This is a genomic window from Pseudomonas pergaminensis (assembly GCF_024112395.2).
GTDB lineage: Bacteria > Pseudomonadota > Gammaproteobacteria > Pseudomonadales > Pseudomonadaceae > Aquipseudomonas > Aquipseudomonas pergaminensis.
The window spans coordinates 4063297-4177159 of the sequence record NZ_CP078013.2 but is presented as its reverse complement, the minus strand read 5'-3'; the positions used below and the strand labels follow the sequence as shown (position 1 = coordinate 4177159).

Annotated in this window: 101 protein-coding genes and 2 pseudogenes (2 of these 103 running past the window's edge); 46 read left to right on the top strand and 57 right to left on the bottom strand. The window is 61.9% G+C overall.

Annotated features, from left to right (window positions below; translation table 11 throughout):
- Positions 1-645, top strand: partial view of a purine-cytosine permease family protein gene (locus tag KUA23_RS18825; protein ID WP_252992625.1) — the end only. Its footprint begins 762 nt before the window's first position; 645 of the gene's 1407 nt are visible here — the last part of the coding sequence; the start codon falls outside the window, past its left edge; its stop codon occupies positions 643-645.
- 237 nt (positions 646-882) lie between these two features.
- Here KUA23_RS18825 and KUA23_RS18820 read toward each other — a convergent pair whose 3' ends face one another.
- The 5 genes from KUA23_RS18820 to ribBA all read right to left on the bottom strand — a co-directional run bounded on the left by KUA23_RS18820 (position 883) and on the right by ribBA (position 6086).
- Positions 883-2037 (bottom strand): ABC transporter ATP-binding protein, encoded by a 1155-nt coding sequence (locus KUA23_RS18820; protein ID WP_078049171.1) that lies wholly within the window; start codon positions 2035-2037, stop codon positions 883-885.
- 17 nt (positions 2038-2054) lie between these two features.
- Positions 2055-2864: an ABC transporter permease gene (locus tag KUA23_RS18815; RefSeq protein WP_078049170.1), complete on the bottom strand. Its 810-nt coding sequence runs from the start codon at positions 2862-2864 to the stop codon at positions 2055-2057.
- Positions 2865-2870: 6 nt separating this feature from the next.
- Positions 2871-3788 carry an ABC transporter permease gene (locus KUA23_RS18810; RefSeq protein WP_252992624.1) on the bottom strand — a complete coding sequence of 306 codons (918 nt, stop codon included), beginning with the start codon at positions 3786-3788 and terminating at the stop codon, positions 2871-2873.
- Positions 3785-4810 (bottom strand): ABC transporter substrate-binding protein, encoded by a 1026-nt coding sequence (locus tag KUA23_RS18805; RefSeq protein ID WP_252992623.1) that lies wholly within the window; start codon positions 4808-4810, stop codon positions 3785-3787. Before KUA23_RS18805 ends, KUA23_RS18810 begins: the two co-directional genes overlap by 4 nt.
- Positions 4811-4976: 166 nt before the next feature.
- Positions 4977-6086 (bottom strand): bifunctional 3,4-dihydroxy-2-butanone-4-phosphate synthase/GTP cyclohydrolase II, encoded by a 1110-nt coding sequence (ribBA, locus tag KUA23_RS18800; protein WP_252992622.1) that lies wholly within the window; start codon positions 6084-6086, stop codon positions 4977-4979.
- Positions 6087-6154: 68 nt separating this feature from the next.
- Here ribBA and KUA23_RS18795 point away from each other — a divergent pair, with 68 nt between their 5' ends.
- A complete protein-coding gene (locus KUA23_RS18795; RefSeq protein ID WP_078049161.1) occupies positions 6155-6448 on the top strand; it encodes a DUF1330 domain-containing protein in 294 nt (97 codons plus the stop codon).
- Between the two features lie 79 nt (positions 6449-6527).
- Here KUA23_RS18795 and KUA23_RS18790 read toward each other — a convergent pair whose 3' ends face one another.
- From KUA23_RS18790 to KUA23_RS18755, 8 genes are all read right to left on the bottom strand, one after another.
- Entirely contained in the window at positions 6528-6701 is a 174-nt protein-coding gene (locus tag KUA23_RS18790) for a hypothetical protein (protein ID WP_252992621.1), read from the bottom strand.
- Positions 6702-7542: 841 nt separating this feature from the next.
- Positions 7543-8106: an NUDIX hydrolase gene (locus KUA23_RS18785; RefSeq protein WP_100492442.1), complete on the bottom strand. Its 564-nt coding sequence runs from the start codon at positions 8104-8106 to the stop codon at positions 7543-7545.
- A 2-nt stretch (positions 8107-8108) separates the two neighbouring features.
- Positions 8109-8861 carry a GntR family transcriptional regulator gene (locus KUA23_RS18780; RefSeq protein ID WP_078049157.1) on the bottom strand — a complete coding sequence of 251 codons (753 nt, stop codon included), beginning with the start codon at positions 8859-8861 and terminating at the stop codon, positions 8109-8111.
- Positions 8862-9003: 142 nt separating this feature from the next.
- Positions 9004-9489 carry a flavin reductase family protein gene (locus tag KUA23_RS18775; protein WP_252992620.1) on the bottom strand — a complete coding sequence of 162 codons (486 nt, stop codon included), beginning with the start codon at positions 9487-9489 and terminating at the stop codon, positions 9004-9006.
- Between the two features lie 12 nt (positions 9490-9501).
- Complete coding sequence (locus tag KUA23_RS18770; protein ID WP_252992619.1) at positions 9502-10983, bottom strand: aldehyde dehydrogenase; 1482 nt, start codon at positions 10981-10983, stop codon at positions 9502-9504.
- A complete protein-coding gene (locus tag KUA23_RS18765; protein WP_078049153.1) occupies positions 10980-11813 on the bottom strand; it encodes an alpha/beta fold hydrolase in 834 nt (277 codons plus the stop codon). Before KUA23_RS18765 ends, KUA23_RS18770 begins: the two co-directional genes overlap by 4 nt.
- A 43-nt stretch (positions 11814-11856) precedes the next feature.
- Positions 11857-12447 carry an amino acid synthesis family protein gene (locus tag KUA23_RS18760; RefSeq protein ID WP_078049151.1) on the bottom strand — a complete coding sequence of 197 codons (591 nt, stop codon included), beginning with the start codon at positions 12445-12447 and terminating at the stop codon, positions 11857-11859.
- Positions 12448-12550: 103 nt separating this feature from the next.
- The gene (locus KUA23_RS18755; RefSeq protein WP_252992618.1) at positions 12551-13453 is read right to left on the bottom strand and encodes a LysR family transcriptional regulator; all 903 of its coding nucleotides are present in this window, start codon (positions 13451-13453) and stop codon (positions 12551-12553) included.
- Between the two features lie 98 nt (positions 13454-13551).
- Between KUA23_RS18755 and KUA23_RS18750 the strand changes: the two genes are divergently transcribed.
- A complete protein-coding gene (locus KUA23_RS18750; RefSeq protein ID WP_078049149.1) occupies positions 13552-14562 on the top strand; it encodes a zinc-binding alcohol dehydrogenase family protein in 1011 nt (336 codons plus the stop codon).
- 98 nt (positions 14563-14660) lie between these two features.
- Entirely contained in the window at positions 14661-14960 is a 300-nt protein-coding gene (locus KUA23_RS18745) for a putative quinol monooxygenase (protein ID WP_078050951.1), read from the top strand.
- 33 nt (positions 14961-14993) lie between these two features.
- On the opposite strand, the gene KUA23_RS18740 is transcribed toward KUA23_RS18745, so the two are convergent.
- Together KUA23_RS18740 and KUA23_RS18735 are read right to left on the bottom strand one after the other, a co-directional pair.
- Positions 14994-16184, bottom strand: coding sequence for an MFS transporter (locus tag KUA23_RS18740; protein WP_252992617.1), 1191 nt, complete (start codon positions 16182-16184; stop codon positions 14994-14996).
- 29 nt (positions 16185-16213) lie between these two features.
- On the bottom strand, positions 16214-17575 hold the full coding sequence (locus KUA23_RS18735) for a 3-deoxy-7-phosphoheptulonate synthase (protein WP_252992616.1): 1362 nt from the start codon (positions 17573-17575) through the stop codon (positions 16214-16216).
- Positions 17576-18002: 427 nt separating this feature from the next.
- On the opposite strand from KUA23_RS18735, the gene KUA23_RS18730 reads away from it, so the two are divergent.
- The 7 genes from KUA23_RS18730 to asnB are packed head-to-tail and all read left to right on the top strand — an operon-like array spanning position 18003 to position 25954.
- Complete coding sequence (locus KUA23_RS18730; RefSeq protein WP_099492780.1) at positions 18003-19319, top strand: AMP-binding protein; 1317 nt, start codon at positions 18003-18005, stop codon at positions 19317-19319.
- On the top strand, positions 19316-21055 hold the full coding sequence (locus KUA23_RS18725) for a prenyltransferase/squalene oxidase repeat-containing protein (protein ID WP_252992615.1): 1740 nt from the start codon (positions 19316-19318) through the stop codon (positions 21053-21055). Before KUA23_RS18730 ends, KUA23_RS18725 begins: the two co-directional genes overlap by 4 nt.
- 9 nt (positions 21056-21064) lie before the next feature.
- Complete coding sequence (locus KUA23_RS18720; protein ID WP_078049142.1) at positions 21065-21460, top strand: hypothetical protein; 396 nt, start codon at positions 21065-21067, stop codon at positions 21458-21460.
- Between the two features lie 4 nt (positions 21461-21464).
- Entirely contained in the window at positions 21465-21749 is a 285-nt protein-coding gene (locus tag KUA23_RS18715) for an acyl carrier protein (RefSeq protein WP_100490329.1), read from the top strand.
- A 3-nt stretch (positions 21750-21752) separates the two neighbouring features.
- Positions 21753-22718 (top strand): class I adenylate-forming enzyme family protein, encoded by a 966-nt coding sequence (locus tag KUA23_RS18710; protein ID WP_252992614.1) that lies wholly within the window; start codon positions 21753-21755, stop codon positions 22716-22718.
- Between the two features lie 5 nt (positions 22719-22723).
- On the top strand, positions 22724-24106 hold the full coding sequence (locus tag KUA23_RS18705) for an amidase (RefSeq protein WP_252992613.1): 1383 nt from the start codon (positions 22724-22726) through the stop codon (positions 24104-24106).
- A gap of 12 nt (positions 24107-24118) precedes the next feature.
- Positions 24119-25954 carry an asparagine synthase (glutamine-hydrolyzing) gene (gene asnB / locus KUA23_RS18700; protein ID WP_252992612.1) on the top strand — a complete coding sequence of 612 codons (1836 nt, stop codon included), beginning with the start codon at positions 24119-24121 and terminating at the stop codon, positions 25952-25954.
- On the opposite strand, the gene KUA23_RS18695 is transcribed toward asnB, so the two are convergent.
- The gene (locus KUA23_RS18695) at positions 25951-26889 is read right to left on the bottom strand and encodes a LysR family transcriptional regulator (RefSeq protein WP_099492775.1); all 939 of its coding nucleotides are present in this window, start codon (positions 26887-26889) and stop codon (positions 25951-25953) included. The two genes, asnB and KUA23_RS18695, sit on opposite strands and share 4 nt — an antisense overlap.
- A gap of 295 nt (positions 26890-27184) precedes the next feature.
- Here KUA23_RS18695 and KUA23_RS18690 point away from each other — a divergent pair, with 295 nt between their 5' ends.
- Positions 27185-28030, top strand: a complete 846-nt coding sequence (locus tag KUA23_RS18690) for an SDR family NAD(P)-dependent oxidoreductase (RefSeq protein ID WP_100490332.1) — start codon at positions 27185-27187, stop codon at positions 28028-28030.
- Between the two features lie 2 nt (positions 28031-28032).
- Positions 28033-28917, top strand: a complete 885-nt coding sequence (locus KUA23_RS18685) for an SMP-30/gluconolactonase/LRE family protein (protein WP_099492773.1) — start codon at positions 28033-28035, stop codon at positions 28915-28917.
- Positions 28918-28929: 12 nt separating this feature from the next.
- Here KUA23_RS18685 and KUA23_RS18680 read toward each other — a convergent pair whose 3' ends face one another.
- Together KUA23_RS18680 and KUA23_RS18675 are read right to left on the bottom strand one after the other, a co-directional pair.
- Positions 28930-29337: an NIPSNAP family protein gene (locus KUA23_RS18680; protein WP_223204466.1), complete on the bottom strand. Its 408-nt coding sequence runs from the start codon at positions 29335-29337 to the stop codon at positions 28930-28932.
- Positions 29338-29517: 180 nt separating this feature from the next.
- Positions 29518-29820, bottom strand: a complete 303-nt coding sequence (locus KUA23_RS18675; protein ID WP_252992611.1) for a hypothetical protein — start codon at positions 29818-29820, stop codon at positions 29518-29520.
- Between the two features lie 215 nt (positions 29821-30035).
- On the opposite strand from KUA23_RS18675, the gene KUA23_RS18670 reads away from it, so the two are divergent.
- Positions 30036-30737, top strand: a complete 702-nt coding sequence (locus KUA23_RS18670) for a TetR/AcrR family transcriptional regulator (protein WP_252992610.1) — start codon at positions 30036-30038, stop codon at positions 30735-30737.
- An 809-nt stretch (positions 30738-31546) separates the two neighbouring features.
- On the opposite strand, the gene KUA23_RS18665 is transcribed toward KUA23_RS18670, so the two are convergent.
- Positions 31547-33583, bottom strand: a complete 2037-nt coding sequence (locus KUA23_RS18665; RefSeq protein ID WP_078050950.1) for an NADH:flavin oxidoreductase — start codon at positions 33581-33583, stop codon at positions 31547-31549.
- A gap of 156 nt (positions 33584-33739) precedes the next feature.
- On the opposite strand from KUA23_RS18665, the gene KUA23_RS18660 reads away from it, so the two are divergent.
- Positions 33740-34633 (top strand): glycine betaine ABC transporter substrate-binding protein, encoded by an 894-nt coding sequence (locus KUA23_RS18660; RefSeq protein WP_252992609.1) that lies wholly within the window; start codon positions 33740-33742, stop codon positions 34631-34633.
- Between the two features lie 66 nt (positions 34634-34699).
- On the opposite strand, the gene KUA23_RS18655 is transcribed toward KUA23_RS18660, so the two are convergent.
- Entirely contained in the window at positions 34700-34975 is a 276-nt protein-coding gene (locus KUA23_RS18655; protein ID WP_428847464.1) for a hypothetical protein, read from the bottom strand.
- 230 nt (positions 34976-35205) lie between these two features.
- Complete coding sequence (locus KUA23_RS18650; RefSeq protein WP_078049130.1) at positions 35206-35661, bottom strand: GNAT family N-acetyltransferase; 456 nt, start codon at positions 35659-35661, stop codon at positions 35206-35208.
- Positions 35662-35920: 259 nt separating this feature from the next.
- Here KUA23_RS18650 and gabP point away from each other — a divergent pair, with 259 nt between their 5' ends.
- The gene (gene gabP, locus KUA23_RS18645; RefSeq protein WP_252992608.1) at positions 35921-37330 is read left to right on the top strand and encodes a GABA permease; all 1410 of its coding nucleotides are present in this window, start codon (positions 35921-35923) and stop codon (positions 37328-37330) included.
- A complete protein-coding gene (gene gbdR, locus KUA23_RS18640) occupies positions 37327-38403 on the top strand; it encodes a choline metabolism transcriptional regulator GbdR (protein WP_252992607.1) in 1077 nt (358 codons plus the stop codon). The genes gabP and gbdR overlap by 4 nt, the downstream gene beginning before the upstream one ends.
- A 2-nt stretch (positions 38404-38405) precedes the next feature.
- Here gbdR and KUA23_RS18635 read toward each other — a convergent pair whose 3' ends face one another.
- The 4 genes from KUA23_RS18635 to KUA23_RS18620 all read right to left on the bottom strand — a co-directional run bounded on the left by KUA23_RS18635 (position 38406) and on the right by KUA23_RS18620 (position 44292).
- Positions 38406-39749 (bottom strand): c-type cytochrome, encoded by a 1344-nt coding sequence (locus KUA23_RS18635; protein WP_252992606.1) that lies wholly within the window; start codon positions 39747-39749, stop codon positions 38406-38408.
- A 16-nt stretch (positions 39750-39765) separates the two neighbouring features.
- Complete coding sequence (locus tag KUA23_RS18630) at positions 39766-41985, bottom strand: xanthine dehydrogenase family protein molybdopterin-binding subunit (RefSeq protein WP_099491896.1); 2220 nt, start codon at positions 41983-41985, stop codon at positions 39766-39768.
- Positions 41985-42440, bottom strand: a complete 456-nt coding sequence (locus KUA23_RS18625; protein ID WP_010211243.1) for a (2Fe-2S)-binding protein — start codon at positions 42438-42440, stop codon at positions 41985-41987. The genes KUA23_RS18630 and KUA23_RS18625 overlap by 1 nt, the downstream gene beginning before the upstream one ends.
- Positions 42441-42591: 151 nt before the next feature.
- Entirely contained in the window at positions 42592-44292 is a 1701-nt protein-coding gene (locus KUA23_RS18620; protein WP_252992605.1) for an AMP-binding protein, read from the bottom strand.
- Positions 44293-44555: 263 nt separating this feature from the next.
- On the opposite strand from KUA23_RS18620, the gene KUA23_RS18615 reads away from it, so the two are divergent.
- Complete coding sequence (locus KUA23_RS18615; RefSeq protein ID WP_099491894.1) at positions 44556-45332, top strand: ABC transporter substrate-binding protein; 777 nt, start codon at positions 44556-44558, stop codon at positions 45330-45332.
- Positions 45333-45471: 139 nt separating this feature from the next.
- Here the strand turns inward: KUA23_RS18615 and KUA23_RS18610 are convergent, their stop codons facing one another.
- The 5 genes from KUA23_RS18610 to KUA23_RS18590 all read right to left on the bottom strand — a co-directional run bounded on the left by KUA23_RS18610 (position 45472) and on the right by KUA23_RS18590 (position 49603).
- Positions 45472-46098: a helix-turn-helix transcriptional regulator gene (locus KUA23_RS18610; protein ID WP_078049123.1), complete on the bottom strand. Its 627-nt coding sequence runs from the start codon at positions 46096-46098 to the stop codon at positions 45472-45474.
- The gene (locus KUA23_RS18605) at positions 46098-47231 is read right to left on the bottom strand and encodes an NAD(P)/FAD-dependent oxidoreductase (protein WP_252992604.1); all 1134 of its coding nucleotides are present in this window, start codon (positions 47229-47231) and stop codon (positions 46098-46100) included. The genes KUA23_RS18610 and KUA23_RS18605 overlap by 1 nt, the downstream gene beginning before the upstream one ends.
- Positions 47228-48172 carry an ornithine cyclodeaminase family protein gene (locus KUA23_RS18600; protein ID WP_252992603.1) on the bottom strand — a complete coding sequence of 315 codons (945 nt, stop codon included), beginning with the start codon at positions 48170-48172 and terminating at the stop codon, positions 47228-47230. Before KUA23_RS18600 ends, KUA23_RS18605 begins: the two co-directional genes overlap by 4 nt.
- Positions 48173-48265: 93 nt before the next feature.
- Positions 48266-48529 (bottom strand): hypothetical protein, encoded by a 264-nt coding sequence (locus tag KUA23_RS18595; protein WP_223204463.1) that lies wholly within the window; start codon positions 48527-48529, stop codon positions 48266-48268.
- Positions 48530-48661: 132 nt separating this feature from the next.
- The gene (locus KUA23_RS18590) at positions 48662-49603 is read right to left on the bottom strand and encodes a LysR family transcriptional regulator (RefSeq protein WP_078049120.1); all 942 of its coding nucleotides are present in this window, start codon (positions 49601-49603) and stop codon (positions 48662-48664) included.
- A gap of 109 nt (positions 49604-49712) precedes the next feature.
- On the opposite strand from KUA23_RS18590, the gene KUA23_RS18585 reads away from it, so the two are divergent.
- On the top strand, positions 49713-51212 hold the full coding sequence (locus KUA23_RS18585) for a CoA-acylating methylmalonate-semialdehyde dehydrogenase (protein WP_252992602.1): 1500 nt from the start codon (positions 49713-49715) through the stop codon (positions 51210-51212).
- 392 nt (positions 51213-51604) lie between these two features.
- Positions 51605-54151: a hypothetical protein gene (locus KUA23_RS18580; RefSeq protein WP_252992601.1), complete on the top strand. Its 2547-nt coding sequence runs from the start codon at positions 51605-51607 to the stop codon at positions 54149-54151.
- A 25-nt stretch (positions 54152-54176) separates the two neighbouring features.
- Here the strand turns inward: KUA23_RS18580 and KUA23_RS18575 are convergent, their stop codons facing one another.
- The 4 genes from KUA23_RS18575 to xylA form a co-directional block, all read right to left on the bottom strand.
- The gene (locus tag KUA23_RS18575; RefSeq protein WP_252992600.1) at positions 54177-55313 is read right to left on the bottom strand and encodes a sugar ABC transporter permease; all 1137 of its coding nucleotides are present in this window, start codon (positions 55311-55313) and stop codon (positions 54177-54179) included.
- Entirely contained in the window at positions 55314-56858 is a 1545-nt protein-coding gene (xylG, locus tag KUA23_RS18570) for a D-xylose ABC transporter ATP-binding protein (protein ID WP_346356348.1), read from the bottom strand.
- A 5-nt stretch (positions 56859-56863) separates the two neighbouring features.
- Entirely contained in the window at positions 56864-57856 is a 993-nt protein-coding gene (gene xylF / locus KUA23_RS18565; protein ID WP_078049116.1) for a D-xylose ABC transporter substrate-binding protein, read from the bottom strand.
- Between the two features lie 227 nt (positions 57857-58083).
- Positions 58084-59400 carry a xylose isomerase gene (gene xylA, locus KUA23_RS18560; RefSeq protein ID WP_252992599.1) on the bottom strand — a complete coding sequence of 439 codons (1317 nt, stop codon included), beginning with the start codon at positions 59398-59400 and terminating at the stop codon, positions 58084-58086.
- A 138-nt stretch (positions 59401-59538) separates the two neighbouring features.
- Between xylA and KUA23_RS18555 the strand changes: the two genes are divergently transcribed.
- Entirely contained in the window at positions 59539-60711 is a 1173-nt protein-coding gene (locus KUA23_RS18555; protein WP_099491886.1) for a XylR family transcriptional regulator, read from the top strand.
- A gap of 88 nt (positions 60712-60799) precedes the next feature.
- Positions 60800-61777, top strand: coding sequence for a sugar-binding transcriptional regulator (locus KUA23_RS18550; RefSeq protein WP_078049113.1), 978 nt, complete (start codon positions 60800-60802; stop codon positions 61775-61777).
- Positions 61778-61919: 142 nt separating this feature from the next.
- Here KUA23_RS18550 and dhaL read toward each other — a convergent pair whose 3' ends face one another.
- Genes dhaL through KUA23_RS18525 form a run of 5 tightly spaced genes read right to left on the bottom strand, consistent with a single transcriptional unit; the run spans position 61920 to position 66843 of the window.
- Positions 61920-62567 carry a dihydroxyacetone kinase subunit DhaL gene (gene dhaL / locus KUA23_RS18545; RefSeq protein WP_078049112.1) on the bottom strand — a complete coding sequence of 216 codons (648 nt, stop codon included), beginning with the start codon at positions 62565-62567 and terminating at the stop codon, positions 61920-61922.
- 3 nt (positions 62568-62570) lie between these two features.
- Complete coding sequence (locus KUA23_RS18540) at positions 62571-63572, bottom strand: dihydroxyacetone kinase subunit DhaK (RefSeq protein WP_252992598.1); 1002 nt, start codon at positions 63570-63572, stop codon at positions 62571-62573.
- Between the two features lie 36 nt (positions 63573-63608).
- The gene (locus KUA23_RS18535; RefSeq protein WP_078049110.1) at positions 63609-64367 is read right to left on the bottom strand and encodes an SDR family oxidoreductase; all 759 of its coding nucleotides are present in this window, start codon (positions 64365-64367) and stop codon (positions 63609-63611) included.
- A 14-nt stretch (positions 64368-64381) separates the two neighbouring features.
- Complete coding sequence (locus KUA23_RS18530) at positions 64382-65359, bottom strand: ABC transporter permease (RefSeq protein WP_076954377.1); 978 nt, start codon at positions 65357-65359, stop codon at positions 64382-64384.
- On the bottom strand, positions 65356-66843 hold the full coding sequence (locus KUA23_RS18525) for a sugar ABC transporter ATP-binding protein (protein WP_252992597.1): 1488 nt from the start codon (positions 66841-66843) through the stop codon (positions 65356-65358). The genes KUA23_RS18530 and KUA23_RS18525 overlap by 4 nt, the downstream gene beginning before the upstream one ends.
- Before the next feature lie 256 nt (positions 66844-67099).
- Between KUA23_RS18525 and rpiB the strand changes: the two genes are divergently transcribed.
- Entirely contained in the window at positions 67100-67585 is a 486-nt protein-coding gene (gene rpiB / locus KUA23_RS18520) for a ribose 5-phosphate isomerase B (RefSeq protein WP_100490347.1), read from the top strand.
- 6 nt (positions 67586-67591) lie between these two features.
- On the opposite strand, the gene KUA23_RS18515 is transcribed toward rpiB, so the two are convergent.
- The 6 genes and pseudogenes from KUA23_RS18515 to KUA23_RS18495 all read right to left on the bottom strand — a co-directional run bounded on the left by KUA23_RS18515 (position 67592) and on the right by KUA23_RS18495 (position 74919).
- Positions 67592-68857: a carbohydrate porin gene (locus tag KUA23_RS18515; RefSeq protein ID WP_252992596.1), complete on the bottom strand. Its 1266-nt coding sequence runs from the start codon at positions 68855-68857 to the stop codon at positions 67592-67594.
- A 55-nt stretch (positions 68858-68912) separates the two neighbouring features.
- Positions 68913-71321, bottom strand: coding sequence for a glucose/quinate/shikimate family membrane-bound PQQ-dependent dehydrogenase (locus KUA23_RS18510; RefSeq protein ID WP_252992595.1), 2409 nt, complete (start codon positions 71319-71321; stop codon positions 68913-68915).
- 346 nt (positions 71322-71667) lie between these two features.
- Positions 71668-72210, bottom strand: a pseudogene (locus KUA23_RS30415) (methyl-accepting chemotaxis protein); the annotation flags it as partial.
- A gap of 321 nt (positions 72211-72531) precedes the next feature.
- Positions 72532-73611: pseudogene (locus KUA23_RS30410) on the bottom strand (cache domain-containing protein); the annotation flags it as partial.
- A gap of 145 nt (positions 73612-73756) precedes the next feature.
- Positions 73757-74647 carry a bestrophin family protein gene (locus KUA23_RS18500; RefSeq protein ID WP_010211227.1) on the bottom strand — a complete coding sequence of 297 codons (891 nt, stop codon included), beginning with the start codon at positions 74645-74647 and terminating at the stop codon, positions 73757-73759.
- Positions 74648-74730: 83 nt separating this feature from the next.
- Complete coding sequence (locus KUA23_RS18495; protein ID WP_252992594.1) at positions 74731-74919, bottom strand: hypothetical protein; 189 nt, start codon at positions 74917-74919, stop codon at positions 74731-74733.
- 493 nt (positions 74920-75412) lie between these two features.
- On the opposite strand from KUA23_RS18495, the gene KUA23_RS18490 reads away from it, so the two are divergent.
- Genes KUA23_RS18490 through KUA23_RS18480 form a run of 3 tightly spaced genes read left to right on the top strand, consistent with a single transcriptional unit; the run spans position 75413 to position 77527 of the window.
- Positions 75413-76255, top strand: coding sequence for a hypothetical protein (locus tag KUA23_RS18490; RefSeq protein WP_252992593.1), 843 nt, complete (start codon positions 75413-75415; stop codon positions 76253-76255).
- 26 nt (positions 76256-76281) lie between these two features.
- On the top strand, positions 76282-77343 hold the full coding sequence (locus KUA23_RS18485) for a GGDEF domain-containing protein (protein ID WP_252992592.1): 1062 nt from the start codon (positions 76282-76284) through the stop codon (positions 77341-77343).
- Positions 77333-77527 carry a hypothetical protein gene (locus KUA23_RS18480; RefSeq protein ID WP_100520203.1) on the top strand — a complete coding sequence of 65 codons (195 nt, stop codon included), beginning with the start codon at positions 77333-77335 and terminating at the stop codon, positions 77525-77527. The genes KUA23_RS18485 and KUA23_RS18480 overlap by 11 nt, the downstream gene beginning before the upstream one ends.
- A 7-nt stretch (positions 77528-77534) precedes the next feature.
- Here KUA23_RS18480 and KUA23_RS18475 read toward each other — a convergent pair whose 3' ends face one another.
- Complete coding sequence (locus tag KUA23_RS18475; RefSeq protein ID WP_078049101.1) at positions 77535-77846, bottom strand: ArsR/SmtB family transcription factor; 312 nt, start codon at positions 77844-77846, stop codon at positions 77535-77537.
- A gap of 78 nt (positions 77847-77924) precedes the next feature.
- On the opposite strand from KUA23_RS18475, the gene KUA23_RS18470 reads away from it, so the two are divergent.
- Positions 77925-79016, top strand: a complete 1092-nt coding sequence (locus KUA23_RS18470) for an NADH:flavin oxidoreductase/NADH oxidase (RefSeq protein WP_078049100.1) — start codon at positions 77925-77927, stop codon at positions 79014-79016.
- On the opposite strand, the gene KUA23_RS18465 is transcribed toward KUA23_RS18470, so the two are convergent.
- Complete coding sequence (locus KUA23_RS18465; RefSeq protein WP_252992591.1) at positions 79007-79696, bottom strand: SOS response-associated peptidase; 690 nt, start codon at positions 79694-79696, stop codon at positions 79007-79009. The two genes, KUA23_RS18470 and KUA23_RS18465, sit on opposite strands and share 10 nt — an antisense overlap.
- A 173-nt stretch (positions 79697-79869) precedes the next feature.
- On the opposite strand from KUA23_RS18465, the gene KUA23_RS18460 reads away from it, so the two are divergent.
- Complete coding sequence (locus KUA23_RS18460) at positions 79870-81996, top strand: TonB-dependent siderophore receptor (RefSeq protein ID WP_252992590.1); 2127 nt, start codon at positions 79870-79872, stop codon at positions 81994-81996.
- A 154-nt stretch (positions 81997-82150) separates the two neighbouring features.
- Here KUA23_RS18460 and KUA23_RS18455 read toward each other — a convergent pair whose 3' ends face one another.
- Together KUA23_RS18455 and KUA23_RS18450 are read right to left on the bottom strand one after the other, a co-directional pair.
- On the bottom strand, positions 82151-82873 hold the full coding sequence (locus tag KUA23_RS18455) for a FadR/GntR family transcriptional regulator (protein WP_078049097.1): 723 nt from the start codon (positions 82871-82873) through the stop codon (positions 82151-82153).
- Between the two features lie 48 nt (positions 82874-82921).
- The gene (locus KUA23_RS18450) at positions 82922-84658 is read right to left on the bottom strand and encodes an IlvD/Edd family dehydratase (RefSeq protein WP_099491878.1); all 1737 of its coding nucleotides are present in this window, start codon (positions 84656-84658) and stop codon (positions 82922-82924) included.
- 192 nt (positions 84659-84850) lie between these two features.
- On the opposite strand from KUA23_RS18450, the gene KUA23_RS18445 reads away from it, so the two are divergent.
- From KUA23_RS18445 to araH, 7 genes are read left to right on the top strand one after another with little or no spacing between them, the layout of a single operon-like run.
- Positions 84851-86173, top strand: coding sequence for an MFS transporter (locus KUA23_RS18445; RefSeq protein ID WP_078049095.1), 1323 nt, complete (start codon positions 84851-84853; stop codon positions 86171-86173).
- A gap of 15 nt (positions 86174-86188) precedes the next feature.
- Positions 86189-87178, top strand: coding sequence for an AraD1 family protein (gene araD1 / locus KUA23_RS18440; protein WP_252992589.1), 990 nt, complete (start codon positions 86189-86191; stop codon positions 87176-87178).
- Between the two features lie 11 nt (positions 87179-87189).
- Complete coding sequence (locus KUA23_RS18435; RefSeq protein ID WP_252992588.1) at positions 87190-88770, top strand: aldehyde dehydrogenase (NADP(+)); 1581 nt, start codon at positions 87190-87192, stop codon at positions 88768-88770.
- A 36-nt stretch (positions 88771-88806) separates the two neighbouring features.
- Positions 88807-89670, top strand: coding sequence for an SMP-30/gluconolactonase/LRE family protein (locus tag KUA23_RS18430; protein ID WP_099491875.1), 864 nt, complete (start codon positions 88807-88809; stop codon positions 89668-89670).
- A 37-nt stretch (positions 89671-89707) separates the two neighbouring features.
- On the top strand, positions 89708-90712 hold the full coding sequence (locus KUA23_RS18425) for a substrate-binding domain-containing protein (protein ID WP_252992587.1): 1005 nt from the start codon (positions 89708-89710) through the stop codon (positions 90710-90712).
- Positions 90709-92211: an L-arabinose ABC transporter ATP-binding protein AraG gene (gene araG / locus KUA23_RS18420; RefSeq protein ID WP_252992586.1), complete on the top strand. Its 1503-nt coding sequence runs from the start codon at positions 90709-90711 to the stop codon at positions 92209-92211. Before KUA23_RS18425 ends, araG begins: the two co-directional genes overlap by 4 nt.
- Before the next feature lie 9 nt (positions 92212-92220).
- Positions 92221-93189 carry an L-arabinose ABC transporter permease AraH gene (gene araH / locus KUA23_RS18415; RefSeq protein ID WP_100490362.1) on the top strand — a complete coding sequence of 323 codons (969 nt, stop codon included), beginning with the start codon at positions 92221-92223 and terminating at the stop codon, positions 93187-93189.
- Positions 93190-93302: 113 nt separating this feature from the next.
- On the opposite strand, the gene KUA23_RS18410 is transcribed toward araH, so the two are convergent.
- A complete protein-coding gene (locus KUA23_RS18410; protein WP_078049088.1) occupies positions 93303-94451 on the bottom strand; it encodes an aldose epimerase family protein in 1149 nt (382 codons plus the stop codon).
- Between the two features lie 137 nt (positions 94452-94588).
- On the opposite strand from KUA23_RS18410, the gene KUA23_RS18405 reads away from it, so the two are divergent.
- Positions 94589-95356 carry an SDR family NAD(P)-dependent oxidoreductase gene (locus KUA23_RS18405; protein WP_078049087.1) on the top strand — a complete coding sequence of 256 codons (768 nt, stop codon included), beginning with the start codon at positions 94589-94591 and terminating at the stop codon, positions 95354-95356.
- 156 nt (positions 95357-95512) lie between these two features.
- On the opposite strand, the gene KUA23_RS18400 is transcribed toward KUA23_RS18405, so the two are convergent.
- Both KUA23_RS18400 and KUA23_RS18395 read right to left on the bottom strand, forming a co-directional pair.
- Positions 95513-96109: a glutathione S-transferase gene (locus KUA23_RS18400; RefSeq protein ID WP_346356347.1), complete on the bottom strand. Its 597-nt coding sequence runs from the start codon at positions 96107-96109 to the stop codon at positions 95513-95515.
- Positions 96110-96211: 102 nt separating this feature from the next.
- A complete protein-coding gene (locus tag KUA23_RS18395) occupies positions 96212-97210 on the bottom strand; it encodes an AraC family transcriptional regulator (protein WP_078050948.1) in 999 nt (332 codons plus the stop codon).
- Positions 97211-97274: 64 nt separating this feature from the next.
- Here KUA23_RS18395 and KUA23_RS18390 point away from each other — a divergent pair, with 64 nt between their 5' ends.
- Positions 97275-98498, top strand: a complete 1224-nt coding sequence (locus KUA23_RS18390) for an MFS transporter (RefSeq protein WP_078049085.1) — start codon at positions 97275-97277, stop codon at positions 98496-98498.
- A gap of 102 nt (positions 98499-98600) precedes the next feature.
- On the top strand, positions 98601-99434 hold the full coding sequence (yghU, locus tag KUA23_RS18385; RefSeq protein ID WP_252992585.1) for a glutathione-dependent disulfide-bond oxidoreductase: 834 nt from the start codon (positions 98601-98603) through the stop codon (positions 99432-99434).
- Positions 99435-99565: 131 nt separating this feature from the next.
- Here the strand turns inward: yghU and KUA23_RS18380 are convergent, their stop codons facing one another.
- The 3 genes from KUA23_RS18380 to KUA23_RS18370 are packed head-to-tail and all read right to left on the bottom strand — an operon-like array spanning position 99566 to position 102292.
- Entirely contained in the window at positions 99566-100492 is a 927-nt protein-coding gene (locus tag KUA23_RS18380; RefSeq protein WP_252992584.1) for a sugar ABC transporter substrate-binding protein, read from the bottom strand.
- 19 nt (positions 100493-100511) lie between these two features.
- Complete coding sequence (locus KUA23_RS18375; protein ID WP_252992583.1) at positions 100512-101291, bottom strand: TIM barrel protein; 780 nt, start codon at positions 101289-101291, stop codon at positions 100512-100514.
- Positions 101288-102292 carry a Gfo/Idh/MocA family oxidoreductase gene (locus KUA23_RS18370; protein ID WP_078049081.1) on the bottom strand — a complete coding sequence of 335 codons (1005 nt, stop codon included), beginning with the start codon at positions 102290-102292 and terminating at the stop codon, positions 101288-101290. The genes KUA23_RS18375 and KUA23_RS18370 overlap by 4 nt, the downstream gene beginning before the upstream one ends.
- Positions 102293-102476: 184 nt before the next feature.
- On the opposite strand from KUA23_RS18370, the gene KUA23_RS18365 reads away from it, so the two are divergent.
- Complete coding sequence (locus KUA23_RS18365) at positions 102477-104438, top strand: sigma-54 interaction domain-containing protein (protein ID WP_252992582.1); 1962 nt, start codon at positions 102477-102479, stop codon at positions 104436-104438.
- Positions 104439-104635: 197 nt separating this feature from the next.
- Here the strand turns inward: KUA23_RS18365 and rtcR are convergent, their stop codons facing one another.
- Positions 104636-106216 carry an RNA repair transcriptional activator RtcR gene (rtcR, locus tag KUA23_RS18360; protein WP_252992581.1) on the bottom strand — a complete coding sequence of 527 codons (1581 nt, stop codon included), beginning with the start codon at positions 106214-106216 and terminating at the stop codon, positions 104636-104638.
- Between the two features lie 213 nt (positions 106217-106429).
- On the opposite strand from rtcR, the gene KUA23_RS18355 reads away from it, so the two are divergent.
- The 3 genes from KUA23_RS18355 to rtcA are packed head-to-tail and all read left to right on the top strand — an operon-like array spanning position 106430 to position 109492.
- The gene (locus KUA23_RS18355; RefSeq protein WP_099491864.1) at positions 106430-107656 is read left to right on the top strand and encodes an RtcB family protein; all 1227 of its coding nucleotides are present in this window, start codon (positions 106430-106432) and stop codon (positions 107654-107656) included.
- 13 nt (positions 107657-107669) lie between these two features.
- Positions 107670-108458, top strand: a complete 789-nt coding sequence (locus KUA23_RS18350) for a nucleotidyltransferase domain-containing protein (protein ID WP_099491863.1) — start codon at positions 107670-107672, stop codon at positions 108456-108458.
- 8 nt (positions 108459-108466) lie between these two features.
- On the top strand, positions 108467-109492 hold the full coding sequence (rtcA, locus tag KUA23_RS18345) for an RNA 3'-terminal phosphate cyclase (RefSeq protein WP_252992580.1): 1026 nt from the start codon (positions 108467-108469) through the stop codon (positions 109490-109492).
- Here the strand turns inward: rtcA and KUA23_RS18340 are convergent.
- A complete protein-coding gene (locus KUA23_RS18340; protein WP_214496737.1) occupies positions 109489-110532 on the bottom strand; it encodes a LacI family DNA-binding transcriptional regulator in 1044 nt (347 codons plus the stop codon). The genes rtcA and KUA23_RS18340 overlap by 4 nt on opposite strands.
- Before the next feature lie 162 nt (positions 110533-110694).
- Between KUA23_RS18340 and KUA23_RS18335 the strand changes: the two genes are divergently transcribed.
- From KUA23_RS18335 to KUA23_RS18320, 4 genes are all read left to right on the top strand, one after another.
- Positions 110695-111780: a fatty acid desaturase family protein gene (locus tag KUA23_RS18335; protein WP_252992579.1), complete on the top strand. Its 1086-nt coding sequence runs from the start codon at positions 110695-110697 to the stop codon at positions 111778-111780.
- Between the two features lie 136 nt (positions 111781-111916).
- A complete protein-coding gene (locus KUA23_RS18330) occupies positions 111917-112237 on the top strand; it encodes a MocE family 2Fe-2S type ferredoxin (RefSeq protein ID WP_099491859.1) in 321 nt (106 codons plus the stop codon).
- A 2-nt stretch (positions 112238-112239) separates the two neighbouring features.
- Complete coding sequence (locus KUA23_RS18325) at positions 112240-113439, top strand: NAD(P)/FAD-dependent oxidoreductase (protein WP_078049072.1); 1200 nt, start codon at positions 112240-112242, stop codon at positions 113437-113439.
- 1 nt (position 113440) lies between these two features.
- Positions 113441-113863: the 5' portion of a sugar phosphate isomerase/epimerase family protein gene (locus KUA23_RS18320; protein ID WP_100490375.1), read on the top strand. Its footprint extends 402 nt past the window's final position; 423 of the gene's 825 nt are visible here — the first part of the coding sequence; its start codon is at positions 113441-113443; the stop codon falls past the right edge of the window.

Genomic DNA, 113863 nt, shown 5'->3' with positions numbered 1-113863 from the left:
TTCGGCCTGGTTGCAGCGCTGGCGACGCCGGAGGGCACCGAAGCCATGGTCGCGGTCAAGCAAGCCACCGGCTGGCTCGGCCCGATTTTGATGGTGCTGTTCCTGCTCAACATCATCAGCCACAACGCCCTGAATCTGTATGGCGCGGTGCTGTCGATCATCACCTCGATCCAGACCTTCGCCAGCCAGTGGACGCCGAGCATCAAGGTGCGCGTGGTGCTGTCGGGCGTGGTCCTTGCCGGTTGCTGCGTGGTCGCGCTGGGCACGTCGGCGGACTTCATCTCGCAGTTCATCGGCCTGATCCTCGCCCTGTTGCTGGTGCTGGTGCCGTGGGCGTCGATCAACCTGATCGACTTCTACATCATCAAGCGCGGCGCCTACGACATTGCCTCGATCTTCCGCGCGGATGGCGGGGTTTACGGGCGGTTCAACCTGCATGCGATCGTCGCGTATTTCATCGGCATTATCGTGCAACTGCCGTTTGCCAATACATCGCTGTATGTGGGGCCGTGGGCCAACCTGGTGGAAGGCGCGGACCTGTCGTGGCTAGTGGGGTTGGTAGTGACGTGTCCGCTTTATTACTGCCTGGCGACACGTCCACATATCCAGAAGGTCAGGGCCGCGCGGTTGGGCTACTCCGACTGATCGTGTGCTGAACGTTATTGGTCTGATTTATCACGATTCAAAAGTGGGAGCGGGCTTGCTCGCGAATGCCGAGTGTCAGTCACTGGATGTATGGGCTGACACACTGCATTCGCGAGCAAGCCCGCTCCCACCTGTTTAACCGGGATCGACATCTGGATCGAGGGTGTGATTTACGCACGCGATACTTAGGCAAAAAAAGGCCGCCACAACCCGACGTTGTGGCGGCCCAAGGGTGACTCAATGAGCGCCGGCGGCCTTGTTCAAATCGCTTTCCGTCCACTCGGTATACACACACGCATCCGCCGTGGCCCAGCGTACACGCACTGGGTCGCCAGCCTTGAGCGGCATGCCGGCGGCAGACAGCGCCTTGACGGTCATCGAGGTACCGCCGAGGGTTTTCACCGTGCAGGTCTGGCTTTCGCCGAGGAACAGCACTTCGCCCACAATCGCCGACACTTCGTTCCAGCCCGCCGTCAAAGGTTGTTCAGCAGCCTGTTCCGCGCTCAGCGCCAGGGCTTTTTCCGGGCGCACCATCAGCAGCACCTCCTGCTCGGTGTGCAGGCCGCTGGTCAGGCGGATTGACAACGACTGCCCTTCAAACGACGCCGCCGCATTGCCCTGGGCCTTGAGCTTGAGGAAGTTGGAGTTGCCGAGGAACGAGGCGACGAACGCATTCGGCGGGTTCTGGTACAGGTCGAACCCACTGCCCAGGCCGACGATCTTGCCGTGGCTGAAAATCGCGATGCGCTGGGACAGGCGCATGGCTTCTTCCTGGTCGTGGGTCACGTAGACGATGGTGATGCCCAGGCGTCGGTGCAGTTGGCGCAGTTCGTCCTGCAGGTCTTCTCGCAGTTTTTTGTCGAGGGCGCCGAGAGGTTCGTCCATCAGCAGGATGCGCGGTTCGTACACCAGTGCCCGGGCGATGGCGACCCGTTGCTGCTGGCCGCCAGACAGTTGCGAGGGGCGGCGGTGGGCGAACGGTTCCAACTGCACCAGCTTGAGCATGGCGTCGACACGCTTCTCACGCTCGGCGCTGGCCAGTTTGCGGATCGCCAGGGGGAACGCGATGTTGTCGCGCACCGACAGGTGCGGAAACAGCGAGTAACGCTGGAACACCATGCCGATATCGCGCTTGTGCGGCGGCACATTGACCAGCGACTGGCCGCCTACCAGGATTTCGCCGCTGCTTGGCGTTTCGAAGCCGGCGAGCATCGACAGGGTGGTGCTCTTGCCCGAGCCGCTGGAGCCGAGGAAGGTGAGGAATTCACCGTCTTTGATGTCCAGCGAGAGGTTGTCCACGGCGGCGAATTCGCCGTAGTACTTGTTCAGGTTGCGCAGGCTGACCAGGGGTTGGTCTGGGTGCTGGGCGGGGTCTTTGATCACTGCACTCATGTCTTAATCCTAGGCGCTCAAGCGCGGGTTTCAGTGCGTCGACGAGCGACGGCGGCAATCACCATGACCAGCACCGACAGGCCGATCAACAACGTCGAGGCGACGGCGATCACAGGCGTCAGGTCCTGGCGCAGGGTGGTCCACATTTTTACGGGAAGGGTTTGCAGGGTCGGGCTGGCCATCATCACGCTGAGCACCACCTCGTCCCACGAGACCAGGAAGGCGAACAGGGCACCGGCCACCATGCCAGGGCGTATTGCCGGAAAGGTCACCTTGAACACCGCCTGCACACGTGACGCGCCGCAGATGACCGCCGCGTCTTCAATCGATTGGTCGAACAGCTTCAGCGAATTGATGATCGAGATGATGGTGAACGGCAGCGCAACGATCACGTGGCTGACCACAAAGGCGAACATCGTGCCGGTGTAGCCGAGCTTGAGGAACAGCGCATACACCGCCACGGCGATGATCACCAGCGGCACGATCATCGGCAAGGTGAACAGACCATAGAGCAGTTCGCGGCCGGGGAAGCGGCCACGCACCAGGGCAAACGCGGTGGGCAGGCCCAACGCGACGGCGAACACGGTGGTCAGCACCGCCACCTTGAGGCTGGCCATCGCCGCGTTCATCCAGTCGGCATTGGAGAAAAACTGGCCGTACCATTTCAGCGTCCAGCCCGGCGGCGGGAACACCAGCCACTGGGATGAACCGAACGACAGCAGCACGATAAACACGATCGGCAACAGCAGGAATAAACCAATCAAGCCGGTGGTGGTATAGAGGCCCAAGCGCATCCTGCGGCTCATGGCATTGGGAGTCAGGAGCATGACAGCTTACCTCGCGTTGCTGGCGCCAACCGGGGATTCCGGCTGGAGCTTCAGGTAGAAGTAGAACAGCACCAGCGTGATGAAAATCAGCAATGCCGCGCCGGCACTGGCCAGGCCCCAGTTGAGGAATGATTGCACCTGCTGGATGATGAACTCGGGCAGCATCATGTTCTGCGCACCGCCAAGCAACGCCGGGGTGACGTAGTAACCGAGCGACATCACGAACACCATCAAGCCGCCGGAGAACAGCCCCGGCCGGCACAGCGGCAGGAATACGCGCAAGAAGTTGGTCCACGGGCTGGCACCACAAATGGCGCCGGCTTGCAGGATCATCGGGTCGATAGCCTGCATGGTCGCCTGCAGCGGCAGCACGATGAACGGGATCATGATGTAGCTCATGCCGATGACCACGCCGGTAAGGTTGTGCACCATTTCCAGCGGTTGATCGATGATGCCCATCGCCATCAGCACTTTGTTGATCACGCCGGAGGCTTGCAGCAAGACCAGCCAGGAATAGGTGCGGGCGAGCAGGCTGGTCCACATCGACAGCAGCACGATATTCAGGATCCAGCGCCCCCATCCACGTGGCACCAAGGTAATGACCCACGCCAGCGGGAAACCCAGCAACAGGCTGAACAGCGTCACCAGGCCGGCCACCGAAAAGGTGTTGAGCAGCACGCGCGCGTACGCCGAGTTGGCGAACAGTTGTTCATAGTTGCCCAGGCCCGGCACCGGCTCCAGCACGCCACGCAGCAGCAGGCCGATCAATGGTGCGAGGAAGAACAGACCGAGGAACAACAGGGCCGGGATCAGATTGCTCGACCCCCGCCAGCGCTGCGCCAGGGACGGTGCCCGACTGTTGCGGGAAACCGCGCCGGCAGCGCCGAGGGCGCTCCCGGTCGGCGTGGTTGCCGTCATTTTCATTTGACTAGCCATTCATTCCACCGTGTCGCAATGGCCGGGCCGTTCTTGGCCCAGTAGGCGAAATCGAGGGTGATCTGGTCCTTGACATACGCCGTCGGCAGGTTGGGCGCAAGGACCGAATCCAGGCGCTGTACGCTGTCGATGTTCACCGGTGCATAAGCAGTCAGGTTAGAGAAGTCGGCCTGGCCTTTGGCGCTGCTGGCACTGGCCAGGAACTTCATCGCGGCGGCCTTGTTCTTGGTGCCTTTGGGCACCACGAGGATGTCGGCCATCACCAGGTTCTGCTTCCAGCTTACGCCCACGGGGGCGCCATCTTCCTGCAGGGCGTGGATGCGGCCGTTCCAGAACTGGCCCATGCTGACTTCACCGGAGGCCAGCAGTTGTTGCGACTGCGCGCCGCCGCCCCACCAGACGATGTCTTTCTTGATGGTGTCGAGCTTCTTGAAGGCGCGATCCAGGTCCAGTGGGTAGAGCTTGTCGGCGGGGACGCCGTCGGCCAGCAATGCCAGTTCGAGCACGCCGGGGCTTGGCCATTTGTAGAGCGCACGTTTGCCGGGGTAGGTCTTGGTGTCGAACAGCGCGGCCCAGTCCTGCGGCTTGCCGGCGCCCAGCTTGCCTTCGTTGTAGCCGAGCACGAAGGAGAAGAAGAACGAGCCTACGCCATGGTCGGAGACGAAGCGCGGGTCGATCTTGTCGCGCTGGATCACCGAGAAATCCAGGGGTTCGAGCAGCCCTTCGGCGGCGGCGCGCAAGGCAAAATCAGCCTCCACATCCACCACGTCCCATTGCACGTTGCCGCTTTCGACCATGGCCTTGAGTTTGCCGTAGTCGGTCGGGCCGTCCTGTACCACAGTGATGCCGCTGGCCTTGCCGAAAGGGTCGGCCCACGCCTGCTTCTGTGCGTCCTGGGTGCTACCGCCCCAGCTCACGAAGTTGACGCTTTCGGCCGCCATGGCGGCATGGCTGGCGGTGGCCAGCAAACCCGCGAACAGGACTGCGCTGATACGTGTGTTCAACACCATTTTTACGCCCTCATTGTTGTGTTTATGAGCGGGGCTTTTGAGTGCCCGCCTATCGGGAGCAGTCGGTGTGGATGACCCTTGAAGGGTCATTCAACCTATGGGATATCATATTATGGTATTCCAAACTTTGCGCAAGCATTTTGCCATACCGGCCATCTGGCCGACGTCACTCAACGAACGGAATGCTCTCCACGACTTCCAGGTCATAACCGGTCAAGCCCGCGTATTTCAGCGGCGGGCCGAGGTGGCGCAACTGGCCCACGCCGAGGTCTTGGAGAATCTGTGCACCGGTGCCCACTTCCGAGTAAATCCGCGACTGCGAGCGATTGAACTGGCGTGGCGCCTGGGTCAGCTGCGGCACGCGCTCCAGCAATGCCTGGGACGATTCATGATTGGCCAACACCACTACCACGCCGCTGCCTTCTGCCGCGACGCGTTGCAAGGCCGCCCACAGGGTCCAGTTGGACGGGCCGCTGTAGTCGGCGCCAACCAGGTCGCGCAGCGGGTCGATCACATGCACGCGGACCAGCGCAGGCGTATCGCGATGCAGGTTGCCCATGACCATCGCCATGTGCACGCCACCGTCGATGCGGTCTTCGAAGGTGATCAGGCGGAAGGTGCCATGCACCGTGGGCAAGTCACGTTCGCCGATGCGCACCACGGTGCGTTCGGTGCTGAGGCGGTAGTGGATCAGGTCGGCGATGGTGCCGATCTTGATGCCGTGCTTGCGCGCAAACACCTCAAGCTCAGGTCGGCGGGCCATGGTGCCGTCGTCGTTCATCACTTCGACGATCACTGAGGCCGGTACATGCCCGGCCAGGCGTGCCAAGTCGCAGCCAGCCTCGGTGTGGCCGGCTCGGGTCAGCACGCCGCCGTCCTTGGCGCGCAACGGGAAGATATGCCCTGGCTGCACAATGTCCGCAGGCCCGGCGTTGATAGCCACGGCTGCCGCCACCGTGCGCGCGCGGTCGGCGGCGGAGATGCCGGTGGTCACGCCGGTGGCGGCTTCGATGGACACGGTAAACGCGGTGCTGAACACACTGCCGTTGCTTGGCACCATCTGTTCCAGGCCCAGGCGCTGGCAATGTTCATCGGTCAGGGTCAGGCAGATCAGGCCACGGGCTTCGCGGGCCATGAAACTGATAGTCTCGGCGGTGCAACACGCCGCAGGCAGCAAAAGGTCGCCTTCGTTTTCCCGATCTTCGTCGTCAACCAGGAGCACCATCTTGCCCTGGCGATAGTCTTCGATGATGTCTGCGATGCTGTTGAAAGACATTGGGGATGCTCGGTCTGTTGGTTGTATGTATTATGGTATACCACAAAAATCAACAAGAGGATGTCGTGATGAAGGCCTACTGGATTGCCCACGTGGATGTGTCCGATGCAGAGCAGTACACGCAATACACCCAACGCGCGCCGGCGGCGTTTGCGAAGTTTGGCGGGCGGTTCCTGGCCAGGGGCGGGCGCAGTGTGGCGCTGGAAGGCGGGCCGGCACGACAGCGCAATGTAGTGATCGAGTTTGATAGCTACGAACAGGCCGTGGCGTGTTACGAGTCGGCGGAGTACCAGGAGGCGAAAGCACACCGCGAGGGCGCGGGACACGCGCAGATCATTATTGTTGAAGGGCTGGCGCCCTAGGTCTATCAGGCCAAGGCAGCTCGAATCTGGGAGCAGGCATGCCTGCGATGCAGGCACCTCGGTAGATCAGCATAGGTATCTACACAACGTTGTAACCCCCAACACTCACCACGATGCGAAGCGAGCCGCTCTTGATGTTGCTCTTGCTCTTGCTCTTGCTCTTGCTCTTGCTCTTGCTCTTGCTCTTGCTCTTGCTCTTGCTCCTGATCTTGATCTTGATCTTGCTGTTGATCTCAGGCGCCCCATCAAACACGCTGGCCGGAATTCGACAGGGATTTGGGGGGTAAACCGGCAGGGATGCCGGTTTAGCCGCCCCGCGCCATGGATGGCGCGTGGCGGCGGCCCCCCAAATACCTGGCGGATTACGGGCACACCGAGCCTAGGCGAGGTGCCGAGTGTTGGGGCAAGAGCGTTTTGCTTACTTTTGCGCTTTTCAAAAGTGAGCCGCCGTAAGGGCGGAACCCATAGCAGCCGTTACCCAAATAACGGATATGTACCCGGTCAGATCCAACATTCTGGTCGGCTGTCAGGCCGCCTTCGCAGGCAAGCCAGCTCCCACATTTGGATCGCGGGGTGACAGTTGAATTGTGGTCGGCTGTCGGGCCGCCATCGCTGGCAAGCCAGCTCCCACATTTGGATCGCGGGGTGACAGTTGAATTGTGGTCGGCTGTCAGGCCGCGTTCGCAGGCAAGCCAGCTCCCACATTTTTGGATCGCGGGGGGGGCAGTTGGAGGGTGGTCGGCTGTCAGGCCGCTTTCGCAGGCAAGCCAGCTCCCACATTTGGATCGCGGGGTGACAGTTGAATTGTGGTCGGCTGTCGGGCCGCCATCGCTGGCAAGCCAGCTCCCACATTATTGGATCGCGGGGTGACAGTTGAATTGTGGTCGGCTGTCAGGCCGCTTTCGCAGGCAAGCCAGCTCCCACATTTGGATCGCGGGGGGGACAGTTGGAGGGTGGTCGGCTGTCAGGCCGCTTTCGCAGGCAAGCCAGCTCCTACAGTTGGATCGCGGGGTTAGAGTTAGAGGGGGGCCGTCTGGTAGGGCGCCTTCGCGAGCAAGCCCGCTCCCACACGTTGACCCGGTTCCGCCTGAAGGTCAGCGAATAAAGTGGATCCTGCCGCTGTCGTCATTCCCGATATAAATGCCATACACCCCCGCCTGGCGTTCCTCGATATACCGCTCGAGGATCTGCCGGATCGCCGGGTAGTAGATGCTGTCCCAAGGGATATCCTCGGGCGCAAAGAATTTGTAGTCGAGGGTTTCCGGCCCGAACTGGCCGGTGACCTCCAGCGCGATGGCGCGAAAGATGATGTACACCTCGCTGATCCTGGGCACGCTGAAGATCGAGTAGGGCGAAAGGATCTCCGCGCGTACGCCGCTTTCTTCCCACACTTCACGCAACGCGGCCTGCTCGGTGGTTTCGCCACCTTCCATGAAGCCGGCGGGCAGGGTCCAGGTGCCGGGGCGGGGCGGGATCGCCCGTTGGCACAGCAGGTATTTGCCGTCCTGCTCGATGATGCAGCCGGCGATGATCTTGGGGTTGATGTAGTGGATATAGCCGCAGCCCCGGCACATCAGGCGCTCATGCGTATCGCCCGGTGGCAGCTGGTGACTGAGGTCACTGCCGCCGCACGTCGGGCAAAAGCGTGGGCTGGGCACGGTCAATGGCCTATGCGGGGTTCTTTGAGGGCGATGGGCAGGGTGATTTCCGGGAGCTTGCCGGTTTCTTCCTGCTTGCGCTTGAGGTAGTCCAGGGCCACGGCGGCGGCGGCGCGCACATGATCGACACAGGCTTGGTGGGCGGCCAGGGGGTCACCGCTCTTGATCGCCTGGACCATGCGTTCCATTTCCTGGTTACTGTCGCCACGGCGGTTTTCCTGGGACACCGAAGTGGCGCGCAGGTAGCTGATGCGGGCCTGCAACTGGCGTAACTGGGTGGCGGCCACGTGGTTGCCGGAGCCTTCGAGCAATACGTCGTAGAAGCCCTGTACCGAGTCGATGACCTGTTGCAACTCGCCATCCTTGAGGGCCTTGCGGTTTTCCTCCAGGGCTTTTTCCAGGGCCTTGATGTCCTTGGCCTTGGCGCGCAGGGTGAACAGCTGCACGATCAGGCCTTCGAGCACGCAGCGCAGTTCGTAGATATCGACGGCATCGGCCAGGGTGATGATCGCTACCTGCGGACCCTTGGCATCGGCAAACTCCACCAGGCCTTCGGATTCCAGGTGACGCAAGGCTTCGCGCACCGACGTGCGGCTGACGCCGAGGCGGTCGCAAAGGTCGCGCTCCACCAGGCGGTCACCCGGCAGCAGTTGGAAGTTCATGATGGCGCTGCGCAGTTTCTCCAGCACGATTTCGCGCAGGGTAACTGGGTTGTGATTGACCTTGAAGCTGTCGTCGAGTGGCAGGCGTTTCATGGGGTCTGCTCTGAATGTGGCGGTTAACTGGAGGCCAGGGGCGGCTGCGCCGATTGAGGCCGAAATCGTGCCGAAGTTTATCATGCTGCGTTCTTTAAGCGACAAACCCTCGCGGCGCCCGCCATCCGGCCCCCGGCGCTCCTCACGCCAGCGTGGGCAACGGGCCCAGCTTGCCTTTGTGGTAGATCATCGGCGTGACCGGCTGCGCAGGCAGGATCAGGTTTTTCACCGCGCCGACAATGATCGCATGATCACCGCCGTCATATTCGCGCCACAACTCGCATTCAATGATCGCCGTGGCCTTGGCCAGCAGCGGGTTGCCCAACTCGCTCAACTGCCACTCGATGCCCTTGGCCTTTTCCTTGCCTTTGCCAGCGAAGGCATAGGCCTCGGCAGTCTGGTCAGCCGACAGCAGGTGAATCGCAAAGCGCTTGCTGTCGCGCAGGATCGGGTAGGTGTCCGAGGCATAGTTGGGGCAGAACAGCACCAGGGCCGGGTCGATCGACAGCGCGCTGAATGCACTGGCGGTGATGCCGACGATGCCGCCGTCCGGGTCGAGGGTGGTGACCACCGTGACCCCGGATGGGAATGAGCTCATGACGTCTTTGTAAATGCCGGGTTCGATCATGGTCGGGGTCTCTTAACGCATCACAAAAGGATCAGGCATGGGCGCCTGGGAGAGGTTGATCCACACTGTTTTCAGTTCGGTGTAGGCCAGCACCGAGTCGATGCCGCTTTCGCGTCCGTAGCCACTGTTCTTGAAACCACCGATGGGGGCCATGGCCGACACCGCGCGGTAGGTGTTGACCCAGATGATCCCCGAGCGCACGTCCCGGGCCAGGCGGTGGGCACGTCCGAGGTCGCGGGTCCAGATGCCGGCGGCGAGGCCGAACTGCGAGTCGTTGGCGATGGCCAGCGCTTCGGCTTCGTCCTTGAAACGGATGACCGAGGCCACCGGACCGAAGACTTCTTCCTGCATGATCTTCATCGAATTGCGGTCGCATTCGAACAGCGTCGGCTCATAGAACCAGCCTTCGCCGAGGTTCTGCGGGCGTTTGCCTCCGGTGCGCAGGCGTGCGCCTTCAGCGATGGCGTCCGCCACCAGGCCTTCGACCACGGCCAGTTGCTGCGCGGTGGCCATCGGCCCCATTTCGCTGGCGTCGTCCTGCGGGTTGCCGATGCGGATGCGTTGGGCACGCTCAACCAGGCGCTCGACGAATTCGTCGTAGATCTCATCCTGCACCAGCAGGCGCGAGCCCGAGACGCAACTTTGGCCGGATGCCGCATAGATCCCGGCAATCGCACCGTTGATGGCGCTGTCCAGGTCAGCGTCGGCAAAGATGATATTGGGTGACTTGCCGCCCAGTTCCAGGGACAGCTTGGCGAAGTTCTCGGCGCTGCTGCGCACCACATGCCGTGCCGTGGCCGCGCCGCCGGTAAAGGCGATCTTGCGCACCAGCGGGTGACGGGTGAGGGCGGCGCCAGTGCTGGGGCCGTAGCCGGTGACCACGTTGACCACGCCAGGCGGGATGCCGGCTTCAAGGGCCAGGCGCGCCAGTTCGAGGATGGTCGCCGAGGCGTGCTCCGACGGCTTGATCACGATGGTGTTGCCCGCCGCCAGGGCAGGCGCAAGCTTGATCGCGGTCAGGTACAGCGGGCTGTTCCACGGAATGATCGCTGCCACCACGCCCATGGCTTCGTGCACGGTGTAGGCAAACAGGTCGGGCTTGTCCAGTGGCAGGGTGCCGCCTTCGAGCTTGTCGGCCAGGCCGGCGGTGTAGTGGAAGAACTCCGGCAGGTAGCTGACCTGGCCGCGTGTCTCGCGGATCAGCTTGCCGTTGTCGCGGCTTTCCAACTGGGCCAGGTGTTCCTTGTTCTCGGCGATCAGGTCACCCAGGCGGCGCAGCAGTTTGCCGCGTGCCGTGGCGGTCAGGCCACGCCAGGCCGGGCTGTCGAAAGCCGTCTGTGCGGCTTGTACGGCGCGCTCCACATCGGCTTCATCGGCATCCGGAAGTTGCGCCCAGGGTGCTGCCAGGGCCGGGTTAAGGCTGTCAAAGGTCTTGCCGGACAGGGCATCGACCCATTCACCGCCGATGCACATCTGGAAGCGTTCAAGCGTCATGCCACGATCCCCTTTATCGTTTGTTGTTGGGCGTGTGCCGTTTCGAGAAAGTCCAGCAACAGCTGGTTGACCAGGCGCGGCGATTCAACCGGCATCATATGCCGTTGCTCGGCCAATATAGCCACGGTGGCACCCGGAATCCGATCAGCCAATTGACGGGCCATCTGCGGTGTCGAGCCGGGGTCCAGTTCGCCGGTCGCCACCAGGGTGGGAGACTTGATGTTGCCCAGCTCGTCGGCGCGGTACATGTCTTGGGTGGCAAACAGCTCGTAGGTGGTCAGGTAGCCTTGTGGGTCGTTCCCCGCCAGCGTCTGGCGCAACGCCGCGATCTGCGCCGGGTTGGCTGCCTGGTATTCACGGCTGAACCAGCGCGAGAGGGCGGCTTCGGCATTCGCATCCGGCCCGTGCTCGGCGGCCTGGGCGGTGCGCGCGATAACGCCGGCGCGCTGCTCGGGGCTGCGATTGAACACGCTGTTAAGCACCACCAGGCTTTTGAGGCGCTCGGGGTAATGCAGGGCAAACGCGCGTGCCACCAGCCCGCCCATGGAGAAGCCGATCACCGTTGCCTGGGGCAATTGCAGGTGGTCAAGCAGCTCCAGCAGTTGGTCGGCATACCCCAGCAACGGTGTGCCGTTTTCCGGCCGCGGGCTGGCGCCGTGTCCGAGCATGTCATAGGTAATCACGCGATAGTGCGGGGCCAGGCCAACGACTTGCCCGCCCCACATTTCTTTATTCAGGCCCACGCCGTGGATCAAAACCACAGGCTGGCCTTGGCCGGTCGCCAGATAACTGGTGCCAGCCGGGGTGCGTTCAGCGGTGAGCCGAATCATGGAGCGCTCCTGCATACCTTTTTGTTTGAGTGACGAGCCTTGATTACTGGGCTTTTTCAGCGGCCAGTTCCTCAAGGTCGATGTAACGGTTGCCGATGCGTGGGTGCAGGCGACCGCCATCGGCACAGCCCAGGACCACGACGATTTCGTCGGCACGCGGCGAATCCTCGATGTGCATTTCCAGGGTGATGTAGTGCGAGCGCAGGCCTTCGTCATCCTTGTGCATCATCGGGATCTGGATCGACGTGCCCGGGCCGCCTCGCTTGTTGGTAAAGCTCAGGTAGCTTTTGGCGTTGACCGCTTCTCGGTAGTGGTTGCCAAAGCGCAGGGTATGGATGATGGCCGAGGCGTGTTCGATCTCGCCGTCGGCACCGACCACGGCGGCCTTGCCATAGGCTTCGATCTTCTCTGCGCCGCCGATGATGCCGACCAGGCGCTCCACCATCAGCGCGCCGAGATCCGAACAGTTGGCACGGATCTCGGGTTTCAGGTCTTCGACAAAGCCGCGACCCAACCACGGGTTCTTCAGGACGACCGCCAGGCCGACCATGGTCACCGGCGTGTCAGAAGCCTTGCCGCCTTCGATAAAGGTTTCTTCTACGTAGCTGACGATCTTGCGGATTTCGAAACTCATGGCTGCTCCATCTGGGTACGGTGGGTTTGTGTATGATGGTATACCATAATACCGGAAGCGCAAGAGTCAGCAATAATTTGATGAGTACCGTCACGACGGTTGGCTAGTGCTCGATCGCAAAAGGCGCCATAGCACTGAACCGCTGCCTCAGCCATTGATGCAGCGCAGCCACTGATCGCGAGACCTGCCCGCGATGGGGGCAGGCGAAACTCAGGGGGTACACATCACCGGGATAGTCGGTCAGCAGTACCACCAGACGGCCAGCCTGGACGTCGGCGCTGACGTCCAGCCAGGATTTGTAGGCGATCCCTTCACCCTCCAGGGCCCATCGGCGCACCACATCCGCGTCATCGCTGAATAGCGGGCCGGCGACGTGCACGGTTTGCGTGCCCAGTTGCCAGCGGTCATGCAGCCGACCGCTTTGCAGGTAGGGCAGGCACGTGTGACGCGACAGGTCCTGCGGCGTTCGGGGCGCGTCCTGGCGTGCCAGGTAGTCCGGGGACGCCACCAGTACCCGGCGGTTGCCGGGCACCAGGGGCAGGGCGATATAGTTGGCGTCTTCGTTCAGGCCGTAGCGGATGGCCACATCCACCGGGTCACGAAACAGGTTGCTCACGTGGTCCGAGAGCAGGAAGCGCAGGTTCAACTCCGGGTGCAGCCGGCGGAATTCGGTGAGCCACGGCAGCAGGATATTGCGCCCCAGGTCCGACGGGGCGGCGATCTGCAGGGTGCCACGCAGCGGCGCATTGTCACCGTGCAGGTTGGCCCGACCTTGCTCCAGGTGTTCGAGCACTGACCGCGCCGTGGGCAAGTACTGCTCACCTTCAGCGCTCAGGCGCAGGCTGCGCGTCGTGCGGGTGAACAGGCGCACTTCCAGTTCCCGCTCCAGACGCTTGATTGCAGCGGCCACCTGCCCCGGTAGCAAATCGGCCTCGACTGCGGCGGCGGTAAAGCTGCCCAGGGCGGCGCTGCGCAGGAACAAGCCAAGGTCATCGATACGGATCATTTTCTCTTCCAGAGTGAAAGTGTTGCTGCATTGTGTGGATTTTTCTTTGTAGTGGGAACGGTAAAGATGCTCGCCACTTCCTTCATCAATGAGCTGCCATGAAAGCCATCGCCTTTACCGAACACGGTCTGCCCATCCACGACCCGCGCTCACTGCAAGACGTCAACATCGCCGCACCCACGCCTGGCCCCAGGGACTTGCTGGTAGAAGTCGAGGCGGTCGCGGTCAACCCGGTGGACACCAAAGTCCGCTCCGGCAGCTTCGCCAAGGAGCCAAAGGTGCTCGGCTGGGACGCGGCCGGTACCGTGCGCGACGTCGGCGCCGACGTCCGGTTGTTCAAGCCGGGGGACAAGGTCTACTACGCCGGCTCGCTGACCCGGGCAGGCAGTTACAGTGAACTGCAGGTGGTGGACGAGCGTATTGTCGGGCACCGCCCGCAGTCGTTGAGCGCTGCCCACGCGGCGGCCTTGCCGCTGACCTCGATCACTGCCTGGGAATTGTTGTTTGATCGCCTCGGAGTGCGCGAAGACGGCGGCGACGGCGATGTATTGCTGGTGGTGGGTGCCGCTGGCGGCGTGGGCTCGATGCTGGTGCAATTGGCCCGCGAGCTGACCGGCATGACCGTGATCGGGACTGCCTCGCGCCCGGAGACCGTCGACTGGGTCAAGCGCATGGGCGCCGATCATGTGATCGACCATCGCCTGCCGATGTTGGCCCAACTGCAAGCGCTGGGGGTTGGCGAGGTCAGTCATGTGGCCAGCCTGACGCACACCGAGGAGCACTTGGCGCAATTGATCGAAGTGTTGCGACCCCAGGGGCGCCTGGGGGTGATCGATGATCCCCGCACCTTGGATGTGATGCCGCTCAAACTCAAGTCATTGTCCCTGCACTGGGAGTTGATGTTCACCCGCTCGCTGTTCGAAACCCCGGACATGATCCATCAGCATCACCTGCTCAATCGCATCGCCACACTGATCGACCAAGGCATTTTGCAGACCACCCTGGGTGAGCATTTCGGCGCTATCAATGCGGCCAACATGCGCCGTGCCCATGCGTTGGTCGAGAGTAACAAGGCGCGTGGCAAGATTGTGCTGGAGGGGTTTGCATGAACACCTTGATCAGGTCGATGGGGTTGACGCTGCTGGTGTCGTTGACCGCAGGCTGCGCCAGCCAACACCCGAGCCTTTCCCCCAACGGAGTGCCCACCATGCAAAAACCCTTGGTATCCATCGCCGTGCTCAAGGCCAAGCCCGGCCAGCAGCAGGCACTCAAGCAAGGCTTGTTGGCGTTGGTTGAACCAACGCGCACCGAGCCCGGTAACCTTGACTATGTGCTGTTTGAGCTGCGTGACGAGCCCGGTACGTTCTACATGCGGGAAGCTTTCAAGAACCAGGCCGCCCTCGACGCACATTTTGCCACGCCGTACTTCAAGGCATTTGCAGCAGCGGCCGACGGTTTGCTCAAGGAGCCTTTGCAGCTTATTTTCCTCGAGCAAGTGTCGGACTGAGGCCCCCAAACCGTGATCGGCGGCCCCTGGCTATCAGGGGCTTTCCCGCAAGGCCTCCTGCAGCCCCGGCCGGCTTTTCATTTGCAGGGCAAGTGTACCCATGGCCAACAGGGCCGCACTTGCGCCTGCGATGGGGATGTAGGCGAGACCGAAATGGGTAATCACCCACCCTGCGCCGACGCCACCCAACGCTGTTCCGAGGTTGAATGACGCAATATTGAGTCCCGACGCCACGGCACTGGATTGCGGAATATAGTGGTGTGCCAGGCGCAGCATGCGCAGGGTCGACATGGTCACAATGGCAAAGAACACTACCCCCAATAGCCCCACCAGCGTCAGGGTGGCGATCACCGAGTCCCCCCACAGATACAAGCTCATCAGGTTGAGCATCAAGGCGCTCAAGCCACCGAGCAAGCATCGGTCCGCGTCGAATGCATCCACGAGATAGCCGCCGAGCACATTGCCGAGAATGGAGCAGACACCGAACGCCAGCATCGCCAGGCTCAGCACCTGCGGTTGGATACGGGTGATGTCCAGCAGAAACGGCGACACGAAGGTAAAAAACGAAAACGTGGCGACGCTCACCAGCATCGCGATCGTGGCAGCCATCAACAGTTCGCGGTGCAACAGGGCGGCGAGGCCTTGTTTCAAGCCTTGGCCAGCGTTAGGTGACGCGGTGGGTTGCCGGCGCATCAGCAGGACCAGCCCCACCGTGCTGATCAGGCCCAGGCCACCGATAGCCAGGAACACTATCCGCCAGGACCAGTAGCTGCCGAAGAAGGTGCCGATCGGCACGCCAAAGGCAATCGAAAGCGTCAGGCCGATCCACACCAGCGACAGCGCGCGCCCTGCACGCATCGGGTCGACCAGTTTGACTGCCGCGTTGGAGGCCACGGCCATGAACACGCCATGCGCCAAGCCGATGATGAAGCGTACGCCGTGCAAGGTCAGGATATCCGGCGCCAGGCTGATAACCACGCTGCCGATGGCAAGTACGGCGAGGGTCAGCAGCAAGACGGATTTGTCGCGCCAGCTGGCCAGCATGGCCGTGATGACCGGGGCGCCGATGGCGGCACCCAGGGCGTACGCTGCAATGGCCGAGCCGACGTTCGAAATGGACTCGTGCAGGTCCAGCGAAATCGCGGATACCAAGCCGGCGACAACGAATTCGGACAAGCCGAAGGTGAAGGTGCAGAGCGAAAAAATATAGATGACAGCTGGCATAGGAACTCAGTGGTGGGAGGAGGGCGGGTTCAGGTCAGGTGTGCGACGCGCAACGCCAGTTCAAGGGCTTGTTCATAGTTGAGGCGCGGGTCGACCTTGCTCAAGTAACGACGGGACAGGTCCTCGGGCTGCAGGTTGCGTGCCCCGCCCAGACACTCGGTGACGTGCTCCCCTGTGAGCTCCAAGTGCAGGCCGCCCAAACGCGTGCCATGTTCGCGATGGACACTGAAGGCCACCTCGATCTCGCCCATGATCTGCTCGAAACGTCGGGTTTTTGTACCGCAGGCCAGGGTCTCGGTATTGCCGTGCATGGGGTCGCATAGCCACAGCACCTTGGCGCCTGAGCGAGTGACGGCGTTGAGCAAGGGCGGGAGTGCCTTGCGCAGTTGGTCAGCGCCCATGCGGTGAATCAGTGTCAGTCGGCCCGGTTCGTTGTGGGGATTGAGTCGCTCGATCAGCGCCAGCAAGGCGTCGGGGCTGACCTCGGCACCCACTTTCACACCCAATGGATTGCGGATGCCGCGACAGTACTCCACATGCGCGCCTTCCAGGTCGGCAGTGCGTTTGCCGATCCAGGGAAAGTGCGTGGACAGGTTGAACCAGCCGTCGAAACCCGGTTCTTGGCGCGTCAGGGCATGCTCGTAGTCCAGCAGCAGGGCTTCGTGGGACACAAAGGTTTCACGGTGCAGAAAACGGTCGGTGTCGCTGCCTGCCAGCGCCGCCATGAATTGCGCGGTGTGCTGCACACCCTGGATTGTGCGATGGAAGGCGGCTCTCTCAGGGTGCGTGTCGATCCATGCCGTGCTCCAGTGCGCGGGCTTGAGCAGGTCATCGATACCGGTTTCATACAGGGCACGGACAAACCCCAGGGTTGAAGCGCAACAACTGTAAGCCTGCAGCAGGCGTTGCGGGTCGGCGCGGCGTTCTTGTGGGCTAAACGTGCTGCCGTTGACGATGTCACCGCGGTACACCGGCAGGGTTTCCTGGCCCAGGGTTTCGCTGTCGCTGGAACGCGGCTTGGCGTATTGCCCAGCCAGGCGCGCCAGGCAGATCACCGGCATTTGCAGGCGCTGCATCAGTACTTGAGTCATTTGTTGCAGCACTTTGACCTGGCTGGCGGTGGTCTCCCTGGAGCAGTGGTCAAAAGACTCCGCGCAATCGCCGCCTTGCAGGATGAAGCCTTGGCCGTCCTGCGCCTGGGCGATCAAGGTCTTGAGTTGCAGGATCTTGCCAGCGCTCACCAGCGCGGGCCGCTGGGCCAGTCGCTGCAAGGTATGCTGGAGTTCGGTGGGGCAGGGGTAGACGGGCTGGTGCAGGGCCGTGCGTGAGCGCCACGTATCGGGTGTCCAGCCAGTGGCGTTGGCCTGGAAGTGTTTGTGTGTCGTCAGCATTCAGCGTCTCCTTGTCGGTGCATAAGTCGAAGGTCCCGCCGGTGCAAGTGCACTAAGTTGGCGCCGTCTTTTAAGCGACTGTCGTGGTTATGCCCGGAACTCGTTTTTGCAAGGTGGCGGTGATAGTGCGGTGACAACAGTGAGATGAGAAATACTATAAAAGTCTCTGTTTAATACTTTTGGCGGGTATTAGTCGGCGCGTGGTGCCCCCCAGTGTTAGAGAGCTGTGAACTGTTTAGTTAGTTGTAATGTGCGGGCGACTCGCGTATCGCGGGGGCACGACCCTAACTAAATAATATCGCCGGGTCGCCAAGTATCGGGCGTTTTCTCTGATATCTGCAGGCTCTTACAAATAGACCGCGAAAGTATTTTACTTTATCGCTCGGCTCGCCAATTCTCGCTGGGGTTTTTTAACGAGGGCAAGTTAATGTTAGTGCATAACGATCATTACTATGGGGTTTTGCAGGGCGCCGAAAGCGAAATCCTGCGTCATGGGGAGTTGATCCCCGACGCCCCTTTCTATGAGCGAAAACTGCGGGCCGTATGGGAACGTGCTCGCAAGAGCGAGTTCTACCATGCCCTGGGTGACTACAGTTTTGCCGGGTTCCAGGCCCTGGCGCTGACACCCAAGGCCAGCCTGAAAGGTTCTCCACGTGCATTCTGCACCGTTGAATACGGCCAGGCCGCCAAGTATTACGCAACCACCGGCACCACCGGCGAGCCGACCCCCAGCCCCAGGCTCAAGGAAGACATCATTTGGAACGCGGTGTCGGTAGCGTTCCACTGGCGACACGTTATCGAGCCCGGTTCGCGGGTCGCCAATCTGATGCCGTCAGACATCGTTCCAGTGGGCGACTTGATCGCCAATGTGTGCGAATACCTCGATGTCTCCCATGTGCGTGCCTACCCCTTCACCACCGGTATCACCGATTGGGAGCGCCTGTGCAAGATGTTCGAGGTGTACCGTCCGACGGTGATCTTTATCGCGCCGGGGGTCCTCGTCCAGCTCACGCGCTACCTCAAGCAGCGGCAGATGCTGGAGCGTGTCAGTGAGTCGATCAAGGCGATCATGTTGCTGGGCGAGGTCAATACCCGGCCATTCCGGGAAAAACTGGCGCAGTGGTGGGCTTGCGATATTCACGACGCCAGCTACGGCAGCACCGAAACCGGCACCTTGGCGGCGGTGACCCAGGGCAAGGTGCAACGTTTGACCACGGGTACCAACTACTTCGAATTGGTGACCGCCAGCGGTCAGATCGTACCCTTGAGCAAAGGCGCCAGCGGGCGCCTGGTCGTCACCCCGCTGAATCTTTACGCCCGCCCCCTGTTGCGCCTGGACACCGGCGACAGCGTGACCATCACGTCCGAGTGTGCAGTCGGTTTGCCTGGACCGACAATGATGGTCAACGGTCGAGATTCCGACGCTGTCATGGTCTCCGGAGTGGACCTTGAAATCCGCAAGATCGAGGAAATCGTCTACGGCACCAGCAACGCCACCGGCTACATGATCGAGGTGGACCGTACGACCGACAGTGCCAGCCTGATCCTGGAGCGCGACGTGGTCTGGGACAACGCGCTGGAAGCCGGGCTCGCAGACTCGTTGCGCGAGTGCTCCCAGGAACGCATGAACCTGCAGTGGGACAGGATCCTGTTCGTCAACAACCTGGCGGCGGTCAGCAAGAGTGGCGCCTCGCAAAAAAGCTGGAAAAAAACCAACCTGCGCTTTGTCGGTGGCCAGCAATGAATGCCTTCAGTCCGATCCCGCCACGTTTCCCCGAGGGCCGCGCGGTGGTCAGTGGCCAACCGGACCTCTGGTGCACGTATGCGGCCATCCGCAGCCTGGCCTGGATCGATCAGTTGCATTCCGTCGACCAGCCGCAGATTCGTCGCTACATCGAGACGCGATTGAATCGCGATGGTGGCTATGCCTGGAGCAAAGGCATGCCTTCGGATGCCTGGGCAACGTTTTACTGCACGGAAACCCTCAACGATCTCGGCGCATTGGAACAGGTGTCGGAAAAGACCGAACCATGGCTGGACAGCCTGTGGGACGGGCAGGCCTACGCCATGTGCGCGGGGCAGAGCGCGGACGTGTGGGCGACGCACTATGCCGTACGCACCTTGATCAATGTGTGCCACGGTCAAGTGAAAGAGCCGGCCATGCTGCTCGAGTGGCTCAGTGCATTGCAGTGTGAAAATGGCGGGCTGAGTTGGTCGCCCGCGTTTGCCCAGCGTAACAAGGCCGATGTGCGCGCGTGCTTTTATGGCGTGATGGCTTGGAAGGCGCTCAGCCAGCAAGGCGACTGGGTGCCTGCATGGGATATGGATCGACTGGTCCACTGGATGCAGGCCCAGCAGCTGGAAGGGGGCGGGTTTCGTTTCAGTGAAGCGGCGGATACACCGTGCCTGTGGGCCACCTATCGCACCACTGCGACCCTCGCCGCACTGGGAACCGCACCATTGCACAGTGCCGATTGCGTCGCGTGGATCGAGTCGTTGCGTGGCCCTGAAGGCGGGTTTGTGCGCTGGCAAGGCTATGACTGTGAAGACGTATGGGCGGTGTTTTGTGCGGTCGGTTCGCTCAAGGCCCTGGGCCAGGATGTAAGTGGGCTGGCCTTGGGCGTCAGCCGGTTTGTCCAGCAGCTTTATGTCGACAATGGCGGCTACACCTACCGTGAAAAAAGCGCGGCGGCGGATGTCTTGACCACTGCCGCCACCGTCCTGGATGGCCGCCTCTCCCCGCATGCCCGTGCCTCGGCGGTGAGGTGGATCGAGGGCTGTCAACTGCCCAACGAAGCCGGCGTCATGTATATGCCCGGCCGTGGCGCAGAAGTACGTTGTACGGCGTGGGCCTTGGCGGCCGGTGCGCTGCGCGACTCGCCGCAGGCGCGGCAGGCCGTGTTGGCGTGGCTGGGGCGGATCCAGAACCCCGATGGCGGCTTCGGCTTCTGGGAGGGGCGAGGCTCGGACATGGTGTCGACGGCTTCCGCGGTTTCAATCATCACCCGGTTGGGCCGCAGTGACGGAATTGACTGCGGGCAATTGGAGCGCTTTGTAAGGCGTTGCGCCGTCACCCAGGAACCGCTGGCCTTCGCCAATTTCCCGGGCGGTGTGCCGACGTTCCGATCCAGTGTCCAGGCGCTCAAATGCCTGCGATACCTGGGCCACCGCGATGATGACGAAATGCTTGCCTTGTTGCGGCGGCACAAGGTCAAGCAGGGTGGTTTCGCCAATACCGGCAATCGCATTCCGGACCTGCTCAGTACCTACGAAGCCATGGCCGCGTCCTGCGATTTCGGCCTCGAGGTAGACCGCGCTCACGTGCTGTATTTCCTGGAAAACGTCGAGACGGACGGCGGTTACGCCTGGTCACCGATGTACCGCGAAGGGCACGACGCGCTGTCCACTTGCCTGGGCAGTCTGGTGGGGCAGTGGTTCAAGGGGCAGTTGCCGGTACTTCCTAACTTGTATTTGTCTTGAGAGGCTCATGTGCCGACGATCAACATTCGCTCCGGGTTTCTGGGAATAAGCGAGAAAAAGAAAATCGCCTTGAAAGTTGCCCGGGAACTCAAGGGCCATGGCCTGGATCCGGGGCACTGCATGGTGATTTTTAGTGCGCTGGATGAAGACAGTGTATTCAGTGCCGGCCTACCCATGGCGATCAACCATGGTGAAACAAAGCGTAGTCGTGTGTTCTTTATTCGCGCCTCGATAGCCGCCAGCCGTGATCAGTTTTTCCGCAAGGATTTTGCCACGCAACTGTTCAACTTCTTTACCACGCAGTTTGCCGATTCATTCTTTTATCTGCAGTACGAGGATGTGTTTCCTGAAAGTGTTTTTTACGCCACGGGTGAAACACTGACTAACGCTGCCACCAAGGGTTAATAACATGACTAACGTCAGCACTGTAAAAGACGATATCCGCACCGCCCTGGAAACACTACTGGGGCCTGAAGTTCGCAGCATTGGCGCGGACGAGAGTTTTCGCGACTTTATCGGCGAGCGTTTCGACAGCCTGATGGCGGTTGAAGTGGTGACCACCATCGAGGAGCGGTTTGGTATCGAGGTGGACTATGTCGGCGACGACGTTCGCTACTGGTTCGAGACCTTGGAAAAAATGGAGCAGTTCGTCAAGGAGCGCCTGGAAGACACTGCCACCTTGCAGGCGGTGTAGGCGATGAGCGCGGAGCATGTCTTCCGTACCTCCGGGTCTACCAGCGCGCCGCGCCAGTGGGCCCGCACCCGGCGGCAGATGGAGCAGGAAGCACGGATGATCCTCGGTACGTGGGCCGCGGGTGTCACGGATATCCTGTCGTTCGCCCCTACCGAACACATCTACGGCATGATTCTGGGGCAGGTCGGTGCCGATGTGACCCGGGCCCGATTGCAATCCTGCTCCCTGGAAGGACTCCTGCTGCCGGACCTGCAGGTCAGGGGGCCGACAGTGATCCTGTGTATCGCCAGCACCTGGACATTGCTCGCATCGCTGCTCAAACGCCTGGTGCCGCAGGTGCCCGTACTGGTACTGCATAGCGCTTCGGCGCTGCCTTCCAAGGCGTACGCGATCGTTGATCGTTATGCCGGCCAGGGCGCGACGTTTATCGAACTGCTCGGCTCGACCGAGACCGGTGCCATTGCACATCGTCCCATTGGCGAGGCAGCCACGGCCTGGACGGTATTCGAGGATGTCTCGCTGCTCAGCCCGGTGGGGGTGGAGTCGCGACTCAACGTGCACAGCCCGCGAATCGCAAGGGCCGCTGAGGGACAAGTGTCGGCACTGACGCACCAGAGCGACGACTGGATCCTGGCGGTTGGGCATGGGCAATTCCAGTGGTTGGGGCGTGCCAGCCAGCTGATAAAAATCAATGGTGTGCGCCAGGACCTGGGTGTCCTGCGCGCTGAAATCAGTGCCGTGACCCAGTGCCAGCACCTGGCGTGCATGCCCCTGCGCGATGAGTTGCGCGGTGAGGCCTACGAAGTGGTTTTCAGCTCGCCCACACTCACGGAGGCGAGCCTTGCCCAGGCCATCGAGCGCCTGGGCGTTCATTTTCCCAAGCCGGTGCAGATTCGACGCGTCGAGCAGTTGCCCTTGTCGGCCAGCGGCAAGCCGCAGGCTTGGGCTATCCAGCAAACAGGGAGTTGAGAGTCATGAGCATCCGTACTGCAGAGCAGAGCATTACTGCCTACCTGTCCGGCCACGCGAGCCAACGTGAACAGGCCATGGCGGTGCCGGAATTTCTCAGGTTACCGTTGCGCCAGCGCTACAGTTTGCTGCTGGAACAGCCGCAACTGCGGCATCAATGGGCCGGGCAGTACAACCACTGGGCAGGCTCGGCGGACAGCCAATACCGTTGCCTGGTCTCGAGTGTGACCGACGACACAGCCACGTTCCGCATGGGGGTCAAAGACACCGTCGACGTGGCGGGCATGCCCACGCGTCTGGGGTTACGCAGTTACCGGCACTATCCCGATGTGTCCGCCAGCGCCTTGTGGGCGGTACATCCCGAGGTGCGCATCCTGTACAAGGTCGCCACCACCGAACTCAATATCGGTTTCGGCTGCGGGGCGCGCAATCCGTTGTATCCGAGCATAGACCCCTCCGGCTCCAGCACCGGTTCGGCGGTTGCCGTGGCCGCACACCTGTGTGACATCGCCCTGGGCACCGATGTGCTCGGCTCCGTGCGTTGGCCTGCAGCCCATTGCGGCATGGTGGGGCTGCGCATGACTCACAAGGCCTCCAATCTGGACGGTGTGTTCCCGTTGTCACCCTCCATGGACGCCCTCGGCTGGGTCACGCGTACCGCCGATGACCTGGACTTCCTGATGCCCAGGCTGGGGCTTGAGCGACACCTGGGCGTGCAAAAGCCGCTGGCCGGCACCTACCGGATTGGCGTGTTGAGCCACATTGACGACGGTGTCACCACGGCACCGATGCTGGCGATGATGGACCAGGCAAAAAGCCTCCTGGCAGACCTGGGTATGCCTCAAGTGCCCATGCAGTTGCCCGAACTGTGGGACTGCCGTGGTTCGGCGTGGCAGTTATGTGCCCGGGACGCGTGGCTGGCTTCCCAGGTATGGCGTGAAATTTTCGATGCCGATTTGCACTGGTCGACCCAGGCCGCGCTGGAGGTAGGTGCCGGGGTGAGCGACGCCGAGTATCAGCAGATAACTGCGCGCATGCAGGCGGTGCGTGCCTCCATTGACGGTTGTTTTGACGCTGCAGGCGTGGACGTGGTGGTGTTTCCCATCGACCCTTGCCGGCCATTCGATGTGCGCCGTCCGCTGCCGGGCGATTCGACCATTCCGTCGCCTGCCGACCCGGATTACTCACGCAAAATCGGCTTTACACCCTTAGCCAGCTTCAGTGGCCTGCCGGCAATCACTTTGCCGATCATGCTCAGTGCTGACGGCAAGGCCCCCCTGGCCCTGCAGATCATGGGGCGCCGCGACAGCGAGCTGCAATTGATCGACTTGGCTAAACGACTTGAAACGCTGCGTGGCCCATTGCCGGCGGCTGCACTCGACCAATAAGGATCCTTTGATATGTGTGGAATTACAGGCTGGGTCGACTTTGCGCGAGACCTCAAAGATCAACGTCCACTGGTTGCCGAAATGACCGCCAGCCTCACGCGACGTGGCCCGGACGCCGAAGGGATCTGGCAGGGGCAGCACGCGCTACTGGGGCACCGGCGGCTGGCAATCATTGACTTGAGCGGCGGCGTGCAGCCGATGACATTCACCACTGCGGGCGGGGCGACGGTGGCGATGGTGTACACCGGCGAGGTCTACAACTATGTCCAACTGCGTGAACGTTTGAGCAAGGCCGGGCACCAGTTCACGACTCGCAGCGATACGGAAGTGGTGTTGCACGCCTATCTGGAGTGGGGTGAGCAATGCGTCGACCACCTCACCGGGATGTTTGCGATGGCTATTTTCGATGAGCGCCAGGGGCGTTTCCTGCTGCTGCGCGACCGTCTGGGCGTCAAGCCGCTGTTTTATGCGGCGCTGGACGCTGGCCTGCTGTTCGCCTCGGAGCCCAAGGCCATTCTCGCCCATCCGCAGTTCCAGCGAGCGCTGGACGTTGTCGGCCTTGTGGACGCGTTGTCCCTGTCCAAGGCTACCGCGCAAACGGCCTTCAAGGGCATTCGCGAACTGCCTCCGGGCCACAGCCTGCAATTGCTGGCGGGGCGCGCACCGAAGGTGCAGCGTTATTGGGCTGTCGAACGTCATGAGCACACCGACACCGACGCACAAACCGTCGAGAAAACCCGCGCCTTGCTGGAAAAGGCCCTGGGCGAACAGCTGTATGCCGACGTGCCGGTCTGTACCTTGCTCTCCGGCGGCCTGGACTCGACCGTCCTCACCGCCATGGCGCAGAAAAAACTGCAAGCCGAACAAGGCGGTGTGGTCAACTCGTTTTCGGTGGACTTTGTCGGCCAGGCCGAACAGTTCCGTGCCGACACTTTTCGCCCTGACCGCGACCAACCCTTTGCGCTGGCGGCGGCCGAAGCGATCGGCAGCCATCACCAGACCATCCTGATCGACAACCAGGAACTGGTGAGCGAGGTGGCGCGGCAGTCGGTATTCAGGGCCAACGACTCCGCCCAGACCTTCGGCGATGTGGACACCTCACTGCACTTGCTGTTCAAGGCCATCCGCGAGCACTCCACCGTGGCCATTTCCGGCGAAGCAGCGGATGAGGTGTTTGGTGGCTACGCTTGGTTCCGCGACCCCCAGGCCCTGGAAGCCCAGCGCTTTCCATGGCTGTCGCGCATGCAGCTGCTGCAGGCCGAGATGATCAACGCGGACTTCAACAAACTGTGTGATTTCGCCGAATACCAACGCAGCAGTTATGGCCAGGCGGTGGACAGCGTCGAACATCTGCCGGGCGACAGCCTTGAGGAGCGCAAGATGCGCGAAGTCTGCCACATGCACCTGCATCGCTGGCTGCCGATCCTGCTGGATCGCAAGGACCGCTTGAGCATGTACGCCAGTCTCGAAGTGCGTGTGCCGTTCACCGACCATGAACTGGTGCAGTACGTCTACAACGTACCCTGGAGCATCAAGGGCAAGGAGGGCGTGGAAAAGTGGTTGCTCAAGCAGGCCTGTGCCGACCTGGTACCTGACGCTGTCATGCAGCGCAAAAAGAGTCCCTACCCGACGTCTGCCAACCTGGCGTATGAACAGTTCCTGCGCGCGCAAACCCGTGCGCTGTTGCAACAAGCCGACAACGCGGTTTTCCAGATCATTGATCGCACGCAATTGCGTCGCGAGCTTGAACAGCCTGTGGGGGCCTTCAACTCCCAGCTCAAGCGCAATAACCTGGAAACCGCTTTGTCCCTTGCCGCATGGCTCAAGGATTATCGGCTGGCACTCTAACCGACCTGTACGGCCAGTGCCCCCTCAACCCCGGGGGCGGCGTTGAAGTCGAGCATGGAAATAAAGCTGTCCATCAACGGCGATTCGTTGTGGGTGTTCCAGCTCATGTACAGGCCGATTGCCGGGTTGGGGGAGGCGGTCACCGGGTAGATCCGGCGAAACAGTACCTTGTCGCGCATGATTGAGTTGGCAATCGACTCGGGTACCAGGGCGACCCCGAAGCCACAGGCTACCAGGCCGATCAGGGTATGGATCTGTGCGGCCTCTTGCACCACCTTGGGGTAAAAACCGGCGGCTTCACACAATGCAATAAGCTGACTGTGATAGCCGGTACCCAGGGCTTCGGGGGTGAACACGAAGTCTTCGCCGGCGAAGTCCCTCAAGTCTATCTGGCCGTCCTTTGCCTTAGGGTGATGGGCGGGCAGCGCCATCACGATCTCTTCATCCAGCAACAGGCGGGACTCGACGTTTTCCGCCGAAATTGGCAGCTTGCGCATGAAGGCAATATCCGCCTCTCCCGACAGAATGGCCTTGGCCTGGCTGGAGGAGGGCATCTCCTTGATGACCAACTGGACCTTGGGAAAGGTCTCGCGAAACTGGCGCAGCGTACTGAGCAGTGACTCGTAGTAGGCGATCGACACCGCAGTCACCGTGAGTTTGCCGGCAATCCCCTCGGACACCTGACGTGCGTGTTCGATGCCCTGCTCCAACGCCTTCAGGGTGCTATACGCGGCCTCCAGGAACGCACCGCCGGCCGGGGTCAGTTTGACCCCGCGCTTATTACGGGTAAACAGACTGAACCCCAGTTTGTCTTCCAGGCGATTGATGGCCTGGCTCAGCGGGGGCTGGGCCATGTGCAGGCGGATGGCAGCCTTGTGGAAATGCAGCTCTTCAGCCACGGCAATGAACTGGCGTAGCAGGCGGGTTTCGATCATTTCTTCTGTTCCTTCATTTGAACTGATCAGTGGACTAGGTGCAGCAATGGTACCGGTAATCCAGCGTTCGACTAAGGAATAAACATCGCCCAGTTAAACTTTGGATCCAAAACTTGCAAAACTACCCAGCAGACCAGAATCCCGCAGTGAAGTTCATGGAGGGGCCGTTCACTCCGGGTTTGCGCGCAATAAACATCAACTTGATATGAACCAAGTATCAACTTGCGCCGCCGTTAGTATTAAACAGCACCGATATACATTGTTAAGGTGAAGTGGCACTCAAGAGGAATAGCCAATGAACTTTACAGGAATGACCGCCGTTGTAACGGGCGCAGGCCGAGGGTTGGGATTCAGTTACGCGCAAGCCCTGGCTACGCTGGGCGCCAATGTCGTGATCAGTGATATTGGTGCGGACAAGTTGGGCGCGGGGGGCGATGGCTCGATTGCCATGGAAGCGGCTCGCACCCTTGCAGACCAGGGTTTTAACGTGGTCGGACATCACGGTGACCTGTCCACCGAACAGGGTTGCGAGCAGTTGGTGGCGACGGCCATCGAGGCGTTTGGTCAACTCGATATTTTGATTCACAACGCCGGTTGGGTCGGTTATCAACCCATTGATGAGGCTGATGCAACATTCATAGGTCGCGCGGTGGATATCAATATCTACACGCCGATCTGGTTATGCAAACATGCCTGGAAACACCTCCAACACTCTACTGCCGCCCGGGTGATATTGACCTCGTCAGACCGTGCGATGTACCAGCACTATGCGCAACCCGGCCTGGTGGCGTACGCCGCCGGCAAGATGGCGCAACTGGGCATCATGAATGCGTTGAGCATGGAAGGTGCGGAGTCGGGCATTCTGGTCAATGCGGTATCACCCGTGGCCAAGACCCGCATGTGGGGCGTGACGGGCGAACCGGAAAACCTCAAGCCCGAATGGGTGACGCCTGGCGTGGTGTTCCTGGCGTCGCAGCAATGCCAGGATTCCGGTTACGTCCTGCGCGCCAGCAATGGCCAGTTTACGGCGACTCGGTTTGCGGAAAACCCGGGTGTCGACTATCCCGTGGATCTGGCTCGCGTGAAGGCCGCCACTGCCGAACAAGTCGCCCAGCGTTGGGACCAGATCAAGGAGTGTTGACTATGCCTGCTCAGGAAGAGCTTCGTCTTTTTTCGCCCTGCCAGGCTGACCTGGGTGAGAGCCCGGTCTGGGATGAAACCCACCAGTGCCTGCTGTTCGTGGACATCAGTGGCGGCCAGATCAATGCCTTGGATCTACAGGGCAACCTGACACGGTTGTATGAGTCGCCTTCGCGTATTGGCGCCTTGGCATTGACCGAAAAGGGCAATCTGATTTTTACCCAGAATGCCGGAGTTGCCATCCTCGACCGCACCCGCCTGCGGGTCATCCAGCACTCAAAGCTGGCCATCACGCTGTCGTCCTACCGCTTCAACGATGGTGCCTGCGATCCCCAGGGCCGTTTCATCACCGGCTTGATGGATGAGGCGCACAGCCGCAATACGGGCAAGTTCTACCGCTACGACGCCGGCCTGAACGCCTCGGTGATACTGGACAACATCAGCCTGCCCAACGGCCTGGTGTGGTCACGTGATGGGCGCGAGCTGTTCTTCGTCGACTCGGTAGCCCGGACCCTCTACCGTGCCCGCTACCCGGCAAATGGCAGCTACCTGGAACAAGTCTCGGTATTTGCCCAGACCCCGGCTGAACTGGGGCGCCCGGACGGCCTGGCCCTGGATGTCGAGGGCAACCTCTGGGTTTGCCAGTTCAATGGCAGCTGCCTGCTCCAATACGACCCCAATGGCGTCCTGCTCCAGACCTTGCCAATGCCAGTGCCACGCCCCACCAGTTGCTGCTTTGGCGGGGCGGATAGGCGCACCTTGTTTATCACCACTGCCAAGTTCGGCATGTCGGCGGCGGAGCACGCGGACTATCCGGCGGCGGGCAATATCTACAGCATCCGGTTGCCGGTGCCGGGAATACCGCGGCACCGCTTCAAGGAACTGTAAGTTACCTTTGCGTCATGGCCGTGGCAGGCCGGCGGGTATCAGTGAATAGTCGGTCAACGCCATCACCTTTTCCTGAATCTCGCCCACCATCGCGCCGTGTTCCGCGGCGCTTTTTTCCTTGATGGCGGACCACTCCTGATCAGCCATCAGGTTTTTCCAGCCCTGGCGCATCGTATCGGCGTCAGGCCATCTGATCACGTAGACGAATTCGGTACGCTGGTGGGTCTTGGCTTCCCACAGGGCGATGATATCGAACCCATGGCGGGCCATGATGCGCATGGCGTGATCACGAAATCGCTGATGAAACGCAACCTTGTTGGTCTCGAAAATTTCGTAGATGCGCAGTTGGTAGACGGCGTCTTGCGAAGGGGTTGCCACAGTTGAGTCGAGGGTGTTGGCGTGGGCATTCAATGAGGGCATGAATAGGCCTGCGATTGTCAGGAAATGGAAAGCCAACAGCGTGGTTTTAAATCGTGCCATAGAGGGGCCTGCTCTAAAAAACCAGGGAAGTTCCGCTGACGCGGGCTGCCCCTGGATGTTTGGGGAGCGGGGCGGGTTTGTATAATATTTTTTCTCGCGGTGGGTGAGACGCTTGCAGTCTCAATGGGCGGCGGAGGGGCCGCGCTGGGGAGGGTGATCGGCGCGAGGGGAGGGCCGCGAGTCTCGGTCCAGCATGCACCGGCGTATGCGCATCAAGTCTTGGTACGCCTCGGTACGCTTTGCGTCGGCAATCTGCTTGGCCTCGCTAAAGCGCAACCACGCGGCTGCGTCGGCCAGACTAGTGCCAATGATGTCGTAGGCTGCCTTCTCCAGCCGATCGGCTTCGAAGAACAGTTCGGTGTTGCCGGCCAGTTGTTCGTCCCAGCCAGGTGTGGTCGATGCTTCACACTTTTTCGCTGCCATGTCCGCTACCTCAACCTCGTCCGTGTGGGTGTTTGTGTGTCCTGAAGTATTGAGCGGAACAGGGTCAGATTCGTTCAATTTAGTGCGTTAAACCTCCAGGTTGCGCAAAAGGCGGTGCGCCAGGGCGAGTCGAAATGTACGTCGCTGTACACTCCCTGTGCACCATGCAGCTGGGCGTGTAGAGTGGCCTGCAATTCCCAGGCAAGGTGACCCGGATGATCGCAAAACCCCGAGGCAAGACCCAGGACACGGGCTGGCGAGGCTCGGTCGACGTGTGGCTGGACGCCGCGTACATAGCGCTGAAAGAGTCCGGCATCGACGCCGTGCGCGTCATGCCGCTGGCCAAGCAACTGGGCTTGTCGCGTACCAGTTTCTATTGGTTCTATGAAGACCGCGAGCAACTGCTCGCCGCGTTGCTGACCCGTTGGCGCGACAAGAACACCGGCAACCTGGTGCGCCAGTGCGAGCGTTATGCCGAAAGTATTTGCGAGGCGATCCTCAACGTCTTCGAATGCTGGCTGAACCCGGAACTGTTCGACTCGCAGTTCGAATTTGCCGTGCGCAGTTGGGCAATGCAGTCGGGGGAGGTCAGCGCCGAAATCGCCCTGGCCGACGACACTCGCATCAACGCCTTGGCCGGCATGTTCCGGCGCTTTGGCTACGATGACGAAGCCGCCGATGTGCGCGCGCGAACCATCTACCTCACACAGATCGGCTACATCTCGATGAAAACCACCGAAGACGTGGTGGTGCGGTTCCGGCGAATTCCCCAGTACGTCAGCGTATTCACCGGCAAAGCCTTGAAGCGGCGCGAACTGGACCGCTTCTATGGGGCGTTTGGCTACGCCGAAACCTCGCCGGGGGTGTTTGTGCCATTGACTGACACCTTTGACGAACCGACAGCTGGCGCCGAGTAAAAGAGCACGGACGCAGTGTCAGCCGCGACATGGATCTAAGTGTGGGGGGTGTCGGCACTGCGGGCATTTTTATCGCCTGACCCACCGCCTTCGCAGCCTCGCTAAAGCTCGACAGCTCCCACAGGGGATCGGTTGTGTTGGCGCAGTCTTGGCGGCGACGGAGATCTAGTGTGGGAGCTGTCGAGCCCCAGCGAGGCTGCGAAGGCGGCGGCACTGCGGGCATTTTTATCGCCTGACCCACCGCTTTCGCAGCCTCGCTAAAGCTCGACAGCTCCCACAAGGGATCGGTTGTGTTGGCGCAATCTTGGCGGCGACGGAGATCTAATGTGGGAGCTGTCGAGCCCCAGCGAGGCTGCGAAGGCGGCGGTACTGCTGGCATTTTTATCGCCTGACCCACCGCCTTCGCAGCCTCGCTAAAGCTCGACAGCTCCCACACGGGATCGGTGGTGTGGGTGGGATTTGTGCAACGACGAAACACTAGTGTGGGAGCTGTCGAGCCCCAGCGAGGCTGCGAAGGCGGCGGCACTGCGGGCATTTTTATCGACTGATCCACCGCTTTCGCAGCCTCGCTAAAGCTCGACAGCTCCCACAGGGGATCGGTTGTGTGGGTGGGATTTGTGCCACGACGAAGCACTCGTGTGGGAGCTGTCGAGCCCCAGCGAGGCTGCGAAGGCGGCGGCACTGCTGGCATTTTTATCGCCTGACCCACCGCCTTCACAGCCTCGCTAAAGCTCGACAGCTCCCACAAGGGGATCGGCTGTGTTGGCAGACATGACCGCCAAAAGCGCCAACAGAGGGCTCGGTGTTCTTTACAGGTCTTTAACCAACCGCAATGCATCATAGATCGCCGCATGGGTATTGCGCGCGGCTACGGCATCGCCGATCCGGAACAGTTGGAAGCGGCCGTTAGGGTTGGTCACGATGTTCTGCGGGTTCCCGGCAATCAAGTCGTGTTGCTCCACGGCCCCACCATTGCTGGAATGCGCGCGCAGGTCGAAGTACAGGTCGTCCAGGGGGAGGGTACCGTGGTTGACCACCACTTGATCGACCACCCGCTGCTTGTGCACCTTGCCGTAGTCGCTGCCAAAGCTGACGAGCAGCCGACCGTCGTGTTTCTCCACCGTTTCGACCCGGTAGGTCACGGTAAAGGTCACGTCCAGGTCTTGCAGGCTGCGCATGTAGGGCACCAGGTTCATGGCCATGACTTCCGGGGCGAACGCGCGGTCCGGGGTGACGATTTCGACGCTGGCGCCACTCTGCGCGATCACCTCGGCGGCTTGCAGGGCGGCATGGTCGCCGGCGTCATCGAATATCAGCACGTGACGCCCCGGCTTGACGTCGCCGGAAATGATGTCCCAGGTCGAGACCACCAGCTCATTCCCCTGGGCCAGCACCTCGGTGTGCGGCATGCCGCCGGTGGCGACAATCACCAGGTCCGGCTCGTGGGCCAGCACTGTCTCGGCTTCGGCCCAGGTGTTGAAGTGGAACCGAACGCCGAGGCGTTCGCACTGGGCCATGCGCCAATCGATGATGCCGATCATCTCGCGACGCCGCTCACTCAATGCCGTCAGGCGGATCTGCCCACCGGGCCGGTCGGCGGCCTCCAGCACGGTGACGTCGTGACCACGCTCTCCGGCCACCCGCGCCGCTTCCAGCCCGGCCGGGCCCGTGCCGATTATCAGCACCTTGCGCTTCACCGCCGCCTTGGGAATGTCATGGGGCATGCTGGTTTCGCGGCCGGTCGCCGGGTTGTGGATGCAGTAGGCCGCGCCACCCTGGTAGATACGGTCCAGGCAGTAATTGGCGCCGACGCAGGGCCGAATGTCTTCTTCGCGGCGCTCGATGATCTTGCGCACGATATGCGGGTCGGTCATGTGGGCGCGGGTCATGCCGACCATGTCCACCTTGCCCGAGGCAATGGCATAACGCGCGGTGGCGACATCCGGGATTTTTGCCGCATGGAAAGTGGGAAACCCGGTGGACGCGCGAATCTCGCCGGCAAAATCCAGGTGCGGCGAGTTGCGCATGCCCTGGATAGGAATCACATCGGTGAGCCCCGCATCCGTGTCGATATGCCCACGTACCACATTGAGGAAATCCACCAGCCCGCTGTCCTTAAGCATGTGCGACACCTGCAAGCCTTCGTTGGCAGTAAACCCGCCCGGCAAGGCTTCGTCGCCGGTGTAGCGCACGCCCAATAGAAAGTGTTCCCCGACCCGCTGGCGAATGCCGCGCAGGATATCGAAGGTAAACCGCATGCGGTTCTCCAGCGAGCCGCCGTACGGGCCGTCGAGGTCATTGGTGAGCGGCGACCAGAACTGGTCCATCAAATGCCCGTAGGCTTGCAGTTCCAGGCCATCCAACCCGGCCGCCTGCATGCGCTCGGCGGCGTCGACGTAGTCCTTGATGATCCGCTCGATGTCCCAGTCTTCCATCTTCTTCGGGAAGGAGCGGTGTGAGGCTTCGCGACGGTGCGACGGCGAAACCACCGGCAGCCAATCCGCCTTGTCCCAGCGTGTGCGACGACCCAGGTGCGTCAGCTGGATCATCACGGCCGCGCCGTGTTCGTGGCACTCATCCGTCAGGTCCTTCAGCCAGCCGACTACCTCGTCCTTGTAAGCCAGCACGTTATTGAACACCGGCGGGCTGTCACGCGATACCGCGGCAGAGCCTGCAGTCATGGTCAAGGCCACGCCGGCCTTGGCACGTTCGACGTGGTACGCGCGGTACAACGCCTGCGGCATGCCGTCCACCGGGTAGGCCGGTTCGTGGGCGGTGGTCATGATCCGATTGCGCAGGGTCAGGTGCTTGATCGTGTAGGGCTGCAGCAGGGGATCGCTGGACATCGGGGTGTGCTCCGTCGTGGGCATCATCAGGCTGGGCGATTTGAAATTAGGGTAAATGTACATAGGTGTCAATAATAGACGACACGTATGTACATTTTTATTGCGAGGCCCGGAAGTCGTCGCTAAGATCGCCTTCACCCCCTAGGAGGACGCCTGATGACTACTCAAGTGCGCTATCGGAAAAAAGCCTGTGCCTACCTGCTCGGCCTTGCGCTGGGTGCCAGTGCTGCACTGACCCATGCGGAGCAAAAACCACCGGTACGCATCGGTTGGGTGAACTGGTCCGATACGGAAATCACCGTCAAACTCGCCAGTACCGCGTTGCAGGAGCACCTCAAGCAACCGGTCAAGCTGGTGATGGCCGACATTGGCATCCAGTTCCAGGCACTGGCCAACGGCAACATTGACCTGATCCCGATGGTCTGGCTGCCCAGCACCCACAAGGCGTTCTACGACAAGTACAAGGACCGGCTTGAAGACCTTGGCGTGCTGTATGAAGGGCGAATCGGCATGGCTGTACCCACTTCGGTGCCGGTGGCGGAAGTGGCCAGCGTGGAAGACCTGAATAAGCCCGGGATCCGCGAGAAGTTCGACGGCAAGATCTTTACCTCCGAAGTCGGCAACGGCCAGTACAAGCTCACCGTCAAGGCGATTGAGGATTACAAGCTGAGGGGCTACAAACTGGTGGGGTCTTCGGAAAGCGGCATGCTCAACGAGCTGGACCGCAACCTCAAGCGCGACAAGTGGTCATTGGTCAACGCTTGGAGCCCGCACTGGATGTTCTCCAAATGGTCGCTGCGCTACCTGGACGATCCCAAGCAGATTTTCGGCGGCGCGGAGCAGATCCACGCCATGGCCCGTAAAGGCTTCAGCCAGGAACACCCCGAGGTGGCGTACTTCTTTGCGCATTTCTCGATCCCTCAGGCCGACCTCGAAGCGCTGATGATGCAGGCGCGGGAGAGTACGGCAGACAAGGCGGTGGCGGCGTATTACGCGGCGAACAAGGTGCGTTTTGAGGGGATGTTCAATCCGGGATTGGTTTCCCGGTAGGCATAGCCTTCTGCTCAAGGTTTCCGAGCGATTGTGGTGAGCGGGCTTGTCCCTCGCCCTACGATATCAGGCATATGAATAGCCGCCACGCGCTGCTCGCAGCGAATCGCGAACGGCATCGGTGCGCAACTGAAGTGTCATCTGCGCCTCGTCGATCACGATTTCTGCGACGATCAACACGCAGATCAGCGGCGCGGTCACGAACCAATGGCACCAGCATTGCGTCGCCAGTGACACGAAAACGCCGATGATCCACAGCGCCAGCACCCACTTTGGCGCGCGCTGTTGCAGCGGCACCCAGAACCTTGGCAGCCGTTTCAGGCGGGCCGTGTGCAGTCGCAGCGACTCTTCGAGGAGTGCGAGGTTACATAACGGTCGATGGCCGAAAGCTGTTCGGCCGTGAGCGGCGTTGCAATCGCCGGGGGCGCCGACATCAGCAGAAGGCTAGTCGCAAGAGTTCGGAGCATGGAAACCTCTAAAACGTTGTCGCTGTTTTGGGAGGCGCCAGTGTGCACAAGGGGGGAGTTTTACGGGGGGTCGATGGAGGGGGCGTGGAACCGATGGGAACGCAATCACAGGGGGTTGATGAATTTCACATACACCTGCTCAGGGTCGTGGTCGTCCAGGTTGTCGATCTGCCCGCTCGGCACGAATCCAGCCTTTGCAAACAACGCCTGGGCTGCGGTGTTTGACGCATTGGTCGAAGCAAACAGCTTGGGCGTCTTGCATGCCGCCTGCGCCGCCGTCAGCAACCGCAGCGCCACACCTTGACGCTGATGCGCCGGCGACACGACGACCAGCGCCACAAAGCCATGATCGAAAAAGTCATGGGTCAGCACCAGGTAACCGGCGCATCGGCCAGCGGTGTCGACGGCAACCAGGCATTGTTGGCGAACCACGGCGTCATGGATGAACACGCGGCGATGGGTGTGGGCGGTTGCGTAGGCGTCCAGTTCGATCAGGGCACGCACGTCGTCGGGTGTGGCTTGGCGAATGGGATCTTTCGCGTAGTTGCTGTCGTTAGGCATTGCAAGCGTCCTGCCAATGTTGGAGTACTGCTTTGACAGAGCCTACTCCATGGGTTGCTGACCTGGAAACACCATGCCTTTCCAAAGTTGCCTTCTGGTTTTTGCCCAGCCTAATGTCGATATCAGACCAACTCCCGCCGCTCCCAGGCTATTTTTGATGAACTCAGGCCGCGTAAGGTGACCCATCATTAAGAAATGATGATCGCCTGACTCTTCAGTCAGTACACCTTGACGTCGATCACCGAGAACAACAAAAACAATGAATAGCCTGAATTCCAACGATTCCAACGGCCAGTTGGCGCAAGGCTTCAAGCCGCGTCATGTGACCATGCTTTCCATTGCAGGCATTATCGGCGCGGGGTTGTTTGTCGGTTCCGGGCATGCGATTGCGGCGGCGGGGCCGTCGGTGCTGCTGGCTTATCTGTTCTCTGGCACGCTGGTGGTGCTGGTCATGCGCATGCTCGGGGAGATGGCGGTGGCCAACCCCGATACCGGATCTTTCTCGACCTATGCCGACCAGGCCATCGGGCGCTGGGCCGGCTTCACCATCGGGTGGTTGTACTGGTGGTTCTGGGTGCTGGTGATCCCCATCGAGGCCCTGGCCGCCGGGCATATCCTCAACCAGTGGTTCCCGCAGATCGACGCTTGGCTGTTTGCCTTGTTGTCGATCTTTTTGTTGGTGGTCACCAATCTGTTCAGCGTGTCCAAGTACGGCGAGTTCGAGTTCTGGTTCGCCATGGCCAAGGTGATCGCGATCATCGGCTTCATCGGCTTGGGCTTTGCGGTGCTGATGGGTTGGATTCCCGAGCGTGAGGTCAGTGGGTTGAGCCGGTTGATGGAGGAACACGGCGGTTTCGCGCCCAACGGACTGTCGGCGGTGGTTGGGGCCTTTATCACCATCATGTTCAGTTTTATCGGCACTGAGGCGGTCACCATCGCGGCGGCCGAGTCCAGTAACCCGGCGCAGAACATCGCCCGGGCCACGCGCTCGGTGATGTGGCGCATTGGTGTGTTCTACCTGTTGTCGATCTTCGTGGTGATTTCCGTAGTGCCGTGGAATGACCCGTTGCTTGCCTCGGTAGGTTCTTATCAGCGCGCCCTGGAGCTGATGAATATTCCCCACGCCAAGCTGCTGGTTGATGGGGTGGTGTTGATCGCTGTGGCCAGTTGCATGAATTCCTCCATCTACATTGCCTCGCGCATGCTGTTTTCCCTGAGCAAGCGCGGGGATGCCCCCACGTTGATGAAGAAGACCTCGGCGGCCAGCGTGCCGAGGGCCGCGGTGATTGCCAGCACCATCCTGGGCGCGGGCGTGACCTTGTTCAGTTACTTCGCGCCGGCCGGGTTGTTCCAGTTTCTGCTGGCCAGTTCGGGCGCCATTGCCTTGCTGGTGTACCTGGTGATCGCCGTGTCGCAGTTGCGCATGCGCAAGATCCTGCGACAGCGCAACGTCACGCTCACCTTCCGGATGTGGCTGTTTCCCTGGCTGACCTGGCTGGTCATTGCGTTCATCTGTGCCGCATTGACGGTGATGCTGGTCACGCCTGAACACCGTTTTGAAGTGTCATCGACCATCGGCCTGGCCCTGATGATTTCCCTGGTCGGCTTGCTCACCGCGCGGCAACCCGAACGCACGCAAAAACCAGTGGCCGCAGCCTCACCGCCATGAGTGGCCGCCCCGTAAGCAGCATCGTGTTCTTGCTGCTGGACCAGTTCACCCTGATGTCACTGGCCTCGGCGGTCGAGCCCTTGCGCATGGCCAACCAGCTCTCGGGTCAGGAACTCTACAAATGGCACACCGCGAGCCCGGACGGCAATCCCGTGTGGGCCAGTGACGGCGTGCCCATCACGCCGGACGGTTCGATTCTCAGCGTGCCGTCCGCCGACATTGTGATTGTCTGCGGTGGCATCGGCATCCAGGGCACCGTGACGGGTGAGCTGGTCAAGTGGTTGCGCAGCCAGGCGCGTTACGCCAAGCGACTGGGCGGTATCTGTACCGGTAGCTTTGTGTTGGCACGCGCCGGTTTGCTGGATGGCTATGAATGCAGCGTGCACTGGGAATGGTTGGCGACCATGCAGGAGGCCTTTCCTCGTGTGACGGTCAGTTCCAGCCTGTTCAGCCTCGACCGGGACCGTCTCACCAGCTCGGGCGGCACGGCGCCGTTGGACATGATGTTGCACCTGATCGGCCGGGATCACGGGCATGAGTTGTCGGCGGCCATCTCCGACATGTTTGTGTACGAGCGCATCCGCAACGAGCAGGACCATCAGCGTGTGCCGCTCAAGCACATGCTCGGCACCCAGCAGCCCAAGCTGCAGGAAATCGTCGCGTTGATGGAGGCCAACCTGGAGGAACCGATCAACCTGGATGAGCTGGCTGCGTATGTCACGTTGTCGCGTCGTCAGCTTGAGCGCATGTTCCAGAAATACCTGCACTGTTCGCCGTCGCGCTACTACCTCAGGCTGCGGCTGATCCGGGCGCGGCAGTTGCTCAAGCAGACACCCATTTCCATCGTGGAGCTGGCCGTGCTCTGCGGCTTTGTGTCCACGCCGCACTTCTCCAAGTGCTACCGCGAATACTTCGGTGTACCGCCCAGCGACGAGCGCTCCGTCACCGACAGCGAGCGATCCATCGTGCTCAAGCCGGTGATGCATGCGTTGCCTACGCCCGCGCCCATGAGCGTATTGGAGCAGGCGCGGGGAGAGGCAACGTTTGCCAGCGTGAAAAACCTGAAGCCCTGAACTCAGCGCATGTGCAGGATGATCGGGCTGCTGCTCGCCGGGTCAGTGTGCCCGCGCAGCTTGCCCACTGCCTTCGCATCGACCGCGCCACCGTTATTGCCCCAGGTGCTGCGCACGTAACTCAGTACATCGGCGATTTCCGCGTCGGACAATTGCTCACGGAAGGCCGGCATACGGTAGGCATCCGGCACGCCGGCCGCTACCACGCGTTGCGAGCCGTTGAGGGTGATGTTGATCGCCGAGGCGCTTTCTTTCGCCAGTGCTGACGTGGCGCCGGCCAGGGGCGGCATCCACTCGGGCTGGCCCTTGCCGTCGAGACCATGGCAAGAGGCGCAACGGGTGGCATAGGTATGGGCGCCGGGGGCGTCTTGAACCGCCGCCACTGCCTGATATTGCCAGGGTGTGCCGTCACGCTGTGGGTCGCCAGGCAGTGACTTGAGGTAACGGGCGATAGCGGCCAGGTCGTCGTCCTGCATGAACTGCGTGGAGTTGTTGAACGCTTCGGTCATCGAACCGTAGACCACCGCATGGGCATTACGCCCGGTCTTGAGGAACTGCGCGATCTGCGCCTCGCTCCAGCGCCCCAGCCCGGTGTTGGGGTCTTGGCGCAGGCTCGGTGCATACCAGCCATCGAGTAGGCCGCCGGCAAGGAACGGCGCGCCGGATTCGTCCAGGGCTTTCTCATTGAACGCCAGCCCGCGCGGCGTGTGACAACTGCCGCAGTGGCCGGGGCCTTGGACGATATACGCGCCGCGGTTCCACAGCGCGTCCTGATCCGGTTTCGCCGCGTAGGGGGCGGTGGGGGCGAACACGCCGTTCCACAACGCGATAGGCCAGCGCAGGTTGAGCGGCCACGGAATATCACTGGGGATATTCGGCTGGTTGGCCGGTTGCACGCCCTGCATGAAGAACGCATACAGCGCTTTTATGTCGTCGTCGTTGAGTTTGACGTAGGACGGGTAGGGCATGGCGGGGTAGAGCCGTCGGCCACCGGGTGCTACGCCATGGCGCACCGCACGGTCAAAATCGGCCAGGCTGTAAGTGCCGATCCCTGTCTGCTTGTCCGGCGTGATGTTGGTGGCGTGGATAGCCCCCAGCGGTGTAGCCATTTCCAGGCCGCCGGCGAACGGCGCCTTGCCCGCCAGGCTGTGGCAGGCCACGCAGTCGCTGAGGCGGGCGACATATTCGCCACGGCTGACCAGGGCGGGCTCGAAGGGGGCGGCGGCCTGCGCCTGTTCGAACGGTGTAGCAGGCTCACGGGTGACGTACCAGGCCAGCAGGCCTGCCGCGACCAGGCAGGGCAGCGCCAGCCAGCCTGCGGTTCTTGCGAATCGACGGTTGTTCATAGGCGTTTCCTGAAGGTCAGCTGAAGGTGTGTCGGCTCATTGGCAGGCTGCGAACACGCTGGCCCGTCAACTGCGCCACCGCATTGGCCACGGCCGGTGCCACGGCCGGCAACGGCGGCTCGCCGATACCGCCCATCTTTTCACCACTTTCAACCACCCGTACATGCACCCGCGCCATTTGCGCAGGCGCCAGGATCGGGTAAAGGTCGTAGTTGCGCGCCCGGGGCTTGCCATCCACGTACACCGCTTCTTCCAGCAAGGTCTGGGACAAGCCCAACGCCACGGCGCCATTGACCTGCGCCTCGACAATCGCCGGGTTGACGATGCTGCCTGGGTCGATGGCCTGCCAGATATCGTGCACCCTGACCTTGCCATTCTCGATGGACACTTCGGCGATCGCCGCCGTATGGGAGCCGAACGGCGAGGCCATGGCCACACCGCGTGCGCGCCGGCTGCCGTCTTCGGCGGTGAAAGGGCCGCGCTTCCAGCCGCCGGACAACTCAACCGCCGCTTGCAGCAAGGTGGTCAGCCGTGGGTTGTCGCGCAGCAGGTGCAGGCGCAACTCATAGGGGTCATGTTTGCCCTTGTCCGCGAGCTCGTCGAGGAACGACTCGTAGAAAAAGTCATTCAGCGAATTGCCCACCGATCGCCAGTAGCCGAGCATGGGCGCGCCTTTGACGTAGATCTGCGCGATGCGTTTGTTGGGGATTGCATAGGACTTGCCCGACAACCCTTCGACCGCCGTGGGGTCGATCTTGTCGCCCTGTTTGCCGGCGAGGGCTTCGGTCGGGCCTTCGGTGGCGCTGACCGCTTCGATGGCCACCGGCAGGCCTTTATCATCCAGACCGGCGCGGAACTTGACCACCGCCACCGGGCGCAATACATCGCGCAGGAACTCTTCCTCACGACTCCAGATCAGCTTGACCGGACGGCCCACCGCCTTGGCCAGCGCGATGGCCTGCGGGTAGGGGTTGGCCGAGTCATACAGGAAATGCCGGCCGAAAAAACCGCCGAGCAACGGCGAGTGCAGGTTGATCTGCGCAGGGTCCAGGCCGGTGCGCTTGGCGATATCGCCGCGGAACATGTCCGGCGCCTGGTTGGGCAGCCAGATATCCAGGGTGCCGTCGGGGTTGAAGCGTGCCAGGGCGGAGGGTGGCTCCAACTGGCCGTGGTTGAGGTACTGGTTGTGGTACGTCGCTTCGACCTGGGTCTTGGCGCCTTTGAGCGCGGCGGCCACGTCGCCTTCGTTCTCGTCATCACGGGCCGGCCCTTGCTGGGCAGCGAGGAACTCGAAGTGCTTGTCGCTGGAAAAATCCGCCGGCATGACCCGCAGTGCCGAGTCGGCAGCCGCTTCCTGCCAGTCGACCTGGATTGCTTCTACCGCACGCTTGGCGTGCCACCAGCGCTCAGCCACCACGGCCACCGCGCCGGGCAGCACGTGCACCGAATGCACGCCTTTCATCCCTTCGACCTGCGACTGATTGCGCAGGCTGCCCACGGTCATGCCCAGGCGTGGTGCATGCTGTACCGCGGCGTGGAGCATGTTGTCGACTTTCAGGTCGATGCTGTAGAGCGCCTTGCCGGTGGATTTATCGTAGGCGTCCAGGCGTTTGACTGGCTTGCCGATCCAGCGGAACTGGCTCGGGTCGCGCAGGATGATGCTGGCCGGGTCGGGCACTGGCATGTCCAGGGCGCGACCGGCCAGCTCACCGTAGCCCAGCGACCGGCCGGACGCCGCGTGCACCACGCGACCCGGCTGGGTGGTCAGTTCGCTCACCGGCACGCCCAACTGCTGGGCGCCGGCCTGCAGCAGCATCGCGCGGGCGAGGGCGCCCAGGCGGCGCATGGTCGGGTAGCTCATGCGCACCGACATGCTGCCGCCGGTGATGCGCATACCGTTTTCCATCACCACGTAGGCTTCGCCGGGCGGTGCGGCCTCGACGATGAATGTGGCGGGGTCGGCGTCCAGCTCTTCACCGACAATCTGCGCCATGGCGGTGTGCGTGCCTTGCCCGCCTTCCATGAAGGGGCTGAGCAGGCGCACCGTGCCGTCCGGACGAATCTCCAGGAAGGCCGGCACCTGGGTGCCGCGTTCGGCGGTGGTGGCGGCTTGTACCCGGCCCGAGCCCAGTGGCAGGCCAAAACCAATGACCAGCGCACCCACGGCCGTACTCGCCAGAAAGCGGCGGCGCGACAGGTTCACCGGTGCATCGAGCAGTTCGTTGATGAGGTTCATCAGACACCCCCCTGCTTGGCCAGGTCGTCGACGGCCGCGTGGATGGCGTTATAGGTGCCGCAGCGGCACAGGTTGATCATTGCCGCGTCGATCTGCGCCTTGCTGGGCGCCGGAGTGTGCTTGAGCAACGCCGTGGCCGCCATCACCTGCCCGGACTGGCAGTAACCGCATTGCGCCACCTGATGCTCGACCCAGGTCGCGACCACACGCTTGCCCACTTCATCGGTTTCAATCGCTTCGATGGTGGTGATTTCGCGCCCGACCACCCCAGCCACCGGCGTGACGCAGGAGCGCACCACATTGCCGTCCACCAGTACTGAGCACGCGCCGCACTGGGCCAGGCCGCAGCCATATTTGGTGCCCGTCAGGCCCAAGTCATCGCGGATCACCCACAGCAATGGCGTGTCCGCGTCGGCATCCACCTGATAGGCCTTTTGGTTGATTCGTAATTCCATGGCTCACCTGCTGATCGACGGTAGGTGCGGCCTGTTTTAGTGATGAACGCAGTGGCCGCTTATCGTCGAACTCTAGACCAGTGCGCCAGGGCTATCTATCCATTAGTCGCCAAGTCGGAGGATTGGGCAAGTATTCAACAGGATTGTGCGACTACGACTCAGCCGTTGGCCGCACGAAGTCCTCCTCGAAGTGCTCATGCTCACCCCGCGCATCCCCCTGGCGTCGCAGCACTTCCATTTGCCGCAGCTCTACTCGCCGAATCTTCCCGGAGATGGTCTTGGGCAGTTCGGTGACGAACTCGATACGTCGCACCCGCTTGTAGGGCGCCAGATGCTCACGGGCGAAGGCGAGAATGTGTTGGGCCAACTCCGCGCTGCCCGGTTCGTCGTGGGCCAGGATCAGGAACGCCTTGGGCACGGCCAGGCGTAACGGGTCGGGGCTTGGCACCACGGCCACTTCCATGACGGCCGGGTGTTCGATCAAGGCGCTTTCCAGCTCGAACGGACTGATGCGGTAGTCGGAAGCCTTGAACACATCGTCGGCGCGACCGACGAAGGTGATGTAGCCGTCGGCGTCGATCTGCGCGGTGTCGCCGGTGCGGTAGTAACCGTCACGCATGACCTCGGCGGTTTTTTCCGGGCTGTCTTCATAGCACAGCATCAGGCCGAGCGGGCGTACGTCCAGGGGCAGGGCGACTTCGCCCTCAGTGCCGGGACAGCCATCGGGATCAAGCAGGGCCACTTGATAGCCCGGCAGCGGGCGGCCCATGGAACCCGGCTTGAGCACCTGGCCGGGGGTGTTGCCCACCAGGGCAGTGGTTTCCGATTGGCCAAAACCGTCGCGCAGCGGCAGGCCCCAGGCGTGTTGGATCTGCTCGATGATTTCCGGGTTCAACGGCTCCCCGGCGCCGACCAGTTCGCGCAGGCTCAAGCGCGGTTTGTAGCTGGCGAGGTCTTCCTGGATCAGCATGCGCCACACCGTAGGCGGCGCGCACAGGCTGGTCACGCCGTAGCGTTCCAGCGCACTGAGCAAGGCCGGTGCGCTGAACCGCGCGACGTTATGGATAAAGATGCACGCCCCGGCATTCCACGGCGCGAACAGGCAACTCCAGGCATGCTTGGCCCAGCCGGGCGATGAGATGTTCAGGTGCAGGTCGCCTGGTTGCAGGCCGATCCAGTACATGGTCGACAGGTGGCCCACCGGGTAGCTCTGGTGGCTGTGCAGCACCATCTTCGGCTTGGACGTGGTGCCCGAGGTGAAGTACAGCAGCATCGGGTCGGTGGCCAAGGTTCGGCCTTCGGCCTCGAAGTGTTCGGGGTATTCAAAGGCAGCGCTGTGCGAAACCCATCCGGCAGGCGCCGAGCCCACGCAGATACGGCTGCAACCCTCCGCCAGGCCGGCGAATTTGTGCACATGCGCATCGCCGACCACCACATGGCGAACCTGCCCGCGTTCGATGCGGTCACGCAGGTCATCCGGGTTCAGCAGGGCGGTGGCGGGGATGACCACTGCGCCGATCTTGAAGGCCGCGAGCATGGTGTCCCACAACGCCACATCGTTGCCGAGCATCAACAGCACACGATCACCCCGGCATACGCCAAGGGCACGCAAGTGGTTGGCCACCTGGTTGGAGCGCCTGGCCAATTGCTGGAAGCTGTAGCGCTGCTCGCTGCCGTCCTCTTCGACGATCCACAGCGCATTCGCCGCATTGCCCTCGGCCATGGCGTCGAAATAATCCAGGGCCCAGTTGAATTCGCCCAGCTGCGGCCAACGGAAATCCCGTACGGCGGTGGCGTAGTCGGTGCGGTGAGCGAGCAGAAAATCCCGAGCGGCCAGGAAGGGCTGGGTCATGGTGGCTGTCCTTAATTATTGTTGTGGGACTTGCCCCCGGCTGAACCGAGAGGCTGGACCGAGTATAGGCACGCATAAATCAGAGCAGAACGCTCAAAAACACCGGTGCGTTGTGCAAAAAAGTCATGGGTGTGCACCGGCGCGGTAGCGTGATTGACGATCAAGACGTAAAAGTCCAATATGGAATTATAAGTACAAAAGCACCGCTGCCCTCTCTTTCTTCAGGCTTGCCAAAACCAACAACAACTTGCGAGAACATCCTCATGAAGAAACGCGCCCTCATTACCGCCCTGGCCTTTGGCCTGCTTGCGTCCAGCCACTTGGTGGCCGCCGAGAAAACCCTGCGCATTGGCATCGAGGCGGCTTACCCGCCCTTTGCGTCCAAGACCCAGGAAGGCAAGATCGTCGGGTTCGACTACGACATCGGCAATGCGCTGTGCGCGCAAATGAAGGTCAAGTGTGTGTGGGTAGAAGGGGAGTTCGATGGCCTGATTCCCTCTCTCAAGGTAAAGAAAATCGACATGGCGTTGTCGTCCATGACCATCAACGAAGACCGTAAGAAGTCAGTGGACTTCACCCACAAGTACTATTTCACCTCATCGCGCCTGGTGATGAAGGACGGCGCGGTGGTCGATGACCAGTACGCCAGCCTCAAGGGCAAGACAGTCGGCGTGCAACGCGCCACCACCACGGATCGTTACGCCACCGAGGTGTTCGAGCCCAAGGGCATCAACGTCAAGCGCTACAGCAATAACGAAGAGATCTACATGGACCTGGCTGCCGGGCGGCTGGATGCGATCTTTGCCGACACCATTCCCCTGAACGACTTTTTGCAAATGCCACGGGGCAAGGGCTATGCGTTTGTCGGCCCGGAACTCAAGGACCCGAAATACGTGGGCGAGGGTGCCGGGATTGCCGTGCGCAAGGGCAATACCGAGTTGGTCAGCGAGTTGAACGCGGCGATCGACGGCATCCGCGCCAGTGGTGAGTACCAGAAGATTTCGCAGCAGTACTTCAAGTCCGACATCTACGGCGACTGAGAGGTCTACGCGGACTAAATGTGGGAGCGGGCTTGCTCGCGAATGCGGTGGCTCAGTTGGCCTATCGGGTGGCTGACACTCCGCATTCGCGAGCAAGCCCGCTCCCACACTTGTCTGGCGGTATTTCCAGCCGTACCGATCAGCCCTTCAGTTCTTTCAAATGCTTGTAGACCGTCGCCCGCCCCATGCCCAGCACATTGGCCACATAGTTCGAGGCGCTCTTGCCCTTGAATGCCCCCTCGGCGTGCAGTGCCAGCACCAGCTCACGCTTGTGGTCACGGGTCAGCAGGTTGAGGCTCAACTGACGCTCGCGCATCCACGCATGCAGAAACGTATTGATACGCTCCTGCCAGTCATCGCGAAACAGCGCGTCCGGTTGCGGGATCAGTTTGCTCGGCGACAGGAACAGGTCCAGCGCCGCCTTGGCGTTTTCAAACAGCGAAATATTCAGGTTGATGCACAGCACCGCCAGCCGGCGGCCTTTGTGGTCGTGCAGCACGGTGCTCAGGCTGCGAATTTTCTGACCGTCCCAGTTAAGCTTTTCGTACGGGCCAATATTCACTTCGCTGACGTCAGCGTCGAGCATGTCTTCCAGTGCCGAGTCATCACCAATGCTGCGCTTGGACAGGTTGTTGGCGATGTAATCGACTTTTTGTGAACGCAGGTCATGCAACACCGCTTCGGCGTGAGGGAAGAACAGGGTGGCGATGGCGTCGGCCATCGCGCGGAAGTTCTGCATGACCTTGTCTTGTTCAGCGGTGTTCATCAATGCGGCTCCAGGCGGGCAGGGGAGAGCATACCAGCGTCGAGGCCGAACTGCGTCAGTGCCTCCGGCAGCGGCGCGCCACGCACCAAGGCCGCGCTCGCCTGGCCCATGGCCGGCGAGGTCTGGATGCCGTAGCCGCCCTGTGCCGCCACCCAAAACAGGCCCGGTATCATCGGGTCGAACCCCGAAAGCAGGTCACCGTCGTGCACAAAGCTGCGCAGGCCGGCCCAGGTACGGGTCGGGCGGCGGATGGTCAGGGTGGTGGCTTCTTCGATCTGGTAGATGCCCATGGCGATGTCCAGTTCTTCGGGCTGGATATCCTGGGGCTCGACCGGGTCGGCGTTGGCTGGCGAGCCGAGGAACATGCCGGCGTCGGGTTTCATATAGAAGGATTCGTCCAGCGCCACCAGCATCGGCCAGTGATGGCTGTCGACGCCTTCTGGGCCGGCGAAGATGAAGGCCGAGCGCCGCTTGGGTTGCAAGCCGATGGAGGCAGCGCCGGCGAGCCCACCGATATGGTCGGCCCAGGCGCCGGCGGCATTGATGATCACCGGCGCGGTGCAGGTGGCATCCTGGGTGTGCACCTGCCACATGCCGGCGGCGTCGCGGCTCAAGCCGAGCACGTGGCTGTCGGTGCGCACCTCGCCACCGTTGCGGCGGATACCGCGCAGGTAGCCCTGGTGCAGGGCATCGGTGTCGATGTCGCTGGCGGTGGGGTCATACAGCGCGCCGTGGACTTTTTCGCGGCGCAGGATCGGCAACTTCGCACAGGCTTCATCGGCACTGAGCAATTCGACCTGGGAGACGGTGGCCTTGGCGTTCAGGTATTGAGCGTTCAACTCGGCCGCATCGCCGAGGAAATCCACGGTCATTTCGCCCCGTGGCGTCAGCAGCGGGTGTTCGCAGAAACCCGCTGGCGGGTTGTCGAAAAACGCCCGGCTGGCCAGGGTCAGCGCGCGCACCTGCGGGGTGCCATAGGCGGCGGAATACAGGGCGGCGGAACGCCCGGTGGAGTGATAGGCCGGGTGGCTTTCACGCTCCAGCACCAGCACCTTGCCGTGCTGCGACAACCAGAAACCGGTGGACGCGCCGGCAATGCCGCCGCCGATGATGATGAAGTCTGCGTGGCTCATAGTTGTCTCCAGAGGGCATGGGCCAGTGCGATGTCTTCCAGGCCCAGGCCGATGGAGCGGAAGAATACGTGGCGGTCGTAGGTCGGGCGCGGCACCTGTTCGCTGAGCAATTCAGGCAGGTCACCTACCACTGTGCGTGGGTCCCAGCCGTGTTGTTCGGCGGCGATCAGCATCTCACCGGCCGAGCCTGGGGTGGTTTGTCGATAGTCGCAGAATACCTGCATCGCGCTGAGACTTTGTGGCGGGACCTCATGGGCACGCGGGGCATTAGTGCTGATCGAGGTGATCAGCGCCGGTTTGCTCAGGCACGCCGGGTCGAGCACCGGCCCGGCCGACGAGGTGCACAGCAGGATCACGTCGGCGTCTTCAACCGCCGTGTCGCTGCTGTGCGTGATGACCACCCGAGGGTCCAGGCGCTTGATGCCTGCGGTGGTCTCGGCGCTGGCGTTGGCCAGGCTGGGCGAAAAGACGCTGATGCTCTGCCAGTCTCGCAGGTGTCGGGCGTAGTGCAAATGCGCCTGTGCGACCTTGCCATTGCCAATGATCGCCAAACGCCGCGCGGACAAGGGCGCCAGCGCATCCACTGCCAGGGCCGTGGTGGCGGCGGTGCGTGCCGTGGTCAGCTCGGCGGCATCGCACAACAGCACTGGCTGGCCGGTCTGCATCGACATCAGCAAGGTCCAGGCCGTCACCAGCGGCCCTTGCTCGCGCACGATATAGGGCGACGTCTTGACCCCATACACCCCATCCTCGGCCAGCACGCCCAGGTAGTTGATGAAGTCACCCGCCGCGTGGGGGAATTCTACCCACTGCTGTGCCGGCTGCACCGCTTGCCCGGCCGCCAGGTCTCGGAACAGCTTGCGCAGGATCTGCGGTACATCGACCTGGGCGAGCAGTTCGTGGGCCTGGGCCGAGTGGATCACATGAGGTGAGGTGGACATGGGGATCTCCGCATTTAAACTAATTTGTCCATTATGGACTTTTAGTTCTGTCGAGCAATATCCCACTGCAAAAAAGCTGGCGCGATGCGCGCCTCACTTGCCCAAGTGCTGATTCATCAGGTTGTCCAGCACCGGTCCCCGGCTGGCCGCTTGCCATTCGTGAAAGTGCTGGCAGCCCTCCACATTCGCGTCTGCGATATTGCTGCGCGGGTCACAGATCATCGACCAGCGTTGTTGCAGCGACGGGTACTTGATGAAGTCCGCCCGCGTTGGCGGTTGGCAGCCGAGCAAGGCAATGGCGGACATCACGGCAGCGGTGGTTTGAAAGGCGGTGGAGGGGACGATGTTCCAATTCATGATGATCAACACTCCCGCAGGAGAGCCCTTGAGATAGTTCTGCAGCGGCCTGGAGTGGTGTGGCCGCAGGCGCATCCTACGGGCGAATTGGTTCCTCAAAAAGATCCACTTATGATTGATTGGATAGAGCCATTATGTCGCCGTATAGCGAAACCCCGCGGACAATTTGCCCTTCAAATAACTGACCAACGCGCTCACCGACTTCGGCACATGGGGCGAGTACGGTCGGATCAGGTAGATCTCATCGGCGAACGCGCCCTTGAGCGTCCAGTCCTTGAGCACCTGCACCAGCTTGCCGCTGGCCAGGGCGGCATGGGCGCTGAAGTCCGGGAGCAGGGCGATGCCCAGGTGGTTGAGCGCCGAATCGCGCAGGGCCTCGCTGTTATTGGTGGCGAAGCTGCCGGCGATGGGCACGGTGAGGCGCTCGATGTTTTTTGTGCCGCGCTCAAAGGTCCAGGCGGGCTGGTCGGTGCCGCGCGGGTAGAACAGGCAGTTATGCGCGGACAGGTCGCCGGGTTGGCGTGGTTCGCCGTGGCGTTGCAGGTAGTCGCGGGTGGCGACCAGTACTGAGCCGGTGTCGCAGAGCTTCCACGCCACATGGGTTTCCGGCACCTGGAAACCATGGCGTACGGCCAGGTCGTAGCCTTCGGCCGCCAGTGAACTGAGGGCGTCGGATACGTCCAGTTGGATGCGCACCTGCGGGTACTGCTGCAAGAACTCCGACAGATGCGGCACCAGTTGCTGACGGGCAAACGCCACCGGCGCGGTGAGGCGCACCAGCCCGCGAATTTCCCCGGCCGAGTCGCGCACCGACGAGAAGCTGCGGGCGATCTGTTCATAGGCGCTGCGCACGTCGCGGGTCAGCGACTGCCCCGCATCGGTGAGCCGTACGCTGCGCGTGGTGCGCGTCACCAGTCGGGTACCGGTGGCCTTCTCCAGGTCGGAAATGCGCTGGCTCACCGCCGACTTGCTCACGCCCAGGCGTGCGGCGGCGGCCGTGTAGGTGCCGTGTTCCTCCAGCACTGACAGCCAATGGATATGGGTCCATAGCCCTTCGATCTCAGCCTTTTCCATGGGTGTATTGTTCGCTGTTGTGGACAATAAGTTCTGGATTCTGCTCTGGTTTGGAACAAATCGAAAGCCTATCGTGTGCGGCAACGCTACTCACCTGGGATCGCCTGCCATGACCACCACCATCGAGCACTACATCAACGACCAGCGCGTGTCCCGCGATGATCGCTATCAGGACGTCTACAACCCGGCCACCGGCGAAAAGACCGGCCGCGTCGCCCTGGCCAGCCGCCAGACCGTCGCCGAAGCCGTCGCCGCTGCTCAGGCCGCGTTCGCCGGCTGGGCGGACACGCCGCCGATCCGCCGTGCGCGTGTGCTGTTCGAGTACCTGCACCTGCTGCGTGAGCGCAAGGATGACCTGGCGCGCATCATCGTCGCCGAACATGGCAAGGTCTTTACCGACGCCCAGGGCGAAGTCGACCGTGGCATCGACATCCTCGAATTCGCCTGTGGCATTCCCAACCTGCTCAAGGGCGAGCATTCCGACCAGGTTTCCCGTGGCATGGATAACTGGACAATGCGCCAGCCCCTGGGCGTGGTCGCCGGCGTTACGCCGTTCAATTTCCCGGTGATGGTGCCGATGTGGATGTACCCGATCGCCATCGCGGCGGGCAATACCTTCATCCTCAAGCCAAGCCCGACCGACCCGAGCGCCTCGCTGTTCATGGCCGAACTGCTGCGCGAAGCCGGCCTGCCCAAAGGTGTGTTCAACGTGGTGCAGGGCGACAAGGAATCGGTGGACGCGCTGATCGAACACCCGGACGTCAAGGCTGTGAGCTTTGTCGGCTCGACGCCGATTGCCCAGTACATCTACGAAACCGGCGCCCGTAATGGCAAGCGCGTGCAAGGCCTGGGCGGCGCGAAGAACCACATGGTGGTGATGCCCGACGCGGATATCGAAAAAACCGTCGACGCCCTGATGGGCGCCGCCTACGGCAGTGCTGGCGAACGCTGCATGGCCATTTCGGTGGCGGTGCTGGTGGGCGATGTGGGCGACAAAGTCATCGCCGCCCTGACCGAACGTGCCAAGCACCTGCGCATCACCGACGGTCGCGACCTCAAGGCAGAAATGGGCCCGATCGTGTCCCGCGCGGCGCTGGAACGCATCAGCGGCTACATCGAACAAGGCGTGCGGTCCGGCGCGCAGTTGCTGCTCGACGGGCGTGACTATGTACCCACTGAACCGGGCCTGGAAAACGGCTTCTGGCTGGGTGCGACGTTGTTCGACCACGTGACTAAAGAGATGAGTATCTACCGCGAAGAAATCTTCGGCCCAGTGCTGGCCTGCGTGCGCGTGAATGACTTCGCCGAGGCCATCAAGCTGGTCAACGATCACGAGTTCGGCAACGGCGTGAGCTGCTTCACCCGCGACGGCAACATCGCCCGCGAGTTTGCACGGCGCATCGAAGTGGGCATGGTCGGCATCAACGTGCCGATCCCGGTGCCGATGGCGTGGCACGGGTTTGGCGGGTGGAAGAAGAGCCTGTTTGGCGACATGCATGCCTACGGCACCGAGGGTGTGCGCTTCTACACCAAGCAGAAGTCGATCATGCAGCGCTGGTCGGAAAGCATCGAGCAGGGCGCCGAATTCGCCATGCCAGTCTCCAAATAACCAAAGCCTGTACACGGTCAACTGTGGGAGCGGGCTTGCCCGCGATAGCGTGGTGTCAGGCAGTACATCTGGCACTGATTCACCGCTATCGCAGGCAAGCCAGCTCTCACATTTTTTATTGCGTGGGCTTCAGGCGATCAAATCCGCGTTTTAGCTTGGCCGTTTCCAGGAGTTTGAGTGCTGTGCTCGTGAAACAGTGCGCAATGAACGGGCCTTCTCATTGAAGGAACCCTTTGACTTTCAGGAGCGACTTATTGGCCTGCTGGTATCGGTATCGTCGTGCGGTCTATGTACGAAGATATCCTGCCATGTGTGCCCTTCTCAAAAAGCGTAAGAATCATGCTTTCAACGGCGTAGGGAAAATTACGAGAATATTTAAAGGTCGTCCTTTCATGAGTGTAAATACGTACTCTTCGTCGCCTATCCTCGCAGCCGACTACTCCTATTTGAATGACGACATGGGTTTCGTCGAGGATGGACTGACGCTGACCTATGCGGGTGTTACTTTTTCTCGTGCCCGGTCGACATCCGTACCAGCGGGTTCCGATTCTTTTCATAACACCCTGATTTTTGGATCCGATGCGGTATCGCCACCGACTGCACGCGATCCGTTGCCAGAGCAGATACAACGTATCAATGCCTATGCGAGTCGTGTCGTTACGCATGCCAGCAATATTGAAGTGGGCAGTGAAGGCGAAAGAAACATACGCTTCCAGCAGGTTCGCCAGTTCCTGGAGCCAGCGGGTTACTTCAGTGGTGGACTGCTGGCTGCCGGTTACGATCCGCATGAGAAATTCACGCTCAAGTTCACCTCGTACACCGGGGTCGGAAAACCTGAGCATTTGACCCGCACCGACACGCGTACTTACTTCGCCTGGGAAATCGCGGCCGGCGCACTGGCGCACGACAAAGTCCAGAGAGGCGGCCCGCTCAATTTCCAGTTCATGGAGATCGAGCCGCAAGACCGGAGCAAGGTCGCCGACCTGGAGTCCGTGGGTACGCACCTCGAGAAACACTGGGACAATGCAATAGCGCCGCCCATGCGCGACGCGTCCGGAGTGCTGGCAGAGCGCTCGGGCAAAGCGGACGCCTACGTTGTTAGAGGCACCTTGCAAAGCTTGAAGAACAATAAGAATACGTTCAAGACCTTAAGCGCCGATGGTCAAGCGGCGGTCACGCGAACACTGTCGCACAATGGGCAAGTGATTATTCCCAACCTCTATGGCTACCCACTGACGGGTTACGCATTTATTCCTTACACCGCCTATGACGGCAATTATGAGCATCGCCCAAACAAGGGGTTGATGATCGATTTGAAGAAAGGCAGGGTGAGTGAGATACAAGGTGATGAGGCATTTGCCAACTGGGCTAAAAACAACAGGGACAATTTGTTGCGCAGCTTCAATGCCCGCGACAGGCAAGGCGGCCTGGATGCCCATTGGCCAAAGGCTGGGGATGTGCTCGATAACGTGATTGCCGGTAATCACGCCAGTTACCCTGGGTACTCCAGCGTGTTCAAAGACAAAGCGGTGCCGGTGTGGGAGACATTCAACTACACCAGCGCGCGCAGCAGTGCTTACCAACTGATCTATGGTCGCCTGGATTCCGGTATTGCTGCCAAGTACCAAAAGGCGAATGCCGACAACGCGGTTTGGTCCGATCAAACCGAGGTGTTTGGCTCCGCGCAGCAAAACTGGAAGGCAGCAAAAGATCTCTGGGGAAGCACCTTTGGCTACGTACCCATCGTCGGCAACATCGGCACTATTGTTTTCGGGATTCACGATTCCATCGATGGAATGACCGCCAGTGATCGCGTTGGCGGTAATGCGGCAGTGGTTATATCAGGGCTGCAACTTGCGCACGAATTATTGCCTGGCGACGGGGTGCTGGAAGCGGGTGAACCCCTGTTGACTTTTGATTCCTCCACCCGCGAACAGTTTGGATGGCGATACAGTTCGCCCGCTGACGGTTTTGAATTAGTGCGGGAGCCGAAGTATCAGGTCACAACGGATGAGGTAGCTGTTTCGTTGGAAAATGCGCCTGAGACGACGCCTGCTTTCAAACTACCTTCATCTTTGACAGGCCTGCGCGAGGTGGAATTCAGGGGGAAGGTGTACTACGCCGCTGAACACCCCGACGCGGGTGACTCAATGCATTACCGGTTATATGTAAAAGATCCGCATGATCCTGAAAAACTAGTGAGTAGCGGTATTGCTGCCAAGCCTGATGCCGCGGGCGTGTGGCAAAAAATGGGTGTGGTAGGGGGCGGGAAAATATCAGAATTTTTCTCACCTAAATATAGGCGGGCACGCGCGGAGTTGGAGGCGGTCATTGCGCAGCGCGATAACGTGGAGGCCGTCACGAAAGAGGAAATGCAACGGGTTGAACGTGTGCTGGGTTCACTGATACAGGGCAGTAATGCGGAGGATTTCGCGGGTGTCGAAACCTATATTGAGGCAGGCTCCGATTTTGTTAACGGGCCTCTGCGTTCCGGCGACACGTCGCCTGATCTGGAAGCGTTTCTTGAAGAGTTCAACCAACTGAATGCTTATGAGGGTAAGGCCTATCGCAGCGCCTTTGTCACACGTGACGGCGCAGAAAGAATTAAAAAAGGCGTTGGAAAGGTTTTTCAAGATGCCGGTGTACAGTCAGCTTCGGCAACTGTGGGTAACGCCGGAGAATGGGAAAGATGGGCAAAGAATGCCGTCAAGGGCCGAAGTGATAAAGTCCAACCTGTGGTGTTTGTATTCGATGAGTCAATACCCAAGAAAAACCTATCAACCGGATACTTGATGGATCATGTCGCTGTGGGGCCTGGAGAAAGCATGAAAGTACTTGCGTACGAAGAACACAATGGCAAGCTGTTCGTCTATCTCTCCAGGCCTTCTGAAGTGCCCGACCATCTTTACACTATCTATGACGGGGCTCCGATTTATTGAGCCCACGGCCGCACCGCCGTGAGTATCACCGCCGCGCGGCGCGTGTACTGACGTCGACCCAAACCGCCAACACCAAAATGCTGCCCTTCACAATCATCTGCCAATAGCTGTCCACATCCAGCATCGACATGCCGTTGTCCAGGCTGGTAATCACCAACGCCCCGAGCAACGCGCCATACACCGTGCCCGAACCGCCGCGCATCGACGTCCCGCCGATAAAGCAGGCCGCAATGGCATCCAGCTCGCCCATGTTCCCCGCCGAAGGGGAGCCGGCGGCAAGGCGCGCGGTGTTGACCAGCCCGGCGAGGGCGCACATCACGCCCATGATGCCGAAGATCCACAGTTTCACCGCCTGTACGTTGATGCCCGACAGGCGCGTGGCTTCCATGTTGCTGCCCACCGCGTATACGCGGCGGCCGAACACGGTCTGGCTGGTGACGTAGCTGAACATGCCGAGCAGCACCAGCAACAGCAGCACCGGCACGGGGATGCCGTCATAGCTGTTGAGGGTGGTGACGAACCCGGCCAGCACGGCGCCGATCACCACGACGCGCAGCACATCACGCACCAATGAATGCGCAGCCAGGCCATGCAGTGCGCGGTTGCGGCGTTGTTTCCAGGTCAGGAACAGCGTCAGGGCAAACAGCAAAACGCCGAGGCCGATACCGACCGCATGCGGCAAATATCCCTGGCCGACATACACCAATGAAGGCGACACCGGCGCAATGGTGGTGCCACCGGTGATTCCCAGCAGAATCCCGCGAAACGCCAGCATCCCACCCAGCCCGACGATAAACGACGGGATGCGCAGGTAGGCGGTCATATAGCCGTTGGCCAATCCAATCATTAAGCCGCATAAAGCGACCAGGCTCAGGTTGGCCAGCAGCGGCACGTGGTAAACCACATCCAGAATCGCCGCCAGCCCGCCAAGCAGGCCGAGCAATGACCCCACCGACAAATCAATCTCGCCGCTGATGATCACCAGCACCATGCCGCACGCCAGGATCCCGGTGATCGACATCTGCCGCAGCAGGTTGGACAGGTTGCGCGGGGTAAGGAACCCACCCTCGGTCTGCCAGCTGAAAAACAGCCAGATCACCGCCACCGCGATGACCAGGGCGAGCATTTTGTAGCGGGTAAAAAGGTGTTTGACCTGATTCATCTACGCGGTCTTCCGATCGTTATTGTTATGACTGAGCGCAGCGGCGAGCACCTGTTCCTGGGTGAGCCCCTCGTTGATAAAGTCCCCGCGCAACTGGCCGTCGCCGATCACCAGCACGCGGTTGGACACGCCGAGCACTTCGGCCAGCTCCGACGAGACCATGATGATCGATACCCCTTCGGCCGCCAGGGCACCCATCAGTTTGTAGATCTCATACTTGGCGCTCACGTCCACCCCGCGCGTGGGTTCGTCGAGGATCAGCACCTTGGGCTTGGCCATCAGCATTTTCGCCAGCACGGCCTTTTGTTGGTTGCCACCGGACAGGCTGGTGATCGGCAGGAACGGGCTGGCGGTCTTGAGGTGCATGCGCGCGATCTGCTGGTCGATGCTGCCCAACTCCGCTTCGGCATCGATGCGGGTCAGGTGCGCATAGGTGTCGAGCACCGCCAGGGTGATGTTCTGGCCCACGCCCAGGTCCGGGATGATGCCCTGGCGCTTGCGGTCTTCGGGCACCATGCACAGCCCGGCGCGGATGGCTTTGAGCGGTGTGCGCGTGTCGATCACCTGGCCATCGAGCCACACTTCACCGTAGTAGCGGCCGGGGTAGGCGCCGAACAGCGCCGACACCAGTTCCGTGCGCCCGGCGCCGACCAGCCCGGCAATGCCGAGGATTTCCCCGCGCTTGAGCACAAAGGACACATCGTCCACGCGTTTGCGCTTGGGGTTGTCGACGTCGTAGCAGGTGACGTTGCGCGCTTCGAAGATCACCTCGCCCACCGCATGTGGTTCGGTGGGGTAGAGGTTGCTCATCTCGCGGCCGACCATCTGGGTGATGATCTGCGCGATGTCCATGTCGGCCATGGCGGTGGTCGCGATGTGCTTGCCATCGCGGATCACCGCAATGGTGTCGCACACGGCTGCGACTTCATCGAGCTTATGGGAGATGTACACGCAGGCCACGCCCTTGGCCTTGAGGCTTTTGATGATGTCGAGCAGCACCTCGATTTCCGCGCGGGTCAGGGCCGAGGAGGGCTCGTCGAGAATCAGCAGGCGCGCCTGTTTATTCAGGGCCTTGGCGATTTCCACCAGTTGCTGGTAGCCGCCGCCGTACTGCGACACCGGCAGCGCCACGTTCATGTCGGGCACCTTGAGCTCGCGCATCAAGGCTTCGGCACGGTGGATCATTGCCGGGTAGTTCATGCGCCCACCCGGCAAGGTCAGTTCGTGGCCCATGAAGATGTTCTCGGCCACCGACAGGTCGGGCACCAGGGTCAGTTCCTGGTGGATGATGACGATGCCGGCCGCCTCGGTGTCCCGGATGGACTGGGCCTTGAGCGGCTGCCCGTCCCAGAGAATTTCACCGTCCCAGGTGCCGTACGGGTAGACCGCCGACAGCACCTTCATCAAGGTGGATTTACCGGCACCGTTCTCGCCGCACAGGCCGACGCATTCCCCCGGCCGCACCTTGATGTCGATACCGTCCAGCGCGTTGACTCCGCCAAAGGTTTTGACGATGCCGTTCATTTGCAGCAGGTAGTCGGCCATGGCGGTCACTGCCCGGCAATCTGCTCTTTGGTATAGAACCCGTCTTTCTCCAGCACGTCGATATTGGCCTTGGTCAACGGTGTCGGCGTCAGCAGGATGGTGTCGACCTTCTTGCTGCCGTTGTCGTATTGCGAGCTGTAGGTGGGTTTTTCATTGCGTGCCAGTTGTACCGAGAGCTTGGCCGCCTCCGAAGCGATCAGCTTGAGCGGCTTGTACACGGTCATGGTCTGGGTGCCGTCGATCACACGCTTGATGGCCGCGAGGTCGGCGTCCTGGCCGGAAATCGGCACCTTGCCCGCCAGCTTCTGCGCGGCCAGGGCCTGGATCGCACCGCCGGCAGTGGCGTCGTTGGAGGCGACGATGGCGTCGATTTTGTTGTTATTGCGGGTCAGGGCATTCTCGACGATGCTCAGGGCTTCGGTCGGGTTCCACTCCTTGACCCACTGCTGGCCAACCACCTTGATATCGCCCTTGTCGATGGCCGGTTGCAGCACCTTCATCTGGCCTTCGCGCAGCACCTTGGCGTTGTTATCGGTGGGCGCGCCGCCGAGCAGGAAGTAGTTGCCCTTGGGCGCCGCCTGCAGCACACCGCTGGCCTGCATCTCACCGACTTTTTCGTTATCGAAGGAGATGTACGCGTCGATATCGGCGTTGAGGATCAGGCGGTCATACGACACCACCTTGATCCCGGCCTTCTTGGCTTCGGCGACGGCATTGGTGAGCACGGTGGCGTTGAAGGGCACGATGACGATCACGTCGACGCCACGGGAAATCAGGTTTTCAATCTGCGAGATCTGTTTTTGCTCATTGGCATCGGCAGATTGCACGAAGACCTTGGCATCGAGTTTTTCCGCTGCGGCCACGAAGTAATCGCGGTCGCGGGACCAGCGTTCCAGGCGCAGGTCGTCGATGGAAAAGCCGATTTTCGGATGAGCCGAATCGGCCATCACCGGCAGGGCGAGCAGGGCCAGGGCAGTGGCGATGAGTGTACGTTTCATGATTGTGCGTCCTTTTATTGTTGTTGGAAGACTCTAGACAAACACTGTATCTGTGGTGAGCGGGCTTGCCCCGCGCTGGGCTGCGAAGCAGCCCCAAAACCAGGCACTTCAGAGTGTCAGGTAAAAACACATCGCCTGCAGTGGGGCCGCTACGCGCCCCAGCGCGGGGCAAGCCCGCTCACCACATACAAGCCAACACCCCACAAGCAAGCCCGCTCGCCACAGTGCTAGCGGTAGATAAAGCGGTTCACAATACCCTCAAGCATCTCCTGCCGCCCACTCACCGCCTGCGGGTTCAGCTCCTGGGCAAACGCATGCTCAGCCAGTGATTCCAGGCTGAACTCACCCGCCAGCACGGCCTCGCCCAACGGTTGCTGCCAGCCGGCATAACGTTGGTCCTTGAACTGCTGCAACCGGTCGTTCTCGACCATCGCCGCCGCGCGTTCCAGTGCCAGGGCCAGCACATCCATGGCCGCCACATGCCCGTGGAACAAGTCCACATCGTCCAGACTCTGGCGACGCACCTTGGAGTCGAAGTTATAGCCGCCGTTCTTAAAACCGCCAGCCTTGAGGATTTCATAGGTGGCCAGGGTCATCTCTTCGACGCTGTTGGGGAACTGATCCGTATCCCAGCCGTTCTGCGGGTCGCCTCGGTTGGCGTCGATACTGCCGAAGATGCCCAGAGACACGGCGGTGGCAATCTCGTGATGAAAACTGTGCCCGGCCAGGGTCGCGTGGTTGGCCTCGATATTGACCTTGATCTCCTGTTCCAGCCCGTATTCATGCAGGAAGCCGAACACTGTGGCGCTGTCGTAATCGTATTGGTGCTTGGTCGGCTCCTGGGGCTTGGGCTCGATCAGCAAGTCGCCCTTGAAGCCGATCTTGTGCTTGTGCTCCACCACCATGCGCATAAAGCGCCCGAGTTGTTCGCGCTCGCGCTTGAGGTCGGTATTGAGCAAGGTTTCATAGCCTTCACGCCCGCCCCACAGCACATAGTTGGCGCCTTTGAGTCGCAGCGTTGCATTCATGGCACTGAACACCTGGGCGGCGGCGTAGGCAAACACTTCCGGGTCCGGGTTACTGGCGGCGCCGGCGGCAAAGCGCGGGTTGCTGAAGCAGTTGGCCGTGCCCCACAGCAGCTTGATCCCGGTCTGTTCCTGATGATGCTCCAGGTGATCGACCATCTGCGCAAAGTGGTGGCGGTACTCCTTCAGCGAACTGCCTTCGGGGGCGACATCCGTGTCGTGAAAGCTGTAGTAGTCGATGCCCAGCTTGGAGAAAAACTCGAAGGCTGCATCCGCCTTGCCGATCGCCAGTTCCATCGGATCGCCACTGCGCTGCCACGGCCGCTTGAACGTGCCCACGCCAAACATATCCGCGCCCGGCCATACAAAGGTGTGCCAATAACAGGCGGCCATGCGCAGGTGCTCGCGCATCGGTTTGCCGAGGATGATTTTATTGGCGTCGTAATGGCGAAAGGCGAGGGGGGCGTCGCTGCTGGGGCCTTCGAAGCGAACCTTCTCGACACCGGGGAAGTACGGCATGGCGTTTTCCTTATTGTTCTTGGCGGTGCCCCGATACTAGCAACGGCCAATGGCCTGGCGATTATGAAAATCACCAAGGAAGGGTGCGATTTTGAGTGGCAGGGTCTAGGCTGTTGCGACCGGCCAAGGACAACAACAATGAAAACCCTACCGCCCGTGCACCGCATTGCCTTGCTGTTCAACGGCAGCAAAATCTATGACCGTGGCATCATCGCCGGTATCGGCAATTACCTGAGCAGCACCCGTGCGTCCTGGGACTTGTTCCTTGAAGAAGACTTCCTGTGCCGCCTCAAAGGCATCGAGCGTTGGCAGGGCGATGGGATCATTGCCGACTTCGACGACCCGCTGATCGGCGAGGCGCTGGCCGGGAGCAAGGTGCCGGTGGTGGCGGTGGGGGGATCCTACGAGGATGCGCGCGACTACCCCAAGGGCGTCCCCTACGTGGCCACTGACAACGCGGCCTTGATGAAACTCGCCTATGAGCATTTGATCGAGGCCGGTGTGACGCGGTTTGCCTGTTTCAGCCTGCCCCAGGCCCAGGCCAACCGCTGGGCCCAGGAGCGCGAAAAAGCCTTCAAGCGCTTGCTGCAACGCGACGGTTTGCCGGTGCAGATCTATCGCGGCCTGGGCACCAGCGCGCCGCTGTGGGACAGCGCAGTGGAGCAGCAGATCGCCTGGCTGCACAGCCTGCCCAAGCCGATTGGCATTATCGCGGTCACCGACGCCCGCGCCCGGCAATTGCTGCAAGCCTGCCTGACCGCCGGCATTGCGGTGCCGGAGGAAGTGGCGCTGATCGGCATCGACAACGACCCGCTGACCCGCACGCTCACACGCGTGCCGTTGAGTTCGGTGATCCAGGGCACCGAGACCATGGGCCGTACCGCCGCCGCGCTGTTGCACCAGATGCTGCACGGCAAGCCCTGCCGGGGGGAGCAGATCCTGGTGCCGCCGGACGCGATCAACGTGCAGGCCTCGAGCCTGCATCAACCTTTGGGCAATCCTTACGTGATGCAGGCCCTGCTGTTTATCCGCCAGTACGCGTGCCAGGGCATCAAGACAGCCCAGGTGGCGGCGTATGTGGGGGTGTCGCGTTCCTCGCTGGAGGCGCACTTTCGCAAGGCGCGCGGGTGCAGCGTGCATGACGAGATCCTGCGTTTCAAACTGGCCAGCGCCGCCAAGGGACTGCAGGGCAACCAACTGGCAATTGCCGATATTGCGCGGCAGTGCGGCTTCAAGTCGGCACAGTACCTGCACACGGTGTTCCGTCGCGAGTTCGGCTGTACGCCACGGGAATACCAGCACAGTCACTAGAATCTTTGCAGGCATCGCCCATTCGCCGCTGGACTTGCACCGCACAGACTAGGGAGAATGGTTTTTTGTGGCGTAAATGGAAGCTCCCATGACCGACAGTGCCCAGCGTGCCGCCAGCGACATCGACCTGATGACTGAAGTGGCCATGCTTTATTACCTCGACAACATCACCCAGGAAGCCATTGCCAAGCGCTTCGACCTGTCGCGGGTCAAGGTCAGCCGCTTGCTCAAGCGCGCCCGTGATGAAGGGGTGGTGGAGGTGCGGGTGCTGCAGCATCCGGCCCTGAACACGGAGCTGGAGCAGGCGCTGGTCGAGCGTTTCCAACTGGACCGCGCATTGATCGCGGTTGACCACGGCGACCCCGACACCCAGCGCTCGGCCGTGGCCAGCCTGGTCGCCAACTACCTGAACAAGACCCTCAGCGACGGCATGATCGTTGCCGTCGGCATGGGTCGCAACGTGGGCGCAGTGGCCGAGAACGTGTTCCTGCCGGTGACGCGCAACTGCACCTTCGTGTGCGCCATCGGCGGTTCGCTCAAGGCCGGCGAATACATGAACCCCGACCATATCTGCCGGCGCCTGGCCCTGCGCTTCGGCGCCGAGAGCGAAACCCTCTACGCGCCGGCCCTGGTCGCCAACCCCGAACTGCGCAGCGTGTTGATTAACAACGACACCGTGCGTTCCACTCTCGACCGCGCCCGTCGCGCCGATATCGCCTTGATCGGCATCGGTGACATGAGCGAGAACAGCAACATGGTGCGCATGGGCTGGTTCTCCCCCCAGGAAATCGCCCAGGCCCGCGTGTCCGGCACCGTTGGTGACATGATGGGCTACGACTTTATCGACATCCACGGCCAGCCGGCGGTCAACACCCTGCAGGGCCGCGTGATCGGCTTGACGGTGCAGGAGTTGGTGCGCATTCCCGACGTGGTGGCGATCGCCAGCGAGAACACCAAGGCGGCGGCCACCCTCGGCGCATTGCGCTCCGGGGTGATCAACACCCTGGCGACGACCGTGTCGAATGCCTACACGATCCTCGCCCTGGATGACGCGACGCGCCGCTAGGTGACATCTTGTAGGGGGTGAGGGGGCTTGCTGCAGTGAGTAGGTTTGCTGCAGTGAGCAGGATTGTTGTGGTGAGCAGGATTGTTGTGGTGAGCGGGCTTTCTGTGGTGAGCTGCTCACCACAGAAAGCCCCTCACAACAGCTAGGCGACCAACCGCGCCTCGACCGATTCGGCGAGGTCGGTCAGGATCAGGCAGCACGACACCGCGCCGGCATCCAATACCCCCAGGGACCGTTCCCCCAGGCGGCTGGCGCGGCCGATCTTGGCCACCAGGTCACGGGTGGAGTCGCGGCCCTGGGAGGCGGCGCTTTTCATCTGGCGCAAGGCGTCACGGAACGACGCGCCGCTGGCCTGGGCCTGTTCAAACGCCTCGACGGCCGGGATCAGCGTATCCATCAGGCATTTGTCGCCAACGCCGGCATCGCTGATGTCCTGCAACGAGGTCAGGCCACCGCGCAGCAGCTTGGCGAAGGTCGCCGCATCGATGTTGTCGCGGCCGCGCACTTCGTCGGCCATGCCGATAAACAGGCTGCCATACAGCGGGCCCATGGAACCGCCGATGCCTTCCATCAACGCCAGGGTCAGTTCGTCCAGTGCCTCGGCCAGGGACAGTTCGCGCCCTTCCAGGGTCTTGCCGCAGCGCGAGAAACCCTTGGCCATGTTGATGCCGTGGTCGCCGTCGCCGATGGCGCCGTCCACTTCGCTGAGGTATTCGCGGTTGGCGACGATGATCGACACCAGGTTGGTAACGATGGCGCTACCGGTATTGCTGGGGAAATGCTCGCTCATGCTTCACTCCGACTGTGTCATGCCGATGGCGCGGCAGGGTTGGTCGATCAGGCTGCTCAACTCGGCGTCGAGGCCCAGCAGGGTCAGGGTCACGCCCATCATTTCCAGCGACGTGAAGTAGTTGCCCACGTAACAGCGGTAAATGCGCAGGCCCTTGGCGCGCAGTTGACGCTCGACCTCGGCGTAGAAGATATACAGCTCCATCACCGGCGTGGCGCCCAGGCCCGAGACCAGCACCACCACGCTCTGGTCCTGGGTGAAGTCGCGGTCAGCCAGGATCGGCGCGAGCATGCGCTCGGCCATGGCGGCGGCAGACTCCACCGGCACCACTTCAATACCGGGTTCGCCGTGGTGGCCAATGCCCAGTTCCATCAGCCCGTCGGCAATCTGGAAGTTCGGCTTGCCCACGGCGGGGATGGTGCAGGGCGTGAGGCCGACACCAATGGAGCGGCAGTGGTCCACGGCTTTTTGCGCCACGCGGATCACACCGTCGAGGTCGTAGCCCTGGGCAGCGGCGGCACCACCGATTTTCCACATGAAGATCTCACCGGCCACGCCACGCCGCTTGGCGATGTCCGCCGGCGGGGCAGATGCCACGTCGTCGTTGGCGACCACCGTACGGATGGTCATGTCTTTGCTGGCGGCCATTTTCATCGCCAACTTCACGTTCATGTTGTCGCCGGCGTAGTTGCCGTACAGGCACGCCACGCCCGCGCCCTGGTCGGCGGCGCGGAAGGCATCGAAAAAGCTTTTGGCGGTGGGCGAAGAAAATATCTCGCCGACGGCGACCGCATCCACCAGCCCTGGGCCGACATAGCCGAGAAACGCCGGCTCATGGCCCGAGCCGCCGCCGGTGACAATGCCCACCTGGCCGACCGGTGAAGGCGTGCGTTTGCGGATGACCCGTGGGTTGCTCTCGTATTGCACCAGTTCCGGGTGCGCCAGGAGTATGCCCGCGAGCATGTCCTCGACCACCAGGTCCGGATCGTTGATGACTCGATTCATAGGGTGTTTCCTTGTTCTTATTCGTCTGGAATCGGATTACTGAATGCTGTAGCCGCCGTCGATCACCACGTTTTCCCCAGTGATCATCTTGGCCGCATCGCTGACCAGGTAGAGCACCAAGCCGGCGATTTCTTCCGGCTGAGCAAAGCGCCCCACCGGGATCTGCAATTTGGCCCGTTCGCCCAGTTCACCGGCCCAGGCTTTCTTGCCCAGGGCGGTTTCGACGATGGTCGGCGAGACGGCGTTGACGTTGATGCCGTGTGGCGCCCATTCCATGGCCAGCACCTTGGTCATACCGACCACCGCGGCCTTGCTGGCGCAGTAGGCAACGTGACGATCAAGGCCGATGACGGCGGCTTGGGAAGCGAGGTTAACGATGCGCCCGCCGCCGTGTTCGATCATATGCCGGGCGCAGGCCTGGGCCACGAAGAAGCTGGCCTTGAGGTTGATATCCAGGGTGGTGTCCCAGGCGTTTTCACTGACGTCCAGGGCTTTGTCGAGCAGGGCGACCCCTGCGCTGTTGACCAGGTAATCGATGCGCCCGAGGCCGGCGGCGGCCTGGTCGACGGCGGCCTGCAGCGAGTCGAGCTGGCGCAGGTCGGCCACCACGCCCAGGTGCCCACTGCCGAGGCTGGCGGCCACTTCCACTACCGCAGGGTCACGGTCCAGCAAGGCCACCCTGGCGCCGCGTTCCACCAATAAATTGGCGCAGGCCAGGCCGATACCGGCGGCGCCCCCGGTGATCACGGCGCAACGGCCGGTGAGGTCGAACGCCTGGTTCCAGAAATTGGACATTGCACACACTCCACTTAGCGTTTTTTCTTGCGCCAGACATCGATCAGCACCGCGAGCACGATGATCAACCCCTTGGCCACTTGTTGGTAATACGAGGACACCCCGAGCAGGTTCAAACCGTTGTTGATCACCCCGATCAGCAGCGCGCCAAACAGTGTGCCGACAATGCTGCCGGTGCCGCCCGACAGGCTGGTGCCGCCAATCACCACCGCCGCAATTGCATCCAGCTCATAGGACACGCCTGCCTGGGGCAGGGCCGAGGTCGTCCGCGCCGCCAGCACCACGCCCGCCAGCCCCGCCAGCAGGCCGGAAATCACGTACACCGAGAACGTCACCTTGCGCACGCCGATGCCCGAGGTGCGCGCGCTCTTTTCATTGCCGCCCACGGCGTACACGTAGCGGCCGTAGGTGGTGTAGCGCAGCACCATCCAGAAGATCAGCGCGACCACCGCAAAGATAATGATCGGCACGCCGATGGGGCCGAGCTTGCCAATGCCCATGGCCAGGAAGCTGTCCGGCAGGTCGGTGACCGGGCTGCCGTCGTTGAGGATAAAGGTCATGCCCCGCGCCACGCTGAGCATGCCAAGGGTGGCGACAAAGGGCGGGATGCTCAGGTTGGCAACCATGAAGCCATTGACCACCCCGAGCATGGCCCCGGCGAACATCCCCGCACTCACCGCTGCCAGCAGGCCATAGCCCTGGGTCGCGACCAACGCGCTGCACAAGCCGGCGAACGCCAGGATCGAACCCACCGACAGGTCGATGCCCTTGGTGAGGATCACGTAGGTCATGCCCACCGCGAGAATGCCATTGATGGAGGTCTGGCGCAGGATGTCCATCCAGTTGCGCCAGGTCATGAAGTATTCGCTGGAAAAAGCCATTACCAGGCACAGCAGGATAAACACCAGCGGCAGGCCGAAACGGTCGAGGGACAGGCGCAGGCGGTTGCGCGGTGCAGCGGTAACGGGGGCGGCAAGGACTTTACTGTTCATGAGGCAAGACTCAACAAGGCTTCCTGGGAAAGGGCGGTGTCGCTGCTGACGGTGACCAGGCGGCCACCCTTGAACACGGCGATGCGATCACTCAGGTGCAACAGCTCCGGCGCTTCGGACGACACCACGATGGCCGCGCCACCGGCGCGCACAAACTCGTCCAGCAGGTGATAGATCTCCTGCTTGGCGCCTTCGTCGATGCCGCGCGTGGGCTCATCGCACAACAGGCAGATCGGTTGGGTCGACAGGCATTTGGCGAGCACCACCTTCTGCTGGTTGCCACCGCTCATCGACTCCACCGGCAGGTCCAGGGACGAAACCTTGATCTGCAGGCGCTTGACCATGCTGTGTGCCAGCGCCTGTTCCTTGCGCGCATTGATCACCGACCAGCTCGACAGTTGCTTGTAGGCCGAGAGTGCGATGTTCGCGAGGATGCTGCCACTGAGCACCAGGCCGCTGTCCTTGCGGTCTTCGGTGACCAGGGACATGCCGGCGCGGATGGTTGCCGCCGGGGTGCCCGTGGGCAACGGCTGGCCCTGCAGGGTGGCGCTGCCGGCGTCCGGCAGTGTCAGGCCGTACAGGCAGTTGAGGAATTCGCTGCGGCCCGAGCCCATCAGGCCATAGATCCCGAGGATTTCACCCTGGCGCAATTGCAGGCTGATGTCCTCGAACTCGCCCTCGCGGCTCAGGCCGCTGACATCCAGGCAAGTAGTGGCCGCGCATTCGCGACCGACCTTGTGGTCGATGCGTTGCAGTTCCTGGCCGACGATGCCGCGCACCAGGTGGGCACGGTCGATATCGGCCATGCGCCCGCTCTCCACAAAGGCGCCATCGCGAAAGATGCTGTAGTCATCGGCGATCTGCGCCAGCTCGCTGAGGCGGTGGGACACATAGATGATGCCGGCACCCCGTGCCGTCAGGCGGCGGATGGCCTTGAACAGGGTCTCGGCTTCACGCTCGCCGATGGCCGAGGTGGGTTCGTCCATGATCATTACCTGGCAGTCATGGCTGAAGGCCTTGGCGATTTCCACCAGTTGGATCTGCGCTACGCTCAGGCGGTGCATCGGGCTGGTGGCGTCCACGTCGAATTCGAGGCTTTGCAGCAGCTCGCGTGTGCGCCGGTTCAGTGCCTTGCTGTCGACGATACAGCCAGCACGGCGCGGCTCGCGGCCCAGCCAGATATTTTCGGCCACGGTCATGTAGGGAATGGGTTCCAGCTCCTGGGTGATCATCGCCACCCCGGCGGCCAGTGCCGCGCTGGGGCGGTCGAACTGCACCGGCTGGCCGTTGAGCAGGATGCTGCCGGCGTCACGCTGGGTGATGCCCATCAAGATGCTGAGGAAAGTCGATTTGCCCGCGCCGTTGCCGCCGCACAGGGCGTGCACGCTGCCGGCCCGCAGGGAGAGGCGCCCGTCGCGCAGGGCAGGGACCCCGGCGTAGGCCTTGGAAACGCGTTCAGCCTGGAGCAGTAATGGCGTGGCCATCGGTGTGTCCTCTTGCTGATTTTTGTTATTAGGTCGTTTTATCCAATAGGCTGATCATATGATCGGATAATGATCATATGTTTAAACTGCTTGAGCCGGTTTTGTCAATGGTTCGGCCAGGGAGGTTCTGTCGTTTTGCAGTTTTTAGGGTAAGGGCTCTTTAAATAAGCCTTGACAGCCGCCTGCCTGTCGCCTGCTAATGTTTGTGCATATTTTCATTGAGTGATCATTTGATCGGTCTGGCGGAGAAACAGTAATGGGTGCACAAACGACGTTTTCGGTGGCGATCGGATGCGACGAGGCAGGCTTTGAACTCAAGGAAATGCTCAAGGGCTTTATCGAAAGCCTCGGGCATGGGGTCGAGGATTTTGGCTGCTATTCGTCCAGCCCGGTGCTGTACCCGGACATTGCAGCGGCCGTGGCTACGGCGGTGGGGGCGGGTGAACAGCGCCTGGGCGTGTTGATTTGCGGCACTGGCATCGGCATGGCGATTTCCGCCAATAAGATCAAGGGCGTGCGGGCGGCCCAGGCCCATGACACCTATTCGGCCGAGCGCGCGCGCAAGAGCAACGATGCGCAGATCCTGTCCATTGGTGCACGGGTGATCGGGCCCGAGCTGGCCAAGAGCATCGTCAAAGTGTTTCTGGCGTCGGAATTCGAAGCGGAGCGCTCCGGGAAGAAAGTCGAGCGCATTACTGCGCTCGAACAGGCGAACAGGGCCTTGCCGTCGGGCGACGACTGAGCCGCTTCAGAACACCGCCTTGACCTGCAGGCCCAACACCAGCGCGTTATCGATATTCTCGCCAGAAAACGCGCCCGGCTCGATGATGTATTGCACATCCGGGCGCAGGGTCAGCCAGGGGGTGGCCTGGTAGCCGTAGCTGAGTTCGATCAACTGCTCGGCATTGTTCAGGTTGGGGTAGTCGGTCCCGGCGTTGAAGGCGGCCAGTTCCTGCACATCGCGGCTGCGCGGGTTGGGTACGGCACGGCCATAACCCAGGGCCAGGGTGTCACGCGGACGGCCTTCGAACGGTTTGTACAGCACCACGCCCGCGCCATACCACTTGCTGAACGGCGAGGCTGCTTCGCTGGCTGCCGAATATTGGCCGAAGGCATGCAGCACGCGGCCGGCGGATGCGTCGGACGCCCACACCGCCTGGTCGACCAGCAGGTAGTGACCGCCGCGACCGCTGACCTCCTTGTTGTTGCCGATGCGTTTGACGTCGGAGCTGTCGTAGTAATAGCCCAGTTTGTATTCCCCTGGCAGGCGGCCTGCGTGCTTGTACACCAGCTCGATGGGCACCACGGTGCCGGTGGTGTGCTTGGGGCTCAAGTGCCAGGCGCGGCTGGAGTCGCCGTTGCTGTCCGGGTCGACGTTGAACGCGGCGACGCGCAGCTGCCAAGACGGCGCGAAGTCATATTTCACTCGTGCGCCCAGGCGTGCGTTGGGGTAGTTGGTCCAGCCGCTGCCGCCGGACATGTTCAGTGGGTGCCCACAGAAACCGGCGTTCATGAAGTTGCACAAAATCCCGCTGTCCAGGCCGCCAAGGTCATTGCCCATGGCCATGTAGCCGAGCTTGACGTTCAGCGCCGGGGTGAACAGCGTGCGTTCGTAGCTCAACTCGGTGAGGCGGGTATAGAGGCCGCCGTAGTTTTCCTGGATCGGTAGGCGATTGCCCACCAGGTCCTCGGAGGCGCTGTTGCCGCGACGGTCGTTGACGGTGAGCTGGATGCGGTCGCCATGGGTCAAGCCGTAGAGCTTGCCCAGGTCGAACTGCACACCGAGCTTGAGGTTTTGCGAGTAACGCGCCGAGCGGTGCTGGCCGCCGTGGGCGTTGTAGGCGGTTTCGCCGCTGTAGTCGCCGGTGAAACGGATGCCTTGCTCGTCGAGTTCACGGCGCAGGCCGCCCCAGTCGCCGGTCAGGGTGGTGTCATCGGCTTGCACCGGCAGCGCGGCACCCAGGGCCAGGCCGAGCAGCAGGCGCCCAAGGGAAAGATGAGAAGAGGGGGTCATGCGGGTTCTTCCAAAGCAAAAGGCGCGGTGCGAGGGGCACCGCGCCTGGAGGGGGTTATGGCAGGGCGTAGGCGATCACGTAGTCGCCGCGGTCGGTGGACTGGCGTGCGCCGCCGGCGGTGATGACGATGTACTGCTTGCCGGTTTTCGGCGACACGTAGGTCATCGGGCCGCCTTGGCTGCCGACGGGCAGGCGGGCTTTCCAGATTTCATCACCAGTGCCGCTGTTGAACGCGCGCAGGTAGAAGTCCTGGGTACCGGCGATAAAGATCAGGCCGCCCTGGGTCGACAGGGTGCCGCCGAGGGTTGGCAGGCCGATCTTGATCGGTAGGTGCATGCGGATGCCCAGGGGGCCGGTGTCTTCAACGGTGCCGACCGGTACTTGCCAGGCGACCTTTTGCGTCTTCATGTCGATCGCGGTCAGGGTGCCGAACGGTGGCGCCTGGCACGGAATGCCGGCCACCGACAGGAAGCGGTTCTTGTTCACGGCATACGGTGTGCCCTTGAGCGGCACGGCGCCCATGCCGGTGTTCAGCGCTTCGCCACCGGACGAGGCCTGGGCCTTGTTCTGCGACGGCATCATCTGGATCCACAGGCCCAGGCGCATGTCGTTGACGAAGATAAAGCCGTGCACCGGGTCGGTGGAAATGCTGCCCCAGTTCATGCCACCCAGCGAACCCGGGAAACTCAGGGATTTATCGGTGCCTGGCGCGGTGTACAGGCCATCGTAGCGCATGCCCTTGAAGTCGATGCGGCACAGCAGCTGATCGTAGGGAGTGGCGCCCCACATGTCCGATTCGGTCAGGGTCTGTGCGCCGATCTGTGGCATGCCGACCGATTTTGGCTGGGTGGGCGAGTAGGGTTCGTTAGGGATGTTGGCAGCTTTGACCGGGACTTCCTGCACGTCGGTGAGCGGCTTGCCGGTGGCGCGGTCGAGCACGTAGATCTGCCCGGCCTTGGTGCCTATCACCACGGCAGGCACGGCTTTGTCGCTGCCTGGCGGGGTGAAGTCGATCAGGCTTGGCTGCATCGGCAGGTCGAAGTCCCACAGGTCATTGTGGACGGTCTGGTACACCCACTTTTCGGTACCGGTGGAGGCGTCCAGTGCCAATACCGACGCGCCGTATTTGTGGTTGAGCTGGGTGCGTTCCACGCCGTAGATGTCGGTGGACGAGCTGCCCATCGGCAAGAACACGGTGTTCATCAGCGGGTCATAGGACATCGGCGCCCAGCTGTTCGGGGTGCTGCGCACATAGGTGCTGCCGTCGGCCGGGGCTTTTTTGTCTTCCGGGTTGCCCGGGTCGAAAGCCCAGCGCATCTGGCCGGTGATCACGTCGAAGCCACGGATCACGCCGCCGGGCATGTCGGTCTGGACGTTGTCGGCCACGCGGCCGCCCACCACCACGGTGGTGCCGGCCATCAGCGGTGCCGAGGACAGTTGGTAGTAGCTGTCCGGCACGTTACCCAGGCCGGCTTTCAGGTCCACCTGGCCATGGGTGCCGAAGTCTTCGCAGAACTTGCCGGTGTCGGCGTCCACGGCGATCAGGCGTGCATCGATGGTGTTGGTCAGCAAGCGACGCTGGCACTGCGCACCGGCGGGAACGCTGGCGGCAATGATCGGCGAGCTGTTGGGCTGGGTCGGCTGGGCAACTGGCGCGGTGGCGTCGAAGTAGGCCATGCCACGGCAACGCTGCCAGACCGCCGATTTGGCGTTGACCTCGTTCTTCCACAGCTCTTTGCCGGTGTCGGCGTCCAGGGCGATCAGGTTGTTGTGCGGCGTGCAGATGAACACTTTGTTGCCGATCTGCAGGGGCGTCAGTTGGTCTTCGGCACCGTTGCCGTCGCTGATGGCTACATCACCGGTGTGATAGGTCCAGGCCACTTTGAGCTTGTTGACCGTGTCACGGTTGATCTGGTCCAGCGCGGCAAAGCGGCTGCCACCTTCGGTGTTGCCGTAGTGCGCCCAGTCTTTCTGCGCATCCGCTGCAGCCACCGGCGTGATGCCAGGGCCGGCACCGGTCGGTGCGACGCTTGGGTGAGCGACGAACATATTGCCTGCCGCCACTGCCACGCCCACCGCCAATACCGCCGCCACGGCATAGGCGCCGCGTGCAGGCCGATTGACGAGCAATGGGTAAACCAGTGCCACCACCATGCCGATGGCCGCGAACATGAACACGCGGGAGAACAAGGGCCAGAACACCAGGCCCACATCCGCCACCGCCCAGATGGCCGTGCCGACCAGGAAGGCCGCGAACAGCCAGGCACCCGCCGGCTTGCGAGCGGCAATCAACAGCCCGGCAATCGCCATGACCGCGCCGCCGATCAGGAAGTACCAGGAACCTCCCAGGCTGACCAGTTTGACGCCGCCAATGGCCAGCGCAAGGCCGAGCAGGGCGATGATCACGCCCAGGCCCAGCAGTAATAATCTAGAGGCGCCAGCGGCGCGCGATGCTCGTTTCATGTCGAAAGGACTCGAATGTGAGAGGGCAAAGACGCGATTTTAGCAAGATAAGTAACTGGTTAGTACATTATAGTCCTGCAATAGACTATTACAGGTGCTGCGATGATGGCGTGTGGCTAAATGTCGCCCAGGATCTGACGTGATACTTATAAGGTGCACGCAACGTGTAGTGAGCGGGCTTGCCCCGCGCTGGGCTGCGAAGCAGCCCCAATCCGGGCACCGAGATCTATCTGGATTAACTCGGTGGATTTATAGGGTGCTGCTTCGCAGCCCAGCGCGGGGCAAGCCCGCTCACCACAGCAAGCCCGCTCGCCGTAAATTGTTGCTCTGCGCACTCGCCGGCCTGTTAGAACTTGAACCGCCCCACCAACCCCTTGAGCTGACCCGAAATATCCGTCAGTCGCCCTGATCCGGTCTGCGCCGAGTGGGCGAAGCCTTCCACCAGTTGTGCATCGGCATGGATCTGCGCGATGTGCCGGTTGATCTCTTCGGCCACCTGGTGTTGTTCTTCGGCGGCGGTGGCGATCTGGGTGTTCTGGTCGCGGATCGAGTCCACCGAGCCGCGGATCTTGTCGAAGCTGTCGCGGGCCTGTTGGATACGTTCCACGCTGGTGTGAGACACCAACAGGCTGCCTTGCATCTGCTGGGTCACTTCCTGGGTGCGGCGGGCGAGGTTGCCGAGCAGGCTGTCGATCTCGCCGGTGGAGTCCGCAGTGCGGCGGGCGAGGGCGCGGACTTCGTCGGCGACCACCGCAAAGCCTCGGCCCTGGTCGCCGGCGCGCGCGGCCTCGATCGCCGCGTTGAGCGCCAACAGGTTGGTCTGCTCGGCAATCGAGCGGATGGTGTCGAGGATGGTGTTGATGTTTTTACTGTCCTGCTCCAGTTGCTGCATGGTCTGGGTGGAGCGTTGCAGGTCTTCGCTGAGCTTGAGCACGCTGCCGGTGGCCTCACCGATGTGCTGCTGGCCGTCGTGCACGTCGCGGTAGCCTTCGTCGGCACTGGTGGCGGCGGCGCTGCAGGAGCGTGCGACTTCGTTGGCGGTGGCCACCATTTCGTTGAACGCGGTGCTCACCAGTTCCACGGCTTCGCGCTGGCGGCCGGCAGCCTGGTTCATGTTGTGGGCCACTTCGCTGGTGTCGGCGGCGGCGGTCTGCAGGTCGGACGAGGCGTTGCCGATGCGCTGCACCAACTGGGCGATCATGCTCAGGAACTGGTTGAACCAACCGGCCAGGCTGGCGGTTTCGTCCTTGCCTTGCACCTTGAGCTGGCGCGTCAGGTCGCCTTCACCTTCGGCGATTTCTTGCAGGCCGTCGGCCACGCCGCGGATCGGGCGCACGATGACGCTGGCAAAGCTGGCGCCGACAATCGCGAATACCAGGGCCAACACTGCTGCAATGGCCGCGATCAACCAGGTGAGGCGGGTGGCGCCGGCCATCACTTCGTCGCGCTTGATCAGGCCGATAAAGCGCCAGCCGAGGTCTTTGGAGCTGACCATGTTGGCCATGTAGGCCACGCCATCGATGTCGATCTGGCTTACGCCGTCGCCGCGCTTGGCCAGTTCGGCGTAGTTGGGGCCCAGGTCGGCCAGGGGCTTGAAGTTGTGCTTGGCATCGCTGGGGTCGACCAGCACGTTGCCGTTGCCTTCCACCAGCATCAGGTAGCCGCTGTCGCCCAGCTTGATGTTGCGCACCAGTTCGGTGAGTTGCTTGAGCGACACGTCCAGGCCGACCACGCCGAGGATATTCCCGGTGGCGTCGGCGACGGTGTGTACGGTGCCGATCAGCGTCACATCGTCCGGCGCCCAATAGTAGGCGCCGGTGCGCACGGTTTTACCCGGCGCGGCGATGGCTGCCTGGTACCAGGGGCGGACGCGCGGGTCGTAATTGTTCAGTTTGGTATCGTCGGGCCAACTGGCGTAGCCGCCGTCCTTCAAGCCCAGGGACAGGTAGGCGGTGCTCGGATGACTTTTGGCGAACTGGTCGAAAATCTCCAGCAGCGCCGTGTTGGTCGGCGTGAGAGGGATTTGTGCGGCGTCGGCGCCGGCGTAGCTCTTGAGGTCCTTGGCCGCGACAACGCGCGGGTCCTTGGCCACATAGTCGACGTTTTGGCTGATGCCATCGAAGAACTGCTTCATGCCATTGTCGATCTGGCGGATCTCGCGGCCACTGCTGTCGAGGAAATTGGCCTGGGCCCCCTCGCGCAGATTCAACACGACCAGCACGGCCACCAGGATAACCGGCACGCACGCGATGGCCGCAAATGCCCAGGTCAGCTTTTGCTTGATATTCATGACTTCACCCGCGGGTATTTATAATTTTGGCAAGGAGAAAACAGTAGCGTCGAGCGTCGCATGTGTTGTTATGAGAGGGGTGTGGCCCATGCGTACTCCCTGTATATCGACTGAGGGAGCACGCACTTGAGGCCGAAGGGAGGGTTTAACCGATGCGCTCGCCACCCAGCGCATCACGCTGCATCGACTGCAGGTTTTTCTCGATGGTTTCGCAGATGGTGTCCATCTGGATCTGGTGTTCGCTGGAGTTGAACGGGCTTTGCAGGTCGGTGCCGATACGCTCGATGGCCAGCAGCATGAAGCCCACCACCGTCGAGGCCAGCGGGGTGAACCAACCCAGGGACTCCACCAGGCCCACCGGTACGATCAAGCAGAACAGCGAGATAAACAGGCGCGGGAAATACACGTAGGGGTAGGGCAGCGGGGTGTTGGCAATCCGTTCCATGCCGCCCTGGGCGTTGGACAAATCCACCAGGGTCGACTCCAGCCGTGCCAGGCGAATGCTGTCGAGGTGACCGACCTTGTACTCCCGTGCCAGCAACGCCGCTGAACCGGTGAGGATATCGTTGGCAAAGTTGTTGGTGGCGCCGTTACGCGCAAACTCATCGCCGGGGATAAACGCGCGGACTTCTTCGGGGCACGGTTGGCCCTTGAGGTGCGCGGCCAGGCAATTCACATAGGCCACATGGCGGCGCAGCAGGGTGGCCTTGACCGGGTTCACTTCGTCGTCGGGATCATCCAGCAGGGTCAGTACCTGGCGCGCAAAACTGCGCGAGTTGTTGACCATCGCGCCCCACAGGGTACGGGCTTCCCACCAGCGGTTGTAGGCGCTGCTGTTACGAAAACTGATCAGCACCACCAGCGCCGAACCCAGCAGGGTCAGGGGCATCAGCGGCAGATTGATTTTGTAGGTGAGGAACAGCATGAAGTCCACGGTGACGGCGACGTCCCACAACAACAGCCAGAATAGCGCCCAGCCCACGTAGCCCATGGTCTTGATGATCAGGCGGTACTTTTTGATGATGGCGGCTTTCAAACGAGAACCTCGCGAGCGGTAAGCAACAGTGCCTAAGCTCGGACGCGGGTTAACGACAAAGGTTCGCCTGGCGCCTGAATCGTTTAAGTGCCGCGAATGTCGATCTCTTCCTGGCGCAGCACCTCAAGCGCTGCCAGCACGACATGCGCTTGTTCAATGACGTTGCCCGCCATGACTTCATGCCCGTGTTGCTGCAAGACGCGCGCGTTTTCCACGATTTGGTTGATTTTGGTTTCAATAGTGTCGGCAAACAGGATGATCGAGCTATTCATGACGGTTTCTCATTCGGGCGAGTACTGTGCTTTTATCAATGGCACTGACCACCTCAATGCCGAGTTTCGTCGAAAGTTTCATGGGTTTAATCCGCTCGAAATGTAGGCATCGGTGGCGACGAGTTAGTTATTTATTACGGCGCTGCGTTTGCACGCTATCTTCTTGTTAGTTGAGCAGTTGCGAGACCCTAGCGTATTTATATGGTGGCACTTAAGACCATATTTGGTAGGGTTGGGAATAGATGTAAGCAAATGTCACAAGAGTGCGGATGGACATATAGATGTCATTGTGAGGAAGATTTTGGAACAATTTTGGTAGCCATGATGTCATGTGGAGTAATCGCGATACATTGCGTACGGGCAAAACGCCAGCACTGGCAGCGTTTACGACGTGAGTTGTTGTGAGACCTGGGCGCAGAGAACCTGCGGCCAAGATCAGTGAATTGAAGTTGTTTGATCAGGGCTCTATCTCATGTGTGTCAGGTCGTTGAAGTTGGCAATCGATCATTCCGCGCAGGCATTTGAGCGGCATGTGGATTTTGAATCGAGCATTCGGGCGCACTACGCGGTGTTGCTCGATAACTATTCGAAAAGACCGTTTTTCTATAAAAGTGCGCTTAAGTACAGCCGTTTGATGGTGTCTTTCGCCTTGTTGAGCGAATACTTTTCCAAGCCGATGCCGTTGTTGTGTGAAGTCAAAGCCTTCTGCGTTGCACAGGGGTTCTGTTCGAGAAACAGCCTCGAATCCATTTTCCTGCTCTTCAGGGCGCTGGGCTTCATGCACGTCAGGGTGAATCCGGAAGACAGCCGCTTCCGGACCTTCACGCCATCAACGCAGGCGTGCCGAGAGGTGAGGGTGATGATGACGTCCATCACCGACCCGTTGGCGGTGATGTGCCCTGAACGAGCGGTGTTCACGCAATTGCGCGAACTGGATGATCGGGCATTCCTGGCCCTCTACTTCAAAGGCTATGCGACGCTGCTGAACAATAAGCTGGCAATTGATGTGCTGTTGCCTGAGTGCTATTGGCTGGTCAAGCGCGACGGCGGCCACATGCTGATGCTGGCTATTTATAACGACGCCTGCGGGCAGGGCAGCAATGGCGCAAGTTTCAGATCGTCTTCTTACCTGGCGCTGGCACAGCAGCTTTCCGTGTCCAAAACCCATGTGATCCGCCTGGTACAGGAGGGCGCCGACAAGGGCTATTTCAAAATTCATTCCAAGACCCAGCTGGAGGTGCTGCCGCCGTTTATTAGCCTGGTGCGAAGGTTCATGGCGTTTACGTTTGCGTCTGGTCTGCACAGTGTTGAACTGAGCCAGATCCACAACAGTTAGGCAGCTTATGCGCAGGGAGTGTCAGGATGCCGGCCAGTTTAAAGCTCAGACCGAGGATGCAGCGGTTGCTGTCACCCGCGGTGGCGCAAGCGCAGTTGATCGGCATCGTCGCGTGGTTGGCGGTGCTGTTGATTAATCCCCTGGAAGTGTTTGGTTTTTACGCTGCACTCTGCACACTCACGTTGCTTGCGGTTTACAGGTTGCACCGTGCTGTCGTTAACTTTCTCATGTGGCGTGCACTGGGTGTTGTTTATATTGTGGTGCTGTCGGTCGGCTTCGCATATGTTATTCGATCCAATCCCGAGTTGCGCATATTGTCACTGCCGCTGACCGTAGCATTGGTGATCAGTAGTTCCATCCTGTTTGTGAGCGTTCATGATTACTTATTCAGTGCGCTATTAATCTGGTGGGTAATGTGGGCGGTGATTGAAACAGGCTTGCCGGGTGGGCTGGAGATGTATCTGTTGATATTTTGTGTATCTTCAGTGCTGCTCGGTTTTAACCTGAACTTTTCTTACTTGAAAAACCTGCGTTCTGTGTTGTTGGTTGAAAGTGAGTTTCGCGAATTGGCGGAAACCGATTATTTGACCTCCATATTGAACCGGCGCGCCTTTATGGAAAATTTCGAAAAACTGATCGAAACAGGGCAAAGCGGTCATTTCATGATGCTGGATATCGACAGTTTCAAGTTGAAGAATGACCAATTCGGTCACGACATTGGCGACAAGATCCTTTGCGCCATGGCCGCTTGCCTGAAGTCCACAAAGGGTAGCCACAGCTTCGGTCGAATCGGCGGCGAAGAGTTCGGCGTCCTGGTGGTGGGGGATGACCCAGACGTCGCCAGCGAGTTTGCCCTGTGCCTGCTGCAGGCAATCCGGTGCAGTGTCGCGCCGCCGCACCACTACACATGCAGTGCGGGCATGGCGCGCTTTTCGGCGGGTGCCGACCTGTCGACGGTACTCAAATGTGCTGACAGAAACCTTTACGCAGCCAAGCGCAATGGCAAGGACTGCGTGTACCTGGATGGCGAGCCTCTGCGACCACGCCTGCCTGTGCCAATTAAATCAGCGAGGACGTATGAAGATTGAGTTGGAAGACGTGGATTCACCCAAGGGTTGCCTGCTGCGCCTGGGTGACCTGAGCATGATGTTCAACACACGGTTGGAGGCGCAGCAATTTGTCGACCAGCTGCAAGGGCGGATTGGTGCACTCAAATTCGGCGGTGCGCCGAGCCGTGATGCTGTGCAGGGGGAGGGTGATCCGCCAGCCTGATCCTGGCTCAGTGCTGCGCGAGGATGCACCCGAGTAAACCGGGAAAGCGTTCCTCAAGCACCTCGGCACGCAACGAATTCAGATGAGTGGTCCCCACGCTGCGGGTATGTACCAGCCCGGCGTCGCGCAACACGCGAAAGTGATGGGACATGCTTGACTTGGGCCGTCCGCCGTCCAGTTCGCCACAGGTGGCCTCGGGCACGCCCGCCAGGCAGCGTACGATGTCGAGGCGCACCGGATCACTCAACGCGTACAGCAGGCGTTCGAGGGTCAGGTCTTCAAGGGGAGGGTGTTTAAAGGCTCGCATGAAATGAATCATAACAGGGGGGTATCGTTGAATACCATAGTTCGATTACCATCGAACTATCGAATCACTCACTCGCTCCTGGAGTTCTCCATGTCCGCTTTGTTCGAACCGTTCACCCTCAAAGACGTCACCCTGCGCAATCGCATCGCTATCCCGCCGATGTGCCAGTACATGGCCGAAGATGGCATCGTCAATGACTGGCACCTGGTGCACCTGGCCAGCATGGCCCGTGGCGGTGCCGGTCTGGTGGTGGTCGAAGCCACCGCCGTCGCGCCGGAAGGCCGCATCACCCCGGGCTGCGCCGGCCTCTGGAGCGATGCGCACGCCGAGGCCTTCGTGCCGATGGTCAAGGCTATCAAGGCTGCCGGCTCGGTGCCGGGCATCCAGATCGGCCACGCCGGTCGCAAGGCCAGCGCCAACCGCCCGTGGGAAGGTGACGACCATATCGCCGCCTCCGATGCCCGCAGCTGGGAAACCATCGCCCCCTCGGCCATCGCCTTCGGTGCCAACCTGCCGCAGGTGCCGCGCGCGATGACCCTGGACGACATCGCCCGGGTGCGCCAGGACTTCGTCGACGCTGCCCGCCGTGCCCGCGACGCCGGTTTTGAATGGATCGAGCTGCACTTCGCCCACGGTTACCTGGGCCAGAGCTTCTTCTCCGAACACTCCAACCAGCGCACCGACGCCTACGGTGGCAGCTTCGACAACCGCAGCCGTTTCCTCCTGGAAACCCTGGCCGCCGTGCGTGAAGTCTGGCCGGAAAACCTGCCGCTCACCGCGCGTTTCGGCGTGATCGAATACGATGGCCGCGACGAGCAGACCCTCACCGAATCCATCGAACTGGCCCGTCGTTTCAAAGCCGGTGGCCTGGACCTGCTGAGCGTCAGCGTCGGGTTCACCATCCCTGACACCAACATCCCGTGGGGCCCGGCATTCATGGGGCCGATTGCTGAGCGTGTGCGTCGTGAAGCCGGTATCCCGGTGACTTCGGCCTGGGGCTTTGGCACCCCGCAACTGGCCGAAGGCGCGTTGCAGGCCGGGCATCTGGACCTGGTATCAGTGGGCCGTGCACACCTGGCAGACCCGCATTGGGCCTACTTTGCAGCCAAGGAACTGGGGGTTGAGAAGTCGTCGTGGACCTTGCCTGCGCCTTACGCGCATTGGTTGGAACGCTATCGCTGAGGTTGATCGCCGACGGGCTCAAGCAAACCGGGCCCATCATTGCGCGTATTGCCTACCGCCGTGTCCACCCTGAACCATTCGAACACATCGCAAGGTTCTCCCTGGAACAGCACCATCTGCTCGGCCCGGCCCTTGGTTGTCGCCGGGTCCAGCCATTCACGCGCCAGTGCCGGGTTGAGCACCACCGGCCGGCGGTCGTGGATGTCGACCATGCCGCCGGCGCTGTCGGCGGTGATGATCACAAACCCATCGTGCTCGCCCGCGCCTTCATCGGCGTCGGGTAGCTGGCCGATGGCGGCGCACAGCACGGGCGCGCCGTCCCTTCGCCGTATCAGGTAAGGCTGCTTTTTCGGGCCGCCTTCATCCACCCATTCAAACCAGTTGTCCACCGGCGTTATCGCACGGTGTGGCCAGATCGCCCGGAAGAACGCACCGTGGGCGACTGTTTCGGCGCGGGCGTTGATCGGCGCTGCTCGGTTCTTGGCCCAATGCGGGCGCCAGCCCCAGCGCACGCGGTCGGCGTGCAGCACCTCGTTGTCCAGATGCAGCAGCGTCACCAGGGTGGAGGGCGCGACGTTGTAGCGGGCCTGATCGCCCGCCGAATCGGCGAGGGCATTGGGCATGCTCAAGGCCGCCACAAAATCATGAATGCCGCGGTACTGCGAAAGTCGTCCGCACATGGCTGGATCCTCCGGCTGAACCCTGAGCTTAGCCGCCACCGTGCGCACGCTTGCACAAATTTGAACATGACAAATGAGAATGCATATCAATGGTGTGAAAGTTGGTATACCCTGCGCCGCACAAAAATTGGCAGATATGCCGCTCCATCTGGCTCTTTCACTAGGTTCATCTCATGCGTCGTACCCTGGTTTCCGTGTGTGTGCTTCAAGCGTTTTCCCCTTTGAGCTGGGCGCAGCTCGAGCCGGTTGAAAGAGCCACGATCGAGCTGCAAGCCACCAGCATCACCGGCACTGCCGATTATGAAACCGCCCAGGGACCGGTGCAGGGCTACCACGCCACCCGCTCGGCCAGTGCGACGCGCACCGACACCTCGATCCACGAAACCCCGCAGTCCATCAGTGTGGTGTCCAAGGCGGTGGTCGAGGATATCGGCGCCACCCGCCTGCAAGACGCCCTGGACTATGCCGGCGGCGTTGGCCGTGCCAACAACTTCGGCGGGCAAGGGCTCACCACCTTCACTGTGCGCGGCTTTACCACGGGCGAGTTCTACCGCAATGGTTTCCCGATCAACCGCGGCTATCCGAACATGCCCGACGCCAACACCATTGAACGTCTGGAAGTCCTGCGCGGCCCGGCAACCATGCTCTATGGCCGGGGCGATCCTGGCGGTACCTTCAACGTGGTGTCCAAGCAGCCATTGGCCGAGCCGACCGTGACCCTCGGCAGCCAGTTGGATGACCAGGGCATGCAGCGCGCCACACTCGACGCATCGGGGCCTCTGGACGAACAGGGCCGCCTGGCCTATCGCCTGAACGTGGTGGGCGAGGGCGGCGACACCTTCCGTGATCATGTGGAAACCGAACGCTACGGCGTGACCCCGGTCATCACCTGGCAAGCCACCGATGCCACCAAGGTGATCTTCGAAGGTGATTTCATGCGCAACAATCACCCGCTGGACCGTGGCCTGACACGTTATCCGAATCAAAAGGGTACGCCGTCGCGCGACACCTTCTGGGGCGAGAAAGACGTCGGCAAATTGCACAATGACAACAGCATGGCCCAGCTGCGTTTCGAACACCTGCTCAATGACAACTGGACCCTGGGCGGCGGTTTCCAATGGCTGGACGGCACCCTGCAAGGCAACGCCATCGAAGCCAACGGCCTGGCTGCTGACGGCCGCACCCTGGGTCGCAACTTCAACTACCGCAAGCTGGAGTGGACCGACAAAGACACCCAGCTCAACCTCACCGGGCATTTTTCCACGGCCGGCTTCGATCACACCCTGCTCACCGGCGTCGAGTTCGAAGACTACGATTACAAGTCGATCATCCAGCGCTCCAGCGGCGCGGTGGGCGCTTATGCCATCGACATCTTTAACCCGGTCTACGGCCAGGCGCGCCCGGCGCTCACGCGCACGCCGACCCATGACAAGGAAAACCTCAAGACCTACGCCGCGTTCGTCCAGGACCAGGTGGCCCTCACCGAACGCCTGAGAGTGCTGGCCGGCGCACGCTTCGAACGCTTCGAACACGACTACCACACTTATGTACCAGGCGGTAAAAGCTGGGAAGCCAGCGACAATGCAGTCACCCCCCGCGTTGGCGTGATTTACGACCTCACCGACACCGTCGCGGTGTACGCCGACGCCGCGCGCTCGTTCAAGCCCAACACCGGTGCCAGCCGCCAGGGCGGCGGTTTTGAGCCGGAGAAAGGCAAGTCCTATGAGATGGGCATCAAGTGGGAAGCCCTCGATCGCCAGTTGAGCGTCGACGCAGCGATCTACCAGATCGAGAAGAAAAACGTGCTCACCACCGATCCCCTGGACTCCACCTTCAGCGTCGCCGCCGGCCAGGTACGCAGCCGCGGATTGGACCTGAATGTGGCAGGCAACATCACCCCCGAGTGGCGCGTGATCGGTGGGTATGCCTACGTCGACGCCGAAGTCACCAAGGACAACACCCTGCGCACTGGCACGCGCTTGCTGAACATCCCGCGCAACAGCTTCAGCTTGCTCAACGTCTATGAATTCCAGGACGGCACGCTGAAAGGCCTCGGCTTGGGGGCCGGCGCTAAATACGTGGATGAGCGCGCCGGGCAGACGTCCAACACGGCATTCTCGATGGACGCCTACACCGTGGTCGACCTGCTCGGCTACTACAAGGTCAACGACAAGGTACGGCTGAACCTGGACGTGAAAAACCTGTTCAATCGCGAGTATGAAGAGGGAGCGTTCGGCAATGTGTATGCCTACCCAGGCGAACCCCGCACCGTTCAGGTCGGGATCGCCTACACCCTATAAGGCGTACGCAGGTATACCTGTGGGAGCGGGCTTGCTCGCGAATGCGGTGTGTCAGCCAATACATTCAGTGACTGACACCCTGCATTCGTGAGCAAGCCCGCTCCCACATTTTGAATCGGTGTTCACCTGATAGCGCGTGGTTTTGGCCTGGCGCTCAGAGCGGCGTGAGCACATTCATCACCGTATCCAGCGCCACCCGCGTGTCATCCAATTGCACCAGCGACGCGTGCCGCGCGCCCAGGGCGTCGCGGTTCTGGATTGCGGTGAGGATCGCCTTGTGCCGGGGCAGGCTCAGGCCCTGGATGTCCGGGCGGCGGTTAGTGATGTTGATCGACTCACGCAACGGCAGCGACAGCATGTTGCACATGTAGGCCAGCAGGTCGTTGCGGGTGGCGTCGGCAATGGCGCGGTGGAAGTCCAGGTCGGCCTGTAGCAGCTGTTCGTGGGTCTGCGCGGTTTCCATGCCCAGGTAGGCTTGTTCGATGGTCGCGATGTCTTCATCGGTGGCGGTGGTCGCGGCCATGGCGGCGATCTCCGGTTCGAGGATGCGCCGCACCCCGGCCAGGGTGTTGAAGAATTCGCTGTGGGGCGTGGACTGCATCAACCAGGACAGCACGTCCGGGTCGAGCAGGTGCCATTTCAACCGAGGCCGCACCACCGCGCCCACCCGTGGCTTGGAATACACCAGGCCCTTGGCGCTGAGCACCCGCGTGGCTTCACGCAACACCGAGCGGCTGACCTGGTACTCCTCGCAGAGCGTGGCCTCCATGGGCAGCCGTTCTTCAGGCTTGAAGCGACCGGAAACGATGTGCATGCCCAAGTCCTGAACGATCTGGGCATGCTGGCTCTTGCGCGGCTTGGGCGGCTGGTGATCCATGACTACGGGGAGGCTCTGGCTTGAATTCGCAGCATCATAGCATCCCAATTAGTGGGAATGCCGGGGGACTTCAGCCCCTCGGCAGCCCACCAGGAAGTCAAAGTCGCAGCCCTGGTCGGCCTGCAGCACATGGTCGATGTACAGCTGGCGATAGCCGCCGACAATGAGGTTCTGTGGGGGCGCCAGGTCAGCCATGCGTGCTGCCAGCTCTGCGTCGGGAATGTCCAGGTGCAGGCGGCCGTTGGCGCAGTCCAGTTCGATCCAGTCACCTTCCTGCACCGTGGCCAATGGCCCGCCGGCAGCGGCTTCCGGCGCCACATGCAACACCACCGTGCCGTACGCGGTGCCGCTCATGCGTGCATCGGAAATCCGCACCATGTCCGTCACGCCCTGGGCCAACAGCTTGGCGGGCAAGCCCATGTTGCCGACTTCGGCCATGCCTGGGTAACCCTTGGGGCCGCAGTTTTTCATGACCAGGATCGAGTTGGCGTCGACGTCCAGCTCCGGGTCGTTGATGCGCGCCTTGTACATGTCAAAGTTCTCGAACACCACCGCGCGGCCTCGGTGCTGCATCAGTGCCGGGCTGGCGGCTGACGGCTTGAGCACCGCACCCAGCGGCGCCAGGTTGCCGCGCAATACACAAATGCCGCCGTCGGCGCGGATTGGGTTGTCGAGGGTGCGGATCACCTCGTCCTGGCCATAGATCGGCGAGTCCTGCGTGTTCTCGCCCAGGGACTTGCCGTTCACGGTCAGGGCGTTCGGGTGCGGGATCAGGTTGGCTTCACCGAGACGGCGCAGCACGGCGGGCAGGCCACCGGCGTAGTAGAACTCTTCCATCAGGAAGCGCCCCGAGGGTTGCAGGTCGACAATGGTCGGCATGCCACGGCCAATGCGGGTCCAGTCATCCAGGTCGAGTTCGACGCCGATGCGCCCGGCGATGGCTTTGAGGTGGATCACCGCGTTGGTCGAACCGCCGATGGCCGCATTCACACGGATCGCGTTTTCGAACGCTTCCTTGGTGAGAATCTTCGACAGCTTCAAGTCTTCGCGCACCATCTCGACCGCACGCATGCCCGACATATGCGCCAGCACATAGCGCCGCGCATCCACTGCCGGGATCGCGGCGTTGTGGGGCAGGGAAGTGCCCAATGCCTCGGCCATGCACGCCATGGTCGAGGCGGTGCCCATGGTGTTGCAGGTGCCTGCCGAACGCGACATGCCGCCCTCGGCCGCGAGGAAATCATCCAGCGTGATGGTGCCAGCCTTGACCTGCTCGCTGAGCTGCCACACCACCGTGCCCGAGCCAATGTCCTGGCCCTTGTGCTTGCCATTGAGCATCGGCCCGCCGGTCACGACGATGGCCGGCACATCGCAGCTGGCCGCGCCCATCAGCAGCGCGGGGGTGGTCTTGTCGCAGCCAGTCAGCAACACCACGCCGTCAATCGGGTTGCCACGAATCGCCTCTTCCACGTCCATGCTTGCCAGGTTGCGGGTCAGCATCGCGGTAGGGCGCAGGTTCGACTCGCCGTTGGAGAACACCGGGAATTCCACCGGGAAGCCACCGGCCTCGATCACGCCGCGTTTGACGTGCTCGGCAATCTGGCGGAAATGCGCGTTGCACGGGGTCAGCTCCGACCAGGTATTGCAGATGCCGATGATCGGCTTGCCATGGAACTGATGGTCGGCAATGCCCTGGTTCTTCATCCAGCTGCGGTACATGAAGCCGTTCTTGTCGGCGGTACCAAACCACTGGGCAGAGCGTAGGCCGGGCTTTTTATCAGGCATGATCGATTCTCTTATTGTATGACTATATGTTCTATGCGTGCTTAAACATAAGCGCAAAATCGATGCTTTGGAAGAGTTGTTTTGCAAATAGTCATACTATATAGTCGGTCTTCACTGAGGTATGGCCCTGGCGGATTTTCGCGAGAGGCGTCCCCCGAGCTTCTATAAAAACAACAATCGGAGATCGACCCCATGAGCCAGGAACTGCGGCTTATTCGGCGCATCACGCTGAAACTGATTCCCTTCCTGATCCTGCTGTACCTGATCGCCTACGTGGACCGCTCCGCCGTGGGCTTCGCCAAGTTGCACATGGGCGCCGACGTCGGCATCGGCGACGCCGCCTATGGCCTGGGTGCGGGGTTGTTCTTCATTGGCTACTTCCTGTTCGAGATCCCCAGCAACCTGATGCTCGACCGCTTCGGCGCGCGGCGTTGGTTTGCACGCATCATGATCACCTGGGGCGCCATCACCATCGGCATGGCCTTCGTGCAAGGGCCGCACAGCTTCTATGTCATGCGCTTTTTGCTCGGCGCGGCGGAGGCGGGGTTCTTTCCGGGCGTGCTGTACTACATCACCCAATGGTTCCCGGTGCGCCATCGCGGCAAGATCCTTGGGCTGTTTATCCTCTCGCAACCCATCGCGATGATGATCACCGGCCCGGTGTCCGGTGGTTTGCTGGGCATGGACGGCATCCTTGGCCTGCACGGCTGGCAGTGGCTGTTCATCGTGATCGGCACCCCGGCGATCCTGCTGACCTGGCCCGTGCTGCGCTATTTGCCGGACGGCCCCAAGCAGGTCACCTGGATGAGCGACGACGAAAAGGCCTGGCTCACCGGCGAACTCGCCAAAGACCTGCAAGCCTACGGGCAGACCCGCCATGGCAACCCGCTGCATGCGTTGAAAGACAAACGCGTGTTGTTGCTGGCGCTGTTCTACTTGCCGGTGACCCTGAGCATCTACGGCCTGGGCCTGTGGCTGCCGACCCTGATCAAACAGTTCGGCGGCACTGACCTGGTCACCGGCTTTATCTCGGCCGTGCCGTATATCTTCGGCATCATCGGCCTGCTGATTATCCCGCGCAGTTCCGACCGCCTGAACGACCGCTACGGCCACCTTGCAGTGCTTTATGTACTGGGCGCCATCGGCCTGTTCTTCAGCGCCTGGCTCAGTGTGCCGGTGCTGCAAATGGCCGCGTTGTGCCTGGCGGCGTTTGCCCTGTTTTCCTGCACGGCGGTGTTCTGGACCTTGCCGGGGCGCTTCTTCGCGGGTGCCAGTGCGGCGGCGGGCATTGCCTTGATCAACTCGGTGGGCAACCTCGGTGGCTATATCGGCCCGTTCGTGATCGGCGCGCTCAAGGAATACACCGGCAACCTGGCGTCGGGCTTGTACTTTTTGTCCGGGGTGATGGTGTTCGGGCTGGTGCTGACCTGGGTGGTCTATCACCTGCTGGAGCGCAAGCATGTGCTGCCTGCCGACCAATTCGCCGCCAGTGCCCGTGGCGCCACACGTACTTAATCCAGGAGAAATGGCATGCGTTTAGTTCAGTTCGAGTTGCGTAATGGCGAGCGTCGCGTCGGCGTGGTCGATGGCACCAAGCTGCGCGAAGTCAGCACGGCCCGCAGCGTGCGTGAGTTGGCCCTGGCAGCCATCGAGGCGGGCGTCGGCCTGGCGCAACAGGTGGACAGCCTGGGCCTGGGCGACAGCTACGACTACGCCACATTGCTGGCCGACCTGAAGATCCTGCCGCCGCTGGACCACCCGGACCCGGCCCATATGCTGATCAGTGGCACCGGCCTGACTCACCTGGGCAGTGCCTCGGCGCGTGACAAGATGCACCAGGCCGGTGACGACACTACGTTGACCGACACCATGCGCATCTTCAAATGGGGCGTGGAGGGCGGCAAGCCCGCGGCTGGCCAGGCGGGCGTGCAGCCCGAGTGGTTCTACAAAGGCGACGGCAGCATCGTCGTGCGTCCCGGCGCGGCCTTCCCGGTGCCACCGTTTGCCGAGGATGCCGGTGAAGAACCGGAAATCGGTGGCCTCTACGTCATCGGGCCGGACAGCCAGCCCTATCGCGTCGGTTTTGCAGTGGGCAATGAATTCTCCGACCACGTGATGGAACGCAAGAACTACCTGTACCTGGCCCATTCCAAATTGCGCAGTTGCAGCTATGGCCCGGAGTTGCGCGTGGGCGAGTTGCCCCAGCACTTGGCGGGCACCAGCCGTCTCTTGCGTAACGGTGAGGAAATCTGGCGGAACGAATTCCTCAGCGGCGAGGCCAATATGTGCCACAGCCTGGAAAACCTTGAATACCACCACTTCAAATACCGCCAGTTCCTCAAGCCGGGCGATGTGCACATCCACTTTTTCGGCACCGCCACGCTGTCATTTGCCGACGGTATACGTACCCAGGCCGGCGATGTGTTCGAGATCAGCCAGGCCGAGTTCGGCGCGCCGCTGGTCAACCGTGTCGGCAGCAGCGAGGCGGCCTTCGAGCCCGGCAACGTCATCACCCTTTAAAGGAGATCCCCATGACCCAGTACCTCGGCCACAACTACATCGGCGGCCAGCGCAGCGCCAATGGCAGCGTCACGTTGCAAAGCCTCGACGCGACCACCGGCGAAGCCTTGCCCCAGGCGTTTTACCAGGCCACACCACAAGAGGTCGACGCCGCCGCCACGGCTGCCGCTGCGGCATACCCTGCTTACCGCGCCTTGAGTGCATCGCGTCGCGCGCAGTTCCTCGACGCAGTGGCCGACGAACTGGACGCGCTGGGGGATGATTTTGTCGAGCTGGTGTGCCGCGAAACCGCGCTGCCGGCTGCACGTATCAAGGGTGAACGTGGGCGCACCAGCGGCCAGATGCGCCTGTTCGCCACGGTATTGCGTCGCGGTGATTTCTACGGCGCGCGCATCGACAAGGCGTTGCCCGACCGTCAACCGCTGCCACGCCCGGATTTGCGTCAGTACCGCATTGGCCTGGGGCCTGTCGCCGTGTTTGGCGCGAGCAACTTCCCCCTGGCGTTTTCCACTGCGGGCGGCGACACCGCCGCTGCGCTGGCGGCTGGCTGCCCGGTGGTGTTCAAGGCCCACAGCGGGCATATGGCGACGGCGGAACGCGTCGCCGATGCGATCATCCGTGCGGCCGAGGCCACCGAGATGCCGGCCGGCGTGTTCAATATGATCTTTGGCGGTGGCGTCGGTGAAGCACTGGTCAAGCACCCGGCCATCCAGGCGGTCGGCTTTACCGGCTCGCTCAAGGGTGGCCGTGCACTGTGTGACATGGCGGCGGCACGCCCGCAGCCGATCCCGGTGTTCGCCGAGATGTCGAGCATCAATCCGGTGATCGTGCTGCCCCAGGCATTGACCGCGCGGGCCGACACCGTGGCACGTGACCTGACCGCGTCGGTGGTGCAAGGCTGCGGCCAGTTCTGCACCAACCCCGGCCTGGTGATCGGCGTTGCTTCGCCAGCCTTCACCGCGTTCACCCAGCAGGTCGCCCAACTGATCGGCGACCAACCACCGCAGACCATGCTGAACGCCGGCACCCTGGTCAGCTATGGCAAGGGCCTGGAAAAACTCCTGGCGCACCCTGGCATCCAGCACCTGGCGGGCAGCCAGCAGGCCGGCAACCAAGCGCAACCGCAGGTGTTCAAGGCTGACGTGCGCCTGTTGATCGAGGGCGATGAAGTGCTGCAGGAAGAAGTGTTCGGCCCCACCACGGTGTTTGTCGAAGTCGCCGACCAGGCCCAACTCAGCGAGGCCTTGCACGGCCTGCACGGCCAACTCACGGCGACAATCATTGGCGAGCCGGGCGACTTGCAGCAGTTCGCCGAGCTCACGCCACTGCTGGAACAGAAAGTCGGGCGCATCCTGCTCAATGGCTACCCAACCGGCGTGGAAGTCTGCGATTCGATGGTGCACGGCGGGCCGTACCCGGCCACTTCGGATGCCCGTGGTACCTCGGTGGGTACCTTGGCCATCGACCGTTTCCTGCGCCCCGTGTGCTTCCAGAACTACCCTGATAGCCTGCTGCCCGACGCGTTGAAAAACGCCAACCCGTTGCGTATCCAGCGGCTGGTGGATGGCACGCCATCTCGCGACCCGCTGTAACGCGCACCTGAGAGCAATAAGAATCCAGGAGGCATCATGTCGTGTATCGCCGTTACCCCGCACCGTGCGCAGTTGGGCGAGGGTCCGTTCTGGGATGCGCCCACCCAGGCACTGTACTGGGTGAATATCGCCGGCAAGCAGGCGCTGCGCCTGATGGGCGGGCAGTTGCAGGTGTGGCAGTTGCCGGAGCATGTCTCGGCGTTCATCCCGTGTGAAAGCGGCGATGCCCTGGTGACCTTGAGCAGCGGCGTGTATCGCCTTGACCTCGTCACCGAAGCCCTGACCCTGCTGTGCGTGGCCGACCCGCAAGCGGGCAACCGTGGCAACGAAGCACGCTGCGATGCCCAGGGCCGCCTGTGGTTGGGCACCATGCAGAACAACATTGGCGAGCAGGGTGAAGACCTGCCCATTACCCAGCGTTCCGGCGGCCTGTTTCGCATTGATGCGGATGCGCAGGTCACGCCGTTGCTCAGCGGCCTGGGCATTCCCAACACCTTGCTGTGGAGTGATGACGGCCGCCAAGTGCATTTTGGCGACAGCCTGGACGGCACGCTGTACCGGCACGCTATCAGGCCAGACGGCCAGCTCGACCCTGCGCAGACGTGGTTCGGCCCGCACCCGCGCGGCGGGCCGGACGGCTCGGCGATGGACGTTGAAGGCTACCTCTGGAACGCCCGCTGGGACGGCAGCTGCCTGTTGCGCCTGACCCCGGACGGTGAAGTCGACCGCATTATCGAGCTGCCCGTCAGCCGTCCCACCAGTTGCGTGTTTGGTGGCCCGAACCTCACCACCCTCTACATCACCAGCGCCGCCAGCCCCTTGGATCACCCCTGGGACGGTGCGGTATTGGCCATGGAAGTAGATGTACCTGGAAAACCCTGTCATCGCTTTGCCGGATAAACCCAAGACTTAAAAACAACAACAAGGAGTCACCCGTATGAATCGTCGTCGTGGTTTGCGTTCCCTGTGCTGCGCCGCTGTGGCGGTCTCGGCCATGAGCTTGAGCGGGCTGTTGCTGGCCGCTGAGGAAGTGAAGATCGGTTTCCTGGTCAAGCAGGCTGAGGAACCGTGGTTCCAGACCGAATGGGCCTTCGCCGAAAAAGCCGGCAAGGAGCATGGTTTCACCGTGATCAAGATCGCCGTGCCGGATGGTGAGAAGACCCTGTCGGCCATCGACAGCCTGGCCGCCAACGGTGCCAAGGGCTTTGTGATCTGCCCGCCGGACGTGTCCCTCGGCCCGGCCATTGTCGCCAAGGCCAAGGCCAACGGCCTGAAAGTGATTGCCGTAGATGACCGGTTCGTCGATGCCAAAGGCAACTTCATGGAAGACGTGCCGTACCTGGGCATGGCGGCTTTTGAAGTCGGCCAGAAGCAGGGCGCCGCGATGGCCGCCGAAGCGAAAAAGCGCGGCTGGGACTGGAAGGTCACCTACGCGGTGATCAACACCTTCAACGAACTCGACACCGGTAAAAAACGCACCGACGGCTCGGTCAAATCCCTGGAAGAAGCGGGTATCCCCAAGGACCATATTCTGTTCACCGCCGCCAAGACCCTCGACGTACCCGGCAGCATGGACGCCACCAACTCCGCCCTGGTCAAGCTGCCCAGCGGCGCGAAAAACCTGATCATCGGCGGCATGAACGACAACACCGTACTGGGCGGCGTACGCGCCACCGAAAGCGCCGGCTTCAAGGCCGCCAACGTGATCGGCATTGGCATCAATGGCACCGACGCCATCGGCGAATTGAAGAAACCCAGCAGCGGCTTCTTCGGCTCGATGCTGCCAAGCCCGCATATCGAGGGCTATAACACCGCGCTGATGATGTACGAGTGGGTGACCAAGGGCACCGAGCCTGCCAAGTACACTGCCATGGACGAAGTGACCCTCATCACCCGTGAGAACTTCCAGGCAGAGCTGACCAAGATCGGGCTGTGGCAATGACGGCTGCCGCCCTGCGGTTTGACGGCATCGGCAAAACCTTTCCTGGGGTCAAGGCGCTGGATGGCATCAGCTTCAGCGCCCACCCAGGGCAGGTGCACGCGCTGATGGGCGAGAACGGCGCGGGCAAGTCGACGCTGCTGAAGATCCTCGGTGGCGCCTACATTCCCAGCAGCGGCACACTGCAGATCGGCGACCAGACCATGGCTTTCCGAAACGCCGCCGACAGCATTGCCAGCGGCGTGGCGGTGATCCACCAAGAGTTGCACCTGGTGCCGGAAATGACCGTGGCCGAGAACCTGTTCCTCGGCCACTTGCCCTCGCGTTTTGGCGTGGTCAACCGCGGCCTGCTGCGCCAGCAGGCACTGGCCTGCCTCAAGGGCCTGGCGGATGAAATCGACCCCGATGAAAAGCTCGGGCGCCTGTCCCTGGGCCAGCGCCAACTGGTGGAAATCGCCAAGGCGCTGTCCCGTGGTGCCCACGTGATTGCGTTCGACGAGCCCACCAGCAGCCTCTCGGCGCGGGAAATCGACCGTTTGATGGCGATCATCACGCGCCTGCGCGATGAGGGCAAAGTGGTGCTCTATGTCTCCCATCGCATGGAAGAGGTGTTTCGCATTTGCGACGCGGTGACCGTGTTCAAGGACGGCCGCTACGTGCGCACCTTCGACGACATGAGCGCGCTGACCCACGACCAGTTGGTCACCTGCATGGTTGGCCGCGATATCCAGGACATCTACGACTACCGGCCGCGTGAGCAGGGCGAGGTCGCGCTCAAGGTCGAGGGTTTGCTCGGTCCAGGGTTGCGTGAGCCGGTCAGCCTGAGCGTCCACAAGGGCGAGATTCTCGGCCTGTTTGGATTGGTCGGGGCAGGGCGCACGGAGCTGTTTCGGCTGCTGAGCGGTTTGACCCGCAGCACCGCAGGTACCCTTCAGCTCTGCGGCCAGACACTGCAGCTGCAGTCACCGCGCGACGCCATCGCTGCCGGCGTGTTGCTGTGCCCGGAAGACCGCAAGAAGGAAGGCATCATCCCGCTGTCCAGCGTGGCGGAGAACATCAATATCAGTGCTCGCGGTGCTCATTCCAGGTTTGGCTGGCTGCTGCGCGACGGTTGGGAAAAGCGCAACGCCGACCAGCAGATCAAGGCCATGAAGGTCAAGACGCCCACCGCTGCGCAAAAAATCATGTACCTCTCCGGCGGCAACCAGCAAAAAGCCATTCTCGGCCGCTGGCTGTCGATGCCGATGAAAGTGTTGCTGTTGGACGAGCCCACCCGTGGCATCGATATCGGCGCCAAGGCCGAGATCTACCAGATCATCCATAACCTCGCTGCTCAAGGCATTGCGGTGATCGTGGTGTCCAGCGACCTCATGGAAGTGATGGGCATCGCCGACCGCATCCTGGTGCTGTGCGAAGGCGCGCTGCGCGGCGAACAAACCCGCGAACACGCGACTGAATCCAACCTGCTGCAATTGGCCTTGCCGCGCAGCCTGGCGAACTGAGAGACGATTATGACCACTCAACACAACGTGCTGCCCACCGCGCGCAAGCCCCTGGACCTGCGCGCACTGCTGGACAACTGGGCGATGCTGCTGGCCGCCGTGAGCATCTTTTTGCTGTGCGCCTTGCTGATCGATAACTTCCTTTCACCGCTGAACATGCGCGGGCTGGGGCTGGCGATTTCCACCGTGGGCATTGCCGCCTGCACCATGCTGTTCTGCCTGGCGTCGGGGCATTTCGACCTGTCAGTGGGCTCGGTGATTGCCTGCGCCGGCGTGGTGGCGGCGATCGTGATGCGTGACACCGACAGCGTCATGCTCGGCATTGGCGCCGCCTTGCTGATGGGCCTGCTGGTGGGGCTGATCAACGGCATTGTGATCGCCAAGCTGCGGGTCAATGCACTGATCACTACCCTGGCGACCATGCAGATCGTGCGTGGGCTGGCGTACATCTTCGCCAATGGCAAGGCGGTGGGCGTGTCCCAGGATCAGTTCTTTATCTTTGGCAACGGCCAGTTGCTCGGTGTGCCGGTGCCGATCCTGATCACTGTGCTGTGCTTCCTGTTCTTTGGCTGGCTGCTCAACTACACCACCTATGGGCGCAACACCATGGCCATCGGCGGCAACCCGGAAGCGGCCTTGCTGGCCGGGGTGAACGTGGACCGCACCAAGATCCTGATCTTCGCCGTGCATGGCGTGATCGGTGCCTTGGCCGGGGTGATCCTGGCCTCGCGCATGACCTCCGGCCAGCCCATGATCGGCCAGGGCTTCGAGCTGACGGTGATCTCGGCGTGCGTGCTCGGCGGGGTATCGCTGAGCGGCGGGGTAGGGATGATCCGCCACGTGATCGCCGGGGTGCTGATTTTGGCGATCATCGAGAATGCGATGAACCTGAAGAATATCGACACGTTCTACCAGTACGTGATCCGGGGATCGATCCTGCTCCTGGCCGTGGTCATCGACCGTATGAAACAACGCTGAGTCATGCCATGTGAACACTAAATGTGGGAGCGGGCTTGCTCGCGAATACGGAGTGTCAGACCCGAATGAGTTGACTGACACGGCGCATTCGCGAGCAAGCCCGCTCCCACAGTTTAGTCGGTGGTGAATTTGAATATTGTGTTCTGGGTGTAGGTCTGCCCTGGATTCAGGCGGGTAGACGCGAACTTCGGCTGATTAGGCGCATCCGGAAAATGCTGGGTCTCCAGCGTAAAACCGCTCCAGTGCAGATAGGTCTTCCCAGCCTTGCCCTTCACCGACCCATCCAGGAAGTTACTGGTATAGAACTGCACCCCAGGCTCGGTGGTAAACAGCTGCAACCGCCGCCCGGACGCAGGATCGTGCACCTCGGCCGCCAACTGCTTCACATCACCTTGGGTGTCCAGCGCCCAGTTGAAGTCGAACCCACCCTGTTTCGGCTCGGCGAACTTGAGCTGCGGGTGATCGTCCTTGATGTGCTGGCCGATCGGCGTGGGTTTGAGAAAGTCCATCGGCGTGCCTTTGACGGGCGCCAGTTCGCCGGTGGGAATCAACGTCGCGTTCACCGGCGTGTAGTGGCTGGCATGCAAGGTCGCGACCTGCTTGAGGATGTCGCCATTGCCCGCGCCGGCCAGGTTGAAGTAGCTGTGGTTGGTGAGGTTGAGCACCGTCGGTTTGTCGGTGGTGGCGGTGTAGTCGATGTGCAGTTCGTTGGTGTCAGTGAGGCGGTAGGTGACTTCGGTCTTCAGGTTGCCGGGGAAGCCCATTTCACCGTCCTTGGACAGGTAGGTGAGGGTCACGCCGACCGAGTCCTTGGCCTTGACCGGCGTGGCTGTCCAGACGTGCTTGTCGAAGCCCTGGGCGCCGCCGTGCAGCGAGTTGGGGCCGTCGTTGAGTGGCACCTGGTAGCGTTTGCCGTCGAGTTCGAAGGCGCCGCCGGCCAGGCGGTTGCCGAAACGGCCGATGGTCGCGCCGAAGAACGCCGTACCGCTCTGATAGCCTTGCACGTCGTCAAAGCCCAGCACCACGTCGTCGAGCTTGCCGTGTTTGTCTGGCACTTTCAGCGACTGCAACACGCCGCCGTAGGTGATCACCGTGGCTTGCATGCCATGGCTGTTACGCAGGATGTACTGCTCGACGGCGGTGCCGTCATTGGTTTTACCGAACGGTTTGTGTTCGCTGGTAAGGCCCGCCGCCTGGGCGCCGCCGCTGGCGACCAGCATGGACAGGGCGAGGCCCGAAAGCAGGTAACGAGGGTGCTTCATGGTCGAACTTCCTTTTGTTGTTTTGAGTGAAATAGTTCTACTAATGTGCGATATTTTGTCGGTTGGACAGCGAATTTATAGCCTTAAACCGCGTTTTTGCAAAATAAAATAAGACTAATTAAGCGAGGCAACCTTTTATGACGACTCAGCACGCCGTTTATCCCGACCTTGAAGGCAAGACTGTCCTGATCTCCGGCGGTGCCTCGGGCATCGGCGAATTCATGGTGCGCGCCTTTGCCGCCCAAGGCGCCAAGGTCGGCTTTGTCGACCGCGCGCAAAGCCAGGGCGAACGCCTGGCGGCGCTGTTGAGTTCGCGCGGGCACACCGTGGAATTCGTCAATTGCGACATCACCGACGAGATAGCCTATAAAGCCGCCATCACTCGTTTCGAACACTCGCTGGGGCCGATCACCGTGCTGGTGAATAACGCCGCCAATGACGTACGCCATACCCTGGAGGAAGTCGATTCGGAGATGTTCGACCGGCTCATCTCCGTCAACCTCAAGCACGCCTTCTTTGCCGCAAAGGCGGTGGTGCCGATGATGAAGGGCGCCGGCGGCGGCGCGATCATCAACCTCGGTTCGGTGGGCTGGATGATGGCTTCGGCCGGCTACCCGGTGTACGCCGCCAGCAAGGCCGCCGCCCACGGCATGACCCGCGCCCTGGCCCGGGAACTGGGGCCGAGCCGCATCCGCGTGAACACGCTGGTGCCGGGCTGGGTGATGACGGAAAAACAACTGGCGATGTGGGTCGACGATGCCGCCAAGGAACTGATTAGCCGCAGTCAGTGTTTGCCGGGGAGCGTTTTGCCGGAACACATCGCCAATATGGCGTTGTTTCTCGCCTCTGATGCCTCGGCGATGTGTTCGGCGCAGAACTTTATTGTGGATGGTGGGTGGGTCTGAGTCGGGCTCAATTATCCGGGCTGCACAGGCCAAATGTGGGAGCGGGCTTGCCCGCGAATACGCAGGGTCAGTTGATAAAGTTGCCGACTGACACGCTGCCTTCGCGAGCAAGCCCGCTCCCACACAAAACCCAGTCCGACATCATGACGAGGGTGCTTATTCGATCGGGTAACGCTTGAAAGCCGGGTGCTGTTCCAGCCGCTCGGTGTGGCGTTTGAGGTTTGGGAACGCATCGGCCTTGACCACCGACGCCACGGTGAACTGGCTGAACGACCAGGCGACTGCCGCCGTCAGGGAAGCCTGGGTCAACTCCTGACTGTCAGGCAGTTGCTTTTCCAGCAGCGAGTAGGCCGCCAGCAATTGCCCGCTGACGCGATCCAGCCAGGGCGCATGCAGCTTTTCGGCCGGGCGCAGGTTGTGTTCGTAAACGATCTGCACGCTTTTCTCGCAGGCCGCCAGGGCCAAGCCAAGGATATGCAGGTCATGGGCACGACCTGCGGGGGAAGGGGGCAGCAGCTTTTTATCGGCCGGGGCCAGGGTTTCCAGATAGTCGAGGATCAGGCTGGAATCCATCAGCACCGTGCCGTCATCCAGCACCAGGGTCGGCGCCTTGACCACCGGGTTGATCTGGGAAAACTCGGTGAACGTGCTGAACACCGACAGCGGTTCATGCACAAAATCCACGCCATAAAGGTCCAGGGAAATGGCCACGCGGCGTACGTAGGGCGAGTCCAGCATGCCGATCAGTTTCATGAAGCCTCCGTTGCTCTCAAGGTGATGGCTCCAGAGAGTAAGGGCACAGGATCGGCATGCGCAATGACTGAATGTTGCCTGCAAAGGTCAGGCTGCGGTCATTCAGGCAGGACGCCTGATGTTCTGCCGGCTGGCCCCCGGTGGCTGGCCGGTAATGCGCTTGAATGCACGGCTGAACGCTGCCTGGGAGGTGTAGCCCAGGCGCAGCGCCACTTCTTCGATGGGTAAACGCTCCAGGGTCAGCCATTGGCTGGCCAGGCGCATGCGCAGTTCCGTCATGTAGCGCAGTGGCGGGAGGCCCAGGGTGGCCTGGAAGCGCTCGGCGAATACCGAGCGGGAGGTGTGACACTGCGCGGCCAGTTCGGCCACGCTCCAATCGCGCCCGGGTTGCTGGTGCAGCACGAGCAGGGCGCCCGCCAGGCGTGAGTCGCGCAACGCGGCCACCAGCCCCGAGGCATTGCCGCAGGCGCATTCCACCCAACCCCGCACAATCATGGCAGCCACCACATCGGCCAGACGCGTGAGGATGCCGGGGTAGCCGACGCGGGCCGCGGCGACTTCGCGCTCCATCACCGCCAGGATTGGCATCAGGCCGGGGTAACGCTGGCCCTGGGCATCGATCAGCATCAAGGCTGGCATCAGGCTGCCGAGCCCCTGGAGACTGCCGAGTTCGAACTCCATGCAGGCGCTGAACAGCAACGTGCTCGGCGGTGAGTCCGGTGATGCATCCACGGCACAGACGGTCTCGCCCAGTGGTGTCGTGTCAAAGCCGCCGATGTCCTGCACCGGCCTGTCCGCACTGGACAGCAGCGCATGGGCACCGCCGTGGGAGATGAACACGGCATTGCCCGCCGACAATTCGAACAGGCTGCCGTCATCGGTGCGCAGGGTGGCCGTTCCTGCGGCGAGGAGGTGGAAGTAGGCATGCCCCGGTCTGGCGTCAAAGCCCATGCCGAAGGTCGGTCCGGCCTGGATGCGTCGGTACTGCACGCCGCGCAGGCGCATGCCGCGCAGCAGTTCGTCGATAAGGTCGGAGGACAGGTTGAAGGGCGCCGCTGCAGTCATGTTCGGGGTTTCGGTCAAAAACTCAAGGGTTTGCATCATAGATCATCCGGGTTGGCGAACCTAGACTGGCCGTCGTGCTAATTACCGAGGATGTCGTGTGATGAATGATTGTGTAGCCCAAGCCGCTCGCCCTGCCCAGGTGGCGCCCGATGCGCCCGCCTGGATGGCGGTATTTTCCCTGGCCATGGGGGTGTTCGGCTTGTTGACGGCCGAATACCTGCCGGCCAGCCTGCTGACGCCGATGGCGCTGGACCTTGGCGTGTCGGAAGCGCTGGCCGGCCAAGCCGTGACCGTGACGGCCGTGGTGGCGTTGTTCGCCGGGTTGCTGGTACCGGGCCTCACGCGTGGGATCGACCGGCGCATGGTGCTGCTGGGATTCTCCCTGCTGATGATTGCATCCAACCTGTTGGTGGCGTTTTCCTCCAGCCTGGCGGTGCTGCTGTTGATGCGCATCCTGCTGGGTGTGGCCCTGGGAGGCTTCTGGAGCATGGCGGCGGCGGTCGCGATGCGCCTGGTACCGGCGGCGCTGCTGCCCCGTGCGCTGTCGATCATCTTCAGTGGCATTGCCGTGGGCACGGTGGTTGCCGTGCCGTTGGGCAGCTACCTGGGCGGCCTGTATGGCTGGCGCAGTGCATTTTTGGCGGCGGCAGCGGTCGGCGGGGTGACGCTGGCGTTCCAGCTGTTCACGTTGCCACCGTTGGCCCCGACGGGCAGCGCACGCTTGCGCACGGTACTGGATGTGCTGCTGCGCCCTGGCATCGCCATCGGCATGTTGGGCTGTGTGCTGGTACACACCGGGCACTTCGCGCTGTTCACCTACATCCGGCCGTTCCTCGAAAGCACAACGGGCGTGGGCAGCGAAGGGCTGGCGTTGATGCTGCTGGGGTTCGGTGCAGCCAACTTCGTCGGCACGCTGTTGGCCGGTTGGATGCTGGTGCGTTATCCGCGCGGCACCTTGGTGCTGATGCCGGTATTGGTCGGCGTCGCAGCGCTGGCCCTGGTGTTGCTGCCGGCCTCGCTGCCAGGCCAGGCCTTGCTGCTGGCGTTGTGGGGCATGGCGTTTGGCGGGGTGCCGGTGGCGTGGTCGAACTGGGTGGCCCGCGCCGTGCCGGATCAGGCTGAAAGTGCCGGTGGCATGGTGGTGGCATCCGTGCAATCGGCCATTGCGGCGGGTGCGGCCGGTGGGGGCGCGATGTTCAGTCTCAGTGGCATCAGCGGGGTGTTTCTAGGCGCCGGTGTGTTGATGTTGTTGGCCGCCTTGTTGATTGCACTGCGGGTAACAGTGTCGAGCAATGTGGCCGTGGGTGCACCGCTGCATCTTTGACGTCGGCCTGGAGATTGGCCGCATTCACGGTGTGACGAGCCATCGACCTTTGGTTTAGTCTGGAGCGCTTCGTTGAACGCAAGCACATTTGGAGCAGTCAGCATGACCGATTACGTACCCCCGAAAGTGTGGACCTGGGAGACCGAGAATGGCGGCACTTTCGCCAGCATCAACCGGCCTGTGGCCGGCGCGACCCATGAAAAAGAATTGCCGGTGGGCAAGCATCCGTTGCAGTTGTACTCCCTGGCCACGCCCAACGGGCAGAAGGTTACGATCCTGCTGGAAGAACTGTTGGCCCTGGGGCACAGCGGTGCGGAATACGATGCCTGGCTGATCAAGATCGGTGATGGCGACCAGTTCGGCAGCGGCTTCGTGGGGGTGAACCCCAACTCCAAGATCCCGGCCCTGCTGGACCGCAGCGGCGCCGCGCCGATTCGGGTGTTCGAGTCCGGAGCGATCCTGCAATACCTGGCGGAGAAGTTCGGTGCGTTCTTCCCCACCGAACCCGCCGCCCGCGCCGAATGCCTGTCGTGGTTGTTCTGGCAGATGGGCAGCGCGCCGTATCTGGGCGGTGGTTTCGGACACTTCTATGCCTACGCGCCGAGCAAGATGGAATATGCGATCAACCGGTTCGCCATGGAGACCAAGCGTCAGCTCGATGTGCTCGACCAACGCCTGGCGGTGAGCGAATACATCGCGGGTGATGAGTACACCATCGCCGATATTGCGATTTGGCCGTGGTATGGCGGGCTGGTCAAAGGTCGCTTGTATGGCGCGGCGGAGTTCTTGTCGGTGCATGAGTACACGCACGTGTTGCGCTGGGCAGACGCGATCGAAGCGCGGCCGGCGGTGCAGCGCGGCCGGCGGGTGAATCGGGTGTCTGGTGAGCCCCATGAGCAATTGGCCGAGCGGCATGACGCAAGCGACCTGGACTAAAGGCCTGACGCGGTAAGAAAGGTGGGAGCGGGCTTGCTCGCGAATGCGGAGTGTCAGTCAACAGATTCATTGGCTGATCCACCGCAATCGCGAGCAAGCCCGCTCCCGCATTTGGATTTGTGTATTTCACTCTACTTGTAGCGCTGCTCGAACACCGCCACTTGCTCGGGCTTGATCAGTTCGAACGGCACCCACATCTCCGACTCAATCGCCTCGCCCTTGATCATTCGCACCGCCGCCTGCACGGCCTGGGTAGCCTGGGCCTTCGGGTCCTGGAACACGGACGCCGTCAGCAACCCCCGCTTGATCGCTGCCAGCCCATCGGGCAAGCCATCGATACCCACAATCGCCACTTCACCCTTGGTTTTTCCCGCCTGCTGCAAAGCCATGGCCGCGCCAATCGCCATTTCATCGTTGTTGGCTACGATGGCATCGAACTGCGTGCCTGCCAGCAGCCAGTTGCTGGTCAGGTCCATGCCCTTGCTGCGTTGCCATTCGGCGCTTTGCTGCTCGACCACCTTGATACCGGGAAACTCCTTGAGCACCTGTTTGGCGCCCTCGGTGCGGTCATGGGTGGCGTTCTGCGCAAGGTCGCCCATGATGATCGCCACATTGCCCTTGCCGCCGAGTTTTTCCGCCAGGTAGCGCATCTGCAACTGCCCGGCCTCGATGTCGTTGGAGGCCACGGTGACCACGCCCTTGGGCAGGGTGCGTTCGTCCGGGTGACGGTTGACGTACACCAGCGGCGTCTTGGCCGCCACGGCAGCACGGGTCATGTTGGCGGTGGCGGCGGTGTCCACCGGCAGTACGATCACCGCGTCGACCTTCTGGTTGAGGAAGCCCTCGACCTGATTAAGCTGGCGCACTACGTCGCCCTGGGCGTCTTCGAACTGGATCTGCACATCCTGCTGCTTGGCGGCCGCTTCCAGGCCGGTGCGCACGTAGGTCATGAAGTTATCGTCGACCCGGGCGATGCTCACGCCGATGCGATAGGCGGCAAAGGTCCATTGGCTGAACAGCAGCAACAAGGTGGCAGCAAACAACGAATAGCGATTCATAAGGGTGATCCTTTTATTGTTATAGGGTGAACGCCTGGCGGAAACGCGCCAGGGCCAGCTCGCTGTCGCCGCTGGCCCAGCCTTCCAGGCCGACCACGCCGCTGTAGCCTATGGCGTGCAAGGCTTTGGCGACGGCCGGGTAGTGGATCTCGCCAGTGCCGGGCTCCTGGCGTCCCGGCACGTCGGCTACCTGGATTTCGCCGATGTGGGGGCCGGCGCGCTGGATCAGTTCGATCAAATTTCCTTCGCCGATCTGCGCGTGGTACAGGTCCAAATTCATCTTCAGGTACGGGCTGCCCACGGCCTCGATCAGCGCCAGGGTGTCGTCGGCGCGGGCGAACGGGGTGCCGGGGTGGTCAACTGCTGTGTTGAGGTTTTCCAGCAGGAACACACGGCCGGCGTCTTCCCCCAAGCGGGCGATTTTTTCCAGGGTCTTGCAGGCGCTCAGCCACATGCGTCCGGTGGTCTGGCTCACCGGTTGTACGGGCAGGCCGCCTTCACCCAGGCCGGTGCCGTGCAGGTTGAGGCTGGGGCAATTCAGTCGTTCGGCGACCCCTAAGGATTCGCGGGCGCTGTCGAGCAGTTGGCGGATACCGCCGGGGTCGGTGAGGGTACCGCTGATGTAGCCGGTCATGGAGGTGAAGTCGGCGCCGGTAGCGACCAGGGCGGCGATGTCCTTGTCTGTCCAGTTCCAGATTTCGGCACTGAAGCCCAGCGCATGAATGCGCTGTACGCGCTCGACAAAGGGCAGGTCGAGAAACACCATCTCCGCGCTGACGGCCAGCTTGAAGGGGCTCATACGGCCACCGCCTTGCCGGTTTCGAATGACTCGATGCAGGCGCGGGCAATCGCCAATGCCGCACGCGCGTCTTCGCCACTGGCCAGGGGCTTGGCGCCGCTGCGCAGGCAGTCGACGAAGTGGTTGAGCTCGGCGATATAGGCGTCGCGCAACAGGTCGGTGTCCAGGCGCTGGGTGTCGGCCTGGATGCCCTGGGCCAGGTAGCGCACCAGGTCGGAATCGTTGAGGCTGCCCATGCTGAGCATGCCGGCGCTGCCGAACACCTCGCCGCGCACGTCGTAGCCATACACCGCCTGGAAGTTGGCCTCGGCGGTGGCGATGGCGCCGTTGTCGAAGCGGATCGCGACCACGGCGGTGTCGAGGAAGCCTTTGCTTTTGTATTCGGGCGCGATCAATGCGTCGGCCATCACGTAGACCTGCACCGCCTCCGCGCCAGGGTTGAGGTAGCGCAGGGTGTCGAAGTCGTGGATCAGGGTTTCCAGGAAGATCACCCATTGCGGCGACTTGGCCGGGTTGTTCAGTGCCGGGTCGCGGGTCAGCGAGCGCAGCAACTGCGGGGTGCCGATGCGGCCGGCGGCGACATCGAGGTGCGCGGTGCGAAAGCTCTTGGCGAAGCGCCGGTTGAACCCGACTTGCAGCGGCACTCGCGCATCGGCCGCGGCAGCGATAGCGCGGTCGGCTTCATCGAGGGTGATGGCCATGGGTTTTTCGCAGAAGATGCCCTTGCCGGCGCGGGCGGCGCTGATCACCAGCTCTGCGTGGCTGCGGGCGGGAGCGGCGATCAACACGCCATCGATGTCCGGGTCGTCGAGCAACTGCTGCGGGTCGGTGTAGACCTTGCTCACGCCCAGTTCAGCGGCGAGGCGGGCGGCCTGGCCTGGCGTCGGGTCGGCAATCGCTGCCAGGCTGGCACCGGGGATATGCCGCGCGGCGGTCAGGCCGTGGAAGCTGCCCATGCGGCCGGCACCGATCAAGCCCAGGCGGATGTTCTGTGTACTCATGAAATAACCCCTTGTTGTTATTGGCCGCAGGACAGTCCTGATGGCAAAGGGGTGAGAGCAAGGCGTGTGCCATTTTTTAACGTGTTGATAAATAACGATTAATAATTATCTATAAACAAAAAGTGTTCATTCTAATGACATGCCTATACTGACATGTCAAAAACATGAACATGGATATCACCCAATGAGCATGGCCTTCAGTGTGCAAGACCTCGACTACCTGACGACCCTGGGGCCTGCGGCGCTGAATGACGGCCCGGTGGCCGCGCTGGAGCAGGCCTGGCGCGATTGCCTGGCTGGTCAGGTCGAGCGCCCGGCGCCCGTGCGCCAAGTGATCTGGGATTCGTGGCGGCGCAGCGTCGAGGCCGGTATTGATCCAGCCGACAACGCGTACCGCTTTGTCGCCGCCGACACGCTGACCGCCACCCTGGCCACCCACCGCGTGCTGATCGCCGCCGCCGCGCAAGTCATGCACGGCTTGCTGGCCTATAACCCGCGCGGCCATATCAACCTCACCGATGCCGACGGCATCACCCTGTATTTCTGTGGCCTGGACATCACCCCGGTGGGCAGCCGCCTGCTGGAGTCGGTGCAAGGCACCAACTGCACCGGCCTGGCCCTGGCCGAAGACCGCCTGGTGTACGTGCTGGCCGAGGAAAACTTCGGCATCGGCCTGCGCCAGCGCCGCATGCATTGCGCCGCCGCGCCGATCAGGAATGCCCAAGGCCGCACCGTGGCGATGCTGACCCTCACCGCCGAGCCTGGCTGGTTTCACTTCCATACCCTCGGCACGGTGCAGGCGGCCGCCGAAGCGGTGTCGCGGCAGATGGCGTTGCAGGCGTTGCTGGAGGAGCAGCAAGCGGTGCTCGAAGTCCTCAACGAAGGCCTGGTGGTGCTGGACGAGCGCGGCTGCATCAAGGCGCTCAACCGCTATGCCCGGCAGTTGTTCGGCGTAGGGCTGGAGCTGGTCGGGCGACCTTTCCAGCACCTGGGTCGTAGTGAGTTGAGCGACGTCCTTGGCGAGCCGGTGCGTGATCTCGATTGCACCTTCCACCTGGCTAACCGGGGCCAACTCGCCTGCCTGGTGTCGGTGTGCCCGCTGGAGCAGGGCGGGGTGATCGTGTCGCTGCGCGAAAACCGCCGCATCCGCGAAATCACCCGGCGCCTGATCGGCACCCAGGCCAGCTATACATTTGAAACCATCCAGGGCAACTCCCGAGCCATCCACGACGCCCTGCACCTGGGGCGTATCGCCAGTCGCAGCGACTCCACCACCCTGATCCTCGGCGAAAGTGGCACCGGCAAAGAGCTGTTCGCCCAGGCCATCCACAACGGCAGCGACCGCCAAAAAGGCCCTTTCGTGGCGGTCAACTGCGGGGCGATCCCCCGTGACCTGGTGCAAAGCGAACTGTTCGGCCATGTCGAAGGCGCGTTCACCGGCGCCACCCGTGGTGGTTCGGCGGGCAAGTTCGAGCTGGCGGACGGTGGCACCATTTTTCTGGATGAGATCGGCGATATGTCCTTCGATGCCCAGGTCAGCCTGTTGCGGGTCTTGCAGGAGGGGGAGATCACCCGCGTCGGCGCGAAAAACTCACGGCAAGTGGACGTGCGCATCATCGCCGCCACCCACCGCAACCTCAGCCAGGCCGTGGCACAAGGCGCGTTTCGCGAAGACCTCTACTACCGCCTCAACGTGCTCAACCTGACCGTGCCGCCCCTGCGCATGCGCCGCGAAGACATTCCGTTGCTGGCACGGCACTTCCTGGCGCGCTGTGCACGCTCGTTGCGTAAGTCGGTGCAGGGCTTTTCGCCGGAGGCGATGGCATTGCTGTCGGCCTATGGCTGGCCGGGCAATGTGCGGGAGTTGGAAAACAGTATTGAGCGGGCGACCAACCTGGCGATGGGCGAGCTGATTCAGCCTGCCGATCTGCCGATGGAAACCAAGCAGCACACCCCGTTGCGCGCCTATGAGCCGCAACCCGCCCAGGACTTGAGCAGCCACGAAATGCACGCCATCGTCGCCGCACTCCAGAACACCGGCGGCAACATCCGCCTGGCCGCCCGGCAACTGAACGTGTCGCGGGGCGGGCTGTACAACAAAATGAGCCGGTTCGGGCTGAGTGCCAGCGATTTTCGCGGCGCCTGAGGCCAAAGGTGGGAGGGGGCTTGCCCCGATAGCAGAGAGTCAGCCAAGGAAATTCAGACTGACCCGCCGCTATCGGGAGCAAGTCCTCTGCCACATTGTTTAAACGTGTTTCATGCGCTCGATAGAGCGTTCCACCCTGGTCTTGGCAATCTCCAGCACATGCCACTCACTGCCCGCTAGCTGGCGGTATAGCAGGCCTAAGGCTTCAACTGCTTCCAATCAATGGCAAAGCGCGCCAGGTACTTTCGCAGGCGGTCCGCGTCATTGGGTTGTGCCTTGGCCTGGCGCGAAACCCCGAACAGTCGTCGGCCGGCGTCCGAAAGGCTGTCGGATTGCAGGCACACGTCGATCACCGCCTTGAGTTGCAGCTGGTCGAACAGGTCCAGATCGACCGGCAGCAGTGCATGGGTTTCGGTCAGCCCCCAGGCGTAGCGCAGGCGCTGGATTTCCTCTTCGACCTGGGCTTCATCGATACGCCCGCTGTCGGCCAGGGTGGCCATGCGCGTGATGGACGCCGACAGCTCGCGAAAGTTGCCGAGCCATGCCGCTTCGCTGGAACAGGCGAACGCCAGGTAGCGGCGGCGCGCCTCCAGGTTGAAACGCACGCGACGACCTTGTTCGCGGGCGTGGCGCTCCAGTTCGAAATCGATATTGGGTTCGATGTCTTGACGCCGTCCTGCCAGGCCTGGCAGGTCGAAGGTCCACAGGTTGATGCGCGCATACAGGTCTTCGCGAAACAGCCCATCGGCCACGCGCCCGCGCAGGTCGCGGTGGGTGCCGGCGATGATCAGGAAGTCGCTGGCCACTTCACGGTCGGCACCCATGGGGTAGAAGCGTTTTTCTTCGATGGCCTTGAGCAGCATCGCCTGTTCATCCAGGCCCAGTTCGCCGATCTCATCAAGGAACAACATGCCGCCATCCGCCGCGCGCAGCAGGCCGTCACGGGCGTTTTGCGCGCCGGTGAAGGCGCCCTTGGTGTGCCCGAACAAAGCCGACATTGCGCCATCGCCACGCAAGGTGGCGCAGTTGACTTCGACAAAGCGCCCCTGCACCTGGTGGCGGCTGCGCTTGAGTTCGTAAATGCGCCGGGCGAGGAAGGATTTGCCTGCGCCGGTGGGGCCGATCAGCAGCATGGGCGCGGTGGAGCGCACGGCCACGCGCTCGATCTGTTCGATGGAAGCATTGAACGCACTGTTGCGCGTGGCGATCCCGGACTTGAGGAAGGCCAGGCCTTCCAGGCGTTGGTGGGCGAAGCGCGAGGCGATGCGGTCGTAGCGCGACAGGTCGAGATCGATCAAGGTGTGGGTGCCGGTGGCGGGAGCGGTGTCGTCCCGGCGGCGACTGGGGGCTGTCTGGATCAGGCGCGCCGGCAGGTTGCGCGCCTCGGTAAGCAGGAACCAGCAAATCTGTGCCACATGGGTGCCGGTGGTGATGTGGACCAGGTAGTCCTCACGGTCGGTGTCGAAGGTGTAGCCGGCGGTGAAGTCGTGCAGCGCGCCGTAGACCTCTTCGAAATCCCAGGGATCATTCAGTGGCATGGGGTGCAGGCGCACCTCGGTAGTGGGCGAGATCTGCTGGATGTCGGCGCATACCCGCTCGGCCAGGCTGATGTCACGGGCGTCAATGTCGTGGATCAGCTCCAGGCGATCGACCTGCAGGTCCTCTTGCTGGCACAGGCCGACACTGGGGCGCCAGTGATTCCAGCGGTTGGCGCCCTTGCCAACGCGGTCCAGCTTGGACCCGATAAACCCGATGGCGACCGTGCGCTTGTGTTTCATGACTAGACCAAAATATAAGTGGCGATATACAAGGATATGAACGCGGTAGCGCCCTTGTCATCGATTTTTAACGTCACGCAGCAGCATCATGAAAAATAACGATATAAAACAATGAGATAAAATTTTTTGTCGCGGTAGGAATAAACCTGGCACGCCCGCTGCTATCTCTCAGCCAACGCCGCACTGCCGGCTTTCAAGAAAAGAATCGAGATCATGCAAGAGAACACCTACCAACTGCTGGAAGTCGCCAACGGCAAGCCGATCAAACTCTGGACCCAGGGCGTGCCTGTGGAGCCCGAGGCGCGCAAGCAACTGATGAACACCGCCCAGATGCCGTTCATTTTCAAGCACCTTGCGGTGATGCCGGATGTGCATTTGGGCAAGGGCTCGACCATCGGCAGCGTGATCCCCACCGTGGGCGCGATCATCCCGGCGGCAGTGGGCGTGGATATCGGCTGCGGCATGATCGCTGCGCGTACGACGTTGATGGCCAGCGACTTGCCCGACAACCTCCACGGCCTGCGTTGCGCCATTGAGGCAGCGGTGCCCCATGGCCGTACCCACAGCCGCAAGGGTCGCGACAAAGGCGCGTGGGAACAGGTGCCGGCCCAGGCCGATCAGGTGTGGTCGGCGTTGCACCCACGCTTCAAGGCGATCACCGACAAGTACCCGCAACTGGAGCGCAGCAACAACCGCCAACACCTTGGCACCCTGGGTAGCGGCAACCACTTCGTCGAGGTGTGCCTGGATGAAGCCAACCGCGTCTGGTTCATGTTGCACAGCGGGTCGCGTGGCGTGGGGAACGCCATTGGCAACCTGTTTATCCAACTGGCCCAGGCCGACATGCGCCAACACCTGGCCAACCTGCCGGACCGTGACCTGGCGTATTTCGAAGAGGGCAGCCAGCACTTCGATGATTATGTGGAAGCGGTGGGCTGGGCCCAGGATTTTGCCCGGCAGAACCGTGAGTTGATGATGCGTGCGGTGGTCCAGGCCACGCGCCAGGTGATCAGCAAACCGTTTGAAGTGGCGCTGGAGGCCGTGAACTGTCATCACAACTACGTGCAGAAAGAGCGGCACTTCGGCGAAGAAATCCTGGTCACGCGTAAAGGCGCAGTGTCGGCCAAGAAAGGCGAGCTGGGGATCATCCCAGGCTCCATGGGCGCTAAAAGCTTCATCGTGCGTGGGCTGGGTAACGAAGAGTCGTTCTGTTCCTGCAGCCATGGCGCTGGCCGCACCATGAGCCGCACCAAGGCGAAGAATACGTTCACGCTGGCTGACCAGATCCGCGCCACCGCCCATGTGGAGTGCCGCAAGGATGCCGATGTGATCGACGAAATTCCGATGGCCTACAAGGACATCGACCAGGTTATGCATGCCCAGCGCGAGCTGGTGGAAGTGCTGCACACCTTGCGCCAGGTGGTGTGCGTCAAAGGATAAGAGGGGAATCAAGATGCAAAAGGATGAACGCCACCCATTGAGCGACGCCATGCGCGCGCGGGTGCTGCTGGAGCTGGAGCGCATAGAGCGCGAACGCAATGTCAGCGTGCTGTATGCCTGCGAGTCCGGCAGCCGGGCCTGGGGGTTTGCTTCCACCGACAGCGACTACGACGTGCGCTTTGTCTACGTGGAAAAACCTGACTGGTTCATGCAGGTGGATGCGCCGCGCGATGTCATCGAGCGTCCGCTGGATGATGAATTGGACGTGAGTGGCTGGGAGTTGCGCAAGACGCTGGGCCTGTTGCGCAAATCCAACCCCACGTTGCTGGAATGGCTGGACTCGCCGCTGGTGTATCGCCAGCAGGTCGACGCCACCGTGCAACTGCGCGCCCTGGCCGAGACGTTCTACAGCCCGCCGGCGGCGCGCAATCATTACCTGTCGATGGCCCGGAAAAATTTCCGCGGCTACCTGCAAGGCGACACGGTGCGGTTCAAAAAGTACTTCTACGTGCTGCGACCTTTGCTGGCAGTGCGCTGGATCGACCTGGGGCTGGGCCGGCCGCCGATGACGTTCGCTGATTTGTTGAGCACGGTGGATGACGCGCAATTACTCGATGAAGTCTCGACCCTGCTGGCGCTGAAACGCAATGCCGGGGAAGCGGCGTACGGGCCTCGGCGCCCGGCGCTGCACGCGTACATACAACGTGAATTGGAACGCGGCGCACCGGTGTTGCCACGCACCCATGCAGACTCCCGACAACTGGACCACTACCTGCGGGATACGGTCAAACGCTTTGCTTAAGGATGACGATGAAACAGGACGTGATTGAACTCGATGGGGCCATTGGTGGTGGCCAGGTGCTGCGCAGTGGCCTGAGCCTGTCGATGGTGACCGGGCGGCCCCTGCGGATCAAAAACATTCGCGCCAAGCGCAGTCGGCCGGGCTTGATGCGTCAACACCTGACCGCTGTGCTGGCGGCGGCGCAAGTCTGTGGTGCCCAGGTGCACGGTGCGCAATTGGGCTCGCAGTCCCTGGTGTTCGAGCCTGGTCCGATCCAAGGGGGCGAATACCGCTTTTCCATCGGCACGGCCGGCAGTTGCACCCTGGTGTTACAGACTTTGCTGCCGGCATTGCTGCGCGCCCCCACGGCCAGTCGCGTGACGATCTGTGGCGGCACCCATAACCCACTGGCACCGCCGGTGGACTTTCTGCAGCGTGCCTGGCTCCCGCTGTTGCGGCGCATGGGCGCGCGTATCGAATTGAGCTTGAACCGGCATGGGTTTGTGCCCGCAGGCGGCGGCGAGCTGGAGGTCTATATCCAGCCCGGCGAACTGGCGCCGTTGCAGTTGATGCAGCGCGGCAAGTTGCTCGAAGCCCGCGCGATAACGCTGAACGCCGGGTTGCCTGCTCAGGTGAGCGAGCGCGAGTTCAAGCGCGTGCGCCAGCGCTTGTCGTTCGACGACAGCCAGTGGCTCCCGATTGAGGTCGACCCCGCGCAAGGACCGGGCAACGTGCTGATGCTGGAGTATGTCCACGAGCACGTCACCGAAGTGTTCAGCGCGTTCGGCCTGGCCAACGTGCGTGCCGAGACCGTGGCCGACCAGGCCATCGACCAAGCCATGGAGTGGCGGGGGACCGACGCGGCGGTGGGTGAGCACCTGGCTGACCAGTTGCTGTTGCCGATGGCATTGGCTGGCGGTGGTCGTTTCACCACGCCACATATGAGCGACCATCTGCACAGCAACATGCAGGTGATCCAACGCTTCCTGCCTGTGGTGATCGAGAGCCACGTGCTGGAGGAGGGCGGTTTGAAAATCGAGTGCCGCGCCCGCTAGAGGTTCTCCGACGTGACAATGTGCGGCGGTATATACACCCGCTGCCGCACCGGATCGAACCCCTCAGCGCCCTGCAATTGCACCATCAACTGCACCAGTGCGGTCGCCGTGTGCCGTGGCTGTGAATCCATCACCACATCAATCACCCCCTCGCGCAACGCCTGGCGTGACAGCTCGGTGGACTCCTGCAAGATGCAACACAGTGCCGGGCGCTTGGGCAATTGCGCCAGGGCGCTGATGATGCCGTCCCCGCCACCGCCCACCACGCACAGGCCGCGCAGCTCGCTGTGGCGGCTGATCAGGTCGAGGGTGGCTTCTTCGGTGATGTCGCAGTTGTCGAGGTTGATCAACGGCTCCAACGGCTTAAGCCCTGGCGCGTGCTCGGCCAGGTAACTGTGCAGGCCTTCGACCCGCGCCTGGTGGCCGAGAAACCGATGGCCGCCGAGCAGGATGCCCACGCTGCCTTTGCGCGCGCCGCAGGTGCGGGCGAGCAGCCAGCCCATGGTGCGGCCGACCACATGGTTGTCCTGGCCGACGTAGGGTTCTTCGGCCTGTTCGTGGATATCCGAGAGCAGGGCAACCACGGGTACACCGGCTTCGCGGATCTGCTTGAGGCAGGCGTTGATCAGCGGATGGGCAAAGCTGACCACCGCGAGGCCATCGCATTGCACGGCCAGTTGTTCGATCTGCGCGACAATGGCGCTGGGCGTGCGATCGACGATGTACTCGAACTGGCACGTCAGGTTGGCACCGGCATGCTGCTCGGCGGCGGCGCTGATCGCCTGCGCCAGGCTGGCATAGAACGCCTGGGCGGTCGCCAGCAACAGGATGCCGAAGCGATAGGTTGGCCGGCGTTCGCGGATACGCTGGCCGATCAACCGCGCCGCGAAATACCCCACGGCTTCGGCCGCCTGGAACACCTGCTCGGCGGTCTCTGGATTGACCGGCGCGCGTGCATTCAACACGCGGTCGACGGTGGCCACGCTGAGCCCCGCATGGGCGGCAACGGTGGCGATGGTTGGGCGTTTATGGTTGTTCATGACAGGCCCCTTGAGCGTCTTGATAGAAAACTATCAAGCCCCGCTGGGCCTGGATGATAGCTTGATAGGGAATGGATTCAAGGCCTTGAGGGGGAATTACCCGTTCTCTATGGTGGGTTTCACATAGCACCAGCAACCACCCGCTTGTGGAGAACAATAACAATGCCTGAACACACTGCTCCTATCACGCGTCGCGACTACAGCCTCACCGGCCCCGAAGCCGCCCGCGCCTTTGAGAAAGGCCTGGTCTCGGCCAGTTGGTACCAATCCCCGATCTCGCGTAAGCGCATGAAAGAACTGATGCAACGCCGCGACAGCCCGGCCCTGCTCGACACCGCTATTTGGGTGAGCGCGCTGTTTGCCGCCGGTGTTGGTGGCTGCTGGTTCTGGGGCACCTGGGCCTGTGTGCCGTTCTTCCTCGCCTATGGCGTGCTCTACGGCACCGCGTCCAACCCGCGCTGGCATGAAACCGGCCACGGCACCGCGTTCAAGACCCGCTGGATGAACGACGTGCTCTATCAGGTCGCCAGCTTCATGTGCATCTTCGAACCCCACGTATGGCGCTGGAGCCATGCCCGTCACCACACCGACACCATCGTGGTCGGCCGCGACCCGGAGATCGTCGAGCCGCGTCCGCCAAGCTTCTTGATGATGTTCTTGAGCCTGTTCAACCTGCCTCTGGCCTGGAAAACCTTCAGCGGTGTGGCGCGGCATGCCGTTGGCAAGGTGAGTGCCCAGGAGGCGGACTTCATTCCCGAATCCGAATGGCCCAAGGTGTTTCGCGCGGCACGGATCTGGGTTGGTATTTATGCGGTGGTGATTGGCACCGCGTTGTACCTGCACAGCTGGCTGCCGCTGATGCTGATGGGTCTGCCGAGCCTCTACGGTGCCTGGCTCGGCTATATCTTCGGCCTTACCCAGCACGTCGGCCTGGCGGAAGACGTGCTGGACCACCGCAGCAACTGCCGCACTATCTACATGAACCGCGTGCTGCGCTTTATCTACATGGACATGAACTACCACCTCGAACACCACATGTACCCAATGGTGCCTTACCACGCCCTGGCGCAATTGCACGAAGAAATCCGCAGCGACTGCCCGCCGCCGTACGCCAACCTGTTCGAGGCGTACAAGGAGATCTTGCCGACGATCTGGAAGCAGCGCAGCGACCCGACCTACTTCATCCAGCGCCCGACCCACTGTAGTGAGCGAGCTTGCTCGCGCTGGGGTGCGCAGCAGCCCCAGTAAACCCACCGCGTTCTTTCAGACAAAACTGTGCCGCCGATTTTGGGGCTGCTTGGCTGCCCAGCGTGACGGTGCGACGGTTCGACAAGCTCGCTCACCACAAGGTGGGCAAGTCGTCAGATAATTGGAGATAAACACCATGAACGATCAATGGATCGACGTCTGCGCCGTGGGCGAAATAGACGAGGAAGACGTGCTGCGCTTCGACCACGGCGCGCACACCTACGCGGTGTATCGCTCGGCCGAGAATGAATTCTTCGCCACTGCCGGCCTGTGCACGCACGAGAAAATCCACCTGGCCGACGGCCTGGTGATGGACCATGTGATCGAGTGTCCCAAGCACAACGGGCGCTTTGACTACCGCTCGGGCAAGGCCCTCGGCGCGCCGGTGTGCGTCAACCTCAAGACCTACCCGGTGCGGGTCGAAGCGGGGCGAGTATTGCTCGCCGTCACGGCGTGATGATGAACGCCCCCCTGATCATCGTCGGCGCCGGCCATGCCGGTGGCCGTGCGGCGCTGACCTTGCGCGAAGAAGGTTATGCCGGGCGCCTGATCCTGATCGGCGACGAACCGCACTTGCCCTACGAGCGGCCGCCGCTGTCCAAGGGCGTGTTGCAGGGCACGGCGGACCTGGCTGGCTGCAGCCTGTGCGACAGCGCGCGGCTGGCCGAGCTGGGCATCGAGCATATCGCCGGTAACCCGGTGACGCAGTTGCAGCCGCAGCAGCATCGCCTGCAACTCGCCGACGGCCAGTGGCTGCGGTACGCAGGCCTGTTGCTGGCCACTGGCGGCCGGGCGCGCCGCTTGCCCCAGGAGCAGGCCCATGTGCTTTACCTGCGCACCCATGATGAGGCGCTGGCCCTGCGCAGTGCGCTGAAGGCAGGTACGCGGCTGGTGGTGGTCGGTGGTGGCTTTATCGGCCTGGAAGTGGCAGCGACGGCACGTGGCCTGGGCTGCGAGGTGACACTGCTCGAAGCCGGTCCGCGCCTGGCGGGGCGGGTGTTGCCGCCGGTCATCAGCGAGGCGCTGCTGGCGCTGCATCGTCAGCATGGGGTCGACGTGCGCTTGAATGTGGCCTTGGAATCCATCCAGGCCGACGCCGTGTGGCTGGTCGACGGGCAACGCTTGCCCTGCGACCTTGTGGTGGTTGGCATCGGCATGCAACCCAATACCGAATTGGCCGCAGCGGCGGGGTTGGAAGTGGGGCAGGGCATTCGCGTCGATAGCCACCTGCGCACCAGCGCGCCGGGCATTTATGCCGCCGGTGACGTGTGCGAGTTTCGCCTGGGTGGCGACTACCAGCGCCAGGAAACCTGGCGCAACGCCGAGGCCCAGGGGCGGCATGCGGCGCTGAACCTGCTCGGTCGCGACGTGCCGTTCGAGGCACTCCCCGGGTTCTGGTCCGACCAGTACGACTGGGGCTTGCAGACCGTGGGTGTGATGACGCCCCTGACGGTCAGTCGCCCATTGGCGAGCGGTGGCGTGCTGCTGTTCTACCTGGATGCCGATCAGCGCTTGCACGGTGCCTGCGGCTGGGCGCCAGGCAACAGCGTGGCCAAGGACATCAAGCTGTGCGAGCGCCTGATCAGCGCACACTTGTCGCTGGCCCCCGCCAGCCTGGCCGACCCCGAGCTGTCCCTCAAATACTTGCTGCGAGGCTGATATGCGTCAATTTCTGGTGTTCCAATCCCTGTGGGCCATGCAAACCGAGCCCGGTTCGCTCGATGCCCAACTCGACCGCATCAAGGCCGCCGGTTTTGACGGCATTACCGACCATTACTTCAAGCCCGCCGACGTCGCGCGTTTGCACGCCGCCGCCACGGCCAGGGGCCTGCAGGTCGAAGGCCAGTTGTTCCCGCAAACGGTGGACGACCTGGCGGCAGCGCTGGATGTGATCAGCGGCTACGGCTGCCACCACCTCACCCTGCAAGCCGATGTGCGCCCGCGTACCCAATCCGAAGCGGCCCGATTGGTCGAAGGCTGGCAGCGCCTGGCCGAGCAGGTGGACTTTCCGGTGCTGCTGGAAACCCACCGTTATCGACTCACCAATGACCTGCTGTTCACCCTCGACCTGCTGTCACAGATG

What these genes read in the sequence shown, in the direction of transcription:
- KUA23_RS18820 (WP_078049171.1), bottom strand. Translation starts at nt 2,037, where the DNA reads ATGAGTGCAGTGATCAAAGACCCCGCCCAGCACCCAGACCAACCCCTG.
- KUA23_RS18815 (WP_078049170.1), bottom strand. Translation starts at nt 2,864, where the DNA reads ATGCTCCTGACTCCCAATGCCATGAGCCGCAGGATGCGCTTGGGCCTC.
- KUA23_RS18810 (WP_252992624.1), bottom strand. Translation starts at nt 3,788, where the DNA reads ATGAAAATGACGGCAACCACGCCGACCGGGAGCGCCCTCGGCGCTGCC.
- KUA23_RS18805 (WP_252992623.1), bottom strand. Translation starts at nt 4,810, where the DNA reads ATGGTGTTGAACACACGTATCAGCGCAGTCCTGTTCGCGGGTTTGCTG.
- ribBA (WP_252992622.1), bottom strand. Translation starts at nt 6,086, where the DNA reads ATGTCTTTCAACAGCATCGCAGACATCATCGAAGACTATCGCCAGGGC.
- KUA23_RS18795 (WP_078049161.1), top strand. Translation starts at nt 6,155, where the DNA reads ATGAAGGCCTACTGGATTGCCCACGTGGATGTGTCCGATGCAGAGCAG.
- KUA23_RS18780 (WP_078049157.1), bottom strand. Translation starts at nt 8,861, where the DNA reads ATGAAACGCCTGCCACTCGACGACAGCTTCAAGGTCAATCACAACCCA.
- KUA23_RS18775 (WP_252992620.1), bottom strand. Translation starts at nt 9,489, where the DNA reads ATGATCGAACCCGGCATTTACAAAGACGTCATGAGCTCATTCCCATCC.
- KUA23_RS18770 (WP_252992619.1), bottom strand. Translation starts at nt 10,983, where the DNA reads ATGACGCTTGAACGCTTCCAGATGTGCATCGGCGGTGAATGGGTCGAT.
- KUA23_RS18765 (WP_078049153.1), bottom strand. Translation starts at nt 11,813, where the DNA reads ATGATTCGGCTCACCGCTGAACGCACCCCGGCTGGCACCAGTTATCTG.
- KUA23_RS18760 (WP_078049151.1), bottom strand. Translation starts at nt 12,447, where the DNA reads ATGAGTTTCGAAATCCGCAAGATCGTCAGCTACGTAGAAGAAACCTTT.
- KUA23_RS18755 (WP_252992618.1), bottom strand. Translation starts at nt 13,453, where the DNA reads ATGATCCGTATCGATGACCTTGGCTTGTTCCTGCGCAGCGCCGCCCTG.
- KUA23_RS18750 (WP_078049149.1), top strand. Translation starts at nt 13,552, where the DNA reads ATGAAAGCCATCGCCTTTACCGAACACGGTCTGCCCATCCACGACCCG.
- KUA23_RS18745 (WP_078050951.1), top strand. Translation starts at nt 14,661, where the DNA reads ATGCAAAAACCCTTGGTATCCATCGCCGTGCTCAAGGCCAAGCCCGGC.
- KUA23_RS18740 (WP_252992617.1), bottom strand. Translation starts at nt 16,184, where the DNA reads ATGCCAGCTGTCATCTATATTTTTTCGCTCTGCACCTTCACCTTCGGC.
- KUA23_RS18735 (WP_252992616.1), bottom strand. Translation starts at nt 17,575, where the DNA reads ATGCTGACGACACACAAACACTTCCAGGCCAACGCCACTGGCTGGACA.
- KUA23_RS18730 (WP_099492780.1), top strand. Translation starts at nt 18,003, where the DNA reads ATGTTAGTGCATAACGATCATTACTATGGGGTTTTGCAGGGCGCCGAA.
- KUA23_RS18725 (WP_252992615.1), top strand. Translation starts at nt 19,316, where the DNA reads ATGAATGCCTTCAGTCCGATCCCGCCACGTTTCCCCGAGGGCCGCGCG.
- KUA23_RS18715 (WP_100490329.1), top strand. Translation starts at nt 21,465, where the DNA reads ATGACTAACGTCAGCACTGTAAAAGACGATATCCGCACCGCCCTGGAA.
- KUA23_RS18710 (WP_252992614.1), top strand. Translation starts at nt 21,753, where the DNA reads ATGAGCGCGGAGCATGTCTTCCGTACCTCCGGGTCTACCAGCGCGCCG.
- KUA23_RS18705 (WP_252992613.1), top strand. Translation starts at nt 22,724, where the DNA reads ATGAGCATCCGTACTGCAGAGCAGAGCATTACTGCCTACCTGTCCGGC.
- asnB (WP_252992612.1), top strand. Translation starts at nt 24,119, where the DNA reads ATGTGTGGAATTACAGGCTGGGTCGACTTTGCGCGAGACCTCAAAGAT.
- KUA23_RS18695 (WP_099492775.1), bottom strand. Translation starts at nt 26,889, where the DNA reads ATGATCGAAACCCGCCTGCTACGCCAGTTCATTGCCGTGGCTGAAGAG.
- KUA23_RS18690 (WP_100490332.1), top strand. Translation starts at nt 27,185, where the DNA reads ATGAACTTTACAGGAATGACCGCCGTTGTAACGGGCGCAGGCCGAGGG.
- KUA23_RS18685 (WP_099492773.1), top strand. Translation starts at nt 28,033, where the DNA reads ATGCCTGCTCAGGAAGAGCTTCGTCTTTTTTCGCCCTGCCAGGCTGAC.
- KUA23_RS18680 (WP_223204466.1), bottom strand. Translation starts at nt 29,337, where the DNA reads ATGCCCTCATTGAATGCCCACGCCAACACCCTCGACTCAACTGTGGCA.
- KUA23_RS18675 (WP_252992611.1), bottom strand. Translation starts at nt 29,820, where the DNA reads ATGGCAGCGAAAAAGTGTGAAGCATCGACCACACCTGGCTGGGACGAA.
- KUA23_RS18670 (WP_252992610.1), top strand. Translation starts at nt 30,036, where the DNA reads ATGATCGCAAAACCCCGAGGCAAGACCCAGGACACGGGCTGGCGAGGC.
- KUA23_RS18665 (WP_078050950.1), bottom strand. Translation starts at nt 33,583, where the DNA reads ATGTCCAGCGATCCCCTGCTGCAGCCCTACACGATCAAGCACCTGACC.
- KUA23_RS18660 (WP_252992609.1), top strand. Translation starts at nt 33,740, where the DNA reads ATGACTACTCAAGTGCGCTATCGGAAAAAAGCCTGTGCCTACCTGCTC.
- KUA23_RS18650 (WP_078049130.1), bottom strand. Translation starts at nt 35,661, where the DNA reads ATGCCTAACGACAGCAACTACGCGAAAGATCCCATTCGCCAAGCCACA.
- gabP (WP_252992608.1), top strand. Translation starts at nt 35,921, where the DNA reads ATGAATAGCCTGAATTCCAACGATTCCAACGGCCAGTTGGCGCAAGGC.
- gbdR (WP_252992607.1), top strand. Translation starts at nt 37,327, where the DNA reads ATGAGTGGCCGCCCCGTAAGCAGCATCGTGTTCTTGCTGCTGGACCAG.
- KUA23_RS18635 (WP_252992606.1), bottom strand. Translation starts at nt 39,749, where the DNA reads ATGAACAACCGTCGATTCGCAAGAACCGCAGGCTGGCTGGCGCTGCCC.
- KUA23_RS18630 (WP_099491896.1), bottom strand. Translation starts at nt 41,985, where the DNA reads ATGAACCTCATCAACGAACTGCTCGATGCACCGGTGAACCTGTCGCGC.
- KUA23_RS18625 (WP_010211243.1), bottom strand. Translation starts at nt 42,440, where the DNA reads ATGGAATTACGAATCAACCAAAAGGCCTATCAGGTGGATGCCGACGCG.
- KUA23_RS18620 (WP_252992605.1), bottom strand. Translation starts at nt 44,292, where the DNA reads ATGACCCAGCCCTTCCTGGCCGCTCGGGATTTTCTGCTCGCTCACCGC.
- KUA23_RS18615 (WP_099491894.1), top strand. Translation starts at nt 44,556, where the DNA reads ATGAAGAAACGCGCCCTCATTACCGCCCTGGCCTTTGGCCTGCTTGCG.
- KUA23_RS18610 (WP_078049123.1), bottom strand. Translation starts at nt 46,098, where the DNA reads ATGAACACCGCTGAACAAGACAAGGTCATGCAGAACTTCCGCGCGATG.
- KUA23_RS18605 (WP_252992604.1), bottom strand. Translation starts at nt 47,231, where the DNA reads ATGAGCCACGCAGACTTCATCATCATCGGCGGCGGCATTGCCGGCGCG.
- KUA23_RS18600 (WP_252992603.1), bottom strand. Translation starts at nt 48,172, where the DNA reads ATGTCCACCTCACCTCATGTGATCCACTCGGCCCAGGCCCACGAACTG.
- KUA23_RS18595 (WP_223204463.1), bottom strand. Translation starts at nt 48,529, where the DNA reads ATGAATTGGAACATCGTCCCCTCCACCGCCTTTCAAACCACCGCTGCC.
- KUA23_RS18590 (WP_078049120.1), bottom strand. Translation starts at nt 49,603, where the DNA reads ATGGAAAAGGCTGAGATCGAAGGGCTATGGACCCATATCCATTGGCTG.
- KUA23_RS18585 (WP_252992602.1), top strand. Translation starts at nt 49,713, where the DNA reads ATGACCACCACCATCGAGCACTACATCAACGACCAGCGCGTGTCCCGC.
- KUA23_RS18580 (WP_252992601.1), top strand. Translation starts at nt 51,605, where the DNA reads ATGAGTGTAAATACGTACTCTTCGTCGCCTATCCTCGCAGCCGACTAC.
- KUA23_RS18575 (WP_252992600.1), bottom strand. Translation starts at nt 55,313, where the DNA reads ATGAATCAGGTCAAACACCTTTTTACCCGCTACAAAATGCTCGCCCTG.
- xylG (WP_346356348.1), bottom strand. Translation starts at nt 56,858, where the DNA reads ATGGCCGACTACCTGCTGCAAATGAACGGCATCGTCAAAACCTTTGGC.
- xylF (WP_078049116.1), bottom strand. Translation starts at nt 57,856, where the DNA reads ATGAAACGTACACTCATCGCCACTGCCCTGGCCCTGCTCGCCCTGCCG.
- xylA (WP_252992599.1), bottom strand. Translation starts at nt 59,400, where the DNA reads ATGCCGTACTTCCCCGGTGTCGAGAAGGTTCGCTTCGAAGGCCCCAGC.
- KUA23_RS18555 (WP_099491886.1), top strand. Translation starts at nt 59,539, where the DNA reads ATGAAAACCCTACCGCCCGTGCACCGCATTGCCTTGCTGTTCAACGGC.
- KUA23_RS18550 (WP_078049113.1), top strand. Translation starts at nt 60,800, where the DNA reads ATGACCGACAGTGCCCAGCGTGCCGCCAGCGACATCGACCTGATGACT.
- dhaL (WP_078049112.1), bottom strand. Translation starts at nt 62,567, where the DNA reads ATGAGCGAGCATTTCCCCAGCAATACCGGTAGCGCCATCGTTACCAAC.
- KUA23_RS18540 (WP_252992598.1), bottom strand. Translation starts at nt 63,572, where the DNA reads ATGAATCGAGTCATCAACGATCCGGACCTGGTGGTCGAGGACATGCTC.
- KUA23_RS18535 (WP_078049110.1), bottom strand. Translation starts at nt 64,367, where the DNA reads ATGTCCAATTTCTGGAACCAGGCGTTCGACCTCACCGGCCGTTGCGCC.
- KUA23_RS18530 (WP_076954377.1), bottom strand. Translation starts at nt 65,359, where the DNA reads ATGAACAGTAAAGTCCTTGCCGCCCCCGTTACCGCTGCACCGCGCAAC.
- KUA23_RS18525 (WP_252992597.1), bottom strand. Translation starts at nt 66,843, where the DNA reads ATGGCCACGCCATTACTGCTCCAGGCTGAACGCGTTTCCAAGGCCTAC.
- rpiB (WP_100490347.1), top strand. Translation starts at nt 67,100, where the DNA reads ATGGGTGCACAAACGACGTTTTCGGTGGCGATCGGATGCGACGAGGCA.
- KUA23_RS18515 (WP_252992596.1), bottom strand. Translation starts at nt 68,857, where the DNA reads ATGACCCCCTCTTCTCATCTTTCCCTTGGGCGCCTGCTGCTCGGCCTG.
- KUA23_RS18510 (WP_252992595.1), bottom strand. Translation starts at nt 71,321, where the DNA reads ATGAAACGAGCATCGCGCGCCGCTGGCGCCTCTAGATTATTACTGCTG.
- KUA23_RS18495 (WP_252992594.1), bottom strand. Translation starts at nt 74,919, where the DNA reads ATGAATAGCTCGATCATCCTGTTTGCCGACACTATTGAAACCAAAATC.
- KUA23_RS18485 (WP_252992592.1), top strand. Translation starts at nt 76,282, where the DNA reads ATGCCGGCCAGTTTAAAGCTCAGACCGAGGATGCAGCGGTTGCTGTCA.
- KUA23_RS18480 (WP_100520203.1), top strand. Translation starts at nt 77,333, where the DNA reads ATGAAGATTGAGTTGGAAGACGTGGATTCACCCAAGGGTTGCCTGCTG.
- KUA23_RS18475 (WP_078049101.1), bottom strand. Translation starts at nt 77,846, where the DNA reads ATGATTCATTTCATGCGAGCCTTTAAACACCCTCCCCTTGAAGACCTG.
- KUA23_RS18470 (WP_078049100.1), top strand. Translation starts at nt 77,925, where the DNA reads ATGTCCGCTTTGTTCGAACCGTTCACCCTCAAAGACGTCACCCTGCGC.
- KUA23_RS18465 (WP_252992591.1), bottom strand. Translation starts at nt 79,696, where the DNA reads ATGTGCGGACGACTTTCGCAGTACCGCGGCATTCATGATTTTGTGGCG.
- KUA23_RS18460 (WP_252992590.1), top strand. Translation starts at nt 79,870, where the DNA reads ATGCGTCGTACCCTGGTTTCCGTGTGTGTGCTTCAAGCGTTTTCCCCT.
- KUA23_RS18455 (WP_078049097.1), bottom strand. Translation starts at nt 82,873, where the DNA reads ATGGATCACCAGCCGCCCAAGCCGCGCAAGAGCCAGCATGCCCAGATC.
- KUA23_RS18450 (WP_099491878.1), bottom strand. Translation starts at nt 84,658, where the DNA reads ATGCCTGATAAAAAGCCCGGCCTACGCTCTGCCCAGTGGTTTGGTACC.
- KUA23_RS18445 (WP_078049095.1), top strand. Translation starts at nt 84,851, where the DNA reads ATGAGCCAGGAACTGCGGCTTATTCGGCGCATCACGCTGAAACTGATT.
- araD1 (WP_252992589.1), top strand. Translation starts at nt 86,189, where the DNA reads ATGCGTTTAGTTCAGTTCGAGTTGCGTAATGGCGAGCGTCGCGTCGGC.
- KUA23_RS18435 (WP_252992588.1), top strand. Translation starts at nt 87,190, where the DNA reads ATGACCCAGTACCTCGGCCACAACTACATCGGCGGCCAGCGCAGCGCC.
- KUA23_RS18430 (WP_099491875.1), top strand. Translation starts at nt 88,807, where the DNA reads ATGTCGTGTATCGCCGTTACCCCGCACCGTGCGCAGTTGGGCGAGGGT.
- KUA23_RS18425 (WP_252992587.1), top strand. Translation starts at nt 89,708, where the DNA reads ATGAATCGTCGTCGTGGTTTGCGTTCCCTGTGCTGCGCCGCTGTGGCG.
- araG (WP_252992586.1), top strand. Translation starts at nt 90,709, where the DNA reads ATGACGGCTGCCGCCCTGCGGTTTGACGGCATCGGCAAAACCTTTCCT.
- araH (WP_100490362.1), top strand. Translation starts at nt 92,221, where the DNA reads ATGACCACTCAACACAACGTGCTGCCCACCGCGCGCAAGCCCCTGGAC.
- KUA23_RS18410 (WP_078049088.1), bottom strand. Translation starts at nt 94,451, where the DNA reads ATGAAGCACCCTCGTTACCTGCTTTCGGGCCTCGCCCTGTCCATGCTG.
- KUA23_RS18405 (WP_078049087.1), top strand. Translation starts at nt 94,589, where the DNA reads ATGACGACTCAGCACGCCGTTTATCCCGACCTTGAAGGCAAGACTGTC.
- KUA23_RS18400 (WP_346356347.1), bottom strand. Translation starts at nt 96,109, where the DNA reads ATGAAACTGATCGGCATGCTGGACTCGCCCTACGTACGCCGCGTGGCC.
- KUA23_RS18395 (WP_078050948.1), bottom strand. Translation starts at nt 97,210, where the DNA reads ATGCAAACCCTTGAGTTTTTGACCGAAACCCCGAACATGACTGCAGCG.
- KUA23_RS18390 (WP_078049085.1), top strand. Translation starts at nt 97,275, where the DNA reads ATGAATGATTGTGTAGCCCAAGCCGCTCGCCCTGCCCAGGTGGCGCCC.
- yghU (WP_252992585.1), top strand. Translation starts at nt 98,601, where the DNA reads ATGACCGATTACGTACCCCCGAAAGTGTGGACCTGGGAGACCGAGAAT.
- KUA23_RS18380 (WP_252992584.1), bottom strand. Translation starts at nt 100,492, where the DNA reads ATGAATCGCTATTCGTTGTTTGCTGCCACCTTGTTGCTGCTGTTCAGC.
- KUA23_RS18375 (WP_252992583.1), bottom strand. Translation starts at nt 101,291, where the DNA reads ATGAGCCCCTTCAAGCTGGCCGTCAGCGCGGAGATGGTGTTTCTCGAC.
- KUA23_RS18370 (WP_078049081.1), bottom strand. Translation starts at nt 102,292, where the DNA reads ATGAGTACACAGAACATCCGCCTGGGCTTGATCGGTGCCGGCCGCATG.
- KUA23_RS18365 (WP_252992582.1), top strand. Translation starts at nt 102,477, where the DNA reads ATGAGCATGGCCTTCAGTGTGCAAGACCTCGACTACCTGACGACCCTG.
- rtcR (WP_252992581.1), bottom strand. Translation starts at nt 106,216, where the DNA reads ATGAAACACAAGCGCACGGTCGCCATCGGGTTTATCGGGTCCAAGCTG.
- KUA23_RS18355 (WP_099491864.1), top strand. Translation starts at nt 106,430, where the DNA reads ATGCAAGAGAACACCTACCAACTGCTGGAAGTCGCCAACGGCAAGCCG.
- KUA23_RS18350 (WP_099491863.1), top strand. Translation starts at nt 107,670, where the DNA reads ATGCAAAAGGATGAACGCCACCCATTGAGCGACGCCATGCGCGCGCGG.
- rtcA (WP_252992580.1), top strand. Translation starts at nt 108,467, where the DNA reads ATGAAACAGGACGTGATTGAACTCGATGGGGCCATTGGTGGTGGCCAG.
- KUA23_RS18340 (WP_214496737.1), bottom strand. Translation starts at nt 110,532, where the DNA reads ATGAACAACCATAAACGCCCAACCATCGCCACCGTTGCCGCCCATGCG.
- KUA23_RS18335 (WP_252992579.1), top strand. Translation starts at nt 110,695, where the DNA reads ATGCCTGAACACACTGCTCCTATCACGCGTCGCGACTACAGCCTCACC.
- KUA23_RS18330 (WP_099491859.1), top strand. Translation starts at nt 111,917, where the DNA reads ATGAACGATCAATGGATCGACGTCTGCGCCGTGGGCGAAATAGACGAG.
- KUA23_RS18325 (WP_078049072.1), top strand. Translation starts at nt 112,240, where the DNA reads ATGAACGCCCCCCTGATCATCGTCGGCGCCGGCCATGCCGGTGGCCGT.